Genomic DNA, 115,343 nt, shown 5'->3' with positions numbered 1-115,343 from the left:
GGACTCCGCTTTGGGCAGTCGGGCCGTTGGAGTTGTAAAAGACGAAGTTACCGAGTCCGTAGTGGACGTACTTGCCCTTGAGGTAACCGCCGGCTTGCAGCACATGCGCGTGGCTGCCCACGATGGCGTCCGCGCCCGCGTCGGCCAGCTGGGCGGCGAGCTGCCGCTGTACCGGAGTGGCGCAGGAGTTACGTTCCTGTCCCCAGTGCAGGTTGACGATGACGACGTCGGCTTCCTTGCGTGCCTGCTGTACGACCTGGACGAGACGCGGCGCGTTCTTGGCCGAGGCGAGCCCGGCCTTGGCGTCGGTAGCGGTCCACGCCTCGACCAGATTGTCGTCGAGGACCTGGGTGGCGCCGATGACCGCGACCCGGGCGCCCTTGACCGTGACCTTGTACGGCCGGTACGCCTCGCCCGCGTTCCGCCCGATGCCCACGACGGGGAATCCGGCCTGCTTGCTCGCCGCCAGGGAGTCCTGGAGCCCGGTGTCGCCGTAGTCCATGCCGTGGTTGTTGGCCATCGTCACCACGTCCACGCCCGCGGACTTGAGCGCCCGGAAGGCGGTCGGCGGGGCGCGGAAGGTGTAGTCCTTGGGCGCGGGCGTCCCGCCGGTGGTGACCGCCGTCTCCAGGTTGACCATGGCGAGATCCGCCTGGCGGAACTGCGCCGCGATCGGCCCGAACGCGGTGTCGGGCGAGGAGGTGAGCCTCGTCGAGAGCTCCCCCTCGAAGTGCACGTCCCCGCCGAAGGCGATGGTGAACGGGTGCTTGGCGCCCCCGCCGTTCCCCGTGGCGGACGCCCCCAGCAGCCCGCAACCGCTCACCGCCGCGCTCAGCGTCAGCACCGCCCCGAGAGCGGCGAACCGCCCTGCCCCACGCCCGACCCCACGCCTGACCGGCATCGCGGCCTCCCCGTTCGCAGCCTTGTGTTCCTGCTTGGATGCCGCGACGAGGGGTCGGGTTCGGGCCGGTTCAGGCCGGAATCGGGCTTGTCGACGTCAGGAAACGCGCTTGGCTCCGATGGACTTCATCATCAGCGGCCAGGAGCGGTTCATCTCCTCGATCCAGTAGAGCCACTGGTGCCACCCGTTCTTGTAGATGTGGGTGGTCACCGGAATCTTGAGCTGCTTGAGGCGTGTGGCCAGCGAGACCGTGGTCGCCCCGGCGACGGCCTCGCTGATGCCGCCGACCAGCCGTGCCTTGACGAACTCCCAGCCCACGTAAGGCGGGTCGTGCTTCCCAGGGTTTCCCGTCGTTCCGGCAGACAGATAGATCCCGGTGCCACGGAGGTTCTTGGCCAGCACGTAAGGGTCGTGCTGCTGCCAGTTGCGGGCGTGCTTGTCGGGGTTACCCCAGATCTTGAACGGGTCCTGCCCGGGGCTGAAGACCAGCCCCTCCGCCATCAGGATCGCCGGAATCCCCGGCTTGGTGAGATGCACGACGCCGCTGTAGGAAGCGGCGTACTTGAACAACCCCCGATGCCGTGCGGCGTACGTGACGGCGCCCTGGCCACCGGACGAGAGACCCATGGCGGCCCGCGCCGTGCCCGCGCGGTAGTTCCGCTCCATGAGCTGGATGACCTCCTTGGTGTGGAAGGTCTCCCACCTGGGCGTTCCGCCCTTGCCGTAGTTGTACCAGTCCGCGTACGAACCGTTCGTGCCGCCTTCCGGCATCACGACCATCACGTTGTAGCGGGCCGCGAGCTTTTCGATGTCGGTGCTGCGGGTCCAGGAGACGTAATTGTCATTGCCGCCGTGGTAGGCGTAGAGGACGGGCCAGCGCTTCTTCGACGTGCGGGACCAGCCCTTCGGCGTGATGATGCGGACCTTCACCGACCTGCGCAGTGAGGGCGAACGCACGGTGGCGTCGAAAGTGCGCGCGTCGAGCCGCTTCTGGGCCGTGATGGCGGCGCCGGTGTCCGCCTTGCGGAGCGCCGCGGCGTTCGCGCCGGTCACCGGCAGGAGCCCGCCCGCCACCACCGTTCCGGTGAGGGTCGTCGCCATGGCGGCCATGCGCATGCGGCGGCGTTCACTCGCCATACTTCTTCTCCGATGTCAGTCCCCGGTCCCGGCAGAGCGGCCGGGACGCGCCTCCGGCAAGCGAACGCCTGCCTCATGGCGGATTCCGAGACGCTAGCCGAGAAGATCATTCCGGCGACACTACGCGGCGCGCGCCACTTGGGCGACGGAAATTATGCATCTTGTGACAAAAACGAGCGGTCACGGATGGGCCAGCACGAACATTCGTTATCACTCGATATCAATGAGTGACTATTGGCGCCGACTCCAATTAATCCCGTACCTCGTCATTCCGTCCGGCGGCAGCGGGGAGAACGGCGGCGGGCAGCCCGGCGGGCCATTCTTGCCCGGGCGCCAACTCGAACGGCGGAGTCGCGGGGGCGACTTCGCGTTGCGTGGCAGTCCGTTCGACGTCGGCCCGTGGCCCGCCGGTCAGTTCCACGCCGGGCCGTCCGACGCCGGGCCGCTCCATCGCCGGGCCTCCCGAATGGCGGGGCTTGGGCCGGGCGGCACTCTCGGCTGGCTCGATCGAGCCGCCGAAAGCCTGCGAGACCGCTTGCAACGCCGAGGTCATCTCGCTGGGAATCACCCAGAACGTGCTGCCCTTGGCCTGCGCGAGCTTCGGCAAGGTCTGCAGATACTGATAGGCCAAGAGCTTGGGGTCGGCATCGTAGTCGTGGATCGAGGTGAAGACCCGTTCGATCGCCATGGCCTGGCCTTCGGCCTCCAGGATCGCGGCCTGCTTGGCGCCCTCCGCCTGCAGGATGGCCGACTGCTTCTCCCCCTCCGCCGTGAGGATCTTCGACTGCCGGACGCCCTCCGCGGTGAGGATCGCGGCGCGCTTCTCCCGTTCGGCGCGCATCTGCTTCTCCATCGCGTCCTTGATGGACGCCGGCGGCTCGATCGCCTTGATCTCGACCCGGGTGACCCGGATCCCCCACTTGCCGGAGGCGTCGTCCAGGACCCCGCGCAGCGCCGTGTTGATGCGGTCCCGCGAGGTCAGCGTGGCCTCCAGGTCCAGGGTGCCGATGACGTTGCGCAACTGCGTCGCGGTGAGCTGCTCGATCGCCTGGATGTAGTTGACGATCTCGTAGTCGGCCGCCCGCGGGTCGGTCACCTGGAAGAACAGCACGGTGTCGATGTGGACGACCACGTTGTCCTCGGTGATGACGGGCTGCGCCTTGAACGAGACGACCTGCTCCCGGAGATCGATCAGCGGCTTGACCCGGTCCACGAACGGGACGATGAAGCTGATCCCGGGCTGGAGGGTCCGGCTGTAGCGCCCGAGCCGCTCGACGTTGCGCGCCCGTGCCTGCGGGATGATCCAGACCGAGCGCATCACCGTGACGGCCAGCACGGCCAGCCCGCAGACGAGCGCGATGAGGATCGCCAGGGTGATCTCGGTCATGCGGACCTCCTCGTCCGGCTCGGTCCCGGCTCAGTCCGGTGGCTGCTCGGCCGGGTAGAGCAGCGCGGTGGCACCCTCGATGGCCAGCACGTCGGCGACGCGTCCCGCCGGGATGACCAGGTCCGGGTCGTAGGGCCGGGCCGTCCACTCCTCACCGCCGATCCGCGCGCGTCCGCCCGCGCGGCTGACCTCGGTGAGCGTGACGGCCTCGCGGCCGACCAGCGCGGCGGTCCCCGAGCGCAGCGGCGGCGGCTGCTTGATGTGCCGCTTCGCGATCGGCCGGACGAGCGCCAGACCGGCGACCGAGGACGCCGCGAACACCACGACCTGCAGGCCGACCGGCAACCCGGCGGCACCCGCCAGCCCGGCCAGCATCGCGGCCACGGCGAGCAGGCCGAGCGCGAGCGTCAGGGTCAGCACTTCGGCGATCCCGAGCAGGGCGGCCACGATCAGCCAGGCGACCCACGCCTCCATGACGACTCCTTAGAGGCGGCCTGATGTCCTTAAAGTCAAGGTAACTCCGGAAAAGTCCTCCCGACCATGCCTCCGTCCGACCTTCCTGCGTCAGGTCGCGCCGGCCCGCCGATGCGACCCTGGAGGGATACGGGTCGGGGGGTGGGGTTTCCGGACGGGACGACCCGGGTTCCGGTCCGGGCCACGGGTCCTGACCAGGCATGCCGCAACAGGTTTACCGTGCGGGTAATTGGCGCGGCAGAGGTGTCGCAGGTCATGATTGGTACGTTCCCGGCTACAAGGAGCATCTCGATGAGCAGCACGGCCTACCGCACCTGTCCGCTCTGCGAGGCCCTGTGCGGCCTGGAGCTGACCCTTGACGAGGGGGGCGCGGTCACCGGGGTGAGAGGCGACAAGCGCGACCCGTTCAGCAAGGGGTTCATCTGCCCCAAGGGCGCGACGCTCGGGCGGCTCGACGGCGACCCGGACCGGCTGGCCGAGCCGATGCTCCGCGACCACGACCACCACGTCGCCGGCGGCTGGGACGACGCGTTCGCGACCGTGCGCCGGGAGATCACCAAGGTCGTCGAGCGCCACGGCAAGGACGCGGTCGCCATCTACATCGGCAACCCGACGGCGCACTCGATCGCGGGCCCCCTCTACGGCGCGGCCATCATCAAGGCGCTCGGCACCCGCAACGTCTACACCGCCAGCACCGCCGACCAGATGCCCAAGCACGTCAGCAGCGGCCACGTCTTCGGCGACCCGCTGGCCATCCCGGTGCCCGACCTCGACCGCACCGACCATCTGCTCATGCTGGGCGCCAACCCCCTGGAGTCGAACGGCAGCCTGTGCTCCGCGCCCGACTTCCCCGGACGGCTGAAGGCGATCTCCAAGCGCGGCGGCAAGGTGACGGTCGTCGATCCGCGGCGCACCCGTACCGCCTCGCTCGCCGACGAGCACGTCTTCATCCGGCCGGGCACCGACGCCTACCTGCTCATCGCGCTCGTCCACACCCTGTTCGCCGAGGACCTGACCCGGGTCGACGGCCTCGCGGACCGGATCAACGGGCTGGACGACCTGCGCGCGCTCGCCGTCGGCTTCGCGCCGGAACGGGTCGCCGGGATCACCGGCATCCCCGCGGCCGACATCCGCCGCATGGCCCGCGAGCTCGCCACGGCCGGCCACGCCGCCGTCTACGGGCGCATCGGCACCTGCACCCAGGCGTACGGAACGCTCAACAGCTGGCTCGTCGACGCTCTCAACGTGCTCACCGGCAACCTCGACCGCGAGGGCGGCGCGATGTTCCCGCGTTCCGCGCACTCCCCGGTCTACCGCCGCAAGCGCCCGTTCAACACCGGCCGGTGGCGCAGCCGCGTCCGCAACCTGCCCGAGGTCAACGGCGAGCTGCCGGTCGCGACGCTGGCCGACGAGATCGAGACCCCGGGCGAGGGCCAGATCCGCGCGCTGATCACCATCGGCGGCAATCCGGTCCTGTCCGCGCCCGGCGGCGCCCGGCTCGACCGCGCGTTGGCGGGGCTCGAGTTCATGGTGAGCGTCGACCCGTACCTGAACGAGACGACCCGGCACGCCGACGTCATCCTCCCGCCGCCCCGGCCGGCGCAGACGCCGCACTACGACCTGGCGCTGCTGGGCTTCACGGTCCGCGACTACGTGCGGTACTCGCCGCCCGCGCTGCCGCTGCCAGACGGCCGTCCGAGCGAGGCCGAGATCCTCGGCCGCCTCGCCGTGATCGCGTCGGGCATGGACGCCACCACGGCGGCGCTGGACGAGATGATCATCATGAGCACGCTGAAGAAGGCGTCGGCCCTGGAAGGATCACCGGTCGAGGGCCGCGATCCCGATGAGCTGCGCAAGATGCTCGACACCGCCGCCACGACCACCGAGCAGCGGCTCGACATGATGCTGCGCCTCGGCCCGTACGGCGACGGCTTCGGCGCCGACCCGGCCGGCCTCACGCTCGCCCGGCTGCGCGACGAGCACCCGCACGGCCTCGACCTGGGCGCTCTGAAGCCGCGTCTCGACGAGGTCCTGTGCACCTCGTCCGGCCGGATCGAGCTCTGCCCGCCCTCGTTCGCCGCCGACGCCGACCGGCTCCACGCCGCCCTCGACGCCGCGGCCGACGCGGCGTCCGACGCCGGTGCGTCCAACGGCTCCGGCGAGCTGCTGCTGATCGGCCGCCGCCACCTGCGGTCCAACAACAGCTGGCTGCACAACCTCCCCGAACTGGTGCGCGGCTCCAACACCTGCACGCTCCAGCTCAACCCCGCCGACGCCGAACGCCTGGGCGTCCAGGGCGGCGACCTCGTCCGCGTGACGTCCCGTTCCGGCACGATCGAGGCCGTCGCCGAGCCCACCGCCACGGTCATGGCGGGCGTGGTGAGCCTCCCGCACGGCTGGGGCCACGACAGGCCCGGCACCCGGACGGGCGTCGCGAGCCGGAACGCGGGGGTCAACGTCAACGCCGTCACCGACGACCGGGAGATCGACCCGCTCTCGGGCACGGCGGTCTTCAACGGCGTCCCGGTCATCCTCGAAGCCCTCTGAGCCCCGGGCGGTCGCGCACGACCGCCCGGGTCACACCGCCCTGGACGAGCCGCTGCCGGACGCCGAACCACCCCTCGCCGACTCGATCTCGGCGCGGACGGCGGCGTGGAGCTCCTCGACGGTGTCGGCCTGAACGATCAGGCGGCGACCCGCGCGGAGCTGCTCGATGGTGAGGGGGTCGGCGGCGGTACGGAACGCCCACCAGCGACCCGTGTCGCTGCGCCAAGCGCTCCAGCCTGGGAACTCCAGCTCGATGGTCTCGACGGAAGCCCGGAAGGGATCTTCGATCTTCGCGTACTCCGGCGGGACCGCTTCGGCGGTCTCCGGCGGCGGAGGGACGTCCATGAGGCTCGGCCTCGCCCAGGTCGCGGTGTAGTCGCCTTTCACTGTAAGCGATTGCCCTCTCCCGTTGAAGGCGCTGGGCGGCCGGGGTCCGCACCGTCCGGGGAGTTGACCGGAACCCGTGGTTTAGGGCTTCTTACCCATTGGTAGGTACCAGACATCGTGGGTGTCTCTCCGCGTCCTCACGGCTCGCGACGGGGGCCGTCGGCCGTTCCCCCCGAGTGGCCGGAGGTACGGGCGGAGACTAATGTCGCATGACGCGTCCCATTACGGCCCTCTTCATCGAGACCGGAATGCGCACCCAAGGAGGGGACAGTGAACCGACGGGCGAGCAAACTCTTCCGGCGCGGCGCCCGGCAGCCGGCCAGACCCCACCCCGTGGACCTGGCCGAGAGCCTGGCGCACGCCCAGGGACTGGACCGTGCCATCCGGACGATCTCGGGGACCGTCCAGCGCGTACTGCGCCCGGGGACCGTCAAGGACGCGCTGCACGGGGTCCCCGGCGGCCATCCCGCGCACCCGCCGCTGACCGACCTCCCCATGGGCTGCTGGATCTCGGCGGCGGTCCTCGACCTGCTGCCCGGCACCGAACGCGCGTCCAAGGCCCTGGTGGCCGCCGGTCTCGCGGGCGCGGTGCCGACGGCGCTCACCGGCCTGGCCGACTGGTCGGCCCTCCACAGGGAACAGCAGCGCGTCGGCCTCGTGCACGCGATGGGGACGGCCGGCGCGAGCCTCCTCTACACGGCCTCCCTCTTCGCCCGTCACCAGGGCCGCGACGCGGCCGGGCGCGCGTTCGGATACGCGGGCCTGACGGCCCTGCTCGCGGGCGGCTTCCTCGGCGGGCACCTGGCGTTCAGGCAGGGCGCAGGCGCCAGCCACGCGGACCAGATCGCCCACCTGGTGCCCCTCGGCTGGCACGACCTGTGCTCGGCCTCCGAACTGCCCGACGGCTGGCCGGTCCACCGCCGCCTCGGCTACATCAGCCTCTTCGTGCTGCGCAGCGGCGACGACATCCATGTCCTCGCCGACCGCTGCAGCCACCTGGCGGGCCCGCTCCACCAGGGCCGCATCGTCACCGACGAGAACGACGACCCCTGCGTGGTGTGCCCCTGGCACGGCAGTACCTTCCGCGTCGACGACGGGTCGGTCGTCCACGGCCCCGCGACCGGCCGCCAGCCCTCCTTCGAATCCCGCGTCCTGGACGACGGCACCGTCCAGGTCCGCCCAGTCCCCTAGGGCCGACCGCCCAGGCCCGCGTCGTCTCTAGGGCTCCGGCTCGCCGTCGGAGATCGGCTGCTCGACCAGCGCCAGCACCCGGCTGGCCATGAACCTCGCCGTCCGCACCGCGGTCCCGGTACGGGTCACCTCGCTGACCTCGACCACCCCGCGCCGGTTGGACACCTCGACGCGACGGCCGGCCCGGGTGGCGACGACCTCGTACGTCCGCACGCCCTCGCCGCCGGCATCGATCACGATCTCGACCCTGTCACCCTTCATCCCTGGAGGCCCCTCACCTTATCGAACATATATTCGACATATACCCGGATAAAGGTGACTCGAACCCTCGAAACCGCTGGTCAGCGGAGCAAGTTGATGATCGCCACGAGGCCCACGACCACGATGACGCCGCGCAGCACGAGGGGCGGGATCCGGCGTCCCACCTTGGCTCCCAGCACCCCGCCCACCGTCGAGCCGAGCGCGATGAGCAGCACCGCCCGCCAGTCGATCCTCGTGTTTCCGAAGATCGACATTCCGATGAACAGCAGCGTCGCCGCGCTGTTGACCACGCCCGACAGGACGTTCTTCGCCGCGTTCACCCGCTGGAGATCGTCATCGAGCGCGATCCCGAGCATCGCGATCAGCACGATCCCCTGCGCGGCGCCGAAGTACCCCCCGTACACGCCCGCCGCGAGGACTCCCACCCACAGCCAGGGCCCGCCGTGCGGATGGTGGTTCTCCCGCCGCGCCAGCATCCAGGCCTGCAGCCGGGGCTGGACGACCACCAGCACCAGCGCGATCACGATCAACACCGGAACGATGATCTTGAATGCCGAGGCGGGCAGCCCCAGCAGCAGCGCCCCGCCGATCAGCGCGCCCGTGAACGAGGCGGTGCCCAGCCGCAGCAGCCGCTCGCGCTGGCCCTTGAGCTCCCGCCGGTACCCGTACGCCCCCGTCACCGACCCGGGCACGAGCCCGATGTTGTTGGAGACGTTGGCCACCACCGGCGGATAGCCGAGCGCCACCAGGGTCGGGAACGTGATCAGGGACCCCGAGCCGACGATCGTATTGATACCCCCCGCGGCGACCCCTGCCGCGAAGATGGCGGCCACGTCAAGCACGTCCAAACCGATCCACCCAGCTGTGCGACTCCGTTACGGCTTCCCGATGGTAGGGAACGCCCAGCTCACGACCCGCCACCGGGTGCACGAACGTACCGTACGAACACATTCGCATACCCTCCGCAACGATTATCCGGTGTGCGGCAGAGGCGCGGGCTCGCGGAACGAGGGGCGGCGAGCCTGCGGAACAGGCGGCGGCGGTGAGCGTGCGGCAGCCCCGCGCGGGCCTACGGAACAGGGGGCGGCGAGCCTGCGAAAAGGGGGAGGTGAGCCTTCGGAACAGAGGCGGCGGGCCTGCGGGATCGGGGCGGCGTGCGACGTCGGCGATCAGGGCGAGTAGGGACGGTAGTCGTCCTCGTCGCGGGGACGGGGCGGGCCGTCGAGTTCGCTCGGTTCGGCAGAGATGGGCGCCGGAGGTTCGGACCGGGGAGACGGGACCTGGGCGGCGCCATCGTTGCCGGCGGCATTGCCGGCGGCGCTGTTGACAGCGTTGCCGGCGGCGTTGTCGGCCGTGCTCTTGACCGCTCCAAAGAAGCCGCCGAGCCCCTCCAGCGCTTTGCCCATTTCGCTGGGCACGATCCACAATTTGTTGGAGTTGCCTTCGGCGATGCGCGGAAGGGTCTGCAGGTATTGGTAGGCGAGCAGCCGCTCGTCCGGGTTGCCTTCGTGGATGGCCTTGAAGACGGTGGCGATGGCCTGGGCCTGGCCGCGGGCGCGGGCGGCCTGGGCCTTGGCGTCGGCCTCGGCCCCCAGCACCGCGGCCTCGGCCTGGCCGCGGGCACGGAGAACGGCGGAGGTGCGCTCGCCCTCGGCGGTCAGGATGGCGGACTGCTTCTGGCCCTCGGCGGTGAGAATGGAGGCGCGCTTGTCGCGGTCGGCGCGCATCTGCTTCTCCATCGCCTCTTTGATGGAGTCCGGCGGATCCACGGCCTTGAGCTCGACCCGGTTGACCCGGATCCCCCAGCGCCCGGTGGCCTCGTCCAGGACGCCGCGCAGCTCGGTGTTGATCTCCTCGCGGGAGGTCAGGGTGCGTTCGAGGTCCATGCCGCCGATGATGTTGCGCAGCGTGGTGACGGTCAGCTGCTCGATCGCGGTCAGGAAGTTGGCGACCTCGTAGGTGGCGGCCTTGGTGTCGGTGACCTGGTAGTAGATGACCGTGTCGATGCTGACCACGAGGTTCTCCGCCGTGATCACCGGCTGGGGGGCGAACGGGACGACCTGTTCGCGCAGGTCGACGCGGTTGCGGACCTGGTCGACGAACGGCACCACGAGGCTGAGCCCGGCGTTGAGCGTCCGGTGGTAGCGGCCGAAGCGCTCGATGATGTCGGCCGTCGCCTGCGGGACGATCCGCACGGAGCGGTAGAGCACCAGCGCGCCGACCGCGATGAGCACGACGGTCAGGATCAGCGTGGGGGTCACTCCTGGATCGTAAGTCGGCTTCCCTTTTTGGGACAGATGTCAATTTCAAGCAATTGATGCTGTTTCAGCCGAGAGAACGCGCGTACCAGCGGCCGTTCTGCCGCTCGACGCCGAGGGGAACGCCGAAGCAGTCGGACAGGTGCTCCTCGGTGAACACCTCGTCCACCTTGCCCTGCGCGACCACGCCGCCCCGGCGCAGCAGCAGCGCGTGGGTGAAGCCCTCGGGGACCTCTTCCACATGGTGGGTGACCATGACGGTCGTGGGCGCGGCCGGGTCGTCCGCCAGCCGGGCGATCCGCCGGACGAGGTCCTCGCGGCCGCCCAGGTCGAGCCCGGCCGCCGGCTCGTCCAGGAGGAGCAGCTCGGGGTCGGGCATGAGCGCCCGGGCGATCTGCACGCGCTTGCGCTCGCCCTCGGAAAGGGTGGCGAACCTGCGCCGGATGAGGTCGGCGCAGCCGAGGGCCTCCAGCAGCTCGACGGCGCGGGTGAGGTCGGTCGAGTCGTACTCCTCCTGCCACCGCCCGAGGATCGCGTACGAGGCGGTGAGGACCAGGTCGATGACCTTCTCGTCCGTCGGCACCTTCTCGGCGACCGCGGCGCTCGCGATGCCGATGCGCGGCCGGAGCTCGAAGACGTCGGTGCGGCCGAGCCGCTCGCCGAGGATGTCGACCGTCCCCTCGGTCGGGTGCAACAGGGCGGCGGCGATCTGCAGCAGCGTGGTCTTGCCCGCCCCGTTGGGGCCGACGATCACCCAGCGCTCGTCCTCGTTCACCGTCCACGAGACGTCGCGCAACAGCTGCGCGCCCTCGCGCTTTACCCCGACTCCGCGGAGCTCAAGTACATCGCCGGCCATCGAGTGCATGTCCCCAGTCCCGCCGTGCCGAATGATCCGTCCACAGCCTACTTCCAGTGGGAAGCGCCGGTTCCGCGGCCGGGGAAGGAATGTCCTCTCCTGCCCGCTGTACCTGCGAGCCCACGGGCTCCAAGCCGCCAGTGCGGTTTTCAACGCTTATGGTGGTCTGCATGCACGCCGCTGTTCGGAGGGTGGGATGAGTCACAACGGCGCGGACACCGCGACCGCTCTGGTCGCTTGGGGCAACGCCTGGCTGGCGGGCCACATCGGCCTGGACGAGGCCGTGGACGCCGTCGAGGACGCCTCTGGCCCGCACATCCTCTGCGCCGCCGACGAGGTGCCGCTCCGCCGCGGCCTGGGCGACCTGCGAGTGGCGGGCATGACCGCGTTCCGGCTGGCGCTCCCCGCCCCCGGCGACCCGCTCGGGCTGACCGGCCCGCCCGCCTTCAACCGTGCCGCCCTCGACGCCGAGGCGGCCGTGATCGTCTCGCTGCCGGGACGCGCGATCGGCCTCGTCCCGATCGAGGACCGCCGCGGCTCCTCCTACGTCGGCGTCCGCTGGACCGCCCAGGACGCCGCCCCCGGCCTGCCGGACGTGCCCTCCCTGGCCGAAGCCGACCGCCGGCTCACCCTCGCCATGCGCGACGCCACCGAGGCGCTGCTGACCGTCGACGACGTGTCCGGCATCCCGCCCGAGATCGCCGACGCCCTGGCCGACCTGCGCGACCCCGGCCGCAACGGCCACCCGCTGGCCCCCGGCTACCCGCAGCGTGCCCACCGCGTCGCCGCCCTGGCCGGCCGGCTGGCGGTGGTCGTCGACCTGGCCCGCCGCATGGACGCCCACGGTCTCACCGCCGACCAGATGCACCGCCGCGGCGACGCCCTCCGGCTCCTCGACAACGCCGTCCGCCGGGCCCTCGTGGCCGCCTGCAACAGCGCCTTCGACCCCGTCCCCTAGCGCGGTCGGCCGGGGCCGGGAAAGCCCAACGGGGCGCTCCCGGCGAAGGGAACGCCCCGTTCAGAGGCAGAGGCGCGGAGCCGTCGTTCAGGGCAACGGCTGTGCGCGTCCTGCTAGCTACGAACGACGAGCGTGTTGCAGATCTTGTCAGCGAAGGTCTGCTTGCGGTCGTCCCACAGCGGCCACAGGTAGCCGATGTAGCAGGCGAAGCTGTCGGCGGCGTGGGCGAAGCGCCGGAGGAAGGCCATGCCGAAGCCGATCGGCTGACCGGTCTGCGCGCCCACCAGGCGGATGCCCATCTGGCGCTTGCCGATCGTCTGGCCGGTCGTGCCCTCCTGGTAGGTGAGCCACAGACCGCCGGCGATCATGCCGATGAAGCCCAGGAACGCCAGCAGCCCGCCGACGCCGGAGCCGTTCAGCAGCATGAGGTAGCCGATGAAGTAGATGATCCCCGGCAGCGAGAACACCGCGAGCCAGTCGATGATGAGCGCACCCGCACGCGAGCCCCACTCGGCCAGCTGGCCGGTCGAGCCGTAGTGGTGGTGGTGCACCTCCTGGTAAGCGGGCTGCTGACCGTAACCGGGCTGCGCGGCGGGCTGCTGACCGTAACCCGGCTGCGCCGGGGGCTGACCGTAGCCGGGCTGCGCGGGCGGCTGGCCGTAGCCAGGCTGCGCGGGCGGCTGACCGTAACCGGGCTGGGCAGGCGGCGGCTGGCCGTATCCAGGCTGCGCCGGGGGCTGACCGTAGCCGGGCTGGGCAGGGGGCTGGCCGTAGCCGGGCTGCTGACCGCCGTAGCCCGGCTGCTGCTGCCCGTACGGGTCGTAGGGGTTACCCACACTTGCTCCTTATTGATTGACCCTGTGGTTTTGTGACGCCCGCCGGACCCGGAGGGCTCCGCAAGTCTGGCCGACGAGGGAAGACGGCCTCAAACCCGCAGGAGACCGAGCCGGACAAGCTGCCACAGCTCCGACCCCACGAGGGCGGTGCCGAGCACCCACGCGCGAGTGCCCGGTCGGAGTGCCCACCACCGGCTTCCCAGCCCCAGCGGTGCGAAGGCGAGCACGATCGCACCGGCGAAGGCCACCGGGTTCGCCAGCGCGGCACGGACCGGTTGGCCCGAACCCAGCTCGATGAACACGGTCGTACCGCCGCACAGAGGGCAGGGAACACCGGTGACTGCCCGGAGGGGACAGAGCACACCGGGGTCGTTGACACGGTGGATCCACGCCGCGCCCATGGCCGCGGTGGCCATGGCCGCAACGCGCAGCAGCACACCCACAGGGCCGTGCCGCGCAGCGGTGAGGGTCCGGCTGACCATGGCCCCCGGCGCACCCTGCGGTGCCCCGGCGACGGTCGCCCCGGGCGCTCCCCCCAACGAATCCTCCGCCTCGATGACTTAATCCGAGTGACCCGTATATCGGGTCCACCCCGAGGTAGGTCAAGCCCAAGCGACCATCCGCGATCGGACCGTTACCTGAACGGGCATGACACACCCTCAGGGGCAAGACTAGGACAAACCCCCAAGTGGATGGGTCCCCTTTCGAGCGATGAGCCCCACGTAACAGCGCACTTCAGCGCCCATCCCTCACGTTCAGCACACAATCCACAACCAACCGGACACGCAACCGTCCCATATGGCGGACATCCAAGGAACACCCCCCGACACAAGCACTTTCAGAGGCCAGATCAGCAGAGGGAGCCAGCGGCGCGTGGAGGGGGGCGCGTACGGGCAGCGGCTGGGTGATGGCGGGCACGGTGGGCCACAGCATGGAGGGCGCGCGAGGAGGGCACGGGTGAAGGCGCTGCTGCCGGGCGCTAGGGGCCTGGTGGGTGTTGGGACGCGCTTGTGAAGGGGGCGGTCAGGCTTGGCCGGCGGCGCCTACCGTCTGGGACGAGGTGGGCTCGGTCACCTGGTCCGGTTCGACCACGTCGGCGATCACGGCGGTGATGTTGTCGGGGCCGCCGGCGTCGCGGGCCAGCTGGATCAGGCGCTGGATGGCCCAGGACGGCTCGGCTTCGGCGGTGAGCACCTCGTAGATCGTCTGGGCGTCGACCGGGCCGCTGAGGCCGTCGGAGCACAGGAGGTAGCGGTCGCCCAGGCGCGCCTCGCGGAGGCGGAGGTCGGGCTCGCGGTCCTCCCGGCCGTCGAGGACGCGGTAGAGGACGTGGGAGAGGCGGGACGTCTCGGCGGGGTCGGGGACCTGGCCCGTCTCACCCGCCTCCGCGTTCAGCAACTGGTCCATCGTGTGGTCCTGGGTGATCTGGAAGAGCTCGCCGTCACGCAGGAGGTAGCCGCGGGAGTCGCCGATGTGGGCGAGGGCGACGCGGGTGCCGGACCAGAACATCGCGGTGAGCGTGGTGCCCATGCGGCTCAGGTCGGGCCGTTCCTCGCGCACTATCCGCAACTTCTCGTTGGCCTCGGCCACGGCCCGGCCCAGGCTCTCGACAAGCTCGTCATTGTGGGCATCGGTGTCCAGCGAGCGCAGCGAGCCGATGACGGTGGAACTGGCGACCTCGCCGCCCGCGTAGCCGCCCATGCCGTCGGCGACCGCGATCAACCGTGCACCGGCGTAGCCCGAGTCCTCGTTGTTCTCTCGGCTGCACCCGATGTCACTGCCTGCTGCGTACCTGATTGTTACGTTCATACCGATTTCGATGACGATCCTGTCGTGGGAGTTGTATCAGTCGCCGGCCAGGCCGTGCCGGACGGCGTACAACGCCGCCTGCGTCCGATCCTGGACTCCCAGCTTCATGAGCAGATTACTGACGTGTGTCTTGACGGTCTTCTCAGAGACCATGAGCGCACGCCCGATCTCCCGGTTGGATCTGCCCAGTGCGATCTGCACGAGCACCTCCCGTTCCCGTTCGGTCAGCGCGGCGAGGCCGCGGTCGTCTCCGGCCGCCGGATCCACACGCACCATCGCCTCGGCGGCGTCGGGCGCGAACAGGACATGCCCGTCGTGCACCGCCCTGATCGCCTGGACCAGCGCCTGCGGATCGACATCCTTGTATAGGTACCCAGCCGCCCCTGCCTGTACAGCCGGCAGCACGTGTCCACGTTCCGTCACGCTCGTCAGGACCAGAACGCGTGCCGCCACCCCTCGAGCCCGTAGCTCCGTCAGCGCGGCCAAGCCGTCGGCGCCGGGCATCTTGAGGTCCATGAGAACGATATCGGGATCCAGCGATTCGGCCAGTGCCACGGCGGACACGCCGTCCTCCGCCTCACCGACCACCTCGATGTCCTCCTGGATCCCGAGGAAGGTCCGCAGCCCCTGCCGGACGACCGGATGGTCGTCGGCGATCAGCACCTTGATCACGGAACTCCCCGTGCCCCCGGCGGCGAGAGTCATGCGGGCACCTCCAGCCGGACCACGGTGCCCGTGCCCGGAGCGGCGTCGATCGACAGGGCGCCGCCGATCGACCGTGCCCGGTCGCGCATGGACGCCAGCCCGAGACCGCCCGGCGACGGCTCGCTCATGCGGTCGCCGCCGTTCAGCGCCACGGGGTCGAACCCGGCGCCGTCGTCGGACACCTCCAGGACGACCCGGTCGTCGTCGTTGTGGAGGCTCACCTCGACGACGCCCGCGCCGGAGTGGCGCAGCGAGTTGTAGAGGGCCTCCTGGGCGATCCGGAACAGCGCGGCCTCCTGGTCTTCGGGCAGCGCGACCGCGCCGTCTCCCACGAACCGTACGGCGGTGTCGTACGCGCGGTCGAGTACCTCGACGTGCTTGCGCAGCGAGGCGGCCAGGCCGTCGACGAGGTCGGCCGGCCGGAGCTCGAAGATCACGGCGCGGAGCTCGGCGAGCGCCTCGGCGGCGAGCCGTTCGACCTGGCCGAGCTCGGCGACCGTGCGGGCCGGATCGCGATCGGCGAGCGCGGCGGCGGCCTTGGCGGTGAGCCGGAGCGAGAACAGCTTCTGCGCCACCGCGTCGTGCAGCTCGCGGGCGAGCCGGTTGCGTTCGGCGACGACGGTGAGCTCGCGGTTGTGCTCGTACAGCCGGGCGTTGGTCATGGCGATGGCGGCGTGCGCGGCGAAGAGCGAGAGGAGATCCTCGTCGGCCTTGGTGAAGCCCTCGCCCTTGGCGACGTTCTGCTTGTTGGCGAGGAAGATGATGCCGAGCACGTCCTCGCCGTCGCGGATCGGCATGCCGAGGAAGTCTTTGAGGACGGGGTGCGCCGCGGGCCAGCCCTCGAACTCCGGCTCACGCCGGATGTCGCTCAGCCGCTTGGGCTCGTTGTCGCGCAGCATCGCGGCGAGCATGCCGTGCTGGCGGGGCAGGGGGCCGATGGCCTCCCACTCCTTGTCCGAGACGCCCTCGACCACGAACTCGGCGAACGATCCCTCGTCGTCCGGCACCCCCAGGGCGACATAACGGGCGTCCAGGAGCTGCGCGGCGGCCCTTACGATCACCTGCAGGACCTCATGGACGGACAGGTGGCGGGTCACGGCGAGCACGGCGGAGCTGACGGCGTGCAGGGTCGCCCCCGGATCGCCGCAGCCGCGCTGGTCGACGCTCATCTCACCCCGCTCCGCTCCCGCCGGCCGAGCCGTTCGTGGCCCGCATGTGAAGACCGTACTCTCTGGGCGCCTCATCCCAAATCAGCCCCAGGTCCTAGGTGGCGTCGAAGGTCCTAGGCCTATAAGAGGAGAAGGCGCGGGACCGGTCGGCCGATGACCTTCGAGGCCGGAATTTCTAGCGTCGAGGCATGACGCAGAAGACGGCACTCATCACCGGCGCCTCCCGTGGGCTGGGCCGGGCGATCGCCCGGGAACTCGCCCGGGACGGCTGGAACCTCATCCTGAACGCACGCGGCGCCGAAGCCCTCGAAGCCGCGGCCAAGGAACTCGCCTCCGACGGCGTCCCCGTCGCCGCGATCGCGGGCGACGTGGCCGACCCGGAGCACCGGGAGCGGCTCGTCCGTGCGGCCGGGGAGGCCGGCGGGCTCGACCTGCTGATCAACAACGCGGGCACGCTCGGCACGACTCCGCTGCCCCGCCTCGCCGACCAGCCGCTGGACGACCTGGCCGAGGCGTTCCGGATCAACACGCTGGCGCCCCTCGCGCTCGTCCAGGCGCTGCTGCCGACGTTGCGCGAACGAGGCGGCGCGATCCTCAACATCACGTCGGACGCCTCCCGCGAGCCGTACGAGACGTGGGGCGGCTACGGCTCCACCAAGGCGGCCCTGGAGCAGATCTCCCACGTCCTCGCCGCCGAGGAGCCCGATGTGGCCGTCTGGTGGGTCGACCCCGGCGAGATGCGCACCGAGATGCTCCGCGCCGCGGGCGAGGACGCGGACGCCGCGCCCCCTCCCGAAGAGTCCGCGGCGGTCCTCCGGCACCTCATCACCGAACGCTCCCCCAGCGGCCGCTACCGGGCCGCCGACCTGGCAGGTACACGATGACCACCGCAATAGAACCCGACTCCCCCGCCGCCGCCCTGCCAACGCCAGTCGATACCCCGCCTACGTCCTCCAGCGCGTTGGCAGCGCCGGTCGACGCTCCAGCCACCCCCGCTCATGGGAAGCGGACGCCGAGCGAGGGCCTGCTGAGCGGCGCGTACCGCACGCCCACGCTCGGCATCGTGCTGACCGTGACCCTGCTGGCCTTCGAGGCCATGGCGGTCGCCACGGTGATGCCGGTGACGGCGCGGGACCTGAACGGCATGTCGCTGTACGCGTGGGGCTTCAGCGGCACGCTGATCGCGAGCCTCCTCGCCACCGTGCTCGCGGGCGGCTGGATCGACCGATCCGGGCCCGCGCGGCCGCTCCTGCTCGGGCTCGCCACGTTCGTCGCCGGGCTGGCGATCGCCGGCGCGGCCCCCACGATGGCGATCTTCGTCGCCGGCCGCGCCGTCCAGGGCCTGGGCACGGGCGTCGCCATGGTCGCCAGCTACGTGCTGATCGCCCGCGTGTATCCCGAGTCGCTGCGGCCGAGGGTGTTCGCCGCGCTCGCCGCCGCCTGGGTGCTGCCCTCGCTGATCGGCCCGGCGGTGGGCGGCGTGGTCGCCGAGCACATCGGCTGGCGCTGGGTGTTCCTCGGCCTGATCCCGCTGGTGATCCCGGCCGCGGCCATGCTGATCCCCGCGTTCCGCAACCTGAAGCCCGTCGAGCACGCGCCGGCAGGCCGTACGGGGGCCACCCGCTACATCGCCGCCGTAGCCGTAGCGGCCGGTGCAGGACTTCTGCTGTACGGGCTCGACAACCCCGGCCTGATGCTGGTCCCAGCCGCGATCGTCGGTCTGGCAGGGCTCGCGTATGGCCTGCCAAAGCTCTTCCCTGCCGGAACGCTCAGGATGCGGCGCGGCCTACCCAGCGTCGTGGTGGCCCGTGGTCTGCTGGCCGGTGCGTTCTTCGGTACGGACGTCTTCATCCCGCTCGCCCTCACATCGCTTCACGGCTTCAGCGCCACCCAGGCGGGAATCGTGCTCACCGTCGCCGCCCTCGGCTGGTCGGCCGCCTCCCAGATCCAGGGCCGTTCCAAGCGTCCCCAGAGGCTCTTCGTCCTGCTGGGCGCGGTGTTCACAACGGTCGGCGTGGTCGCGGTGACGGTCACACTGCAACTGTCGGGCTGGTGGGCGGCGCCCGCGTGGACCATCGGCGGCTTCGGCATGGGCTTCGCGATCAGCAGCCTCAGCGTCCTCATGCTCGACCAGTCGGCCGAGGAGGAGCAGGGCGTCAACTCGTCCGCCCTCCAGATCAGCGACACCCTCGGCTCGTCCGTCGTGGTCGGGCTGGCGGGCGCCCTGGTCACCGGGTTCGGCACCGAGCACCTCGAACAGGGCCTGATCGTCGCCGGCGTCCTCTTCACCGCGATCGCCGCGCTCGCGGTCGTCGCCGCCTTCCGGCTGGAAGCCGGGAAGGCCTGATCCCCATGCCCGAGACACCGGACGTCGCGACCCCCAGGAGACGAACCATGACCGAGACACTCGAATTCACCCTCCCGCCCGCCCTCGAAGCCCACGAACCCCCGGAGGCCCGCGGTAGAACCCGCGACGGCGTCCGGCTCCTGGTCGGCCGCCGGGCCGGTGGCGAGGTGAGCCACCACGAGTTCCGCGCTCTGCCGGACCTGCTGCGTCCCGGCGACCTGCTGGTGGTCAACACGTCCGCGACGCTGCCCGCGGCCGTCCGGCTGGACAAGATCGCCGTGCACTTCTCGACACCCCTCCCGACCCCCAGCGCCGCGGCGATGTTCCCCGTCGAGACCGCCGCAGAAGCGCTCGCAGCCACCCCCGCGGCCGTGCCTGTGCCTGCATCCGCAGCCACGCCCGCGGTCGGCGCGGAGGCGGACGGCGGTGACCGGCTCTGGCTGGTCGAGCTGCGCCGCCGGACGGGCAAGGCGAGCGTCCCCTACGGCGGCGGCTGCCCCGGCGAGTGGATCCCGATGCCCGGCGGCGCGACGCTGACCTTGATCGGACGGCGGACGGAGCGCCTCTGGGAGGCCCGTCTCAGCACCGACGTGGTCCCGTACCTGCGGGCGTACGGAAGGCCGATCCGGTACGGGTACGTGCGCCGCGACTGGCCGACCGCCGCGTACCAGACCACGTTCGCCCATGACCGGAGCACCGGCAGCGCGGAGATGCCCAGCGCGGCGAGGCCGTTCACGCCGGAGCTCGTGACCCGGCTGGTGTCGGGCGGCGTGCTGCTCGCCCCGATCACCCTGCACACCGGCGTGGCCTCGCCCGAGGCGCACGAGCCCCCGTACGCCGAACGGTACGAGGTGCCCGAGCAGACCGCCGATCTCGTCAACCACGTCCGGGCCCGTGGCGGCGACGTGATCGCGGTCGGCACGACGGCCGTCCGCGCCCTGGAGACCGCCGCCGGCTCCAACGGGCGCGTCCAGGCCTCCAGCGGCTGGACCGAGCACATCATCACGCCCGAGGACGGCGTACGCGTGGTGGACGGCCTGCTCACCGGCCTCCACGAGCCGAAGTCCTCGCACCTGATGATGCTGACGGCCATCGCCGGTCACGATCTCCTCAAGAGCACCTACCAGGCCGCCCTCGACGAGAGCTACCTCTGGCACGAGTTCGGGGACCTCAACCTGCTGCTTCCCCGTTGACGTCACCCGCGCGCACCCGGGAGTTCACCGTGCGATCGTCCGGATGCTGGACGGCGTGCGCGTCCGTTCACCCGCGGCCGGTACCGTGGTGACCAGCATGGACGGGACAGAACAGCGCACTCTGCTCATCACTCTCACCGGCCGCGACCGCCCCGGCGTGACATCGCGGCTGTTCAGCACGCTCTCCGGGTTCCCGGTGACGGTCGCCGACGTCGAGCAGGTCGTGATCCGCGGACGGCTCGTCCTGGGCGTCCTGATCGCGTACGGGGACGGTGCCGACATCGGCCAGGTGTGGACCGCGGCCGAACGGGTCGCGACCGACCTCGACATGGAGATCGAGCTCTCCACGGGCAAGCTCAAGACCATGCCGCGCCGCCGCGGCCGCCTGCACGTGACCGTGCTCGGCGCCCCGCTGAAGCCCGCCGCCATGGCCGGGATCGCGGGCCGCATCGCCGCCAACGGCGCCAACATCGACCGCATCGAACGCCTCGCGCACTACCCCGTGACCTGCATCGAGATGGACGTCTCCGGCGCCGACCCCGAGGCGTTGCGCGCCGGTCTGGCCATCGAGGCCGCCGAGCAGCAGGTCGACGTGGCCGTCCAGCACGGCGGGCTGCACCGCCGCGCCAAGCGGCTCATCGTGATGGACGTCGACTCGACCCTCATCCAGGGCGAGGTCATCGAACTCCTCGCCGAGCACGCGGGCTGCCTGCCCGAGGTCGCCAAGGTCACCGAGGCCGCGATGCGCGGCGAGCTCGACTTCGAGGGCTCCCTGCGCGAACGGGTCGCGCTCCTCGCCGGGCTCGACGCCTCGGCGATCGACGCCGTGCGCGACAAGGTCGAACTGGCCGCCGGAGCCCGCACGCTGGTCCGGACGCTCAAGCGCCTCGACTACAAGTTCGCGATCGTGAGCGGCGGATTCACCCAGGTCACCGACGCCCTCGTGGCCGATCTCGGCATCGACTACTCGGCCGCCAACACCCTGGAGATCGTGAACGGCAAGCTCACCGGCGGCGTCGTCGGCCCCGTGATCGACCGCGCGGGCAAGGCCACGGCCCTCGAACAGTTCTCCCGCGAGGCCGGGATCCCGATCAACCAGACGGTCGCGATCGGCGACGGCGCCAACGACCTCGACATGCTCCAGGCCGCCGGGCTGGGCATCGCCTACAACGCCAAGCCCGTCGTACGCGAGGCCGCCGACACCGCCGTCAGCTTCCCCTACCTCGACACGATCCTTTTCCTCCTGGGCATCTCCCGCGACGAGGTGGAGGCGGCCGACGCCGCCGACGCCCCGCGCCCCGCCTAGGGCGTATCTCAAAGCCAGTTGCCCGACGCCCGAGGCAGCGCACCCTGCCTCCGCCCTCCTACCCGGCCCTCCGCCGACACCGACCCGGACTCCCGCTCCCGGATCGATGGGGCGACACCCCGCTTTACCGCTGATCGTCCGTTCCGAACCGGTGAGTGGTGATACGGGCGATAAGGACGAGGCGTCCGTGATCAAGGTGACGATCGCGGGTACATCGTGAGCGGGACCGGGACCTCGGATCAGGGGGTGGGCAAGAGTGCTGTGGGGTGCGCGCGAGGCCTACGCCAAGATCGAAGGCCGGGCGGCGCCCTTCTACGGGCTCGCCTCGTCGCTCGCCCTGGCCCTGCCGCTCCTCGCGGGCGCTCTGACGGGCCATGCCACCGAGGGTTCGATGATCGCGCTCGGGGCCTATCTGGTGTCGCTCCGGGCGCCTGAGGGGCCGTACGGGGCGCGGGCCCGCAACCTCGCCGCCGCCACGATCGTCGTCGCGGTCGGGGCGACCATCGGCGGCCATCTGAGCGGCCACATCTGGCTGGCCGTCGCCGTCGTGCCGCCGATCGTGGCCCTCGGGAGCTCGGTCGGCTGGATCGGCCCCACGGCCGGGCTGGCGGTCCTGCTGACGGCCGTCCGGCCACGCGCGGAGGACGTGGCGTTCAACGGGTTCCTGGAACTGCTGGGCGGGGTCCTCGTCAGCGTCCTGCTGCTCCTGCCGTGGACCGCGCTAAGGCTGCGCCCCCTCCGCACAGCCCTCTCAGAGGCCGCCGAGGCGGTGGCCGAGGCGCTCGACGCGGTCGCCCAGGACATCGGCGCCCCGGACGCCAGCGCCCTGAACGCCGTCGACCTGACCAACCCCGATCTCGCCGCCGTCGTCCACAAGCCGGACTGGGAGGAACGCCGCCGGGCCGCCGCCCGTGCCCTGACGGCCGCACGCACGACGTACGGCCTCTACCGGGCGGGCCGCGGCGGCCAGGACGAGCCGACCCGTCCCGAACGGCTGATCGAGGCGCTCGCCAGGATTCTCCAGGAGACCGTCGCGCTCCGGGCACTGGTGGAGGCGGCGCGCCGGAGACCGCCCGACCGCGACTGGGAGATGGAGGTGCACGTCGCGATCGCGGCGCTGGCGGCACGGTTGCGCCTGCTGGCCGGGGCGACCGGGACGACCGGCCAGACCCCGCTCGGCAGCGTGGAGTCCGCGGCCATCCGGCGCCTGGGCAGGCAGAGCGAGGTGATCCGGCGAGCCGGTCTCGCCGGTGACGAGGACCTGGTCGCGGCGGCGCTGATCGGCCAGATCCGGCGTTCGATCGACCGCATCGCGGGCAGCATGGAGTCCGCCCGCCGGATCGTCGCGGGCGGCCTGCGGATCAGCCTCGGCCTGCCCCGGCCCCTCGACACCAAGGGATCGGTCTGGGGCCGCGCCGGAACCGCCGTGCGGACACGCTCTCCCACGTTCAGGCAGGTCACACGGGTCAGCCTCGCGGTCGCCCTCGCGATGGCGCTCGTCGCGGCGCTCAACCTGCCGCACGGCCACTGGCTGACGATCACCGTCATGCTGTGCATGCGCGGCACGTACGGCGACACCATCGAACGGGTCGTGCAGCGAGTGGGCGGCACCGCGATCGGCAGCGCGATCGCCGCCGTCCTCCTGGCCCTGGCGCCGGGACAGGTCACGGCCACAGTGGTGCTCTTCGTGTTCGCTCTGGCCGCGTTCGCCCTGCGCTCGGTGAACTTCACCTACTGGGCGCTCTTCGGGACGCCGCTGGCGATGATGCTGATGGACTTCTCCGTCCCCTCGGACTGGACCGCGGCCGGCGAACGGATCGCCCTGACGATCGCGGGCGGGCTCGTGACCGTACTCGCGACCCGTCTGCTGTGGCCGGCGGGGTACGCCGAGCGGCTGCCCGTCCAGCTCGGCCACCTCCTCGGCGTCCACGCCGATCTGGCGCGGGCGACGGCCGCCGTGGTGGAGGACGAGCACGAACGCCTGCCGCACGACAAGGTCATGGCGGCGGAGCAGGCCACCGAGGCCATCACCGAAGCCCGCAACCGCCTCGCCAAGGAACGCGTGCCCGACACCGAACGCATAGCGTGCCTGAGAGCCGCCGCCCAGACGGCCCACCGGGTACGCGACCACCTCATCGCGGTGGCCCGCATGTCCCGCGAGGAAGAGATCGACAGCGGCCCCGCCCCCCGAATTTTGGACCGCATAGCCGATCAGCTGGAAGAAGCCGCAGCCGCCCTAGAAGACCCACCCGAACCCACAACAGAGACCGCCGCCCCAGCCCCGGACGCCTCCACACCGAGCTCCTCCGTCACCGCACCGGACATCTCGCCGCCCGCGCCGGCCACGTCCGCCCTCGCGTCCGACGCCTCCATACGCGTTCCGGACACATCCGTTCCCGCACCGGACGCCGCAGGATCCACTCCGGACACGTCCGAGGCCGACCGCCGCCTGGACGAGCAGTTCGCCGACCTCGACACCTACCTCTCCAAGATCGCGCGCAGGCGCCGTGCGGAGGTCGAAGCGGGCGTGGAGACCGACGCCTTCACTCCGCTGCGCCACACCCTGCTCCAGGTCTCGGGCGTCCGCTACGCGCTCCGATCCCTCCGCGGCGACGCCGACGACCTGATCGAATCGGCGCTGGCCGCCAGCCGCCCCGGCCCGCCCGTGGAGGACAAACCCGCGAGGTAGGTTCAGCCCTTGGGGGTACGGGTCAGCGTCAGCGTGCCGGCTCCGCGCCAAGCTTCGGCCCAGGGCACGGTGAGCTCGATGACGGCGAGCGCGCAGGTCGGGAACGCGTCCGGGGCGTCGCCGGTGAGGTCGTGCACGAGCTGGTGCACCGAGGGGTTGTGCCCGACGAGGAGCAGCGTCCGTACGCCATCGTCGGTCTCGCGGACGAGGGACAACAACGTCTCGGGCTCGTTGTCGTAGATCTGAGCCTCGAAGCTCACCTCGGCCTGGAGTGCGAGTCCATCAAGGGTCTCGCGGGTACGCACGGCCGTGGAACACAGCACCCGGTCAGGGACCAGATCATTGTCCCGCAGCCACTCACCGGTCGCCGCGGCGTCCCGCCGGCCGCGATCGTTGAGCGGGCGGTCGATGTCGGCGAGCCCAAGGCCCGCGACGGCCTTGGCGTGGCGAAGCACGATGAGCGTCGGCATAGCCGCCACCCTAGCCCCGCGATCGCCCGCCGCGCCGACGGGCAGTCCGTCAGGGGGCGACCATCGCGCCGATTCCCCAGAGCACCAGCATGATCCCGAGCATGCCGCCAAGGATGATGGCGAACCCCTTCGGCCCCGACATCGTCGACTTCCCGTCGCTCACCGCCACGCCTCCCATCCTGAAACATCAACCGGCCCCGCGTACAGCGTACGACCACCCCTCCATGCTCCCGACACCACCCACACCCAGCCAGAGCGAACACACCGCCCGCCCCGCCTGCACAAGCAAACGGCCCCGGCGTCGACAGCATGAGCGGACACCGAGGACGAGCAGGCGAGGGCTGGCAGCGAGGAACCGTTGGCTGCACCCGCGCCACGAGCGGAGGACAGCAAACGCGGCGGGTGGCTCCCGGACGGCGGGAGCCGGACCCACCTGGTGGACGCCGGACGCGGCCGGCCAGACACGAGATGCGGAGGTCGGACATGCGGGCTGGCGGCGCGGCAGGAGGGATGCTAGGCGCGACGGAGGGACTGCGGACGCGGCGGAGGGCTGGCTGCGGCGGGCCAGGGGGCAGAGGCGGGGTGGGCGGGGGGCTGCGGCGGGCCTGCGGTCACGGTGGGGCGGGCACGCGAAGGGGCCGGTGGCTGGGTGCCACCGGCCCCTTCGGGGTGCGTTGCGGGTCAGGCCTTGTTGGCGGACGACTCGCGGTCGGAGTCGGGACGCGGCTTGGGCGGCGTCTCGGCCCCTTCGGCGGTCTCGGCGGGCGGGGCCGCGGCGGCGCCCGACTCGACCTCGCCGGCGGTCTCGGCCCCGGGGACGGTGCCGGTCGTGGTGCCGCCGACGACCGCGGGCTGGCCCTCGCCCGAGCCGATCGGGTCGGCGCGGCGCTTGGAGAGCACGATGGCGCCGACGACGACGATCACCGCCGCCCCGGCGACGCCGATGCGCAGCGGGACGTTGCCCGCGTACGTCACGACGGCGTCGGCGATGAGCAGCGCGACCAGGTTCATGACCTTGATCAGCGGGTTGATCGCCGGACCGGCGGTGTCCTTGAACGGGTCACCGACCGTGTCACCGATCACCGTGGCCTCGTGGGCCTCGCTGCCCTTGCCGCCGAGGTGCCCTTCCTCGACGAGCTTCTTGGCGTTGTCCCAGGCGCCGCCCGCGTTCGCGAGGAACACGGCCATGAGCACACCGCACGCGATCGCGCCGCCGAGGAACGCGCCCAGCGGCGCGTACCCGAGGCCGAAGCCGACCGCGATCGGCGTCAGGATGGCCAGCAGCCCCGGCGTGGCCAGCTCGCGCTGGGCGTCCCGGGTGCAGATGTCCACGACGCGGTCGTAGTCGGGCTTCTCGGTGTAGTCCATGATCCCGGGCTTGGTGCGGAACTGCTCGCGCACCTCCACCACGACCCGGCCCGCCGCCCGGCTGACCGCCATGATCGCGAGCCCGGAGAACAGGAACACCACGGCCGCACCGATGATCAGCCCGATCAGCACGTTCGGGCTGTCGATGGAGATGTTGAACGTGGCGAAGTCACCGAGCGCGTCCTTGGCGTCGTCGGACGCGTCTGACAGCGCGCTGACGACGGTCGTACGGAACGAGCCGAACAGCGCGGTCGCCGCCAGCACGGCCGTCGCGATCGCGATGCCCTTGGTGATCGCCTTGGTGGTGTTGCCGACCGCGTCCAGGCGTTCGAGCACCGCGGCGCCCTCGCCCTCCACGTCACCGGACATCTCGGCGATGCCCTGCGCGTTGTCGGAGACCGGGCCGAAGGTGTCCATCGACACGATGACGCCGACCGTGGTCAGCAGGCCGGTGCCCGCCATCGCGACCGCGAACAGCGCGACCGTGGTGTTGCCGAAGCCCAGCAGGAACGCCCCGTACACCGCGCCGGCGATGACGAGCGCGGTGTAGACCGCCGACTCCAGGCCGAGCGAGATACCGGACAGGATCACCGTCGCCGGGCCGGTCCGGGCGCTGTCGGTGACCTGTTGCACCGGCTTGCGGTTGGTCTCGGTGAAGTAGCCGGTCAGCAGCTGGATGGCGCTGGCCAGCACGATGCCGATGATCACCGCGCCGAGCGCGACGACCTGCGGGTTGGCGTCCAGTCCGAGGATCTTCGGGTCCGAGACACCGGAGAGCTCGTCGAACGAGGACGGCAGGTAGGCGAACGCGGCCACGGCCACGAGCACGGCGGAGATGATCGCCGAGATGAAGAAGCCGCGGTTGATCGCCGACATGCCCGAGCGGTCCTTGTCCCGGGGCGTCACCGCGAAAATTCCGATCACGGCGGTGATCACGCCGATCATCGGCACGATCAGCGGGAACACGAGCCCCTCGGTGCCGAACGCCGCCGTGCCCAGGATGAGCGCGGCGACGAGCATGACCGCGTACGACTCGAACAGGTCGGCCGCCATGCCGGCGCAGTCACCGACGTTGTCGCCCACGTTGTCGGCGATGGTGGCGGCGTTGCGCGGGTCGTCCTCGGGGATGCCCTGCTCGACCTTGCCGACCAGGTCGGCGCCCACGTCGGCGGCCTTGGTGAAGATGCCGCCGCCGACTCGCATGAACATCGCGAGCAGCGCGGCGCCGAAGCCGAAGCCCTCCAGGACCTTCGGCGCGTCGCCCTTGTACGCCAGCACGACCACGGCGGCGCCGAAGAGCCCGAGGCCCACCGTGAACATCCCGGCGACGCCGCCCGTGCGGAAGGCGATGCGCATCGCCCTCTTCTCGCCGCCTTGCCCTTCGCGGGCCGCCGCCGCGACCCGGACGTTGCCGCGGACCGCGAGCCACATGCCGACGAACCCGGTGATGGCCGAGAACGCCGCGCCGATGACGAAGAAGACCGAACGCCCGATCCGTTCACCGGTCGAGTCGGCGGGGAGCAGCAGCAGGACGAGTGGAATCAGCACCACGAAGACCGCGACGGTGCGGAACTGGCGTTTCAGATAGGCGCTCGCGCCTTCTTGCACGGCCCGAGCGATGCTCTGCATCTTCTCGGTGCCCTGGCCCGCGGCCAGTACCTCTCGTACAAGACCTCCGGCGACGGCCAGTGCCAGCAGGGCGACCACTCCGACGACGACGACCAGTGTGAGGTCGCCGCCGCCGAGATCCACTTCTGCGCTGGCCGGGCTTGACAGGGAAAGCCCAGACATCCGTCCTCCTCGACAGGGGCGTGCGATCTTCGATCGCCGAAAAGACGATCTCTACCGCGTACCCCGCGGAGGGCGATTTGACGCCTCACGACGGCAACGCGGGTGCCGGGAGTCTACGCAGGCCAGGTCTGAATTAGAAGCCTGCCGGTTCCTTAATGAGGCCGAAATGAAAAAGCAATCGACTTTACGCCGCGATTTGACCTGAAAGTGCCGAGAAACAGAATCTCCGCAGGTCATCAAGGGGCAGCCAACTCTATCCCCGACGATCTTGACATGAACCGGGTGACCTGCCGGGAAAGCGCCGGTCTCACCACATACCAGCCGAACCGGTTTTCAGTCAGCCAGTAACCCCAATTACTAGCCGACCTAAACCATATTTGAAGATCGACTCGGAAGACGATCCCATAGCCCATTTCCTCGTCCGCCACCGGGGCCCCTTTAGCCGCAACCGTCACACCACCCCCAGTTCTCTCTCCCGTAACCAAAGCCCCCGCAACTTCCGATAAGCCCTGACCCCGTCCCCCAACCCATCCCTGACTGTCACCAAGCGTCCGAGTGGCCGCGCTGCGGCAGTGGATGCGCTGGCTGTGTTGCAGCAGGCGGTACATGGGCTGACCGTGTTCCGTCAGCTCCCTGGGTCAGGACGTGTGACGGGCGGGGCGTTGGGCCCTTAGCAGGGCGGTCAGCAGGATGAGGCCCGCGCCGATCGCGAGGACGTATTCGATCAGCGCTACCGCGGGGTACTCGCGGGGCTCGTAGTCGCCGGGGCTCAGCAGCGTCAGCGGGAGTTTCCAGGAGTTCCAGGCGAACAACGAGCCGGACGCGGCGAAGGCCAGAACCGTGGGCACCCACCGGCGCAGCCGAGGCGATCGGCGGCGGCTGATCAGATGAACACTCCAGGCGGCGACCAGTGCCCCGGTGCCCCACGTGCCCATCAGCAGCTTGGCGTTCCGGTCCAAGGGGTCGCCGCGTCCGGTGTCGAAGCCGAACGTCCCACCGAACGCCCAGGAAAGCCACAACACTCCCAGAGCGACGCTCACCGCCATCGCGACCCGTACGAGAGGCAGGTTTCGCGGGGGAGCCGTGCGGCCGTCGTCGAGCCGTCCTTGGAAGACCCGCGGAAAACGCTCCAGCATGTAGATCGGAAGAGCGATCGCCAGGCCCACGGCCATCCCCACGAACCCGATGGAGATGAAGATCCCCTCCCAGACGGGCATCGCGTCCCCGTCGTCGCCGCCGCCCGAGCCGCTTAGCGCGGTGCTCAGGAGCATGAACGGGATCATCGGCACCAGGAAGCCGGCCCCCACCCACGCCACCAGCACCAGCGGCCCCGCGGGAATCTTGAATCCCCAGGGTCGGGCGAGCGCCATGGCCAGGGCGATCCCGATCACCGCCATGCCGACCGTGACCACGTTCAGCAGCAGCCAATCGGCACCGCTGATCTTGGAGCCGTGGCCCGACAGCGCGGCGACCACCCAGATGATCTTGACGAGGAGATACAGCGACAGGGTCGAGGCCGCTCCGTACCCGGCGAACCTTCTCGTCGCACTCCACCGCGTCCCGATGACCGGCTCACCGTCCATGCCGCACCCCGTTCGTCGTGCCCAGAACACTCGTGACCTCGAGTGTCCTGAAGCACCGGCGCGGCGGGCCTCCCCCGCGAGACCCGCCGCCTTCCCCCGAGAGAGGGATCCCGGCTACTCCGACGCGACGACCCCTAGCGACCCGCCGCGATCTCGTCGAGGACGTCGGTGTAGCGGGCACGGCGATCAGGACGGGCGCGGCCTGCGGCGTGCTTGAGCGCGGGGACGGCCGGCTCCCCGATGACGACGAGCCCCTCGGCGGCGGCGGTGCGGACGGGAGCGCGCTTGTGCGAGAGCAGGGCGATCAGGCCGGGAATCGCCGGTTCCCAGGCGGCGTGGCTCAGCGTCCTGATGGCCGAGCGGACGACGTCGGGCTGCGGATCGTCCAGGAGCCGCTCGGTCTGCTCCAGGTAGGCGGGCCGGTCGAGAACGACGCGGGAGACGCGGTGGGCATGCAGTCTGACCCGTGTCTCGGGATGGGCGATCAGCTCTGCGAGCAGTTCCTTGAGCTCGGGATCGGTGGCGTGGCGTTCGGCCAGCTGGGTGAGCGCCCGCCTGACCTCGGCGGGGCTACCTTCGCGAGTCCTCTGCAACAGTTCTGCTCTGGACGGCTCAGGCGACGGAGGCTTGCGTTCGCGCAGGGACGAGAGCGCGACCTCATCTTCGCTGGCCGCGCCAGGGGCTCGCAGCGGACCATCGACCAGGACGAGCTTGTCGGCCAGATCGTCTCGGCCCTCGCCGCGCAGACGCTGGACGGTGCGGGTCAGCGCGGGAGTACGGGTCAGCGTCCGGCCGGAGACGAGATCGAGGAAGCCCCAGGCGCCCGCGTCCAGACGGGCGGAGAGAGCGGCGGCGACGACGTCCGCGGGCACTCGGCGCAGTGCGGACGCGACCGCGTGGCGGACGGCGGGGCCGCCGTGCTCCCAGGAGGAGACCAGGCGCGGTACGAGTCGATCGATCTCGGACGCGGGCTGGGCCATGGCCGCCAGGCGCGCGGCGCGTTCCGGATACTCCACCAGGTCGGTGTCGGTCATCACGGCGAGCGCGGAGGCGGGGACGGCATCGATCCGGGATTCCAGGAAGGCGCGGAGAAGCGCCCGGCGGACATCCGGTTCGGGCCAGTCGAGAAGGGCCTGGGCGGCGACCTCGCGCCGAGCGCCGTCGGGATCGTCCAGCATGGTCAGGAGGCGTTCACGCTGCGCCGCGGAGCAAGGCTGGTCCAGATCGTCGGGGCGCGGGACGCGCGTCTCCGGCGCTGCTCGGCGGGCCTCCTCAGCGATGGTCCAGGGCGGCGCCCCGAGCGGCTGCACCTCGATCATCTGGTCGAGGAGCGCGGGCCGGGCGTCCGGTGGGGCTTCGGAAAACTCACTGATCAGCGTGTTGAGGCGCGAGGGATCCTCGTCGTCCACACCGAACGCCTCCCGGAGGACGGCCTCCTGCGTCAGCCAGGTATTGGGACCGCTGCGCGCCAGCGCGCGATCAAGGTCGGACCTGGTCAGGACGGCGTCGCAGCGCCGGAGCAGGACGATCGCGGCTCTGCCGAGCGGCAGCCGCCGCAGGTGATCGGCCGTCTCCAGCTTCCGGACGGGATCGAACCGGGCGATAACCTTGTCGAGCAGCTCCAGGAGAACGTCGTCGCCGGGCAGCGCGTCCACCAGCGTCCCGGACGACCGGGCGAACGTCTCGATCTCCGCGTCCGACCAGGGCGGAGGGCAGATCCAGAGCGTGAACCGCAGGGCCTCCGGGTCGCCGTCCGCGAGATCCAGCCAGTTCGCCAGCAGTGGCCGTAGCCGCAGGGAGGCGGTACCGGCGGCCACGACACGACGCGCGATCGCGGCGTTCCAGGGGCCGGACACCAATGCGTCCACGTCCGAGAGCGGCCGGGCGGGCGGAGCGCTCTCCAGGGGACGGAGCAAAAGAGTTCTGGTGCGTTCATCCGTGGTGCGGTCCGCGGCGGCGACAAGGGTGGCGGCGAAGGCGTCTCCGAGGATCGCGCGCAGTGCCTCGGTGAGCGCCTCGCGCAGGCCGGGATTGTCGTGACGGCCGAGCCAGTCCAGCAGCTTGGGCACGGCTTCGGGCGCGCCGGCGCGGACGAGGGCGACGGCCGCGGTCTTCTTGACGTTCATCACCGGATGGTCGAGGCAGGCGGCGATCGCGGGCGCGGCCCACGACGCGCCGGCCTCCCCCAGCGCGACGAGCGCCTGCCGTACGGTCTGCGGGTCGTCGGCGGCGGTGAGCGGGATCAGGCTCGCCGACAAGGCCCGCGCGTCCCCGGCGTCGCGCGCGATCAGCGCGATCGCGTGCTTGCGGACGTGCCGATCCCGATGCCGCAGCAGCGGATGGACGCGTGCCCTGATCCGGCGGTAGGGGATGCGAGACAGAAAGCCGAGCAGTACCGCCTGCTCCTGGGACGTGAGCCCAGGACGTTCTAGGAGGTCCAGGGCGATGCTCGCGGCGAGCGCATTCCCGGCCTCGTCCTCGTCGGCGGCGTCCAGCAGGCAGCGCGGCCGGATGGCGCCGCGCCGGAAAAGCCGCCCGCCGAGGCCTCGGATCGCGGTCACGACCTCGTCCGGCACCTGGGGTTCAGGGCCCGCCGTCCAGGAATCAACGAGGTCCGACACGACCCGCAGCAGCAGATCAGCGATCACTGCTACGGAGGCCACATCGCCGTTGCGAGCGATCCGGCAAAGCGCCTCAACCGGCTCGCCAGGGGCGGAACGGAGCAGGGCGAGCTCACGCGGATCCGGTCCGCCCAGGTCGGCGGCGATACGTTGCGGCAGGTCCCGCGGATTGAGGCGCTCCAAGATCGATCGCCGGTCGGCCGGGTCTTCGCTGAGATGCCAGAGGAGTTCCAGGGCGCGGTGCCGGAACGGGTTCAGGTAAGGGTCCCGCCCGAGCCCCGCGCGCAGCGCAGCGACGGCCCGCGCACCACCAACGGCCTCCAGCGCGTCGAGCGCCGCCCGCGGTGAACGAGGCAGCAACTCGATGACGATCTCCTCAGCGGCCTCATGCCGCAACGTCCGAACAGCCCGCAAGAACGGCGCCGGATCGTGGGCGACGCGAGCCAGATCGGCAACAACGTCCCCCACCAACGGCTCCCGGACACCCTGCGCATCAAGCGCAACAAGCAACTCAAGCCAGCGCGAACCCCCCACCAACTCCGAACCACGCCCCGCCCCCGCCTCGCCGCCGCACGAACCCTCAGCCGACTCAACGCCACGCGCGCCCCCAGCCGCCAACTCGCCCCGCGCACCATCCGTCCTCACCCCAGAGCCGCCCGCATCCTCCGCCGCCAACTCAGGGCCAGGGGCACCACCCACCGCCTCTTCGGAGCCGCACTCACCCCCGGCCCCCTCAGAACGGCGCACACCGCCCGTCCCCAACGCAAGGCGCTGCGCCCCCAGTACCGAGCGGCACGAATCGTCGGCCTCCACCTCGGAGCCGCGCGCGCCATCGGCAGCCAACCCGCGGCGGCAAATATCCTGCGCCGCCAACTCGGAGCGGCGGGCACCGTCCGCCAGTTCGCGGACGGCCTCGTGCCTGACTGGATAGAGGAGGGTGGCGATATCGCTGGCGGGAACCGAGTGATCGGCGAGTGCCAGGCCCACGATCGCCGGGACGTCACGTCCGGACGGGAAGTGACCGCGCCGATGCAACCCCAGCAGGCAAGCGATGGCGGGCCTGGCGAGCAGCAGCGGGTCCTGCGCGGCGACGCTGAGCAGATCCGTCACGTCATTCCGGGTCGCCAGTTCGCCGAGCGCCTCCAGCGCCCGCTGCCGCGGCTTCGGCGGCCATCCCGAGTCGGCGGCGACGTCCCAGAGCAGGGACTTGTGCCCGTGCCGGGCCGCGACCTCGATCGCCGCGTCGGCCGGTCCTGTTTCGAGGAGGCGGCGAACACGCTCGTGCGGGAGCGGGTCTAGCGCCGCCCAGGGCTCGGCGAGTTCGCGCAAGGCGTCCGGAACGTCGACGGCGAGCTCCACGACGAGCACCCGCGCCCGGCGCGCCGACAGAAGGGCCGCATGCAGCGCCTCGCGCGTGAGCCGGAACGCCTCCGCTCGCAGCACGACGTCGGGACGTCCCGCCAGCTCGCGAACGAGCACCTCGGGGTCTTCCACGTGCACCGCGCCAACCCCGCGCACAGCGTGGTAGAGCAGATCCCCAGCCGGCTCGTCGCGCACGGCCGCGGGCCGGTCGGCGATCTCGGCGCTCAGCCACGCGATCTGGACGGGGACCGGCAGATCGGCAGCGCGCCAGTCAGGCCAGGACCGGACGTGCTCACGCAGTCGCAAGTAGATGCGCGCCAGGGCGAGCGCCGCCTCGGGCGACTCGTCTAGGAACGTCGGCAGCGACGAGGCGTATGCGGCCCGCTCCTCGTGATTGCCCGCATCAAGGTGTGCGACAAGGCGCACGAGCCCGGACCGCCGCACCCGCGCGTCCTCATGCCCGATGAGTGCCGTCAGCTCGGCGGCCAACCGGGGATCCCTCGATGTCATGGCAACCGATCCTAGGATCGGGACGATCTGGACACCCCTCGATATTCGCCGTGCACCGCACTGCGAAGTCGAGGCGGCTGGCGCAGCCAGGGCTGCTGCTGCCTGCGACGACGCACCATAAAGCAGTGCGACGTGCGCTCACAAAACGAACGACAGGTCGCCCTCGCCTCAGCTGCCGAATCCCACGCCACCAACCTGGAGCACAGGTTCTCCCGTTGGCGCTCGCCCCACCCGTTCATGGCCGATCAGGTCCTCGGCACGGGCTCTGCGGCGCGGTGGCGACTCCGGTCGCCCAGCCGTCGTCGGTCGCAGCCGGTGTTGGTGCACCAGCGCGCATCCGGCCGGGATCTCGCGTGACGAGCTGGCTGACGCAGATGTGGAACTGCGATTGCGCGCGATCGGATCTCCATCACGCGTGCTACCTGGAGCTGCTGCTCGAAGCGGCCGATGGACGCTCGGTTCGCCGCATTCCTCGCCACTCATCGCAAAGTATCGACTCGCCAGCCTTCAGAGCGAGATCAGTGAGTTCGGCGCGCAGCTTGCGTAGTCCAGGCTCGAGGCGCCCCTGCGCCCTGCCCACAGTGGGTACGTCTCGCGGGCCTGCACATCACCCCTGGACCAGCCATGCGTTTCCTCATCGCCTTTAGTGCCGTGTGGACATGCCAGAGGCCCCGCCATTGGCGGGGCCTCTGTTTTCGGGTCTGTTCCGGCTCAGGCCGGAGCGCCTGCCTCTGCCGGCCAGCTCATACGGATCTGAACGCCCTTGGGGGTTGACTCGATCTCCACGTCGTCGGCCAGACCGGCGATGACGGCCAGACCGAGCTCCGCGGCCCCGTCGTCGAGAAGGAAGTCCGGCTCGTCGGACGCCGCGACCGGGGGAAGGCCGCCCGCGGCGTCGTCACCCGGAACGGTGTCGCTCACCACGACCTCGAACCGGCTCCCCGCACCGTTCAACTCCAACCGCACCGGCTCGTCCGGGCAGTGCCTGCGATGCGCCTCCACGGCACGGGAGCACGCCTCGCCTACCGCGAGCCGCACCTCGTCGAGAAGCGTCTCGGCCACCCCGCTGCGGCGAGCCACAGCGGTGACGATCAGCCGAGCCGTCCGGACGTGTACCGGCAGCGCACTGAAAGAGAGCTCAACGGTCGCCATCTGCGCGACCGCTACTTGGCGCCCTTGCGCTTCTCCTGAGCTTCGGCGATCGAGTCGTGGATGCCGAAGACCTTGGTCAACCCCGTGATCCGGAAGATCTTGAGGATGCGCTCCTGCGTGCACACCAGCTCCAGTGAGCCGTCGTGCGCGCGCACCCTCTTGAGACCGCCCACGAGCACACCGAGGCCGGTGGAGTCGAGGAACTCGACCTTCTCCATGTCCACGAGGAGGTGGAACTTGCCCTTGTTGACCAGGTCGATGAGCTTCTCGCGAAGCTTCGGCGCCGTGTAGACGTCGATCTCGCCCTCCACGTTGATGACCGTCAAGCCATCATCAGTGGTGTAGTCGTTCACCTTCAGGTCCACAGATCCTCCAGCGCCGCCCTGCAAAACTCTGATCCCATACCCCCCGGCGGTTCGGGGGCAACGAGACTCCGCCGTGATTCAATCACGCTCCGGCGCCGTGTACGCGCGTTATCGCCCACTCGGGCGAAAGTTCGCGCGATCCCATCTGACCTGCTGATCCGCCTGTCAAGGCCTGGGGGCAGGGGAGCTCAAGCGCCGGGGCGTTCCCGGGTTTCTGCCCAGCCTGGCAAACTGAAAACCTGATGTCCCCTCAAAGATCTCGTCCCCCTCTGGAACGGCTTCTCGCCGATCCCACGCGTCGCGATCGCATCACCCATGTCGAAAGCGTTCCCGCACGTCAGGGACGTCGCGCGGCGTGGCCGAGCTGGTCTCCGCAGCTGCTGGTGGACCGCTTGACGGCCGCCGGCATCGAGGCCCCATGGGAACACCAGACCACCGCGGCGGAGCACGCCCGAGCCGGCCGTTCTGTGATCATCGCCACAGGTACCGCGTCCGGAAAATCACTGGCCTACCTGCTCCCGGCCATCGCCGCGATCTACGGCGAAGAGGCCACGGTAGGCGACAATCGGTCGGTTCGTTCAGCCACAGGCGAACAGCTTTCCCCGCAAACCGCCCCGCCTACCCCCACCAACGCCGACGCGGGCACCAAGTCCGGCGCGGATGCAGGCTCAGCCTCGGACGCGGGCTCGGACGCGGGTACGGGCTCAGGCGCGGGTACGGGCTCAGGCGTGGGTGCAGGCTCGGGTGCGGGTCCAGGTGCGGGCGCGGCCTCAAACTCGCACGCGAGTACGGGTACGGGTGCAGGCGCGGACGCGGTTGCGGGCTCGGGTCCAGGTGCGGGTGTGGGCTCAGGCTCGGACGAGGGTACAAGCTCGGGCTCGGACGCGGTTGCAGGCTCGGACGCCGGCCCGAGTGCAGGCTCGGGTGCGAGGTCGGGTGCGGGTGCGGGTCGAGCCATCAGGCGTCCACCTGAGGGCACTGTGCTCTATCTCTCACCGACGAAGGCGCTCGCCGCCGACCAGCTGCGCGCGTTGCGGGGGTTGCGGCTGACTCGCGTCCGAGCGGCGACGTATGACGGCGACACTCCGCCGGACGAGCGCACCTGGGTACGGCAGCACGCCAACTACGTGCTCACCAACCCCGACATGCTGCACCGGTCGATGTTGCCGTCCCATTCACGCTGGGCCGCGTTCTTCCGGCGCCTGCAATACGTGATCATCGACGAGGCGCACGGCTACCGAGGGGTCTTCGGGTCGCATGTGGCGCAGGTGCTGCGCCGGCTGCGGCGGATCTGCGCGCGGTACGGGTCGTCGCCCGTCTTCATCCTCGCGTCGGCGACGACGTCCGAGCCCGCGACCACCGCTTCCCGCCTGACGGGGCTGGACGTGGTCGCCGTCGCCGATGACGCCTCGCCGCGAGGCCCCGCCACGTTCGCCCTCTGGGAGCCACCGCTCACCGATCTGCGCGGCGAGCAGGGTGCTCCCGTCCGGCGTACCGCCACCGCCGAGACCGCCGACCTCCTCTCCGATCTGGTCGTCGAGGGCGTTCAGACCCTTGCGTTCGTACGTTCCAGACGCGGCGCGGAGTCGGTCGCCCTCAGCGCCAAGCGCACGCTTGGCGAGGTGGCCCCGCAACTGTCCGAACAAGTCGCGGCCTACCGCGCCGGATACCTCCCCGAGGAGCGGCGCGCACTCGAAGCCGCCCTCCGTTCGCGATTGGTAGTAGGACTCGCCAGCACCAACGCCCTCGAACTCGGAGTTGACGTCTCCGGCTTGGACGCGGTCCTCGTCTGCGGCTGGCCGGGGACGCGGGCGTCGCTGTGGCAACAGGCCGGACGTGCCGGGCGGTCCGGCCAATCCGCGCTCGCCGTTCTGGTGGCGCGGGACGATCCGCTCGACACGTTCCTCGTCCACCATCCCGAGGCGATCTTCGGCACGCCGGTCGAGGCCACCGTGCTCGATCCCGACAATCCGTACGTCCTCGAACCGCATCTCTGCGCGGCCGCCTCCGAGCTGCCCCTCACCGAGGCCGACACCGAGCTCTTCGGCCCGTCCACCGTCGATCTCCTTCCCGACCTCGTGCGCCGCGGGTTCCTGCGGCGCCGGCCGGCCGGCTGGTACTGGACGCGCCGCGACAGGGCCGCCGATCTGGCCGACATCCGCGGCGCGGGCGGCGCCCCCATCCAGGTCGTCGAGGCCGCGACGGGCCGGCTCCTCGGCACCGTCGACGAGGCTTCGGCGCACACGACCGTCCACGAGGGCGCCGTCTACATCCACCAGGGCGAGTCGTTCATCGTCCAGACCCTGGACCTCGACGACTCGGTCGCGCTCGTCGAGAGCGCCGATCCCGACTACTCGACCACCGCACGCGACGTCACCGACATCACCATCGTCGAACGGCTCCGCACCACCGCGTGGGGCGAGGCGACGCTCTGCTTCGGCACGGTCGACGTCACCCGCCAGGTCGTCGCATACCAGATGCGTCGAACTCAAACCGGCGAAGTGCTCGGCGAGAAACCCCTCGACCTCCCACCCCGCACCCTCCGCACACGCGCCGTCTGGTGGACGCTCTCCGAAGAGCAGATCGAGTCGTTCGGCGACCTCGATCTGGCCGGAGCGGCCCACGCGGCCGAGCACGCTTCGATCGGCCTGCTCCCTCTCTTCGCGACGTGCGACCGCTGGGACATCGGCGGCGTCTCCACCGCCGTCCATCCGGACACGGGCCTGCTGACGGTCTTCGTGTACGACGGCCACGAGGGCGGCGCGGGCTTCGCTGAACGCGGCTACTCCGACGCCGCCGAATGGCTCCTCGCCACGCGCAACGCGATCGAGTCGTGCGAGTGCGAATCCGGCTGCCCGTCCTGCATCCAGTCCCCCAAATGCGGAAACGGCAACGAGCCGTTGGACAAGTCCGGCGCCCTGATCCTCTTGGCCGAACTCCTCCGCCAAGCCCCCACCTGAGCCAGCCGGGCACGAGGCGCGATCAGCCCGAGCACACCACGACGGCCACTCCCCGAAGCCCACTCGAGCCGCCCACCACATACGAGGCACGCTCAGCCCGAGGACGTCACGACGACCGCTCCCAAAGAACCGACTCAAGCCGCATACCGCGTACGAGGCACGATCAGCTCAAGGTCGTATGACAGCCACTCTCACCCCACTTGAGCCGAACGCCATGTATGAGGCGCGATCAGCCCGAGAACGTCAAGGTGACCATTCTCAAGAGCCGGCTAGCGGGGCGTATCCGGCATGCAGGTGCAGTGCCTCGTGAAGGAGCGCCGGCGCCAGGCGCCCCGACCACCCTGGCCCGTCCCTCCTACGCGCCCCAGGACGAGCCGCGGCTGACCACCCACCACAGCCACAGCAGGCGGTCGGGCGGCGGCGAGCGGGCGGCGCCCAGCTAGCGAGTCGTAGGGACGGATCGACCGGGGTCGGCCGCGCCCGGCGCGGTGCTCTGGCGGAATCGAGCCAGTTCGCGCTGGAGTTGGCGTTTCTCCAGTTCGAGAGTGTGGATCGACTCCTCGTGCTCCTCGCGGAGGTCCCGGAGCTCGCGCCGCACCCGTGCGGAACGGTTGAATCCGAACGCCGCGATGGTGATGCCCGCCATGAACAGAATGGCGACCACCACACCTGCCAAGAAGACCTGCCACTCGGACGTGATGCCTGGCACGGTGTCACCGAACGCACTGATCCGGGCGTCTCCGGTGTTGTCCAGGACGACGGCCGCGCCGACCACGACGGCGGCGACCGCCAAGGCCAGACCCAGGAACATCATGCGGAGGATCTCCTCTCGGCAATCCGGGCGATCAGGCAGATCTCAGCTGGTTAGGGAGCCTAGACCCTCGGCAAAACGGGCGCCACACCTTCGCCGATCATGCGCTGGCGGAGTGCTGGAGGCGTTTCTAGATGTTCTTCCGCCGACGGCCGGCGCGACGGCTCTTGGACTCGGAGGACGAGCCCGGCTTGGCGATCTGAACGTTCACGCCCCCGGGCCGCTTGCCGAGTGTGGCCGGACGGCGCTTGCCCGACGACTTGCCACCCGCCACATCGGCGGCTGGTGGCTTGAGCACGGTGGTGTCCGACGACTTGCTGCCCGCACCGTCCGCGGTCGACGCCTTGAGCACGGCGGTGTCTCCACCGTCCTTGGCACCCGGCGCGTCCTTGACACCCAGCGCGTCGGTGGCGCCTGGCGCGCCGGTGGCACCCGGCGCGCCGGTCTTGCCGACCGCGGGCAGGGTGGCGGTCTTCGCCACGGCCTCGGCACGGGCGATCTGATCGCGCGCCTTGCTGACCCGCTTGCGACCCGAGCCGCCGCGAGCCATCCGTACAGCCATGCCCTTGCTACTCACGCCCGCCTGCGCGACGCGAAGGCGTCGCGTCCACGTGCCGAGGTGAGCCGCGATGACGAGCAGGATCAGCGCGATGCCGACGCTCTTGCCCCACTGCAGGCTGCTGGTGGCTGAGACGGGCTGAGCCTTGACGTTCCCCTGGTTGAGGACCTGCGGCGTCGGATAGGCGAATCCGGGCGTGGCCCCGTCCGGCTGGACGGAAGGCAGCGTGAGCGGCGACTCGTTGTTGAACGGGGTCAGCGGCGTGGAGGGGTTCGGGCCCGTCGATCCCGGCGGAAGCGTCGGAGCACTCGAACCGGGCGGCGGCGTCGTGCTGCCACCGCCACCGGCGTTGGCGCTGGTCGAAGCGGCACCCGAGGAGACCGAGCCGCCCGAACCGCTGGGCCGCTTGGCCGTGACGCTCACCGGAACACTTCCGGAGGTGCCGCTCGGCAGGGTGAAACTCGTGGAGCAACTGGTCCCGGAGCAGAACCTGCCCGCCGAGCCAGAGGTGGAGCCGACGCTGCCCGCGCTGACCGAATAACCGGAGATGTCGTTCTCAAGCCCCAGGTTCCAGCGGACCTTCAGCTTGCCGCCCGACACCGAGGCCGACACTCCGTTGGGCCTCGCCGGCGGGATGGACACGGTGAACGTGCTGCGGTCGTACACATGGTTGGTCGGCCGCCCCACGAGATAGACGGTGTACCGGCCGTTGCGCTCCAAGTAGATGGGGGCGGAAAGATCGCCCGTGCCACCCTTCTTGGTGAGGAACGTGTCGCCCCCACCGGGCGTCTTGACGCGCAACTCCATCGAGATCGCAAAGTCGAAGTGACCCCTGGCCATCACCGATGAACCACTTCGGATCACCGAGCCGTTGCTCGGCGCCAGGACGCTGGTGGTCGCGGCGTCCGCGGACAGGGGCAGCCCCAGGACGGCAGATCCAGTCGCGAGAACAACCGCACCGATCCTGCGAATCCTGGTCACGGAGCAGATCCCTCCATCGAACGGCGGCAACCGCTTTCGCCGTGCCCGAGGAGCCTGGCCGGCCTCGGGGGGCGAGTGCAGCCGCCGTGTCTCGTGATACCTCTGGGCTTACGGCAGCGTAACGTACCAGCTGGTAGCGAACGTCACAGAAAGGTGACAAAGAGGGGACTCTTCGCACCTCCCGGGCCCTATTGTCAACCTGTTCAATAATGTCCGAGGTTGGTCAGAATACGCCCTCTTGTCCCACAGGACCAGCCCTGGCCCGGGAGGAGACCCTCAAACCGCTCCTCGCAATGGGCACGTTGAGCACGATCGTCACCGATATCTCGACGATCCTGCCGCGCACTTCACAGGCCGACAGCCGACCTCCCGATCTTGCCGCGATGAGCTCCGCCGCCTGGCAGGCGGCCGCCCGCCCTTCTGCCAGCCGAGCCGCTCCCGCCAGCGCCGCAAGATCAGCAGCAGCGTCGGCCCGATGCCGAGCCGCTCGAACGCTCCCCACGGTCATCGCCGCCACAGCGGCCACCCACACGACCGCCATGAACGCCACGACCCACACCACCCCCGATCCGCGATCCTCCCTCCAGCCCACCCGCGTAGCCCAGACCCTCACAATCCACCTCCCGCAATACTCCCGACCCGCTAGCCGAGGCATCACTCCCCTTGGCGCCTGGCCCGGAACAGCCGACAACACAACAGACGCCCTCACCTGTCACTCGCATGAGCAAGCCCCTAGCCGCCAAGCAAGCCCCTCACCGTTCGGCAGCGCCCCACCATTCGGCAGCGCCCCACCTCTCGGCAACGCCCCACCCTTAGGTAGGCCCTCTTAGGTAGGCCCTCACCCTTAGGTGGCCTCAGCCTTAGCTGGCCTCACCCTTCGGTGGCCGCACTCTTCGGTGGCCGCACTCTTCGGTGGCCGCACTCTTCGGTGGCCGCACTCTTCGGTAGCGCCCCCACCGTCCGGCAGCGTTTCTCACCGTCTGGCAATGCCTTCCGTCCGGTAGAGCCCTCACCGTTCGGTAACGCCCTGCGTCCGGCCACGTGCTCCGTTCGTCAGGGCCCTCGGTTCGGTAACGCCCCACCCTTAGTAAGCCCTCGCCCTTAGGTGGGCCCTCATCGTTAAGTACGGCACCACCGTGCGAGTCGCCCCGACCCCCAGAAATGCCTAGTCCTAGGGCGCAACCAGGCGGGCAGGCACTATCCACAGCTCACTCGCGACATGCCACAGCGCAGAGCCAGACCCTGCGCCAGCGGCGCAACACGCACAAGGCTTGCGGACAGCCGACCTCAACCTTGGGGATGGGATCACCCCCATCCACCCGGCCTTTCAGTCACTCCCCGAGACGCCACGGTTGGCGCCCCACCCAGGTGATGCGACCGGGACAAGACCCGTCCGTGGTGGACGGCGTCGTCGGCCGCGACACCTGGGCGGCCGCCTGGACCGCGCCCATCGGTTAGGAGACCGTTCATGATCGAGACCAAGGTCAAGGCGGCCGCCTCCGCGTCCGCGCTGGTCACCATCATCGTCTGGCTGATTCAGACGACCACCGACATCACCGTCCCCGCCGAGGTCGCCGCCGCCGGCGCCACGGTGGTCATCTTTCTCGTCGGCTCTCTGGCATGCAGGCCAGTGACGTACAGGCCATCAACTGCACGTTGGCTCCCAAAAGAGCTGAGAGACCCACGAGACATCGCCCGAGCAACAGAGACATGGCCCAGGCGCAGCCGCTCGGCCAGTTCAGGGTGGCGTATTCACCCTGTGGCAACCCCTGGCTCGGTGACGGCGGTGGCTCTCGCGCGGACCGTCAAAGGGGCCAGGCCAGTGGCGCCAGGCGCCCGAACCTGGACGGTCACATCGACTTGTGCCTGGTCGCCCTCGCGGGAGATCTCGACCGCCGCTCCGGTCGGCACCGCACGAGCAACGAGGGCACGAACCGCCGGAAGCGACTCCCCGCGAGCAGCTGCGCGTGCTCCGCTTCGCGCCGCATCGGTGCAGGCGAGCTGAACGGAAGCGACTGAGACGCCCCACAGAGCGACGACCGTAATGAGCACCAGCGCTGGCAGGGCGACCGCGATCTCCGCTGTGGCCGATCCGCGGTCACGGCGCGCCTGGCTCATTCGAGTTGCAGGGCTCGCTTGATGGTCCCTAACAGGAGATCCCGCACGTCCGAGCTCGTTACGATCTTGAACAGGAGGCTGGCGAACCCCGCCGCAGCCACCGTGCCCATCGCGTACTCCGCCGTCGACATTCCCAGGTCCCGCGCACCGCGGCGCCACCGCCGTACCACTGCCTTGATCGCGCCCATCTGAAGCTCCTTCCGCTGTGCGAGCGCCCGATCACGCTCACCACTAGCCTGCGGCAACGCACTCCGAAGCAACAGGCGAATGCCGTTCTGTGGATAACCCGTGCGAGATCTTGATCCGGCGTCACTAGTTAGAGGCGTATGTCCAGCTAGATAGGCAGTTCTGACTTAAAGACGTTGTCGCTCTCCGGAGTCCCGAAAGGGCGCTCCGCCCTTTCACGTGGGGTCTCCACTCCACGGATCGGCCTGCGGTCGCCGTCATCGACGAACAGGATGAAGACAGGCAAGTGATCTTCTCGGCCGTGTGAATGCACGCCTACTACAAGGGCAAAGCGCCACGGTCAGCCTGGCGGCACCAGGCCAAGCCCCTCCACCAGGCCAAGCGCCACATCCGCAAGGACGACGCCGAGCGGGAACATCACCACAGACCCGGCAGCGCGAAGCTTCGCCGAGGTTCTGCGCCGGACAGCCAGCCTGGCGCGCCGGGCCAAGCTCCTCCACCAGCTCAAGCGCCGCGTCCGCAAAGACGGTGCCGGGCAAGAAGATCACCGCGGCCCTGGCTGCGGGAAGCTTCATCGAAGTTCTGCAGCGGACGGCCAGCCCGGCGCGCTGAGCCAAGCTTCTCCAGCAGGCAATGCGCTGCGTTCGCAAGGGACGGTGCCGGACGGAAGGATCACCGCGGTCCCGGCGGCGCGAAGCTTCGTCGAGTTCTGCGGCGCACAGCCAGCCTTGCGGCGCCAGGCCGAGCCCGTCCACCAGGCCAAGCGCCATGTCCTGAAAGACGGTGCCGGGTGGAAGCTCGCCGCGGCCCTTGGCTGCGTGAAGGTTCGTCGAAATTCTGCGGCGCGCAGCCAGCGTTGTGGCGCCAGGCCGAGCTCCTGCACCAGGCCAAGCGCCGCGTCCGCAAGGATGGTGCCGGGCGAAAGATCGCCGTCGTCCAGGCGGCGCGAAGCTTCGTCGAAGTTCTGCGGCGGGATGAGGCCTACAACACCTCGTCATGCACCTGCGGTCGAGTACAGATGCGCGCTCACACTCGCCCGGGATGCCGCAGAAGGTTCGAGGGCCTGCTACCAAGGCAGGAGGATCGTGGAGGCGATCCCGGCTATTGCGGGAGCCACCCCCAGCAACATGAAGGCAGGCAAGAAACACAGGCCGAGCGGGGCGACGGCTCGTACGCCCGCGGCTCTTGCCCTGGCCTCGGCGGCTGTACGAGCGACGCGTCTCTGGTCACTTGCCAGTCGTGCCAATGAGGGTGCCAGTGGGGTGCCGCTGCCAGAGGCCCGAACGGCGGCCCGGGCCAGCGGGGCCAGCGCGGGTTCCTTGGCAAGGGCAAGCCAAGCGACGGCTGGGTCCACTCCCAGTCTGATCTGCACCACGACACTGTGCAGTTCCTCACCGAGAGGTCCGCCAATGGTCGCCCCTACGGCCTCGACGGCTTGCCCCCAAGGAGTGCCACCCCGCAGGCACGCGGCCAGGAGATCGACCGTGACCGGCAGGTCGGCGATCAGCCTGGCCGTTCTGCGTCGACGCTCCATGCGTTCCGAACGGCCGAACGATCGATCCACGGCGATCGCAACGACGATCCCGGCAACGAGACCGATGGGGCCGCCGAGGGCTATCGCGCAGAAGATTCCGGAGAGACCGGCTGCAGCACGGCGAATGTGGAGCTCATTCGACTTCGCTCCACTCTTGGATCCGGGTGCCGTTTCTCCGGGAGAAGAGCGGGGCAATCGATCGCTGGGCGTGGCCAGCGTGATCAGGCTGTCGAGCCTGCGGGTTGCCGGTTTAGGTGAACGCGGCAGGAAGAAGCCGCAGGCAGCCATACAAAGCACTGCGGCGAACATCAACATGTGGATCCTCGCAAGGCTCGGACCCGCCGCCTCATCGGGGCGCCTCGGCGGCTCTGGCCAGACGTTGGGTCCATCCGAGACCGACCGCGTCTAGGGCAAGACCGACGGTGAGGAAGCAGACACCCGGACCCGTGCCGAACAGGAACGCCAAGGGATTGGCGCCCATTGCAGCTGCCATCCCCAGCCCTAGCAACGGAAGACCTGCAAGGAGCCGTGCCGTCGCCCGTGGACCGGCCAATTGAGCGGCCACGTCCTGGCGCTGCGCTTCCTCGTCACGCAAGGCGGAGGCGAGCCCATCCAAGACCGCCGCCAACGTCCCTCCGCGTTCGGCGCCGATCCGCCAGCAAGCTGCTAACAGCCGTAGACCCTCCGCACCCGGCCTTGCAGCCAAGCGCTCTAGTCGCTCGGTGGTAGTGATCTCGTCAGCGGGATCTATCTGCATCCTGCGAGACTTGCCGATGGCGGGCGCACTGCCACCGACGGCAGCAACTGCCAGATCAGCTGATCTGCCCGCCCCAGCGCCCGCCGCAGTGGCAAGGCCCCTCGTAGCGACGGCGCCTGCCATAGCGGAGATGCCGGCCGTGGTGAAGGCAGAGATGCCGGACGCAACGCCGCTAGGCCTGCCTGCCGCAGTGCCAGTCGCAGCCGAAGTAGCAATGCCCCTCGCGGCGACGGTACCTGCCGGAGCGGCAGTGTCTGCCGGGGCGAAGGTATCTGTAATAGCGGCGGCGTCTGCCCTGTTGAAGGTAACTGTGGCGGACGAAACTTCACAGGGCCCGCGTGCCGTGGTTCCGGTATGTGCCGCAGTCCTAGTACCTGCCGCAGTGCCAGCGCCTCCCGCCGCTGCGGTTCCTGTCGTCGCGGCGGCGCTTGCTGTGGTGGAAGTAGCGAGGGCGGCCGCAACGCCGCTAAGTCCTCCTGTTGCAGTGCTGTTAACTGCCGCAGGAGCGGTATCTGTCATGGCAGCGATGCCTCTCGTGGGACAGGTACCTGCCGCAGCGGAGGTGGCGATTGCGGGGGCAACGCCGCTGGGCCCACCTGCTGCGGTTCCGGTACCAGACGCAGTGCCAGGCTCAGCGCCTCCCGTGGCAACGGGACCTCTCGTGGCGGCGGTGTCTGCCATGGCGGAGGCGGCGAAACTGGTCGCAACGCCGCTGGGCCTGCTGTCCACAGTGTTAGTGACTGTCGGGATGCCTGTTGCGATGGTTTCTGGGGCGGTTGGAAGCAGGTCGGCCGCGAGTCGGCGATCGAGGACGGCTGCAGACGCCACGAAAGCTTCTTCTGGTGTGCGGCCGGCGGTCAGCTCTGCGGCCATTCCGTCGCATAGTTCGATGACCCCCGTCCGCCAGAGTTGTTCTGATCGGCGGCGTGCTCTGACGTCGGCTGCCCAGGTTTTGATGGCTTTGAGGAGACTGCCTTTGGAGGGGTCGTCTTGAGGTCTTCGAGCCAGCGCGAGTCTTTGGACTGCCAGGGGCGGCCAAGTCAGGATCCAGATGGCGGCGGCCGCGCAGAATGCCGCAACCGCTGCGATCATTTCGGCGCCTCCGTTCGAACGGGTGTCCAGCGGTGGCCGAGGCGGCTGGCCAGGGCTGCGGCGCCGGTTGAGAGCACAAGGGTGTTGTCCGGGGTGAACGACACTGCGGGAAGCACGCCGATCAGGCCATCAGCGCCTCGGTGAAGAAGGCAGATTTCGGCTACTCGACGGCGCCCGCCACCGGGCTCGCGGACGAGATGCACGACTACGTCCAGCGCGGCTGCGAGCTGGCTGTGCAGTGCTTCGCGGCTCAGGCCGGCCGCACAGCCGAGGGCTTCCAGCCGGGCTGGCACGTCTGCGGCCGTATTGGCGTGGAGGGTCCCGCAACCGCCTTCGTGTCCGGTATTCAATGCGCCTAGGAGATCAACTACTTCGGCGCCGCGTACCTCTCCGACCACGAGTCTGTCGGGACGCATTCGGAGGGCTTGGCGTACGAGCTCGTGAAGCGTCACGCCACCGGCACCTTCGACGTTCGGGGGGCGTGCTTCGAGCCGCACGACGTGAGGATGGTCGGGTCTGAGCTCGGCCGAGTCTTCTACCAGCAGGAGGCGCTCGCATGGATCCGCTCTGGAGAGCAGGCAGCTGAGGAGCGTCGTCTTGCCGGTGCCTGTGCCTCCTGTGACGAGGAACGCCACGCGGGCTGCGATCAAGGCGGCCAGGAGGTGGGCGCCCTCCGGCGGGAAGGCGCCTGCGGCGACCAGTTCGTCCAAGGTGAAGGCTCGTCGACGCGGGAGGCGTAGAGAGAGGCAAGTGCCGTTGGCTGAGATGGGCGGCAACATGGCGTGTAGGCGTACACCGCCTGGCAAGCGAGCGTCCGCGTATGGGGCTGCGTCGTCGAGTCGTCGTCCGGCGGCAGCAGTGAGGCGCTGAGCCAGACGCCGCAGCGTCGCCTCGTCCGGAAAACGCAGCGATGTGCGAACCAGGCCCTCTCCTGCGTCCACCCACACCTCGTCTGGCCCGTTCACGAGAACGTCGGTGACCTCGGGAGCACGGAGGAGGGGTTCAAGAGGGCCCACTCCGACGAACTCGGCGTGTAACTCGTTCGATAACGCGAGAACCTCGCGATCGCCGAGCAGCCGTTCTTCCGCGCGCAAGGCCGCCGCGACCTGCCCTGCGGTGGGCTCACCACCACCTGCGTCCGCAAGGCGATCTCGTACGGCGTCAGAGAGCCTTCGCATACCGATCCCGCTTTCGTCTGTTATCGAGGGCCCGCGCGTTCCGGACGTCCGGCCGTTGGGTGGACGCGACAGGCCGGGCGGATGGCCGCTGGTGCAATTGGATTCAAGCGCCGCACATTGGTGAGCTGGCACACGGCCAGCGTGTGGTCGCGAGCGTCGGGTCATTGGTGCGGTGCGCTGGTTGCGGACTGTGGGTGGGGCTGGCTGCGGCGGGCCGTGTGGTCATGCCGCCTCTTCCGCTGTTCGCTCGTGTGGCTGGAGGCCGAGGTCGTACAGGAGTCCGGCGCAGAAATCGGGTAGGGGTCCGCGCCGTGTGGCCCGTACGAAATCGCCTTGGTCGAGGGCGGAGGGGAGGCGGCGGTCGCGTTCGACCATGCCCGCCAACGGCAGGTTGAGCGCCTCGGCGATCACGCTGGTCGTGAGCCCGCCTGGGGCGGGGCCGCGGACGATCAGACGTAGATCGGCGGTGTCCTGGCGCAACATGGACGCCAGCAACTCGGCGGCCATCGTTGAACGTACCTCGGCGGGCACGAGGAGGAAGGTGGCGTCAGCGACGCGGAGGGCGGTTCGGCCAAGCTCACCCACGTATCGCGGCACGTCGACGAGGACCAGGTCGTACCCGCGTACCGCCGCGTCGATAAGGGAGAGGATCGCCTCCTCGGAAACCGGCACCGGCTCCTTGCGCTGCCAGGAGAGAACGGACAGGTCGCCGAGACTGGGCAGCGCCTCGCGGAGGGTGGCCGTGCTCAGCCTGCCGCGGCGTTCGGCGAAGTCGGGCCAGCGGGCTCCATCGTGATGTTCCAGTCCGAGCACCAGGTCAAGCCCCGCACCGAGCGGATCGCCGTCGATGAGCAGGGTGCGCAGCCCTTGGCGGGCGGCGCTCAGGCCAAGCCCAGCGGCCAGGACGCTGACTCCGGCGCCGCCTGCCGAACCTGTCAGGCAGATCGTCGTGCCACAGCCTTGCGTTGGCTCTGCCGCGGTGGCCAAGGCGTCGATCAACCATGCCTCGTCCCGTGGAAGCTCGGCGAGCTCCTGTGCACCGATCTGGACGGCCAGTTTGTAGACCTCTTCGGTGTCCGTGGAAGGCGCCACCAGTACGACGCCGGATCGCCGCTGAAAGGGTGTTGCCGCCAGGTCTTTCGCTAAGTCGGCGCCGACGAGGATCAGCGACGGAGAGTGCCAACTCGGGCGGGCATGGTCGACCGCACGGGCGACCTCTACCGGGGCGTTGGCCGCGGCGGCCAGCCGCAACAGGTCATCGACGATCGCCGGATCGGCTGACACGATCATGGCTGGACTGGTCATGGGGGCTCCTCGCCTCACGGAGACCATCACCATGCAGTCCGGCACTCATTGATCGGAAGGCCTTCCCCAACCTGTGGATAACTGCTCGGCAAAGCCCGCACTGACTTTGATGGGTCTCCGGAGCGGATGATCTTCCGAGCTGGGCTGCCAGGTGAGACCGCCGGTTTTGCGCATTGTGTCCTGTTGGGATTGAGAATGGAGTTTGGCAACGGGCAGCCCCGTTGACGGCATGGCTGATGAGCGGCTGCCAGGTTGTGAGGACGCGCCTTGCAGTTGGGGCTTGCCTGAGCGTTGTGAACGCGCTTGCGCAGGTCGGTCGGGCAAGAGCTCGTCCGGGCCTGGCGATCTGCCGGTGAGGCCCGATCTCCTTGTGGATGCGGGCATGGCGCTCTGCCTGACCGGTCTTCACCGGGAGGCGGCGGCCTCGGCTTGCCGTTGCAAGGGAGACCGCCGCCTGCGCACATCGCGAGGGCCGACATGCGAAAAACAGCCGGGCCATCTCGGCGGCCCTACGTATAGGGCGACCCCCGCCGGGGGGGAGAGCGGGGGTCGCCGAACGGTCCGGCTCCGGGGGGGTAGAGCCGGCCCGTTTTCCCAAGAAAGCCTCGGGTGAGATCACACTAAGCTGAACGCCAGTTTGATCTATAGGAGAAGCAAACTCGCTGGCTCCAGTCTAGGCAGATACAACATATGCTGCCCGATCGTCGAGACTTTCGTCGAGCGGCAAAGTTGCCCGGCGGGGTGACGTTTTTTCTCACCCGGTTGAGAGGATCCCTACCGGGAGGAGCCAGGCGGCTCCGCAGCGGCACGTACTCCCGCTCCCGTCGACGTTCCCACCCCGTAGTGCCCAGCCTGGAAGTCGGAGCGTACAGCAGATCCAATGATCGTTCTGTCCCGGTACGAGATCGGCGACCAAAAGAATCGATCACACTGTGTGATCGAATCCGGGGCCCGTACGGACGGCGACCGATACGCCCGACAATGACACGTTCCCTGATCGGACACCCTGGAACCCGCTCAAACACACCTCGCCGTTCGTTGGGCACTTCTCCGCTTCGGGGTGTCGCTTTTACGAATAGGGGCTTGTCAACTGGGCGAATGAGGCGTAGACAGGGTGCTACGGACTAAGTGTCCGAGCACGGCACCCGGGCACCCACGCGCGACCAGCCGCGGGAGGCGCGTCGAGACGGGCTTGTCCCGTCCGACGAATATGAGGTGCACGCTTGGTAACCCGGTGTGACGTGACTGGCGGCGGCGCCCTAGACGGGGCGCCGTTCGCTATGTCCAGGCCTTTGGCGTACGAACGCTAGTCGGCTCGGACGTTCAGGCCCAACGCAGTCGCGAGAACGATGGCCTGCTGCGGGTCAATCGTCGCGTTCTTTAGTTCGACGGTGTACGGGTCGACTGCGGAAAGGTCACTTCCGCGCAGGTCGGCTTCCGAAAGGTCGGCCTTGTGCAACCAGGCGCCGGACAGATCCACGTTCCGCAGAGTCGCCCCCTTGCATCGCGCGCCGGTGAGGTCGACTTCGCGCAGGCGTACGTCCATGAAGGAAGCGCGGCGCAGGTCGGCGCCAGGCAGACCGGTGAACGACCAGTCGCCGCCGTTCACCTTCATCAGGTCGTACGTACATCCGTCGAACATGCTGCCCACGAGCTTGCAACCCTTGAACGTGGCGTCGAAGAACCCGCAGCGCACAAAGGTGCAATTGACGAAGGCTGCGTCCGCGTGCGTGGACGCGTTGAACCGCACGCCCCGGAACGTGCAGTCGGTGAAGACCGCGCCCTGATCTCGTGTCTCGGTCATGTCGACGTCCACGAACAGGACGCGTTCGTGCTGCTCGCCGGACAGGTCCCGGGCGTCCCAGTCCTCGAACCGGATCGTCGTGTCGGTCGGCGGCGCGGGCCGGCCTCCCTTGCGGTCGGCCATGGACGGTCAGCCCCTCATGAACGCTTCGCAGATCGCCTGCGAGTCGCGTGCCGCTGCCGCCGTGGCTTCGGCGCAGTGGCCGATCCACGTGGCGACCCCTTCCGGCGTACCGGTCGCATAGGCACGGAGAGCGTCGGCGTAATGATCGGCGAGTTCGGCATGGCCGACCTCTGGCGCGGTCAGCGATTTCGGGTCGAGGCCACGTTCGACCAAGGTCAGGCGCTGCGCGGCGCGCGCGACGATTCCGTCGCCCCAGCCGAATGGGCGCAGCGTGAGCAACTCACCATGGACGACCGCCGCGACGACGATCGCCGGGGCCTTGGTCGGGCTGGTCAGCAGGCCACTGAGCATGTCGAGACGGCTCGCCACCTCGGCAGGAGACGGCGGCTCACCCAAGTCGAGAACGTCCTTGACGTCCTGTCCTTCGCCTCGTGGCCGACCAAGGTCTGCGTCATCCACAGCATCAGCCGCGGCCAGTACGTGGAGACGCGCCAACACCTGGCGAGGGGCCTGACGCCACGTCTCCGCCAGAGAACCCAGCTCGGCGGAAACCCGGAGCGCTCCCTGAATCACGGGATCGGTGGGGCCTTCCCCACCGCGCAGATCGTCCAACGTGACCGGCACGCCCTCCAGAGCCGCTGAAGCTCGGGCCCCTCGAAGTGCGGACTCGGTAGAGACTTCTGCACTCCGACGCCGCAGGATGCGGTGGCCCAGCAGCCGATCCACCGCCTTGCGGGCATCAGCGACTGCCGCGTCCACGCCAGGGAGAGCGGCTACTTGGGCAAAGGCATCGGTCACGCGCCTGACTTTATGCGGTCCAAGGCATCACCCTTACGGCCACCCCGGATCCACCAACCGACGAACTCGGCGGGCGCTGCGGAGTGGGTCCTGATTGCCTGCCGGTAGGGCCGCGCCTGGTGTGTGGGCGCAAACAGGAATCCGCAGGTCTGGCCGTGTTCCGCATCACATAGCATCCTTGCGGAGCCACGAGCGCTGGACGTGTCGCGTCCATCGGGCCGGGGCAGGACTTGTGACCCGAGTCCCATCCCTGGTGAAGTGGGCTCACCGGGCGCCTTCCTCTTTCGCTAGCAAGGAGTACGCGTTGAGCCAGAGTCAAGAGACACTTTCGAATCTGCTGCAGGAGACGCGGCGCTTCGACCCGCCCGCCGAGCTCGCCGAGGCCGCCAACGTCAAGGCCGGCGCGTACGACGAGGCGGCTGCGGACCGGCTCGGCTTCTGGGAGCAGCAGGCCGACCGGCTGACATGGGCCAAGCGCTGGGACACGGTTCTCGACTGGAGCAAGCCCCCGTTCGCCAAGTGGTTCGTCGGCGGCGAGCTGAACGTCGCGTACAACTGCGTCGACCGCCATGTGGAGGCGGGCAAGGGCGCCAAGGTCGCGTTCCACTGGGAAGGCGAGCCCGAGGACGACACCCGCACGCTGACCTATGCCGACCTTCAGCGCGAGGTCAACAAGGCCGCGAACGCACTGCTGGAGCTCGGCGTGCAGAAGGGCGACCGGGTCGCCATCTACATGCCGATGATTCCCGAGCTGCCGATCTCGATGCTCGCGTGCGCGCGTATCGGCGCCACGCACTCGGTGGTGTTCGGCGGGTTCTCTGCGGACGCGCTCAAGACCCGCATCCTGGACGCCCAAGCCAAGCTCGTGATTACCGCAGACGGTGGTTACCGACGCGGCAAGCCTTCCTCGCTCAAGCCGACCGTGGACGAGGCGGCCGCAGCGGCCGACTGCGTCGAACACGTCCTGGTCGTACGGCGAACGGGCGAAGAGGTCGCGGAGCACGAGCGGGACGTCTGGTGGCACGACATCGTCGACCGCCAGGCCGAGCAGCACACCGCCGAGCCGCATGACGCCGAGCACCCGCTCTACATCCTCTACACCTCCGGAACGACGGGTAAGCCAAAGGGCATCCTGCACACCACAGGCGGCTACCTGACCCAGACCGCCTACACCCACCACGCGGTCTTCGACCTCAAGCCGGAGACCGACGTCTACTGGTGCTCGGCCGACATCGGCTGGGTGACCGGCCACTCCTACATCGTGTACGGGCCGCTCGCCAATGGCGCGACCAGCGTGATGTACGAGGGGACGCCCGACACCCCGCACCGCGGCCGCTGGTGGGAGATCATCCAGAAGTACAAGGTCTCGATCTTCTACACCGCGCCGACCGCGATCCGTACGTTCATGAAGTGGGGCGACGACATCCCAGCGCAGTTCGACCTGTCGTCGCTGCGCGTCCTGGGCAGCGTCGGCGAGCCGATCAACCCCGAGGCGTACGTCTGGTACCGCGAGCACATCGGCGCCAGCAAGACCCCTGTCGTCGACACCTGGTGGCAGACGGAGACCGGCGCCATCATGATCAGCCCGCTGCCGGGCGTGACCGCAGGCAAGCCTGGCGCGGCCATGAAGCCCCTGCCGGGCATCGTGGCGGACGTGGTGGACGACCAGGCGCAGTCCGTGCCGAACGGCGGCGGCGGGTTCCTCGTGGTCAAGGAGCCGTGGCCGTCGATGCTGCGCACGATCTGGGGCGACGACGAGCGGTACGTGAAGACGTACTGGTCGCGCTTCGACGGGCTCTACTTCGCCGGCGACGGCGCCAAGAAGGACGCGGACGGCGACCTGTGGCTGCTCGGCCGGGTGGACGACGTCATGCTCGTGTCCGGGCACAACATCTCCACCACGGAGGTCGAGTCGGCGCTGGTCTCGCACCCGAAGGTCGCCGAGTCGGCGGTCGTCGGGGCCACCGACCCCGTCACGGGGCAGGCCATCGTCGCGTTCGTCATCCCGCGCGGCAGCGCCGGCGAGGAGGTCGAGGGCGAGGACTTCATCAAGGAGCTGCGCGACCACGTCTCCAAGACGCTGGGCCCGATCGCCAAGCCCCGCCAGATCATGATCGTTCCGGAGCTGCCGAAGACCCGCTCGGGCAAGATCATGCGTCGTCTCCTCCGCGACGTCGCCGAGAACCGCAGCATCGGTGACGTCACCACGCTGGCCGACAGCACGGTGATGGACCTCATCTCCGAAAAGCTCCCCAGCGCCAAGTCCGAAGACTGACCGACACACCGAAAACTGACCCGCACACCGCAGACGCCCCGGAGCCCCCTTGACACCTTCAAGGGCCCGGGGCGTTGCGCTGCCCCCTCGTTCCCTGTGCGTAAGGGGAGGCTGCGTTATCCCCTCAGTGTGGACGGGGAAGGCTGCGCTACTTCCCCGTTCTGCGTGACGAGGGAAGGTCGTCCTCGCAGGCAGGGGAAGTTAGTGCGGCGTGGTTGATGAACGGCGCGGGTAGGCTTCCGCCTAGGTGTGCCGGGAAGTCTGGTCGGCGGGGTCGTTCCACCCTTGGTTCAGAGAAGGGGTGGCTGACCTCGTCCTAGAGTCCGCTACTGCTTCCCGGAGGACCTGTGCCGCGTCGCGCCGCCGTCGCCACCCGCTGGCCGTTCCGTCCGACCGCCAGGTACGGCCGCAATCTTGCTGAGGCGCTCCGGACCGAGACCGTCGGCGGCGTCATCATGTTGGCGGCCACGCTCATCGCCTTGGCCTGGGCCAACACCCCCTGGGCACGCTTCTACGACGACCTGCGGGCGTACGAGATCAGCCCGTCCTGGCTCGGCCTCGGCCACATGGACCTGCAGCATTGGGCGTCGAGCGGATTGCTCGCGGTCTTCTTCTTCATCGCCGGCCTGGAGCTGCGCGAGGAGATCACCCACGGCGAGCTGCGCGATCCGCGGGACGCCGCGCTGCCGGTGATCGCGGCGGTCGCCGGGGTGGCGACGCCGGCGTTGATCTTTCTGGCGGTGAGCGCGGGCCAGGCCGGCGCGGCGCGCGGGTGGGCCGTGCCGACCGCCACCGACATCGCGTTCGCGCTGGCCGTGCTGGCGGTGACGTTCACCCGGTGCCCGGCGCCGCTGCGCGCGTTCCTGCTGACGCTCGCGGTCGTGGACGACCTCATCGCGATCACGATCATCGCGATCTTCTACACCGACGGACTCTCGTTCCTGCCGCTGCTGGCCAGCGTGCTGCTGATCGCGGTGTACGGGGCGGTGCAGGCGAAAGGGCTCCGCTCCCCCTGGATCTACGCGCCGCTGGCCGTTCTGGCCTGGTACTTCATGCAGCGCAGCGGCATCCACGCGACCGTCGCCGGGGTGGCCCTCGGCATGCTCACCAGCAGCCGCGAGACGCCGGACGACCTGCCCACCAACGCCGAGCGTGCCGACCATGTGTTGCGGCCGTTCTCGGCAGGGTTCTGCGTGCCGGTGTTCGCGTTCCTGTCCGCCGGGGTCGTGTTGAGCGGCTCCGCGCTGGAAGCCGTCTTCGGCGACCGGGTGGCCCTCGGCGTGATCGCCGGGCTGGTGATCGGTAAATTCGTGGGGGTCTTCGGCGGGGCGTGGGCGGCCGTACGGCTCGGGCTCGCCACGCTCGGGGACGAGCTGCACTGGCGGGAGATCGCCGGCGTGGCGATGCTGGCCGGTGTCGGCTTCACCGTTTCCCTGCTGATCGGCGGTTTGGCCTACCCCGACCCATCACAATTCGAGAGAGTGACAACAGCGGTCCTGATCGCGAGCCTGTTCGCGTCGCTGGCCGCCAGCTTGGTTTTCCGGCACCGGGTCCGGCAGCGTGCGCGTGCGGAGGTCTCCGACGACGGCGGATGACCCCGGGCCAGGGCGGACGACCCCGGCTGGCATGCCGGAGCGCCCGGCTGTCAGGCTGTGGCCGCCCCCGCACGATCGGTGGCCCCGGCAGGACGGTGGTCTCCGCGATACCGGTGGCCCCCAACCGGAGGCCCGCATCCGGGGCCTGGAAGGAGAGAGCGATATGACCGAGGCACTGCCGGGCGAGCGCATCGAGGACAAATCCCTCGGTGAGCTGGTCGCGCTGGCGTCGAGCAACGTCTCCAATCTGGTCAGGGCAGAGATGGACCTGGCCAAGATGGAGCTCAAGGGCGACGCCAAGAAGGCGGCGCTGGGCAGCGTGATGTTCTCCATCGCAGGGCTCTGCGGCGGAATGATCGTGATCCTGCTGTCGATCGCCCTGGCGTACGGCCTGGTCGCGCTCGGCATCTGGCACTGGGCCGCGTTCCTCATCGTGGCGGCCGTGTACGCCGTGCTGGCGGCGGTCCTGATAGGCATCGGCTACCTCCGGATGAAGAAGATCGACGGCGCGAAGCGCACCCGCCGCACCCTCAAGGACGATCTGACGATGCTGCGCAAGCGCGGTGAGGATCGGGAGCTTGCCCAGAAAGACCCGGACACTCCCGCGTTGACGGACTGACCGCGCATGGCCGGGCGCGACGAATCGGTCATCGAGATCGAGGGTCCCTGGACCCACCGGGCGGTCAGCGCCGGCGGCACCCGCTTCCACGTGGCGGAGATGGGCGAAGGGCCGCTGGTCCTGCTCCTCCACGGCTTCCCTGAGTTCTGGTGGTCGTGGCACAACCAGCTGGTGTCCCTGTCTGCCGCGGGCTATCGCGCGGCTGCCGTAGACCTGCGCGGGTATGGCGGCAGCGACAAACCGCCGCGTGGCTACGACCTGGTCACCCTCGCCGGGGACGCGGCGGGTCTCGTGCGCGCACTTGGCGAGGCCAACGCGATCGTCGTCGGCCATGACCTCGGCGGACTCCTGGCGTGGACGATGGCCGTCTACCACCCCAAGGTCGTACAACGCTTGGCCGTTGTCAGCGCCCCACATCCGCTACGCCTGCGACAGGCCGTACGAGCGGACATCCGAGGGCAGACCTGGGCGACCCGGCACACGTTCGCATTCCAAGTCCCCATGTGGCCGGAACGTCGCCTCGTCCAGGACAACGCCGCTCTCGTAGGCCGCCTCCTGCACGACTGGTCGCGGCCAGGGTGGCCTGATGAACGCACCGAACAAGTCGTACGGCGAGCCGTGCAAATCCCTGGCGTGGCCCACTGCGCCCTGGAATACCACCGATGGCTCTTCCGGTCTCAGCCTCGCCCGGACGGGATCCGCTACGCACGCCAGATGCGTACCCCCATCCAGGTGCCGACCTTGCAACTACACGGCGCGCTGGACCCATGCATGCTCCCGAGCAGCGCCCAGGGCTCCGGCAGGTACGTGGCGGCCCCCTACCGCTGGAAGCTCATCGAGGGCGCGGGCCATTTCCCCCACCAGGAACGTCCCCGCACGTTCGACACCCAGCTCCTCGGCTGGCTGAACGACCCCGAACCCGACCGCTGACCTCGGGGCTCGGGGCGTACCGTGGCCTCATGCGGGACCGGGATGAGACGGGACGGGCACGGAACGCACGGCCACGGGACGCCTACGGCCGCCCATTGCCCCATGGAGCGGCCGGCGAGCCGACCATGCCCGATGATCTAGAGCTTCCCCCGCCGGAGGCTCTGAACGAAGCTCAGCGGCTTCTGGACGCCGATCGTCCCTTCCATGCCCACGAAGTCCTGGAAGCCGTCTGGAAGGCCGCCCCGGACCCCGAACGTGAACTCTGGCGTGGCCTGGCCCAGGTCGCGGTCGGCATAACCCACCTCCGCCGCGGCAACCCCCGCGGCGCCAAAGCCCTCCTAGCCCGAGCCGCCGACCGCCTGGAGCCGTACGCGGCCCACCCCCCGTACGAGATCGACGCCCACGGCATCATCCACACCGCCCGCGCACTGGCCGCCCGCCCTGAAGAGTCCACAGACCCAGTCCGCCTAACCCTGACCCGCTCCACCTAGACCGGACCAGGTCCGCAAAAGCCTGCCCGCGCCACATGAGCTCTGCCCGCACCTCGCAAGCGTGCCGCGAGCACTTGTTGTGGGCGTGGGGCGATTAGTCGGAGCAGTTGCCTGTTGAGGCGGGGAGGGTGGCGGTGGCGCCGGCGCGCGCGTCGGGGGCGACCTCTTCGGCGGTGAGGGCGTAGCCGGTGGGGGTGTCGGTGTCCAGGGCCGCCGCGAAGATGACGCCGTAGACGCTGCCGTCCCTGGCGAGGAGGGGGCCGCCGGAGTTGCCGGGCTCGACCTTGCCGCGGATCGCGTAGATCTCACGGCTGACCTGGCCGGAGTGGTAGATGTCCTGGCCGCGGGCGGTCTGCTTGGCGCGGATGCGAGCGGCGTCCGGGGTGAACGGGTGGTTCTTGGGGAAGCCGGCGATGATGGCGTCGTCCTGGTTGCGGGCCGGCCCGGCGAACTTCAGGGCGGGCACCTTGAGGCCGGGCACGTACAGAACGGCGATGTCGCGGCGCGGGTCGTACAGCACGACACGGGCGGACGAGGCGCTCGGGGCGCCCAGCGGCCGTACCTGGGAATCGCCGCGGGCACCGGCCACCACATGCGCGTTGGTCATGACGCGTTCGGGCGCGAAGACGAACCCCGTGCCCTCGATGCGGCGCTGGCACTGCGGCGCGACGCTGACGATCTTGACGATGCTGCGCTTGGCGTTCTGCAGCGCCGGGGTGTTGAGGATCGCGCCGTCCGGCGGCGGCACATCGGTGATCGACTCGCCGCCGAGGCCGTTGAAGACCTGCGGGAAGCCGCTGTCCTCCTTGACGAACTTCTTGAACGAGCTGAACCACGTCTGCGCCTGCTGCGGCATCATCGTGTCGACGCCATTGATGATCGACGAGCCGTCGACCTGCGTCCGGATGGGCTTGAACGCCGACTGTGACACCAGGCTGCCGAAGAACCAGGCCACGAGCACCAGCGACAGGGCGCTCACCACGGCGCCGCCCGCCGCGTCCACCGTGCGGGCGTTGATGCCGGTCACGCGGTTGCGCAGCACGGCCCCGCCGGACGAGGCGATCAGCTGCCCGAGGGTCGCCGCCAGGAAGGCGATGACGATCGCCAGCAGCGCCTGCTGCGCCGTCCCTTTCACCACCGCCTCGGCGATCGGCGGCGCCACGAGGACGCCCACGACGCCACCGCCGACGAAGCCGACGAAGCTCAGCAGGCTCACGATGAAGCCCTGCCGGTAGCCCGAAACCGCGAACAGCACGATGAGCACTAGCAGGATCAGGTCAAGAACGTGGTCGCCCAGCACCGCTTCACCGTATAGCGCGATGGCCGGTGTTCACGTCCCCTCTGCGGACCAGATTCGGTGACCCGGCATACGCGCGGGGAACGACCCGGCCCCGCCACCGTACTCGCGAGGGGTGACACCGAGGTGCGCGGATCAGCTGCGAGCAGCGAGGTTGTGGACTTCGGGCGGCAGGTCCTCGATGTGGCCGGGGTCCCACGGCCGATCCCAGCCGCCGGCCTCCAGCACCTGCGTGAGCAGGCCCGCCGTGAATCCCCAGACGAGCATCCCGCGGACCTTGAACGCAGGCCCGAGGGTCATTCCGGACGGGTGCCGCACGGTCAGGCGGTTAGCCGGATCCACCAGTTCGGCGATCGGGACGCGGGCCACGGTGGCGACCTCACCAGGGTGACCTGGCGAGACTTCGGAAGGCTCCCGCCACCAAGCCGCTACTGGCGTGACTCGGTATCCGCTGTGCGACAGATAGAGCTCCGGCAATACGGCGAGGACATCACAGCCGGAGGCCAGGACGCCTGCCTCTTCCCAGGCCTCGCGCAACGCCGCGTCCACCGGTCCGTCGTCCTCGGGATCGATCCGGCCCCCGGGGAACGCGGGCTGGCCGGCGTGCTTGTTGAGCGTGGCGGCCCGTTCGGTCAGCAGGATGTCAGGGCCGTCAGACCCCTCACCGAAGAGGATCAGCACCGCGGCGGGCCGCGCGGTCCGCGTCGGGCGCAGGAACGGCGGAACCGTCATCCGCGGCGCCGCCGCGACGAAGTCGTTGAGCCACTCGGGGTAGGAGGCCGCCTTTTCCGTCACGCCACTCCCAACCCGATCACGCTCACAATCCTTCCCGTTCCAATATTCTCGCTACCCAGTCTGGCCGGTGCAGAAGGTCAGTTGGGCGGACCGTTCTTGACCAGCTTGCGCGCGGTCTCCTCGTCGACGGGACCCTCGCCGAACGACGGGCAGAGACGCGCCAGCGGGCAGACGCCACAGGCGGGACGGCGCGAGTGGCACATCCGGCGGCCGTGCCAGATCAGCCGGTGGGACAAGATCGTCCATTCCTTGCGCGGGATGAGCTCGCCCACCTCGTGCTCGACCTTCACCGGGTCGGTGTCGGTGGTCCAGCCGAATCGGCGCACCAGGCGGCCGAAGTGGGTGTCGACGGTGATCCCTGGAACGTCGAAGGCGTTGCCCAGCACGACGTTCGCGGTCTTGCGGCCGACGCCCGGAAGGGTGACCAGCTCGTCCATCGTCCTCGGGACCTCGCCGCCGAAGTCGTCGCGCAGCGCGGTCGAGAGGCCCAGCAGGGACTTGGCCTTGTTGCGGTAGAAGCCCGTCGGCTTGATCAACGCCTCGAGATCTTCGGGATTGGCGGCCGCCATCTCCGCGGCGTCGGGGTACTTGGCGAAGAGCGCGGGAGTCGTCAGATTGACCCGTACATCGGTGGTCTGCGCCGACAGCACGGTCGCCACCACCAACTGGAACGCGTTCTGAAAATCCAGCTCGCAGTGAGCGTCCGGATACGTGTCGGCCAGAATCCGGTTCATCCGCCGGGCCCGGCGAACCAGCGCGAGCCGGGACTCGGGGGCCTTGGAACGTGGCCGGGGCCTCGTCGAGCCCGCCTCAGTGGTCGCCATACCCGCAAGAGTAGAGCGCCAGGGCGGAAAGGTGGGGTTCGCCGCCGGGACAGCCCGATGACCAGGTTCGTGACCGTCCGATATCGGATGAACAGGTCCGGTGTGACGGCCTTCACCCGATGGTCCGTACACTGGTCAGGCAGAACTTCGGCGACCAGCAGGCCAGACGACCCCGCTGGTCCGGCTCGTAGCGGACGCCGGGACGGATCGGCAGCGACCCGCCCGGGCCGGTGAACGAGTCGGACGCGGTCTCGTACGGGACTGCCGGCGCGCCGAAATCGAGGCGGGATCACCGTTTCGGGGTAGGAGGACGGGAGCAGGAACACGTCCTCGGCTTCGGCGCGCCGTGGCCCCACCTTCACGTACGCGGTGGGACGTACGTCACACTAAGCATGTAGGTGTTCGAGGAGGAGAAGCGTGACCGACCGCGACGTGGACGTTCTGAGCAGAGCTCCGCTCTTCGAGGCCCTCGACGAGCAGGGGGCCAAGGCGCTGCGCGCCAATGTGACCGAGGTGCGACTGGCCCGCGGGCAGACGCTCTTCAACGAGGGCGAGACGGGCGACCGCCTGTACGTCGTCCTCGAGGGCAAGATCAAGCTGACCAGGACCGCGCCGGACGGCCGCGAGAACCTGCTGAGCGTGCTGGGCCCGAGCGAGATGTTCGGCGAGCTCTCGCTGTTCGACCCGCGTCCCCGGACGGCCAGCGCGATCGCCGTGACCGAGTGCCGGCTGGCCGGACTCGGCCACGATGACCTGCGGCCTTGGCTGACCGGGCACCCGGAGGTCGGCGTTCAGCTGCTCCGCGCCCTCGCGCAGCGGCTGCGCAAGACCAACGACATCATGGCCGACCTCGTCTTCACCGACGTGCCGGGTCGTGTCGCCAAGGCTCTGCTCGACCTCGCCGAGCGTTTCGGCCAGCCGTCCGAGAACGGGCTGCACGTCCACCACGACCTCACGCAGGAGGAGCTAGCCCAGCTGGTCGGCGCCTCGCGCGAGACCGTCAACAAGGCCCTGGCCGACTTCGCCCAGCGCAACTGGCTCCGCATCGAGGCCCGCGCCGTCGTCATCCTCGACATCGACCGCCTCCGCAAGCGCTCCAAGTAGACCCGGTCCGGCCACAGCCCAGGTCAGGCCCTCGGCTCAGCCGAGCGGGCCTTGCGCGCAGCGCGCGGCGCCGCCTCCCAAGACGCCGCGCGCCGCCGCCCTCAACAACGCCGTCGACACAACGACCCTCAAGCCGTCCCACAGCTGCAACTGCCCACCAGTTCACTTGCAACTGCCTGCCGGTTCAGCTGCAATCGCCCGTTGGTTCGCTTGGCCAGACTCTGGTGCGTTCTAGAGGGCGCCGCGGTCGTTCAGGTATTCGAGTTGTGACTGCACCGACCATTCGGCGGCGGGCCAGAGAGACTTGTCCACGTCCGCATACACGACCTCGACCACCTCACGGGCAGTACGGGCGCCCGCCTTTACGGCGGCCTCGACCTGGGCGAGGCGTTCACGCCGGTGGTTGATGTAGTGGTCGAGGGCGGCGATGGGGTCGTCCAGCTTGGGGCCGTGGCCCGGCAGGATGGTGGCCGCTTCGGCTTCCTCGGAGAACTTCCGCAACCGGTCGAGGGAGCTCAGGTAGTCGCCGAGTTTCCCCTCGACCACGGTCGTCCCATATCCCAAGACGGTGTCGCCGGTGAGCACGGCGCCATCGGCGGGGATCCAGAACGTGAGCGAGTCGTTCGAGTGGCCCGGCGTCTCCATGACCCGCAGCTCCAGGCCACCGGTGGTGACGACGTCCCCCTCGACCAGGCCCTCGTCCCCGAGGCGATGCCGCGGGTCCATCGCCCGCACGGGCACGGCAGGGCCTGCGAGCTCGGCGAACTTCTTGGCGCCGGCCGAATGGTCCGGATGCCCGTGGGTCAGGAGAACGAGGCCGACCCGTCTGCCCTGACCGGCGACGATGTCCGCGACCCGGCTCAGGTGCTTGCCGTCCTTCGGTCCGGGGTCGATGACGACGACCTCGTCCGCGCCGGGCTCGCCGATGATCCAGGTGTTGGTGCCGTCCAGGGTCATCGCGGACGGATTGGGCGCAAGTACACAGGTAGCCCGCTCCGTGCCCATCCCGTCGATCTCGCTCATTTCACCCATCTTGCCCGAGCGCCGATCGGGGTGACCGACCGGATTCCACCCGAGGCGATCGAGGTGCCGCAGCGCCGACGTGCCGCTGAGCCGGTACATGGCCGCCTGCCAGAGAGGCGTCTTGTACCTCGCCAGGCGCCGCGGAAGCATCTCGCTAGCCCTCCGGGTAGTGACGGCCCATGTCGGGTGGGAGGACGAGATAGGCCTCGCCGTCGATGATCTCCGCCTTGGGCTCGTACACGACGATCTCGCGCGTGGCGGCGAGCACGTCCGCCACCGTCTCGTACTCGGCGAGTTCGGCCAGCGTGGCCAACGTCGGCGGCAGCATGAACCACTCGCCCTCGCGAGCCCGCTCGGCCGCCTCGCCCGGCCGCACCCAGGCGACCTGATCGGCCTCGGTGCTGACGTCCCGGGCACGCTGGCCGGCCGGCATCGCCGCCACGAAGAACCGCGTGTCGTACCGCTTGGGCTCGATCGCCGGAGTGATCCAGTGCGCCCAGGGACGCAGCAGGTCCGAACGGAGAACGAGCCCGCGCCGGTCCAGGAACTCCCGGAATGAAAGGGATCGATCCAGCAGCGCCTGCCGGTCGGCCTCCCAGCCGTCCCCGCGCGTGTCGTCCACGACGGAGCCCCCGGTCGGCCCCGCGAGCAGGACGAGAGTCTCCTCGAACGTCTCGCGCACCGCCGCGCAGACCAGCTCGCGCGAGAGCGTCTCGTCCGCCTTGAACGCCTTCCCCCACTCGGCGGCGGACGGACCCGACCATGCGATCGTGTCGTCCCCGTCGCGCGGATCCACCCCTCCGCCAGGGAAGACGTAGGCGCCGGGTGCGAACGCCATCGACGACACGCGTCGCAGCATGAACGCCTGCAGCCCGTGCTCAGGATGATCTCGCAGTACGACCACGGTGGCGGCGTGACGAGGTGGGACGGGCTGGATGCTGCCATCCTGAATGCCCTGGATCTGCTCCCGGAACTCCGCCGGCAGTTTCAGCCCGTTCACCGTCGTCCGACCAAACGCTCGTTCCTCATGGCGGCCAATTCGGACATACCGAATGCCATTCCGTCAAGGGCCGGCCGCTCAGGCGATCTCGACGATGAGCTCGACCTCGACCGGGGCGTTGCGCGGCAGAACACCGACGCCGACCGCGCTCCGGGCGTGCCGGCCCGCGTCGCCGAAGACCTCGCCCAGCAGGTCGCTGGCCCCGTTCACCACTTGCGGCTGGCCGTAGAAGTCCGGCGCGCTGGCCACGAAGCCGACGACCTTCACAATCCGCTTGACCTTGGAAAGGTCGCCGACCTCCGCCTTGATCGCGGCGATCGCGTTCAGCGCGCAGATCCGGGCCTGCTCGAACGCCTGCTCAGCGGTCACCTCGGCCCCGACCTTGCCGGTGACCCGCAGCTCACCCTTGACCATCGGAAGTTGCCCCGCCGTGTAGACGAGTGATCCGGTACGCGCCGTCGGCACATACGAGGCGAGCGGCGCGACGACCTCGGGCAGTTCCAGGCCGAGCTCCCGGATGCGCTCCTCTGGCGAAGCCACCCTCACTGCTCCACTTCACGCTTGAAGTAGGCCACCAGGTTCTCCGGGTTGGGGCCCGGGAGAACGGTGACGAGCTCCCACCCGTCCTGGCCCCAGTTGTCAAGGATCTGCTTCGTCGCGTGAACCAGCAGCGGCACGGTCGCATATTCAAAGCGCTTCATGCCCCGAGCCTAGCGACCTGCCCCGTCCGGCCGGGCCCACACACCACCCTGAGTCTCCGCAGGCCGCATCGGCTAATCGGCAAGCACCCAAGAGCTCCGAAGCCAAGCGCCGCCCTGAACGAACTCTCCCAGCCCTGCGTTGACAGGCGTCCACCTGCGCAGCTCCCGCAGCGCTTAGGTGACAGCGCCAAGCCCCCGAATCAATCGGACGGTCCGTACATGCGAGCGGTATGCATTTAGACGCTCGCTCGCACGGGCAGTCGGTTCGCACGGGCGGTCGGCTGCTCCTACGAGCGCGTGCTCGCACGGACGGTCTTGCTCGTAGGGCAGTCAGCTCGCGGGACGATCAGCTCGCATGGACGGGCCGCTCCTACAGGCGCGGTTCCCATGGACGGGTCGGCTCGCGCGGAGCGGGCGGCTCGCGCGGGCGGGCGGCTTGTGGGGTGGTCAGGTAGCGGGGTCTCGGCGGGTTGGGGTGGGCTCTTCGGTTAGCGGGTCGGGTGCGGGGTCGGCTTGGCGGGCGGCTTCGATGCCGGGAGTCTCGGCGTCGGAGGCGGCGGCTACCAGCGGGCTCTGCTTCTTGGGCTCGTCCAGGCCGAGGACGGGCGGAACCTCTCCGGCGCCTTCGAGCGGCGGGGACTGTTCCGCGGCCTTGGCCAGCTCCTGCTCGGCCTTGGCGAGGCGTTCACCCAAGCCTGGCTTCTCCGGGGCCTGAGCGGCGGGCTGGTCGTTTCCACCTGACCCGGCCACGCGGTCGAAGAAGCGCAGGATCTCGACCGGCAGCGGCATCACGAGCGTGCTGTTCTTCTCGGCCGAGACCTCGACGACGGTCTGGAGCAGGCGCAGCTGGAGGGCCGCCGGGTCCTGCGACATGATCTCGGCCGCGGCGGCCAGGCGCTTGGACGCCTGGAACTCACCGTCGGCGGTGATGATGCGGGCGCGGCGTTCCCGTTCGGCCTCGGCCTGGCGGGCCATCGACCGCTTCATGCCCTCCGGCAGCGAGACGTCCTTGATCTCGACGCGTTCGATCCGGATGCCCCAGGGCGCGTCGGTGATCTCGTCCATGATGGCGCGGAGCCGAATGTTGATCTTCTCGCGTTCACCGAGGAGCTCCTGCATGTCGGTCTGGCCGATGACCGAACGCAGCGACGTCTGGCCGATCTGGGAGACCGCGTAGCCATAGTTCTGGACGTTCACGATGGCCTTCACCGGATCGATCACGCGGAAGTAGACGACGGCGTCGACGCGCACGCTCACGTTGTCCTGCGTGATCCCCTCCTGCGCCGGCACGTTCATGGTGATCGTCTGCCGGTTGACCTTCTGCATCCGTTCGACGATCGGAACGATCACCGTCAGGCCGGGAGCCCGCACCGCGCCGGGACGCAGCTGCTCACCCCGTCGCACTTGCCCGAATCGGAACACGATGCCGTGTTCGTACTGCTGGACCACCTTGACCGACGCCACGGCCGTGATCAGACCCAAAATCCCGAGGATCGCGAGCAGTGTGAGAAATACCGCCATGACGAGCACCTCCGCTTGGCGAAAACCCGAAGCTCATGGTTCGGACGTACCCGGCCACGCATCGGTTCACGTTTCCCAGCTAACCCCGTGGGCACGGCCGAATACAACGGCCTGGCAAGCGATTCCACGGCCCGGACGGCACCGTGTCAGGGATCACTTGCATGAGTACGGGCGCCCTCTGAAGTCCTTGCCGAGCGAACGATATGGTCAATTGGGTGAGCGCGAAAGACACTGACTGGGACGGCGTACGTCTCCATGTCGTCACCGGTAAGGGCGGCACGGGCAAGACGACCGTCGCGGCAGCCCTGGCCCTGGCGCTGGCCGCCGGAGGCCGCAAGGTGCTGCTGGTGGAGGTGGAGGGCCGGCAGGGCATCGCCCAGCTGTTCGACTGCCCGCCACTGCCCTACGAGGAGCGCAAGGTCGCCGTCGCCCCCGAGGGCGGCGAGGTGTACGCGCTCGCGATCGACACCGAAGAGGCGCTCGTCGAGTACCTCGAGATGTTCTACAACCTCAAGCGGGCCGGCAAGGCGATGTCCAAGCTGGGCCTGGTCGACTTCGTGACGACGATCGCCCCGGGTCTGCGCGACGTCATTCTCACTGGCAAGACGAGCGAATCCGTCCGCCGCAAGAAGAAGGACGGCTCGTTCATATACGACGCGGTCGTCATGGACGCGCCGCCGACCGGGCGGATCACCAAGTTCCTTAACGTGAACGATGAGGTCTCTGGCCTGGCCAAGGTGGGGCCCATCCGCAACCACGCCGACACGGTTATGAAGGTCGTGCGCAGCCCTGAGACCGCGGTGCACTTCGTCACACTGCTGGAGGAGATGCCGGTCCAGGAGACCATGGACGGCATCCACGATCTCACCGAGGTCGGGCTCCCGGTCGGCGGCGTGATCATCAACATGGAGCACCCGCCGGTGCTGAGCGAGGACGACCTGGCGGCCGCCGCCGCGGGCACCCTGGACCGGGACGAGATCGTCCGGGGGCTCAAGGCGGCCGGGCTCGAACACGACGCCGAGACCGTCGCCGCCGAGCTCATCCGCGAGGCCGCCGAGCACGCCCAGCGCACCGCGCTCCAGGAGCGCGAGAAGGAACGCCTCGAAGGCATCGACCGGCCGCGCTACGTCCTGCCGCTGCTGACCGACGGCATGGACCGGGCCGGGCTGTACGACCTGGCGGAGGCACTTCGCAAGCAGGGAGCCGCCTGAGATGAGCCCGACCGACAAGACCCCGCCGTCGCTCAACGTGGACGCCCTGCTCGACGACCCCCGCACGAAGATCATCGTGTGCTGCGGATCCGGTGGCGTGGGCAAGACCACGACCGCCGCGGCGCTGGGCGTCCGAGCCGCCGAGCGCGGACGTGACGTCGTGGTGCTGACCGTCGACCCGGCGCGCCGTCTCGCCCAGTCGATGGGCCTGTCCGAGCTCGACAACAGCCCGCGCAAGATCGAGATCGAGGGCGACGGCGAGCTGCACGCCATGATGCTCGACATGAAGCGCACCTTCGACGAGATCGTTGAGGCGCATTCCGACCCCGACCGGGCGAAGACGATCCTGGCCAACCCGTTCTACCAGTCGCTGTCCTCGTCCCTGTCGGGCACGCAGGAGTACATGGCGATGGAGAAGCTCGGCCAGCTGCACCGTTCGGGCGCCTGGGACCTGATCATCGTCGACACCCCGCCGTCCCGGAACGCGCTGGACTTCCTGGACGCTCCCGAACGCATGGGCCGCTTCCTCGACGGCCGCTTCATGAAGATCCTCGCCGCCCCGGCCAAGACCGGCGGCCGCTTCGGCGTCAAGGTGATCAGCGCCGGTTTCGGCATGTTCACCGGCGTGATCAACAAGGTGCTCGGCGTCCAACTGCTCCGTGACGTGCAGACCTTCGTCGCCGCGTTCGACACGATGTTCGGCGGCTTCCGCGAGCGCGCCGAGAAGACGTTCAAGCTCCTCCAGACCCCTGGCACGGCCTTCCTGGTCGTCGCGGCCCCCGAGCCCGACGCCCTCCGCGAGGCGTCCTACTTCGTCGAACGTCTCGCCGAGGAGCGCATGCCGCTCGCGGGCCTGGTCGTCAACCGCGTCCACGAGTCGGCTGCCGACAGCCTGTCCGCCGCCCGCAGCCAGGCCGCCACCGAGAACCTGGAGGAACGCGGCGACCACCACCTCACCGCCGCCCTCCTGCGCATGCACACCGATCGCATGCAACTGGCCGCCCGCGAAGAACGCCTGCGCGAGCACTTCGCCTCCACCCACCCCACGGTCCCGGTCACCGCCGTCCCGGCCCAAGCCGAAGACGTCCACGACCTAGACGGCCTCCGCCGCGTAGGCAACGACCTAACCCGCCCAGCCGCCTAACCCGCAGATCCCCCCCGCAGCCCAGCAGGACGTCGCAGCGTTGCAGGGAAACGCAACCTCGCATCACCCATCAGCCCACGCAGTGCAGGCTTGCAGGCCAGTCCCGCAACTACGGCACAGCCCGCCGCCCGATCGGCGGACGCGGCACAGGCGCGCAAAGCGCATGCTCGCAGGGCGGCGCATCCTCACAGCGCGGGGCCATCTTCGCAGCACGGCGCACGCACCTAGTACGCCTCGCGGGCCACAAGTGCTCATGCCACGCGTGGCACAGGCTCGCTAAGGCGGCGCGGCCCGCGCGGGCGCGTGGCGGGCCATGTGGGATGGGCTCGCTGGGGCGGCACGGCGCCGCGGGACGACACGGGCGCGGAGGGCTTTGCAGCACGGGCTCGCTGAGCGGCGCAGCGCGCGGCGCAAGCGCGAAACGAGAGCACACGGCACGCCTCGCAGGGCACAGGTGCGCCCGCAGCCCCGCAGCGCGTGGCGAGCCCTGCGGCGCAGGCCGGCTGGGCGGGATGGGGTCGTGGGACGACGCAGGTGTGCGGAGGGCCTCTCGGCGCGGGCTCGGTGAAGCGGCGTGGGGCGGCCTGGGCCCTCTTCGAGTAGTGCCTGGGGGCTAGAGAGACCGTATTTGGACCGGATTGTTGGTGTTTGCCCGAGGTTGTCCCGGAACGGGGACCTTGGGGTAAACCGTGAGGTGGCGGCCGGATGCGGTCATTGGGGGTTTCGGCGGGCACCGGAGGCGGGCTGGGGCGGGCCGAAAAGAAAGCGTGTAGGCCCGCACCTGACCGAGGTACGGGCCTACAACTACTACAACTAAGACCTGTGACGGTCTCTGGACCGTGCTGGAACGGGCTAATCCGATCTCGGGGAACGGGCAGCCCGGCTCCGCCTGGAGGCGATCAGCTGGCGACGAGCTCACTCTCGTCGACATCGACCGAACGCTCGTACTCCTCCTTGGCGGTCTCCAGCAGCTCGCGCCACGATTCCACGTCCGGACGCCGCCGCAGCAAGGCTCGCCGCTCACGCTCGGTCATCCCACCCCAGACACCGAATTCGATCCGGTTGTCGAGAGCGTCAGCGAGGCACTCCGTGCGCACCGGGCAGCCGCGGCAGATGAGCTTGGCTCGGTTCTGCGCCGCTCCCTGCACGAACAGGGCATCTGGATCCGCGTTACGGCAGGCGGCGCGGGCGGTCCAATCCGTGATCCACATCTTGGCCCCACTCCCCTAGGGTCTGTGTCGATTTGCGCTCCATGGCCAGACGGGCGCGGACGTCAGGCCGCCAAACGAAAGCCGTGGGGAAGAACTTACGGAAGCGAGGGACGATTCAACAGCCCCCGATGGGCCCATTCTCGATATAGCCCACCAGGGCCATACCGCCGGAACGGACTAGTTACCTCTAGTCGACGCGTCGCCCACCGTGCCGGTTGACATCACGACAGACCCGGCACGCGAGGCGGTCAGCCGACGATCTACGGTTCGGCAGGTGGTGCGCGTGGGGTGGGCACTGGTAGTCGCGCGTACCCTAGTCCCCGTGCATGATGCGAATAAGGGACGAGTCGCCGCCTTCTCCACGCTGTTCCGGCTGCTGGTGGCTGGTGTCGTCGCGGGAGTCCTGGTCGCCTTCATCGTGCTGCCGGGAGTCGGCAGCGCGGGTTTGACCGCGCGTGACGCGGCGACCAACTTCCAGGAAATGGACAGCGAGCTCAAGACGTCGAAGCCGTCGGCCCAGACGAAGGTGTTCGACGCGAGCGGCAAGCAGTTCGCCACGTTCTTCGACAAGTACCGCGAACCGATCCGTCTCGACCAGGTCGCCCCCATCATGAAGAAGGCGATCGTCGACATCGAGGACTCGCGGTTCTACGAGCACGGCGCGCTGGACCTGAAGGGCACGATCCGCGCGCTGGCCAAGAACGTCGAGTCCGACCAGACCCAGGGCGGTTCGACCCTTACGCAGCAGTACGTCAAGAACCTCCTCGTCGACAACGCCAAGACCGACGCCGAGTACAAAGAGGTGACGGCGCCCACGGTCGGACGCAAGCTCCGCGAGTTGCGCTTCGCCCTCGACCTTGAGCAGAAGATGTCCAAGGACGAGATCCTGCAGGGCTACCTCAACATCGCCTACTTCGGCGCCGGCGCGTACGGCATCGAGGCCGCGGCCCGGCGGTACTTCAGCAAGTCCGCCGCCCAGCTCAACCTCGACCAGGCCGCCCTGCTGGCCGGTGTCACCCAGAACCCCGCCGCGTTCGACCCGATCCGCAACGGCAAGGACGCCCGCAAGCGGCGCGACATCGTCCTCTACCGCATGGCGGAGCTCGGGCACATCACGAAGGCCCAGGCGGACGCGGCCGCCGCCAAGCCGATCAAGCTCAACCGGACCGACCCCGTCGGCGGTTGCGAGACCAGCGACGCCCCGTACTTCTGCGAGTACGTGAAGTTCGACCTGCTCAACATCCTGTCGGACGGCAAGTACTGGTCCCTCAAGGAGAAGCAGAAGCAGGACGTCGTCAACAAGCTCAACCGTGGCGGCTACACGGTCCGCACCACCCTCGACATGAAGGCCCAGCGCGCGGTCGACCGGGCCCTGCGCAACTACGTCGCTCCCGGCGGCCACCGGGTCGGCGCCGAGTCGATGGTCGAGCCGGGCACCGGCTACGTCCGCGCCATCGGCCTCAGCAAGCGGTACGGCAGCAAGAAGGGCCGGACGACCCTCAACCTGCCCGCCGACGCGGCTCACGGCGGTGGTGGCGGCGTGTCCGCCGGCTCGACGTTCAAGATCTTCACCCTGATCGCGGCGCTCGACCAGGGCATCCCGATCAACACCTCGATCGCGGCGGGCGCGCAGACGACCGTCACCGGGCTGACCGACTGCAAGGGCGGCGGCACCGGCGTCTTCAGCCCGCGCAACTCCGACCCCGCCGAAAAGGGCGCGTACAACCTCAAGACCGGCACCTGGCACTCGGTCAACACCTTCTACGCGCAGCTCGAGAAGCGCGTCGGCCTCTGCGAGTCGGTCAAGATGGCGCAGAAGTTCGGCATGAGGCGCGCCGACGGCCGGCCGTTCCTGGAGGTCCCCTCGCAGGTGCTCGGCACGAACGAGATCGACATGGTGCACCTCTCCGCCGCCTACGCGGGCATCGCGGCGCGCGGCAAGTACTGCGCCCCCGTCTCGGTCACCGAGGTCATCGACGGCGAGGGCAAGAAGGTCAAGACCCCCAAGGCGGACTGCCGCCAGGTCGTCGACCAGCCCGTGGCCGACAAGGTGAACGACATCATGACGGGCGTCCTGACCAGGGGCACCGCCAGGGGCGGCGGCATCGGCCGTCCCGCCGCCGGCAAGACCGGCACCTGTGAGGCCCACACCTGCGCGGTCTTCGCCGGGCACACCCCCAACCTGGCCGCGGCCGTCGCCTACTGGGACCCGCGGGGCCCGGTCCGCTACCCGGTGAACGTCTTCGGCGCCGACCAGCCGCTGTCGATCTGGCGGCAGAGCATGCAGAACGCTCTCGCGGGCAAGCCCGCTCCCGGCTTCGCCCAGTCGACCGAGGACTTCGGCGACACCAGCAGCGTTCCGGACGTTCGCGGCATGTCGGTCGGTGCCGCAATGGCCGCCCTCAGGGGCGCTGACCTCCAGGGCAAGGTGGCACCCCAGCCCGTCCCGTCGGATCTGCCCAAGGGCAAGGTGGTCAACACCTCGCCCGGCGCCAACGCCGAGGTCGCCCCCGGCACCACTGTCATGCTCTTCATGAGCAGCGGCCGCAAGGGCGGCGGCCCTGGCCGCGGCGAAGGCCCGGGCCGGGGTGAAGGCCCAGACCGAGGCAACTTGCCCTGGCCGTTCTAGCCCTTTGGCCTGGCGCTTCTAACCCTTCTCCGAACGAAACGAAGGCTCCCGTACCCCACCGGGTAAGGGAGCCTTCGCCTTTAGGACCGCTCAGCCGAGGAGTTGGCGCTTGACCTCGGCGGCAACTCGGCCACCTTCGGCGCGGCTCGCGACCTTGGGGTTGACGACCTTCATGACCTGGCCCATGGCGCGCGGGCCCTCGGCCCCGGTCTCGGCGATCGCGTCGGTGACGAGGGCCTTCAGCTCCTCATCGGACAGCTGCGCCGGCAGGTAGTCCTCCAGGACCGCGTTCTCGTCCCGTTCCGCCTGGGCCTGCTCGTCGCGGCCGGCGTCGGCGAACGCCGTGGCGGCCTCGCGGCGCTTCTTGGCCTCGCGGTTGAGCACCTTCACGACGTCATCGTCGGACAGCTCACGCGGCTGCTTGCCCGCGACCTCCTCGTTCTTCACCGCGGTCAGGGCCATGCGCAGCGTACGGGTACGCAGCTCGTCACGGGCCTTCATCGCGACCGTGAGGTCGGACTCCAGCTTCTCCTTCAGGGCACTCATGGTCACATCATGCCCGCATGGCGGCTCCAGCCTCACCAGGATTACGTGTGGGCGCGTCCGGAGTTCTGCGGAACGCCCATGTCTGCGACGATGGACGCGTCATTTGGAGGGAGAACCGTGCGAAAGCTCTACGCCGCGCCACTGGCTCTGGTGGGCATCGGCGCCGCCACGTTCGGCTACGCCTCGGTCATCGAACGGAACTGGTTCCGCCTGCGCCGCTTCGAGGTCCCGGTGCTGCCGCCCGGACGGCCCTCCATCAAGATCCTGCACGTCTCCGACGCGCACCTCACACCGGGCCGGCGCCGCCTGATCCACTGGGTGCGCTCCCTGGACGCGCTGGAGCCCGACCTGGTGATCAACACCGGTGACTCGATCTCGCATCCGGACGCCATCGGCCCATTCCTGGGCGCACTGGGCCCCCTCCTCGACCGCCCCGGCGCCTTCGTCTACGGCTCCAACGACCTCTACTCGCCGATCTTCAAGAACCCCACCCGCTACGTGTGGCGCACGTCTCAGTCCGACTACAAGAAGCGCCGCCGCGAACCCGACCTGCCGTACCGCGAATTGGGCTCCTCCCTGCAGGCCGCGGGCTGGCTGGACCTCAACAACCGGATCGGCCGCCTCAAAGTAGGAAGCCTCGACGTCGAATTCGGGGGCATCGACGACTCCCACATCAACCGCGACCGCTACGACAAGATCGCCGGCCCCGTCGACCCGCGCGCGGACGTCCACCTGGGCGTCATGCACTCCCCCGAGCCCCGCAACATGGACCGTTTCGCCGCCGACGGCTACGACCTGCTCCTCGCGGGCCACACCCACGGCGGCCAGGTATGCGTGCCCTTCTACGGCGCCCTGGCGACCAACTGCGGCATCGACCGTCCCCGGGTGAAGGGCCTGCACCAGCACCGCGGCTCCTGGCTCCACGTCTCCGCGGGCCTGGGCACGTCCCCCAAGGCCCCGATGCGCTTCTGCTGCCCCCCGGAGGCATCCCTGCTCACCCTCGTCCCCCGCCCCTGAGATAATGGGGACGCAGCACCCCCAAGCATCCGCTAAAGTAGTCGAGGCGCCGGGAGGCACGTACGACTCCCGGGCAGCCACCAACCGGGGTGTAGCGCAGCTTGGCAGCGCGCTTCGTTCGGGACGAAGAGGTCGTGGGTTCAAATCCCGCCACCCCGACAGAAAACGCCAGTTCAGAGGCCGGTTCCTGAAGATCAGGAACCGGTCTTTGATCGTTTGTCCGTGATTCGTCCCTGGGATTGAACGTCACCTCCCGGCACCGTCCGTGCCCTCAAAGGCGCAGAACCCTTACTCTCCCTCGGGCTCCGCAGCGGTCGTTCAAACGTGACCACCCGCCCGGAACGGCACTGTCTCTAGAAGAGGAGCGGGCTCCGGAGTGGAACCCGCCCCTCTTCGGCACTACCTGATCAGACCTCCAGCAGGCGGTGGAGGTCGGCGGTGATGACGCGGTAGCTCACGCCGATGCGGATCACCTTGCAAGGGAAGCGTCCGAGCTTGGCGAGCTCGTAGGCGCGAGTGCGACCCAAGCCCAGGGCGCGCGGCGGTCTCGATGGTCGTCGTGGCCGGCAGCGCGGCCGGCACCCGCGTGCAGGGGATTGATCTGAATGAGTCGGGAAGTCCGCGGCAGCCAGGACGGCTGCCGCTGCAGCTGCGTTGCGGGTGCGGCTAGCAGCGCGCAAGGCTCTGGACTGTCTGACGGGTTGCGGCTTGGCGTGGTCGCTGTCAAAGGACGGAACGCCCTCTAATCCTGGTCTCAGGTTGATCGGGGACAATGAGCGGAAAAAGCATCGACTGGAAGGGGGCGGGCCTGCGTGCGGATCATGATCGCGGATGATGAGAGGGCCATCCGTGAGTCGCTGGAGCGGGTGCTCCAGGTCGAGGGTTACGACACCAGCACCGTCGCCAACGGTCTTGCCGTGCTCGAAGGGCTCGATGGGGCCGGCGGTGACACGCTGGATCTGCTGATCCTCGACGTGACGATGCCCCGCCTCGGCGGGTTGGAGACCTGCCGGCGGTTGCGGGCCGCGGGCCGGGATCTGCCGGTGCTGATGCTGACCGCCCGTGACCAGGTATCCGACCGGGTCGCGGGGCTGGACGCGGGCGCCGACGACTACCTGCCCAAGCCGTTCGCCACCGAGGAGTTGCTGGCCCGGGTACGGGCCCTGCTGCGCCGGCGCACGCCGCCCGACGAGGAGTCGCAGATCCTGTCGTTCGCCGACGTCCGGATCGATCCCGACAGGTTCGAGGCGTGGCGGGGCGGGCGGCCGCTGCGCCTGACCCGGACCGAGTTCTCTCTCCTGGAGGTCTTGGTAAGCAACGCGACCCGGGTCTTGACCCGGGACGCGCTGTTCGAGGCGATCTGGGGCTTCGACATGAGCGCCACCGCCAACAACCTCCAGGTATACGTCAGCTACCTGCGCCGCAAGATGGAAGCCGAGGGTGAGCCGCGATTGATCTTCACGCTGCGCGGCCTGGGATACACGTTGCGGGAGACTCCTCCGTGAGCAGGCCCGCCGGCCGGCAACCGCGCCGGCTGACCCGATGGTGGCGCCGGCGGTCCCTGCGGACCAGGCTGACGGTGATCGCGGCGACGGCCATCACGGTCAGCGTGTTCGTGACCTTGCAGGTGGGCATCGAGCTACTGAACTGGGAACTGCAGGACACCGCCGAGGATCAGCTACGCGCCGACTCCCGCGTCCTGGCGACGAACGCGGAGCGCGCCGGTCTGGCGCGGGTCCAGCTACCGCCGTATCCCGGATCCAGTCAGCTGGTGCGGGTCATCCTGCCCGACGGCTCGACCCGGACGCCGGCCGGCCAACCCGCGCTGCCCCCGGTCAGCGAGCGCGCCGGGCGCGTGGCGCAGGGCGCGTCGGCCGATCTGATGGAGTGGAACGACAGCGGCGGCTACTTCATCTCCACGCTGCGGGCGGGCGACGGCGCGGTCCAGGTTGCCCGCGTCGCCGACGACGACAACTCGATCACCGAGTTCGGGGTGGGCATGCTGCTGATCGGGCTGCTCTGCGTGGTCGGCGCCGCCCTTGTCGGGCGGGCCGTGGCGCGGACCGGGCTGGCACCGATCGACCGGCTGACCGCCGCCGCGGTACGTGTCGCGCAGACCCGGGATCTCGACGCCGACATCCCTGATGAGGGCGGTGGGGAGATCCGGCGGCTGATCCAGTCGATCAACGAGATGCTCGCCGCGCTCCGGGACTCCCGGCGGGCCCAGCGGCTGCTCGCCGAGGACGCCGCCCACGAGCTCAAGACCCCGCTCACCAGCCTGCGCCTCAACGTCGAGCTGCTGATCCGGCTCGATCGGCGCGGCACCCTGGACAGCGCACTGCCAGCGGAGAGCCGGACCCGGCTGCTCAACGATCTCGGCGCCCAGGTGGCCGAGTTGAGCACCCTTGCCGCCGAGCTGACCGACCTGGCGCGCGGTGACGTCAGCGACGAGAGCACCGAGCTGCTCGACCTCGCCGACGTGGTGGTGGCCGCCGCGACCCGGGGGCGTTCCCGCGTGCCCGACATCGAGGTCGCGCTCGACGTGACCTCCGTGTGGGTGAGCGGGCGTCCCGCCGCGCTCCAGCGGGCGGTGCTCAACCTCATCGACAACGCCGGCAAGTGGTCCCCCGCGGGCCAGCCGGTCCAGGTCCGGCTCCGTGCCGAGGGCGCGTCGGCGGTGCTCGAGGTCGACGACGCCGGGCCGGGCATCGACGCCGCCGACGTACCGCGGGTGTTCGACCGGTTCTACCGTGCCGACAGCGCCCGGGCGTTGCCGGGATCCGGTCTGGGACTGTCGATCGTGCAGCGGGTCGTCGACGCTCACGGTGGCCGGGCCTCCGTCGCCCGCTCCGCACGCGGTGGCGCACTGCTTCGGGTCGATCTTCCGGCCGCGGCCCCGCCCGCCCCGATCGCACGGCTCACCGCCGAGTAGGACACCGCAGTGCGCTGACCCATCTGGGGACGCGGCGCAAGACAAGGGACGGCGGCCCTTGGGCATGGTCCCGCGCGGCCTACCGTCGGGGCAGGACACGGTGCGCCGACCCCAGCCCCGGCCGCACCGCGCAGGACAAGCGGCTCACCGCCGGGTAGGACACCGCGATGCGCCGCCCCGCCCCGGGGGTGGGCGGCGCAGGACAAGGGACGGCAGCCCTCGGGCATGGCCCCGCGCGGCCCACCGTCGGGGCAGGACACGGTGCGCCGACCCCAGCCCCGGCCGCACCGCGGCCCACCACCGGGCAAGACACCGCGATGCGCCGCCCCCGGCCCCGGCGCGTGGCGCAGGACTAAAGGGCGGCGACCGTCGGGCCCATGAAAAAGATCCGGGACGGGCCTGGATGCCCGTCCCGGATCTCGTCCGTGCCGCCGCGCTCACCGTTGCAGCGCGGGCTCCTCGTCGTCGGCGAGCGACTGTCGACCGTCCGGCAGCTCCGCCGCTGGACGGGACAGCCGGCTCGGCCACCAGATCCGCGGGCCGATCAGCAGGGTGAGGGCGGGCACCAGGACCGACCGCACCAGCAGGGCGTCGAGCAGCACCCCGAAGGCGACCAGGAACCCGACCTCGATCAGCATCACCAGCGGAAGTGAGGCGAGGACCGCGAACGTGGCCGCCAGGACCAGGCCTGCCGAGGTGATGACGCCTCCAGTGGCGGAAAGGGCTTTGAGCATGCCCTCTCTGGTGCCCAGACGCACGGTCTCCTCCCGTGCCCGGCTGGCCAGGAAGATGTTGTAGTCGACGCCGAGCGCCACCAGGAACAGGAATGCCAGTAGCGGCACCGAGTAGTCGATGCCCTTGAACCCGAGGATCGTGTCGAAGACGAACACGCTGCCGCCGTAGGCTGCGGCGAATGAGACGATCACGGTGGCCATCAGGACCAGCGGGGCCACGATCGCTCGGAGCAGTAGCCCGAGGATGATCAGGACGACGATGAGCACCAGCGGGATCACCAGCTTCTCGTCGCGGCTGGTGGTGACCTCGGTGTCGAGGTTCTCCGCGCTCGGCCCGCCGACGATCGCCTCCGCCCCGTTCACCGCGTGCACGGCGGTGCGCACCCGCTTGATCGTGTCGTACTCCGCGACGGTGTCCGGCGCGTCCTTCGGGAACACGGAGATGTTGGCCCAGCCACCGATGGTCTGCTCCGGGATGGCCATGGCCACACCGCGAGTGCCCTTGGCGATGTCGAGCACCTGCTTCTGGTGCGCTGGCCGCGTGAAGATCGTCATCGGCTGGCCGCCGAGCTCCGGGAAGTGCTGGCGGAGAACGGTGAAGCCGGTGACCGACTCCGGCGCGGACAGGAACTGGTCCTGCTCACGCAGGGCGCCGGTGTTGCCCGCCAGCCCGATCGCGAGCACGCCGAGGACTCCGAGCGAGCTGAGCGCCGCCACCCACCGGCGGCGGTTGATGGCGGTGCCGAGCCGTCCCCACAGCCCCGGCTTCTCCTGCACGGCCGTGCTGAACCGCGGGATGGCCGGCCAGAAGATCCGCCTGCCGAGCACCACGAGCACCGCCGGGAACAGCGTCAGCATGGCCACCAGCGCGCACAGGATGCCGGCCGCGCCGATCGGGCCCAGCCCGCTGGTGCTGTTCAGGTCCGCGACGAGCAGGCAGAGCAGGCCGGCGACCACGGTGGCCGCGGACGCGACAATGGCCGGCGCCGCGCCGCGTAGCGCGTGGACCATCGCGACCCGGACGTTCTCGTGGTGGTGCAGTGCCTCCCGATATCGAGCGATGAGCAACAGCGCGTAGTCCGTGCCGACGCCGAAGACCAGGATCGTCAGCAGCGCCGAGTTCTGATCGTTGACCACGATGCCGAAGCCCTTGACGAGCAGGTAGACGGTCGCCATCGCGGTCAGTGCGGCCGCGCCAACGGCCACCAGCGGGATGATCCACAACACCGGGCTGCGGTAGGTGACGATGAGCAGGAGCGTGACGACGACGATGGTGGTGAGGAGGACCTGCACGTCGATGCCGTCGAAGACGGCCTCCATGTCGCCGTCGATCGCGCCCGGGCCGGTCACGTCGAGTTCCAGGCCGGCGGGGCGGTCCTTCGCGGCGTCACGCAACGGGCCGACGATGTCCTCCGGTGCGCCGTAGGTCGTGCTCACCTCGAGGGTGAACATCATCGCCTTGCCGTCGGCGGAGGGGCTCGTCGGTGAGCCCTCGTCGTCCTCGCCGGCCTCCGCCGCCTTCGGCGGGTACTGCTTGGCAAGGGTGTTGTAGTGGCGCTTGACCGTCGCGCGGTCGGCGTTGGTCATGCCGTCGGCGCGGTGGTACACGAAGACGAACGTGTTGCTGTCACCGCCGGGGAGACTGTCGTCCAGCACCGCCACCTTGGTGGACTCGGCACTGGCCGGCAGGGTGTCCACGGCGCTGTCTGTGGTGACCGAGCTCAACTTTCCGCTCAGCGGCACCATGCCCGCCGCCAGCACCAGCCACAAGCCGATCACCAACCACGGCACCCACCGACCGGCCAACCGACCGGCCGGCACTTTCCCGGGCGGCGCTGCGTTGACTGCCATCACTGGCCTCCTACATACGTGTTACATCGCTGATCTGGATGCCTATTTGCTACCGAGCGAACCTGAGACGACCGTTAATGCGGTGCTCAGGCCGGTTGGCCGAACCAGGTGCCCAGCGCACGCAACAGCGTGGTGGAGTCGAGGTCCTGCCCGGTAGGCGTCGAGGTCCTGCTCGGTAGGCAAGGCCCAGGCGACACAGCCGTCGGGCCGGGATGAGTGCACCGCATTCGAACCTGGCGTGTGCCGCGCAGATGCTTGGACATCGCAGCACCCGGACTTAACCGAGCTGCGCGAGTGGGAGTCGTCCGGGCTGGGTGCACCAGTCGTGGCGGCCATCGCACAGTTCGAGGGCTCCGCAGCGTCGGAATGCTCCGTAAACGGCAGCACCGACGGCGAGGGGTTGATGCCGCCGGGGCGGCGCAAGGGCTCTTGAATCCTCGCCCATGAGGCCGGGCCACCCATCGCCCGTGGAAGGAAAGACGGGTGGTCCGGCTGGGGGTGTACCCCGGTGCCAGATGGCACTCGGGGTATTCGCCGACCATCAGCAGCTTGACATGAATCCATGTCAGCGCGTCTGCGGCACCGAGGAAAGGCCGCGCCCGAAGGCCGCCGCGTCAGGACCGGCCAGCGGCCGCATGCCCGGCGCCAGCGCCGCCGTAGGCGGCGCTGGCCTGGCCCCCGGCGAAGCCGGGCGGGCCGGTCGAAAACAGGTACAGCAAGGGCCGCACCAACGGGAAGCGCGGTTACGCAATGCCAGACACAGCACCTTCCAGCGCGCCGTCGAGTTCGCTGCCGGACCTGCAAACCGGGCGGGGATCTAGCGGTGGTCCGTTAGATCAAGGTGGGGTGTAGAGGTAGAGGCCGTGGCCTGCGGTGATGTGGTTGAGGAGGTGTTGTAGTTCAGGGGGCGGGGGCTTGGTGGACCGGTTGTTCCACCAGCATGTGAGCGCGGTGGCGGGGTCAGCCAGGAGCGGACCGCGCGGAGGGTGTGGGGCCAGTTGGGGACGGCTGGGCGGCGTCGGCTTTTACAGCCAAAGCATTCTCCACTTCTGCCGACACCGGTCCGTCACTTCACGGGCATCATTCTACCCGTCGGGGCGTGTCAGACTTTCATTCCGAACAGCTTTTCCGCATTTCGGAACGCAATTTTTTCCTTGGCGTCGCGTGGCAAATCGACTCCCCGGAACCAGTCGGTTTGAACTTTCATATTCGCAAACGGGTAGTCGGTTGCGAACATCACTCGATCCACGCTGAAGTACTTCAGCAGGAGATCGAGCAGTTCAGTCTGAGGGAATGCGCTGGTGGTGAACCAGAAATTGTCATGGAAATACTGCTCGAACGGCTTGTCCAGGCTTTTCTTGGTCACTTCGCTCATCTTCTCCAAGATGCGCTTGTAGAAGAACGGAAGACCCTCTCCCATATGGCCGATGATAATCTGGAGCCTGGGATGCCTGTCGAATACCCCTGAGGTGATCATTCGGACGCACTGAGTCACGACTTCCTGGTGCCACCCATATGCAGAGATGCCGAGAACCTGGTCCTGGAACTCCTTCTGATATTCCGGCCGCATATTGCTGTAGTAGATTTGGAAAACCTCGTCGGGCGGCAGGCCCGGATGGATGTATATCGGCTTACCAAGAGCTTCGGCGCGCGCCAGCAGAGGCTCAAAGTCCGGATGGTCGAGGAATTTCTTCCCGATGATTCCATTGGTCAAAGCTCCCAGGAAGCCGTCTTCCCGAACTGTGCGTTCCAGTTCGTCTGCCGAGGCCTCCGGATTCTGCAGCGGCAAGGTTGCAAATGCCTTAAACCGCCCCGGATAGGTGGCCATCGGTCCATCGACGAGCAGCTTGTTGAGACGACGCGCAAAATCGATGCCCTTCTTACCTCGGACATTCTGCACACCTGGCGTATGTGCGGAGAGGATTTGAACGTTGAGCCCCGCCTCGTCCATTGCACCGATGCGGCGCGGGCCGAGCTCGGCAAGACCAGTATCCTCGAGGAACAGCCTGTCGTTCAGCACCATCAACTCACGGGTGGAAAAGGTCTCTTCCGTGCCGATGAAGCGCAGGTCCTTGTCTCGCAGTGAAATGTCCGAAGACTTGGCCGAAGTCTCGTCATCTTTCGCTGCCGAGACAATGGCAGGCACAGACAAGCCGGCACCAATGCCAAGTGCCGTGCCGGTGAGAAAGCTGCGGCGCCCCATGGACTTCATGTCAGTCTCTCCTCAGGTGTTTGTGTGGTGCGGTATCCGTGCGGCATCGGTCTGCAAGATGTTTCAGATCGACCCTTCGTCGCTACCAGGCGCGCCCATGTGTCCACCCACGCCGCGTCCCCTCTTCGACCTCGGCGCCGGTCCCGCCAAAACACTCCCAGCCGAGACCAGGGGTCTTCGCGTCCTGCTCGCGCACCGCGGCAGCGTCGCCCGGCGGCACCGCGTACACGACGGCGTGGTGCGCGATGGCAACGTTCTCCGGTGCGAATTGGGTCCCGATCAGGAACGCCGTCTTGGTCAGGCCCGGATCGATCATCTGGCGCCGGTACTCGTCCGAGCCGCCGCCCTCCGGCGGCGCGGGTGTGTAAGCTCCGGCCATCCTCAGGTCGAGGAACCGCTCGCCGGCGCGCAGCGCCTGTGAGGGAGTTGACGACCCGCCCGCGTGCGCGCTGTGCGGGCCGACCGCGGCGGGCCCCGCACAGTTGTCGGCGTGCGACCCGCACGCGGCGACAGGGAACGCCGTCGCCAGCGCCGTGGTGGCCGCCCCGGACCTCAACCGCCCGGACGGCGCTTTCCCTGACAGCGCTGCGTCGACCGCCATCACCAGCCTCCTACACGGGTTACCTCGCTTATCTGGATGCCTACTTGATACCGAGCGAACCTGAGACGACCGTTAAAGCTCCTCACACGATCTCGGTTGCGTCCACGGGGGTGGTGTACGAGTTTCCGCTGGTGAGAGGCATGGCGTCGTGACGTGAGGCGGCCACCGCGTGATCCTTCGAATCGACCAAGATTTCGAAGGGAGCAACAACGCGATGGCCGTGAATGACGGTGTGGATGCCGGTGGGTGGTTTCCGAGCAGATCGGGCGTGTGAGCCGGATCTGTTGCGTGCGATGGTGACGACGATGGCGCACGCTTTGATGTCGGCCAAGGCCGACGCGGTCTGCGGGACCGAGTACGGCGAACGCAGCATCGAGCGCGTCAACAGCCGCAACGGTTACCGGGAGCGTGAGTGGGACACCCGGGCCGGGACGGTGGAGCTTCAGATTCCCAAGCTGCGGTCGGGGTCGTACTTTCCTGAGTGGCTGCTGGATCGGCGGCGGCGCGCTGAGCAGGCGCTGGTGTCGGTGGTGGCGACGGCGTATCTGCTGGGGGTGCGCGCCGTGTTCGACCAGCCCGACGCGACCGAGGTCCAAGCCGCACACACGCGAGCGGTCACCGCACTGGAGGCCAAACACCCCGACGCCGCCACGCATCTGGACGAGGCCAAGGCCGACCTGCCGGCCTTCACCACGTTCCCACGTGAGATCTGGAAACAGATCTGGAGCAACAACCCGTAAGAACGCCTCAACAAGGAAATCCGACGGCGCACCGACGTGGTCGGGATCTTCCCCGACCGGCCCGCGATCGTCCGCCTGGTCGGCGCCGTCCTGATGGAATAAACCGACGAATGGACCGAAGCCCGCCGCTACATGGGCGCAGAAATCCTCACCAAATTCCGCCTCCACATCATCGACGGCGAGTCACATGACCAAACTCAGCAACTAGCGGCACTGACCGCTTAACCTGCACAAACAGGATCACGCGGAGACCGACTCATACACCACCCGCTGGACGTGACCCTCCTCGCTCCCCTTATCACCGAGCTTTGGAGACCCGGCTATTCGACGCCGCGAAGCTGGCCAGAACGGCGGCGAGGCAACTCTGGCGGGCCCGGCCGCGGCACCCGAGGCCGACATCGAACGGCTCGCCGCATACAATCAGGAGTGGCGTCATCGCGCTGCCACAGCGCCATCTTCAACGGTTCACGCGCGTGTCCACACTGAGTTTTGTCTCATTCCCGTGTTTACTTTCCGGCGGATTGTTGCCCCACGTCATGGTCCGCTGACTAGTACGGCTGAGAGCTTGGACTATCCGTTGTGTGCTTCGAGTTCGGTCGCCAGCGTCTGTTGGGTGGCCGCCCACGATGCCAGGAGCGCTAGATTGTCAGCGGTCGATGTGCCCGCGGGTGCGGTGTAGATGTTGAGGCGCAGGCCGGGTTCGGCGGGCAGTTCCAGGGACTCGACGTCCAAGTCGAGCCGGCCCACGATCGGATGGCGCACACGCTTGCGGCCGGACCGGTGCAGCCGCACGTCCTGAGATGCCCACCGCTGCCGAAATAGCTCACTGCGCGTTGACAGTTCGCCGACTAGGGCGATCAGCTCCTCGTCGTGCGGATCGCGGCCGGCTTCCATGCGTAGCTTCGCGGCCACGTCACCGGCAATTTGGTCGTAGTCGACAAACAAATCTTCGGCCGCCTCGGGGTTCAGATAGACGAACCGCGCTGTGTTCGCGGGCCGTCGCGGGTCGGCCAGCACCGGTGAATACAGTGCGCGAGCGAGTTGATTCATGGCGAGCACGTCATAACGGCCGTTACCGATCCAGGCCGGCGCATCGGAGATCGCGTCGAGCACCTGCTGCAGCGTCGAGCGCACCGTCACGGCAGGCCTACGCCGGCGTGGGCCGCTGGGCACCCTGGATTGGCGCGCGAGCTGGAACAGGTGGTCGCGCTCGGCCTCGTCGAGTTGCAAGGCAGAGGCCAACGCGTCGAGCACGCCATCGGAGGCACCGGCGAGGCCACCGCGCTCCATGCGCACGTAGTAGTCGACCGATACCCCCGCCAGTAGCGCTACCTCCTCGCGGCGCAGACCTTTGACCCGGCGGTTGCCGCCGTACGCGGGCAGGCCCGCCTGCTCGGGTGCGATGCGGGCGCGACGCGAGCTGAGAAACTCCCGGATCTCGGTGCGTAGATCCATCGTGGCCATCCCCTCACCGTAAGCCCGTCCCGCAGTCTAAGGAGTACCTGATGCGGTCGTCGCGATGCCGCCGTCCACCGGGATGATGGTGCCCGTGAGGTAGGAGCCGGCCCGGCTAGCGAGAAACACGGCGATACCCGCCATGTCGTCGTCGCGGCCGAGCCGGCGCAGAGGGGTCGCCGCCGCGATCGTGTCGCCGATGGCATCGAGCGTGGACGCCATCATCTGCGACGGGAACACTCCCGGTGCTACCGCGTTCACCGTGACGTGCTGTGGGCCCAGCTCTCTGGCAAGCACTCTGGTGAGTTGATGGAGTGCCGCTTTGCTGCTGGCGTACGAATAGTTGGGCGACTGGGCGACGTGGATGGCGGCGATACTGCCGATGTTAATGATCCGGGCGGGATCATCGGCGGTGGCCGCCCTGCGAAGTGCGGGGAGCAGCGCCTGCACCAGCCAGAACGGCGATTTGAGGTTGAGGTCGATCACTGCGTCCCAGGCCTCGTCCGGGAACGTCTCCAGCGGCTCGCGCCACATCGCTCCCGCGTTGTTGACAAGGATGTCCAGGCGTTCCGAGTCGGCCTTGACAAGATCAGCGAGGCGCTGACACTCGTCGTGCCTGGACAGATCGGCGGGGATTGCTTGAACGTCGCCGAATTCGGACAGTAGATGCTGTGCCTCTGCGCACGCGTCTGCCTTACGTGAGCTGATGACGACGCGGGCGCCCGCCTGGAGAAGGCCGCGCGCTATCATCATTCCAATGCCCCTGGTGCCGCCAGTGACAAGGGCGTACTTCCCACTCAGATCGAAAAGTTCCGTGTCAGTGGCGAATTCGTTGCCCGCCATTGGTCTCCGTCTCTTCTTTCGTGAAATAATGCGCCGACACGGTCGCGCATTTGGGCAGCTGAATTGAACTGATGGATAAAGCTGCAGTGCGTGTCCATGGAGTGTTGTCGGCGCTTTCGACTCAACCAGGTTGACAGGCGTTTTGGACGTCTGGGAGACCCTGGTGATCCAGGTACTGTGAGAGCCCCCTTCCCTGGTGCGATGACTCACCCCGGATCCACCGGCTTGATTCCCGGTTGATCGCTTCGGGGTCGTGCAGGTCGTGTTGGGCTGAGTTAGAGGGCCGGACTTTCAACCGAGCATGCGCCCTCGCCGGAGCGAGTTCCGCCGGTACTGGGGCATGGATGTCCTCAGTGGAACATCATCAGGTGCTCGTCACGGTGACGCCCCGATTTGGCTGCGGCGTTGAGTGCCAGGACCCGCGGACCGTGGGCAGGAAAATGAAGTAGGCGGTTCCAGACAGCGGCGCCAGCAGGCACAACATCGCCACGGGGGTGCGGCCGCTCAGCAGGTATGCAGCTAGCCCGAGCCATGCGGTACTTGCTGCGAATTGAGCGAGGGCCAGGACGTGGCGTCGCTTGAAGCGATCTCCGAGCACACACCCCCTGCGAGAATCAGCAGGGTCGGCAGCCCCCTTGCACGCGACCACGGTCGCAATCTCGCTGGGCCTGTAGCCGAGCACCTTCATGCCCCAGACAGCGCGACCTTTCCAAAGCCGACGCCGGCCGACGCGATGAGGCGAGTTGCGAACAGCGGGGCGACGGCGGAGTTTCACCACCATTCCTCGAGGAGCCAACTGCGCTCGTTAGATGCTGGCGAGCGGTGCGGCGGATGTCGGCCTTCTCGCGCACAGTAGGGACGCGGGTCGGACCCAAATCTAGGCGAACCGTCACTACTCGGTCATACCATCCATTTATGGATCTCTCGTCCATCACGCGTGAGGCCGTGCTGGAGGCGATTGCCGAGTTCGATCGCTTGGGGCGGGACCGCTTCCTCGATGAGTACGGCTTCGACCCTGCGCGGCGGTACTTCCTGCACTACAACGGCAACTTCTACGACTCCAAGGCCATCGTGGGCGTGGCCTACCGTTCCGTCGCGGGCCGGCCGCTGAGCGCCAGGGAGTTCTCCGGCGGACACCAGACCGTCGGACGACTCCTGACTCGACTGGGGTTCGAAGTGGTCACCGACGAACCTCTCCCGCCCCTTCAACGGTTCATGGCGCAATTGCAGGGGCTGCGCGTCGCCAGTACCGCTGACGGACCGGCCAGACATCAGCCGATCACCCTGCTGTGGGCGCTGGGACGCGCCGCTCGCCATGCTCCACGCCTTATTTCCTGGAACGCGGCCCACGCTGAACTGCGCGGCCTCCTGCGCGAGTACGGCCAGCCGCGTTCAAGGCCTCGGCCAGAGTTCCCGATCCTCGCCCTAGCCAACACCGACCTGTGGGAACTGCATGGTCATACCGGGGCTATCCCAGCAGCGCACGGCGAACCCCTCGGATGGATGGAGGAGCACGACCCGCACAGCGGCCTGTCGCCGTGGGCGTACGAGCTGGCAGCCTCTTCCGAGGAAGCACGCGGCGAAGCCATCGCAGAACTCGGCCGTCGCTTCTTCGACGGCGCGATCCCCCAAGCACTGCTCAACGAGGTAGGCCTTCAATCTGCGGAGGCAAGCCGTCCCACACGACACAACGACAGCGACCTCAAGGCTTATGAGCGCCTTTGCCGTAGTGTCGAAGCCGCCGAGGCACGTGGCGATCATGACCGCACCAGTCGTACGGCCAGCGAACGGCCCGTACGTTCCACGACTGCGGTCAAGGCTGTGCTCCTGCGTAGCCGCGGCCGCTGCGAGAACCCAGTGTGCGCCGGCCAGCCCGACGACCTCACCGACCGCGGCGAGCCCATCCTGGAAGTCGACCACGTCGAGGACCGCGCGGACTGGGGCCGCGACCACCCCATTCAGATGATCGCGCTGTGCCCCAACTGCCACGCCATCAAAACCCGCGGCCAGACCCGCGAACAGCTACGCAAGCTTCTCCTCACCGAGGCTCGCTCCCGCCACGCTGCCTGGAAGGCCCAAGCAAGTGAAGCGCCTCCGGATTGAGTGGAGGCCTTTGATACCTGAAAGGGTGACGGGTCATGGCGTCACCGCCGAAGTACTCTCCTGACCTGCGTGAACGTGCGGTTTATATCGTGTTTGGGCTGCGTGAGCAGACCGGTTACACGACCGGGTCGATCACTCGTGTGGCTGATCACCTCGGCATGCACCGCGAGATGCTGCGGACCTGATCCGTCAAGCCGAGGTCGATGTGGGCAAGCGTCCAGGGACCTCGACAAACGACGCGCAGCGGATCGCTGACTCGGGTAGAAAATCGGGAACCGCGGCGGGCTACGAGATCCTGAAAGCTGCGAGCGCTTACTTCGAAGGAACTCGACCCGAAACTGCCGCCTCAGCGCCTTTCGATTCCCGGTCGTGCTTCTCTCAGAAGGATGCGGCGGCAACCGGCGAGCAGGCGGCTGAGCCGACCGTTACGTCGGCGGCACGTCGCTACGTCAGCGGGCAGAAGTCGGCCGGCCGCAAGGGGTGGCTGCCGGCCGGGGTTTTCCCATGACCCGGTGGGTGTGCGCTGCGGTGGCTTCTCCTGCTGGACGAGGCATCCCGTGGTGTCCCGGAGAGTCGAGTGCTCGGATATCGCGTCGATACGGCGGGCGAGATCGATGGCGTTCTTCGCCTCGACCAGCTGACCGGGCAGCAGGGCCCAGATAGAGCCGGTGTACTCGCCCCACCAACAGCGCAGGCCTGGATACCGTCGCTGGAGCCAGACGACGGCCAGATCAAGGTCGGTCTCCGCAGCCAGGGCGTTAGGTCGCGCGGCGGATAGTCCATAGGGAGCTCCACCGACTTGGATGACGGGCTCTAGAAGAGTCACTAGGTCACCTCCAAGCAAACGTGCAGCGAGCACGCTCCTTAGGTGATGGATGGCCAAGATGGCCTGTTGAAGGGTCGTGCGGCCGGTGAAACCGGGGGGACGATCACCGGCCGCACGACAAGCCAGCCAGCCGTGGCCGGCGAAGGACGCGTGTCACGGGGGGTGCGGCGTGCGTCCTGGTCTCAGTGCCTGATGAGTGCCCAGGAGGCGTGGCCGTCGGCGCAGTCGTACTCGCCGGTCTCACCGGCGTATGCGTACGCCAGGAGCAATCCGCGTCCGTGCTCTTCCGGATCGGCGCTCTGATCGGGGCGGGCAGGGATGGGGCCGTCGTCCAGGACCGTGAGGCGTGTCTGCTTCCTGCTGATGCTGAGCTCAGCCTTGATCCGGCCACCGGGTCGGCTACTGGCCGTATGCCACAACGCATTCGTGCTGTACTCACTGACGATCAGCTCGAACGCCTCGGCCAACTCGTCGACCAGGAGCAGGCGCACCCACCGACGCAGCAGAGGTATCGCCTCGGCCACTCCGGGCACCTCGACTCGCCACACACAACCGTCTCTGTCCGATTCTGTGCTCGCTCCGTCGTCCGTGAACTGATGGGTCGGCGCCATGGGGAAGGCCAGCGTCCCATCCATGTTCGTCCTGACAGACGGCGCGCTCTGGCCGGACTCCCCGGCGACATGTGAGGACCCTTCAGCGCCCTTCAGGGAGGGCGGAACCACCGCCCTCAGAGCTATCCTCATCCGTACCTCCCTTTCGAGGGTGAGGACGCGCGGCCGGACAGGGTCTCCAATCCATCGCCCGGCCGCGCGAATCCTGTCGACGCAGCAGTCGCTCCGCCTCGTCCGGACCGGCTCCGTCGAGCTCGCCGGCTATGGGCGCAGGCCACCTCGCCGCCATCCGATCGCACTGTCATCTATCAATCACAGTGCGTTGCCGTGCCATAGTGACTCTGTACTGTTCATGATCACAATGACTTGGACGCTTTTACTTTGAAGAGTTGCCGCAAGGTCGTGCTCCTGGCCCAGCGAGGAGGGCAGACTGCCGGTCATGGTGCAGCCACATAGTCCGACAGTTCGCGGCCGCCGGCTCGCAAGAGAGCTACGTGAACTGCGCGAACATGCCGACCTGCGTCCGGAGGACGTCGCCCAACGGCTGGGGTGGAGTCGTCAGAAGGTGATGCGAATCGAGCGGGCTCTTACCAAGGCCAGCGGCAACGATCTCAACGCGGTCATGGATCTCTACGGCGTCGCCAGCCCCCAACGCGATGCTCTACTGCAACTCGCAAAGGAGGCTTGGAAGCGCGGCTGGTGGACCGCTTACCGCGACATCTTCGCCGGCACGTATCTCTCGCTCGAGGACGAGGCATCCCAGATCCGCGAATGGCAACCGCAGGTCGTCCCTGGTCTGCTCCAGACGCCCGACTACGCGCGAGAGGTCGTGATGGCATTCACCTCTGACGCTGCGGACATCGAGCGTCGTGTCGCTGCGCGCATGACGAGGCGATCGATCCTGAGTCGGCCCAACGCTCCCAAGCTGCACGTCGTCCTCGACGAGGCAATCCTGTATCGCAGGATGGGCAGCGCCGAAACCATGCGAGCGCAGTTCGACTCACTGCTCACCGACTCCCGACGTCCGCACGTAGACCTACAAGTGCTCCCGTTCGTTCGCGGACGTCATCCTGGCCTCAACGGGGGCTTCGTCGTCCTGACCTTCGAGGTCAGCATCGATCCCGACATCGCCTACCTGGAGACTCCCGGCGGGGACATCTATCTCGAGTCCGAAGACGACGTCGCTCGCCGTAGGGTGGTCTTCGACGAACTATCCGAAATGGCCATGTCTCCGGACGAGTCGGAAGCACGTATCGAACGTGCTGCAAGGGAGATCACGGATGGGTGAGGGTCCACGCCTCGCATGGCGCCGCTCCTCGTACAGCACCAGCGGTGAGAACTGCGTGGAAGTCGCCGCCCTGCCCCCCACACTCGAACTTCAAAACTCCGACACCGTTGGTTACGCAGCTGTGCGCGACTCCAAGGACCCGGAAGGCCCCAAGCTCGTCCTCGAAGGCCGGGTCTGGCAGAAGCTCAGGCATCAGATCAAGGCGGGCGTCTTCGACCAGGGGTGAACCGGCCCGGAAGGCCAGTTCCGCTCCTCCGCAAGCACCTGGTTTTCCGCTCGGGCAGCGGAGAGACCAAGAGAAGACCGTTACTCGTCCAGGTGGAGCAGGGCGGTGACGGTCTTCTTGCAGATGTTGCATTGCATGAGCCCCCTCGGGCGCCACGTCGCGCTCAAGGGCGGTCACCCGGTCGATAACGTCGCATGTCACGTCGGGGACTCAGGCATCGCCCTACCGGCGGGTGTTGACGCTGAGGTCGTCAACGTAGCGCGCAGTTGTCTCGCAGAAGACCCTCAAGGGTGAGGAGACTGCCAAACCGGATGGGCTGGGGGCGGCGTTGTCATCGGGGTGTCCTCTGTGATCGGGTGTTCCGGTGGGCATCGATCAGTTCTTCGGCGACGGGCCTGAGGCTCCGTTCGCCACCAACGAGATGCCGGACGGCTAGCCACCTGTCCACCCACGGCACGTAGAGGAAGCCCCATTGTGGGACGCGAAGAGGCCGCGGGTGCCTTGCGGCGAACGCATCGCCACCTCACGGCAGCGAAACTCCAGGTCAGGGCAAGGTCACCTGACGAGTTACACGCGACTGTCGAGTCGATCTCGTGTCCTCCGCGCGCGCAAGTGCCGGTGTCGGCTAGATCTGCAGCAGGTTGAGACCGCGCAGGTCGGTCACGTACTTGACGATCAGCGCGGCGGACAGGTGGGGGATGTCGTTGTCGGCGCCGATGCCGGCTTCTCGAACGGCCCTGGCGAAGCGGTCGGAGGGGATGGGTGAGCCGTTCATCGGGTCGTCCGGGTGTCGGTAGGCGTGGAGCAGCGGTAGGAGTGAGTGGCTGCGTTGGGCCTCGGGCAGTGCCCGCAGGGCGGTTTCGAAGCGGGTGAACCAGTCGTCGTAGCTGTCGATGCGGTGGATCGGGTGGCCGGCGTCGGTGAGCCAGTCGACGAAGGTGTCGAGCGAGATGCCGTCGTCGTGGGGGTTGACGACGTTGTATGTCCGGTACCTGTCGGTGTTGCGCACGCTCAGGGTGTTGACGGCTTGAGCGACGAAGTCGACGGGCAGGCCGTCGTAGTGGGGCAGGGTTTCCTTCGTGTCGGTGCGATAGAAGGAGGCCGGTGCGATTCCGGTCGTGACAAGGCTGAAGAGCAGGCGGGTGAACATGTCGGGCACGTTGAGCTGACCGGCGTGCCGGGTGTGGGCGAGGATCATGTCCGACCGGAACACGGTCACGGGCAGGCCGCATGTCTCGTGAGCCTCGCGCAGCAGTACCTCCCCGGCCCACTTGCTGCTCGCGTAGCCGCTTGCGTAGGTGTCCGAGAGAGTGCGTGCGGGGCAGACCTTGCGGATGTCGGCGGTCTCGTCGAGCTGTGCAGGGTCGAGCTCGCTGGCCATGCCAACGGTGGAGATGTACGTGACGGGCTTGACCTTCCCGGTGAGCGCCAGGCGGATCACCTCTGCGGTGCCGACGACGTTGGGGCCGAAGAGCTGGTCGTAGGGCAGGACGTGGTTGACGAGCGCTGCCGGGTGGAGGACAAGGTCGACGTCAGCGGCCAGCCGGCTCCAGGTGTCCTGGTCCAGGCCGAGGTGTTGCAGGCCAATGTCACCGGGCACGACGTCGAGGTGGTCGCCGGCCAGGTTCTGGTAGCGGCGCAGCAGGTCCGCGTCGCCGGTGTCGAAGGCGGCGCAGAGGCGATGGCGGGCATCGGCGGCGTCTCGGCCTCGCACCAGGCAGATCAGGCGTCCGCCGGTCTCGGCGATCCGTTCCAGCCAGTCCAGGCACATGAATCGGCCGAGGAAGCCGTTGGCGCCTGTAAGCAATATGGTCTGCGGGGTCGCTTGGACAGCGCGTGGCAGCCGACCTGCGTTCTCCAGGACCTCCTTGTCGAGGAATTTCTCCAGCGTGAGGTCGGCCGCAGAGAGCTGGGTGGCGTCGGCACCGTGCACTGCGGCGAAGGATGGCCGTTTCACACCCAGAGCGCGTTCGGTCTCGATGTGGTCCGCGATCGTCCGCAGGTCGTTCGCGGGGCTGAGCAGCACCCCGACCGGGATCTCGACATCGAGGACGTCCCGAAGCAGCCTGGAGAACGACAGCGCCGACAGCGAGTCGACCCCTAGATCCGTGAAGTGCACGGTCGCGGTCAGATCCGCAGGTGAGCAGCCCAGCAGCACGCCGGCGGCACGGCGGATCGTCTCGAATACGGGCCGTTCGGGACCCGCCTCACGCAAGGCGCGCAGCGCGTCTTCCTGTCCGCTCGCCAACTGGTCGTAGAGGGCTTCGAGGCGGTCGCCGTAGCGTGCCTTGAGCTGAGGGCGCAGGGGCTTCCGGAGCTCGGACAGCAGGCCGTTCGTCACGGTGAACGGCTCGGTGTCGATGAGGAAGTCGCGGGGGATCTCGTACGACTCCAACTCGGCCTGGCGGGCGATGCGCTGCATCGACTCACCGATCGCCAGTTTGAGGTCTTCGTGGCTCGCTGCCTGCTCGATCGCCTGTTCGGTGGGCACGACCACGGCCAGCGGATACGCGCGCTCGCTGTTGCCGTATACGAAGATCTGCCGGATGAGCGGGCTGGAGACCAGGACGCTCTCCAACCGTGAGATCGTGACGAACTCGCCCTGGGCCAGCTTCAGCACGTTGTTGCGGCGGTCGATGTAGATGAGCTGGTCTGGGCCGGTCTCGGCCATGATGTCGCCGGTCCGGTAGAAACCGTCCTCGGTGAAGACCTCTGCCGTCACCTCAGGCCTCTTGTAATAGCCGCGAGCCATCGACGTCATCTTGAGCAGCAGTTCACCTCGCGGGTACGGCAAGTCCGTGGTGAAGTAGCCGAGCTCGGGCACGTCGACGAGCTTGTAGGCGATCACCGGAGGCCGCAGCACGCGCGAGTCGCGCAGGGGGACGCCGGCCTCGGTCGACCCGTAGACGTTGTGCAGGGGCAGCCCCAGGGCGGATTCCAAGAACCGCTTCAGCTCCGGTGAGAGCGGGGCGCTGCCGCAGGAGACCTCCCTGACCCGGCCGCCGAGCAGACGGTCTCTCAGGTCCGCCGCAACCGCCGCCTCCAGCGCCCTCCGGTCGGCGGACTCCGAGGAGCGCCGGGCCATTTCCCTCTGGTACTCCTGGAACAGCATTTCGCAGATGCGCGGGACCAGCAGCAGCTCGGTCGGCCGTGCGAGCTCCATGTCCTCCAACAGGGTCGACATGTCGCTCTTCGCCGTGAAGCAAGCCGTCCCGCCCCGGCTCAGCGTGCCGTAGAGGGCCGCGCGCCCGGCCGTATGGCTAAGGGGCATGTAGTTGATGCTGACGACGTGTTCTGCGCTGGCGTGCCCCACGCCGGCCCACAGAAGATGCTGCATCCGCTCGGTGTAGATGGCGCCTTTCGGGGAACCCGTGCTGCCGGAGGTGTAGAGGAGCAACTGCATCGGGTCCTCGTCCGGCTTTGGCCGGGGCAGCGGTACGTCCGGCAAGGAACGGCCGCGTTCGATCACAACAGCGAGGGTGTCGAGGGCGCTCAGACCGGCCCGGGCAAGCCGCTCCCCCGCGGCCTCGAGCTTCTCGCGCTCATCATCGACGTCCGGATGGTAGTCGAACACCAGCAGCCGCGGCTTCGACGTAGCCGACAGGACGAGCTCGACCGCACTGTCAAGGACTTCGAGGCTCGCCGCCAGAACGCGTGGCGCGGTCTCCTCGACAATGGGCGCCAGCCGTGCGACCGGAGCGTTCGACGGCAAAGGCACGGTGACCGCGCCCAGCCGGAGGCATGCCAGGTCGAGCACCGTGTAGTCCGCGCTCGTGAAGCCGTACAGCGCGACGAAGTCACCGGCGTTCACTGGACGCCGGCCGTCAAGGTGCCACTCGGCGGCCGTCGCTCCGGCCCGCTCCCACAACTCGGCATAGGTGATCGTGGTGAACCGCGGTAGCAGTCGCAGCATCTTCCGACCCGACACCGGGTCGATCACCGCCTCCTTGACCCGCTCACCCAGCGCTGGGCGTCCGGCGTATCCGTCCATGACCAGGGCGACGATTCGCGCCAGCCCATCTGTGGAATCGCGTGCGGCTGTTGTGAACAACTCACGGCCTTTCCGTGCGTGGGTGGATAACGGACCAGTTGAATCCTTAGCTCAGTGGGTGAGGGCGAGGCAGGCTTCGGTGCCGGCGGTGTGCATCAGCTCGGCGCGTTGGCGTGGGTTGGTCTCGGTGAAGAGTCTTTGGTGGATCTGCTGTGCTCGGGGCGGATGACGGTGGACTCGACTTCCAGTAGCACGACGATGTGATCGCCTGCGTGTATTTCTCGGTGCAGCGTGCAGCTCAGCCGCAGCGGTGAGCTGTTCAACCAGATCGCGTGGTCATTGGCCTGCGAATCGTCGGTGTCTTTGGCGGACAGTTGGCGCACGATGTCGCGGTGTTCGGTGGCGAGCACGCTGATACCGATCCGGTTGGCGGTCCGCAGGCGGGGCCAGATGGTGGAGGAGTCGGCGGTGCAGACGGAGACGAGCGGCGGCTGCGTTGATACGGACGTGAACGAACTGGCGACCAGTCCTACGGGTGGTGGTCGAGGAGCGCGCAGACGGTGGTGATGCCGCTCGGGAAGATCCCATAGGCACGCCCTAGCGTCAAGCCTGTGAGCGCCGCACCATGGAGAGGAGCCGAGTCCGGGCCGGTCATAGTGCCATCGGGTTCCCGGGAATACCGGAAGCCCGGTCCGGACAGCATGGGCAGCGCCGAGACCATGCGAGCGCAGTTCGACTCCCTGTTCACCGACTCCCGACGTCCACACGTGGACCTACAGGTGCTCCCGTTCGATCGCGGGCTGCACACCTACCGAGACTTCGTCGTCAACGAGGGCGTCTACTTCCATCCCGACGGGTAGGGCAGCGGCTGGCCCAAGACAGCACCGAACTTTCTAGCCGATCCGGCCGGCTCTGGGTCCTCGATCAACTGCTCACCAGCCCCAGCCTCGCCGACGCACTGGAAGGCACCAAATCCCTCAACCCACCTTGACCCACAACCACCACAACGGCCCCACCGCTGCGAATGCGCGTTCGCCGGACCGTTCGATCACGGGGGCATAGGTTGTGTGGGGTGAGCGGCTGGGCCGACGATATTGCCACCTGGGTCGAGGATCTGCGGCGCCGTAGGCCGGTGTTCCACTCAGAAGCCGACTTCCAGCATGCACTGGCGTGGTCAGCCCACCAGTCGAACCCGTTCCTACGTGTACGCCTGGAGACCAGACCCTCCCCAGGCATGCGCCTGGACCTGCTGCTGTCCAAGCCAAACATCGACGAACATCTAGCCCTGGAACTGAAGTACCTGACAGCCGCATGGACCGGAGTGGCCGAGAACGAGCGTTTCGCCTTGCTCAACCAGGCCGCGCAGGACATCCGAGCGTATGACGTAGTGAAAGACATACAGCGCGTCGAGCAGTTCGTCAGACGGCCACACTGGAGCGGTGCCGTCTTGGTCCTGACCAACGATCCTGGCTACTGGACCCGGCCATCGCACGGTCGAACGACGAACGCCCACGCATTCCGCATCTACGAGGGGCAGCGGATACACGGCAGACGATCCTGGGGACCCAACACCGGTCCAGGCATCATGAAGGGACGGCAGGCGGCCATCGAGGTCCACGGCGACTACACCTGCAGTTGGTCGGACTACTCATCCCTGCCCGGCCCCCGAGGACGATTCCGACTACCGAGCATCCCAGTCGCCGGCCACTCGAAGTAGGAGCACGCTCTGCGGCATGAGCGGACGTTGTTTCCCGGGCGACTGCGGTGGCGGTGCATTGAGAATCTCAAAAGGCTAGGCCAGCGAGTTCGTCGACCACGTACCGCAGCACGCGTCACGAATTCCCACAGTTCATCTCCGTCGATGGCGGCGACCTCTCCCCCGATCACAACCGGTTCAGCGCGTGGTGTGTTTGGTGGTGTGGTGTTTGATCGTGAGTTTGGCGGCCTGGCCATGGGCTCCGACGGCCCAGCAGGTGAGCTGGGGCAGGCAGTTGATGCCGAGCAGCTGGGTGCGGTCGAACAGGGTCCATGTGCGGCCGCCGTCGAAGCTCACATCGCTGCCGTTGAAGCCGACCACGACCGCGGCCTGTGCGGGCCCTGGAATCCAGGCCACGCCGGTCCGGGCCCCGGCTGGCGCGCCCCCACGTTGCCATGACCGGCCTGCGTCGAAGGTGCGGGCGACCGTGCTCTCATCAGCGGTCCCCGGCGGGAACGGGATGTTGCCGCCGACCGCCAGGCCGTGCCGGCGGTCGCGGAACGACAGGGAGAAGATGCCGAGCGGGTTACCGGGAATCGGGGTGGTGGCCGCCGTCCAGGTCCGTCCCTTGTCTGGGGTGTGGAACACCCGGCCGTTGGGGGTCGGGACGGGACTGGGCCCGAAGGAGGTCGCGGTCCCGAACCAGGCGTCATGTGGGCCCGCCGCCACCAGGCACGTGCCGTTCACCCCCAAGGTGAACTCGCCGTCCAGCGCCTGGGGAAGTCGGCGAGGCGGTGCCGGCCGCCAAGTGCGGCCGCCGTCGTGGGTGGCCAGGAGGCGGAACCTGCCATCGACCGGGTCACTGACCGCAAGGCCATGGCGGTGATCGAAGAACGCCATACAGGAGTAGGCCTCCCTCAGATCGCGGTTCTGGAACACCACCTGCCAGGTGACCCCGCCATCCGCGGTGCGATAGATCCGCGACCGATCCCCGCTAGTCGCGTCGCCAACGGCCAGCACAACGGCGTGGTCCCGGTCGAACGCCTCGACATCGCGGAGGAACTCGGCCTCCCCACCTGGTGGGGTGAGATCCTGCCAGGCCCGGCCACTGTCAAGGGTCCGCACGACAGTCCCAGGGGATCCCATGAACTGGCCCCCGGCGGCCCAGACCACCTCTCGGTCCACGACATCGACCGCCGAGAGGGTATTGGTCGTGGCCGTCGGCATGAATCGCCAGGCCACCGAGACCGCTGGCGCTGCTGGTCCCGCCACCGGTGCCGCAGAATCGGCAACAGCAGGAGCCGGGGCCGCACTGACAAGACCGAGCACACACGCACAATGCATGAACTTACGCGGAAAAGCACTCATGACAGTGACGCTACGCGCACAGTCTCCGACTGTCAGTAGGCAGTTGTAGGGCCCGTCCGAACCTGGCCACCGACCGAGACCTCCACAACATCCCCGCCAACCCCGGAAGCTAACTGGCCACCCAGCGAAGTCCCCGGCAACACCCATACCGGACCCAACAGATCACGGCTGCCCCAAAACCCTGACCAACGGCCTATCGGCGGCATGAGCGGATGTCGTCCGGCGGTGTCCCGCCCAAGCCGTGCCCCCTCTCGACACGTCATGTGTCACCTACGGCTTGGCCGACGAGGTGATCGGCGATCCGGCCGGGGCCGCGGAGTCCGACACCCCCGCGTAGTCGGGCAGCTCGACGCCGTTGATCGCGCGCCCGACCAGCTCGCTGAACCATTCGCCGGCGAAATCGGGGCCCGGCTCGGCGTCTGGCCCGGGGACCTCGCGGCTGCGGGCGTTCAACCGACCGATCTCCTGGTTGGCCTCGACGAACGAGCGCATCCGCGCCTCGTAGCGGGCGAACCCGGCGTCGGGGTCCCATCCGGCGGCGGCCAGTTCCCCGGCCAGCAGGTAGGCGCCGACCAGCGCCAGCCCGGTGCCCTGCCCCGACATCGGCGAGGAGCTGAACGCCGCGTCCCCCAGCAGCCCCACCCGTCCACTCGACCAGCGGTCCATCACCACCTGGGCGACCTGGTCGAGGTAGAAGTCCGGGGTGTCGTCCAGGTGCGCGAGGATGTCCGGGGTCAACCAGCCCAGGCCCGCCATCCGCTCACGCAGCAGGGCCTTCTGGGCCGCGACGTCACGGTAGTCGACGTCGAAGTCCGGCGAGGCGAGGTAGAACATGGCCATCGCCCGGGTGGCGTCCTGGATGGGCCGCAGGAGGGCAGAGCGCCCGGACTCCTGGTCCTGGTACTCGAGCAGCCAGCGGTCCAGCCCGAACTCGTTGGGCACACTGTAGAAGGCCAGCACGTGCCCAAGGTGGCGCAGGAACCGCTCATGCGGCCCGAAGACCATCGCTCGCAGCTCCGAGTGCAACCCGTCGGCCCCGACCACCAGGTCGAAGCGCCGTCGGTCGCCGCCCGCGAAGACCACGTCGACCCCGTCCGCGTCCTGGGTGAGCCCCGCGATCCGGTCGCCGAAGACGTACTCGACGCCGTCGCGGGTGTCGTCGTAGAGCACCTGGGCCAGGTCCCCGCGCAGGATCTCGATATCCGCGATGAACCCGTCGCCACCGTCGTCGTCGGCACGGAAGGTCTCCAGTACTTGCCCGTCCGCGTCCACGGTGTGCGCGCCGGCGGTGTCGGTGCACGCCGCGCGCACTGCCGCGTCCAGCCCCATGCGCCCGATCACCTCTTTGGCGACCCCGCGCGCGTCCACCGCCTGCCCGCCGGGACGCAGCGCAGGAGCCCGCTCCACCACGGTCACCTCGGCGCCCCACCGGCGCAGCCAGTGAGCCAGCGCGGGTCCCGCGATGCTCGCCCCCGCCACCAACACCCTGAGACCGCTCACCCGCGTCCCCTGCCCGCCAGTCCGGATGGTGTGCTCCTGCTTGGAGTCCTCGACGCTCATCACTGCCTCCATATGATCCCTCCCGCGCTGGACGTTCCCAGCACAGGCCCACCGCTGTCGGTGTCCAGCCGTATCGACCACGGATCCACACAAAACTCATCGGCACGACCGAAATCGCATCCACGCTCCGCAAACACCCTGAACTCGGCATGTCAGTGCGTTGATACACAGCAGGCGTGATCGACGCAACGCACCAGGGCCAGGCTGGGATGGTCGACAGGAGGCGCGGAGTATCTCTCTTGAGGCCGAGAGATACTCCCTCCAGCGGTTTTGGGACGCACGATTCCCGTTGAGGTGCAGCGCTCGCTGCTATCGGGTGGTTGAGGGGTTGCGGGTTTTGCGAGGGCTTCCAAGGCTGTTTCGTCGGCGTCGGGGAGGGCGTAGGTAGCGCTCGGTTGTTGAGATGGAGGCGTGGTCTAGGCGTTCCTTGACTACCTGGAGATCGGCGCCGCTGTTGAGGAGCCAGGAGGCGTGGGCGTGGCGTAGGTCGCGCATGGTGGGTCCGGAGTTGAGGCCGGCGACGGGCAGGGCGGGGTGCCAGATTCTGCGGCGGAACCAGTCGTTGGGGATGTGGCCGTCGGTCTCTCGGACGCGGCGGGGGCGAGGGTTGTCCTTGCCCTTCGCGCGGCGGGCGGCTCGGTAGAGGGTGAAGGCGCCTCGGCAGTAATCGCAGCGGCACCGGCCGGCGGCGAGACGCGCTGAGCGTGCCGTGGTTGTAGGTGCGGCCCTTCTCGTTCGGTTCCGTGCGGCCGAGGGTGGCTGGGTCTGGGATCTCGGTGATGCGGGCTCGGGGCTTGTCTTGAGGTGGCATCTGGAAGAGGAGGTCGTCTTGGGTGAGGTTCGCCGAGCTGATGTGGGCTTCTAGCTTCTCGGTGATCTGGGTGCTGAGTTTGAAGCGGCGGTACTCCTTGTCCTTCGGGTAGTCCTTGACTAGGAAGTGGCGGCCTTCCGGGTGAAACTTCGGGTTCAGCTCGACGACTGTGCGGTTGACGGTGAGGATGCGGGTTTTGTCACGCGGAGCTCGCTGAGTTCCCCCCAGCGGAGACCGCTCTCGATCTCGGTTTCGGCGAGGAGCCGGAAGGTTCCCTCGGGGAGTGCGTGGTAGACGTCGTCGAACTGCTCGGGCGTGATGATCTCGAGGGGCTTGCGGACGACCGGGGGCGTACATACTCCGCGGCAGGGGTGGATGAAGGTGACCTGGTCGTCCATCGCCGTGGTGAAGATGGCGCTGAGGATGATCTTCTGGTGCGGATGGTCACCGGCTTCATGCCCTGGTTCTTGAGCGCCATGACCCCGCGCGGACGTGCTCGGGGAGGATGTCGATCATTCGCATCGAGCCGAACGTCGGCATGATGTTTCTGTAGATCGCGTACGTGTAGCCCTCACGAGTGGTGGCTTCGATCTGGTGGTTCGGAGCCAGGTCTCCTCCACGTAGTCCTTGAAGCGTTGTCTGCCTCGGGCTGGATCGTCGGTTCGGCCTCTGGCTACCTCGACCTCTTGGCGTTGCCATGCTTTGTCGGCGTCCTTTTTATTGGAGTATGTACCGGCTGACCGCAGTCGACCTTTGATGTCGAGGTAGCAGGCCGTGTAGCGGTATTTTCCGTTGTCGCCCTTGTCTTTTCGAGTATCCCACGGCGAGTTCCTTCTTGATCATCAGTCCGTGATTTATCCGTGGTCGGGCCATCTTTGTCCGTGAATGGCTGGTGCCACCTTAGGCCGTCTATCTGGGATTTTAACTCGGATCGCCTTTACCTGCATGTCCCCGACATGGATGCTATTTGCGGTTCGGGACGAAGGGGTCGTGGGTTCAGATTCCGCCACCCCGACAGGTTGACGCAGGTGAGAAGAGGTTCGGAATTACTTCGGGCCTTTTTCTGAGGCTGGGGGAATTCGCTGGATTCTGTATTTCGACGTGGACGATTGGGTGGCGGATGATCTCCGACAGGCAGGGGTCGGGGTCTGTTGGAGTGAGGCGGTCGGGAACTTGGGTAGTGATCTGAACCGTTCGCTTATAGCCTGTATGAGGACCCTCAGCGTTGGGGAGCGGCCATGGATCGGCAGGGGCTTAGAGATCTGCAGGCACCGTTGAAGGCTCGCTACCGGGAGGATCCGGAGACGGCGGTGGTGACGCTGCAGGCACAGGGGACGCTGGGTGAGGGCATTACTTGTTCGGTGGAGACCGGACGCGCGCTCGCGAGGGCGGGCCTGCATCCGGCCACTGGTGGTGATGGCTTGTCTCTGTGCTCGGGCGACATGTTGCTGCAAGCGCTGGCCGCCTGCGCCGGGGTGACGCTGGGGTCGGTCGCCACGGCACTGGAGGTCGACCTGCGGGGCGGCACGGTCAGGGCGGAGGGCGATCTCGACTTCCGGGGCACACTGGCCGTCGACAGGGACGCTCCTGTGGGGTTCCGCGAGATCCGGCTGACGTTCGAGCTGGACACCGACGCCCCTCAAGCCCAGCTCGCCAAGCTGATCGAGTTGACTGAGCGCTACTGCGTGGTCCTGCAGACCATCACCGGATCGGCGCGTCTGTCGGTCGACTACTCTGCCTGAACTGCGAAGCATCCCGGCACATGGCTGGGGGTGGTCGCGGGGCTGATGTCCTACGCGTGGGTGAGCTCATCACTAGGGCTTGGTCATGTTTGTCGGGGGCGATCAGGCTCAAGCCGTCAACGGTGTGCGCCACAGGGGGGTCATCTCGGTGCTGGCCAGGCGCCAGCCGAGCGGGGTGCGTACGGCGGTGAAGGACGCACGCAGCCCGGTGGCGAGGAACGGACCTTCGTCAGGACGGTAGAAGTACACGACCGTGTTGGCGGTGACGTTCGCCTGGTCGCCGTCCACGTCTATGAGTACGTCGGAGGTGACGTGCTGGGTGCGTTGGGCGTCGGTGCTGTGGCTGCGCACGTGGGCGATCAGCTCGTCGAGGCCGTGCACGGTGCCGCGTGGGCTGCGCGCGACTGTGTCGGTGGTGTAGAGGCGGTCTAGGTCGGCGTAGCGGCGGTCGTCCTGCCAGCTGAGCCGGTGGTCGTCCAGCCAGTGGTTCAGGCGGCTCAGCAAGTCGGCGATCTCGGTGCGGTCCGCCAAGTGCGCCGGTTCGGACATCAGGCCTCGCTTCATTGGCTCCGCCAATATTGGATGGGCCAACAGTAGCAGTGGTGCCCTTGTCCGGGTGGCAATAGGCTTCCCCGCATGCGGATGCTGCATCTTGGGCTGCGGGTCACTGACCTGGGGCGTTCCCTTGCTTTCTATACCGCGCTTGGCTACGTCGAGCTTGGCCGGGTTCCCGAGACGGACTTCGGCAGCCTGACCATGCTCCAGTTGCCCGACGATCCGTTCGTCAGCCTGGAGCTTGTGCACGATCCCGCGAGACCGGTCAAGGACACCGGTGCGGTCAATCATCTCGTGGTGCAGACGGACGATCTGGATGCCACGATCGTCGATCTCGCTGCCAGAGGCGTCACGGCCGAGCCGCCGGCGGAGTTGGGGCCGGGGATGCGGACGTCATGGCTGACCGACCCCGACGGCTACAGGATCGAGCTCGTGCAGTGGCCGCCCGGCCATCCGGCCGGCATGACGGCGGCCGACTTCGCCTGAGGCGCTTCCGCGTCTGTCGTTGCAACGGGCGGGCTGACCATCGCCTCGTTATCGTCGCTGGTCGTGGGCGGGTTACGACCGATCAGTTTCGGAGAAGCCTCGGTCGCGGGAGGTTCCTGGATGAGTGTCGTTCCCAGGAAGAACCCGCAGGGGAGGAAATCCACAATGGCTGACACGAGGAAGTCTTCCAAGCGCACCGACGAGGCTGTCGAGGGATTCACCGACGAAGAGCGGGCCGCGATGAAGGAGCGCGCCAAGGAGGTGAAGGCGGCTCGCAAGGGTTCGCGCTCGTCCAAGGCGGACAAGGAAGGTGAGGTTCCCGCGAAGATCGCCGAGATGCCGGATCACGACCGCGTCATGGCCGAGAAGCTGCACGCCATCATCAAGGCCAACGCTCCGGAACTCTCGTCGCGGCTCTGGTACGGAATGCCCGCGTACGCCAAGGACGGCAAGGTCCTTTGCTTCTTCCAGGGCTCGGAGAAGTTCAAGACCAGATACTCGATGTTCGGTTTCAACGACAACGCGAGCCTCGACGACGGCAACATGTGGCCGACCGCGTACGCTCTGGAAGAGCTGACGGCTGAGGACGAGAAGAGGTTCGGCGAGCTTATTAAGAAAGCGGTCCGCTAGAAGAATGCGAGCAGGGTGGCTGCCAGGACGAGGCCTAGATATCCCGGCCAATAGACCAGCTTGGGCAGCAGGTTGCCGCCCCAGGTGAGGGCGCGTATCCGAATCTTGGCGGTCAGCAGCATCGCATTAAGCCCGACCATCAGGATCATCAGATAGAGGGCGTACGAGAAGTACTCCAGGTACACCACCCCCTTCGCGTCGGTCGCCTCGCGGATCGCGTTCTGGTCGAAGACGATCACCAGCAGCATGCCGACCGCGAAGCTCATCACCTGGAACGTCGTGAAGCCGACGATCTCGCGGCGCTCCTCGTCGACGGTGATCAGGAACATCGCCGAGAACACGATCAGGGCGATGAACAACCAGCGGATGAGCGGCCCGTAGAGCGGTCCTCGCGGGTCGCGCTTGAGCCCGAGATTGAAATAGAGCTCTGGCGTGTTGTTGCTGATCCCCGTTGGTTTCGTGAAACCGAAGTTGGTGGAGTACGGATTGTTGAGGTAGCTGTACGCAGTGAAGTCCGGGTTCCATTCGCCGTAGACCATCTTCGAGTCCAGCGCCGTCATATCGCGGATCTTCCACGGCGGATACCCGGCGAAGTCAGGGGTGAGCACCACCCGCTGCTGAAAGTCCATGCCCCACATGCGCAGCCAGACGTTCTGTTTGTCCAGCGGGTAACTGCCATAGTCGAACAGCTGGCGGAACTCGGTGTTGAAGTACCACCCCATCAGCTTGTGGTCGCCCTCGTCGTGTTCGTAAACGAGCTTTTCGGTGGCGGCGTAGGAGTCGCCGGCCTCCGGGAAGACGACGCCGGGCTTGACCCGGAGGTCACGGGGAATTCGCTGCCAGACATAGCCGGATACCTTGACGTTGCTGGCGCCATTGAACTCCACCGCCTGGATGAAGATCCCGGTCGGCACTTTGGTGTACCCGGCGCCATGCTGCGGCAGGTACTCGGTGAGGTAACGCTCGGTGGCCTTGTCGTTGGTCACCATGCTGCCGACCGTGCTCTGCTCGGCCCCCTTGCCATAGACCATGACCTATGCCATCGCGATGCCAGGCACAGCAGCGAGGTGAACGCGCTCACCAGGCCGAGGCGCACGCGGATGCGGCGGCTGTCCGGCCGGTCCAGGGGTCTCAGAATCTCCAGGGCCAGCAGAGTCAGGAAGACGATGGTCGCGAACGTGAGGGAAGAGAAGAAATGAGGGTCGTCGTAGTTCAGTGTCGAACCGGCGCGAAGGTACTCGAACAGCGACCACACCAGCCAGGCAGTCGCCGGTACCAGCAGGATGCGCACCGCCAACTTGAAACGGCGGGCGTAGCGCTCAGTGGTTACAGCGCTCAGCGGATCGCCGTCCCAGCCAGGCTTGCCCGCTGCGCCTCCATACTTTCGGTAGTTGTGTCGATACCTGAAGTAGTGCTTGGCTAGACCTGATGTTGGACGTCCCGTTGCAAGCTGTTGACACCGCGTCCCAGGGATTGCAGCCGGTGGTCATGGTGGTGCGACCATGTCGCCTGAGCGGTCCTGCGGCTAAGACGGCTTAGGGCGTCCAAGGCGGTCTAAGGCGGTCTAAGGCGCCCAGATAGGGCGTCGTCCCGATGTGCGAGGTGGGGCCTTAGCGCGAATCTTTAGATGTCGGGCCGAACGGGTCGGCCGGACAGAACCAAGGAGATCGCGATGATGCACCACGACGTCACCAAGGCCGTCGCCGCCGACCGCGTACGCCGGCTGCGTGCCGAGGCCAAGGCCGACCGCCGCGCCGCCAAGGCCCGCAAGCGGTGACCGCCCGGCACCGGCGGCCGTCACCCAAGCCGCCGCCCGGCTGTCGTACTACCAGGAGACCCTCGCCACACCGTGGCGGGGGTCTTTCACATTGGTGGAGCCACATGCCACATGGCCTTGCCAGAGGTGTTGCTGGGCGTATGAACGCCAAGGGCGCCAGCGGTCGGGAGCGTCTCCGGACAGGAAGATGTCAGGGTCTCCTAGGACGCGCATACGGATGAGGGGCACGATCCGGGGGTCGGTCCCGGCGAATTGCTTTTCCAGGTGGTCTCGGTCGCTGCCCACGTCGATGTCGTTCTCGGCCAAGGCGCGGGTGAGGCTACGCAGGTTGCGGATTGCTGGGGGCTTGTAGCCGAGGGCCTCGAGGTCGTGGGACGTAAGGGCGATGAGGGTTTGCGGGGCGGGGAACGTGTGGGTGATGGTTCCGAGGGGCCCGGCGAGCGAGTGGCCGTAGGCGCGGATCAGTGGGGTGACGTCGTCGAGGACGGTGCGTACGGCCAGTTCGGTCGCGTCGGGGTTCCCGGGTATGCGCAGGCCCGGTGCGGCGGCGACCAGCGGGGCGAGGTACGGGTCGTTCCCGAGCACTCGGTCGATCGTGCTCTGGTCGGCGTCCAGGTCGAGGATTCGGCGGCAACGCTGGACTGCCGCGGTCAGGTCGCGTAGATCGGCCAGCCGAAGCTCGCTTCGGACGTGGCCGGCGGCGGGCGTCAAGGCGATGATCCCGGGGCCGTGCGGCAGCGACAGGGAGCGGCGGTACGTCCGACCGTCGTACTCCTCGATTCCAGGGGCGGGGCGCTTGCCGAGGAACGCCAGGAGCGCGGCGGCGTCGAACGGCGGGCGGTACTCCAGGCGAAGGACGATCGCACCGGGAGCGGCGATGGCGGTACGGGACGCGCGCAGCCTGGTCGGGGTTGTCCCGAAGACCTCTCTGATCGTCGCGTTGAACTGCCGGATGCTGGCGAATCCGGCGGCGAACGCGACGTCGCTGACGGGCAGATCGGTCGACTCCAGCAACGTCCGGGCCGTCTGGGCACGCTGGGCCCGGGCCAGCGCCTGCGGGCCCGCGCCGACGTCGGTGAGAAGACGGCGGTTGAGGTGCCGTTCGGAGTACCCGAGCCGGGTGGCGAGCCCGGAGACGCCCTCGCGATCGATCACGCCGTCCGCGATCAGCCGCATCGCGCGGGCGACGAGGTCGAAGCGGTGGTTCCACTCCGGGGAGCCGGGGGCCGCGTCGGGGCGGCACCGCTTGCACGCCCGGAAGCCTCCGGCCTGCGCGGCGGCGACGGTCGAGAAGACGCGGATGTTCTCCCGCTTGGGCATCACGGCGGGACAACTCGGACGGCAGTAGATGCCGGTCGTCACGACGGCGACGAAGAACCAGCCGTCAAAGCGCTGGTCGCGGCTCTCCATCGCCGCGTACACATCCTCGTCGTCGATCACGTTCCCCACTCTGACATGGGCGGACGCTGGGCCACCGGCGGCGATCGGACATTGAGGGACGGACGGGGGCCGGACCCCGACGGACGGGGGCGGGCCCCGACGGACGGGGGCGGGCCCCGACGGACGGGGGCGGGCCCCGACGGACGAATGTGCGCCGGGCATGACGGGCGGATGTCCGCCAGCGATGGACGAACGTCCGCCGGTCCTTGACGTGCGAACGTCCACCGGGCGTGGACGAGGGCCGATCACCGCCAGCGGCGGAGAGCCGCGGGCGCGACGGTGATCCGCATGGCTATCGGTTCTTCGGTATCGGGGTATCGCGGGGCGCTCAGGGGACGGGACTTCCGGCTCTTGTGGCTCGGTTCCTCGGTGTCGCTCGTCGGCGACGGAATGACGTTCATCGCTCTCACCTGGCTGGTGCTGTCCCGGCCCGGAGGCGTGCAGCAACTCGGATTGCTGACGGTGTGCTTCACGCTGCCGGTCGTCGCGGGCGGGGTGCTGGTCGGGCCCCTCTTGGATCGCTTCGACAAGCGCTATGTGCTGGCCGCCGACAGTGTGCTCCGTGGTCTCGCGGTGGCCTCCGTACCCGCCGCCAGTGTTTTGGGGTCTGTTCCGGTGGCGCTGCCGTTCGTCGTCGCCGCGTTCCATGGACTGCTGAAGATGGTGCCGCTGGCGGGCTTCCCGGCTGCGATCCCCGACCTGGTGAACGCCGAGGACCGGGACGCCGCCAACGCCCTGGAGATGATCGGCTTCGGAATCACGGGGATGGCCGGCCCCGCGCTCGGCGGGCTCCTGGTCGCGCACGTCGGGGCCGAGGGCGTCCTCGCTCTGGACGCCGCCTCGTACGCGGTGTTCGCCGTGACCGCGCTCGCCGTACGCCGTCCGCCGGCCCCCGAACGGCCGACGATCACCGCCACGGCGGACGCGCCGCGGCCGTTGCTGCGCGACAGGGTTCTGATCGTGACCACGGTCGCGTTCATGGCGTTCAACATCGCCGAGGGGATGTTGCTCGTGATCGGCCCCTGGCTGGCCAAGTTCGAGCTCGTGCCGAGCGGGCCGCAGACCTTGGGCCTGCTTTTCGCCGCGCTCTCGGTCGGAGAACTCGGGGGCGCGCTCGCGGCCGGTGCCGTGCGTCCGCGCAGCAGGCCGTTGAACGCGATCGCCGCCGTGCAACTCACAGCGGCGGCAGGGTTTCTCGGCCTCCTCGCAACGCCCTCCGCGTTCGGGGTGGCCGCCGGATTCTTCGTCATCGGACTGTTCAGCGCGCCGATGACGGTGTGGGCGCAAACGGTGCGAATGGAACGGATCCCGGCGCACCAGCGCGGCCGCGCGTTCGCCGCCCTCCGCACGCTGATGCAGGCCACTCCGCCGATCGGAGCCGTCCTGGCCGCGCCCCTGCTGAAGGCCGAACTCGTGGGCACGTCCGCGTTCGCCATGGCGCTGCTAGCGGGATTTCCCGCGCTGATGCTGCCACAACGCCCACGCCCACGGCCGCGCCACCCGTAGCGCCGCGGTGGTCGCGAGCCCAGTGAGTTCGCGGACCCGCTTGCGGCTGAGGCCGCGGCGACTGTGGCGGCGACCGCAGCTGCGTCGCGGCTGAGGCCGCGGCGACCGTAGCGGCGGGGGGCGAGCTGCGGTCGCCGATCGCTGCGACCGCCGCGACGCTTGCCGTCGCGGTCGTGGAGAGGCTGGCGAAGTGGCTGCAGTCGCAGGTCGCGGGGGCGGTTATTGCGGCGTTCCAGTCGGAGCGGGCGATGTGTGGTGGCGGTCGGCTGGCGGATCACCTAGCGCTTGCTTTGGTGAATGGGTAACCTCCTGTGCAGATCCGGCTTTGGAAATCTCCAGCTGCGAAGGCAGGTGCCATGAGCCGCCTGGTTCTCACCGACGCCAACCTGATCGACGGGTTGAACCCACCGCGCCCCGGCAGCACCGTGGTGGTCGAGAACGGACGCATCACCAAAGTGGCCCCGGGGCCGGTGGCCTCGGACACCGTGGCCCCGGCGGGCGACGACCAGGTCATCGGCCTGGACGGGCGCACGATCATGCCGGGGATGGTGCTCTGCCACTACCACTCCACGTATGACAACCTCGGGCCCTCGCCCGTCCCCATCGGGCTCGACCACGCCCCGCCCTACCAAGCCCTCATCGCCGCACGGAACCTGCGCACCGCCCTGGAATGCGGCTTCACCAGCGTGGTCAGCGCCGGTGCGGCCAACGATGTCGACGCCTCCCTCCACCGGGCCATCCGCGACGGCCTCGTCGAGGGGCCGCGCTTCCTGCCGGGCAGCCGGGAGATCAGCACGACGGGGTTCGGCAACGACATGACGCCGTACCACTGGGACCTGCGGGCGCTGGGCGGCATGCGCACGTGCGACGGGGCCGACGAGTTCCGCAAGGGCATCCGGGAGGAGATCAAGCGGGGCGCGAAGGTCATCAAGCTGTTCGTCACCGGCGGGCACGGGGTCGTGCGGTCCAAGGACTTCGAGGAGATGAGCCGCGAGGAGCTGGCGGCCGCCATCGAGACCGGTCATGGACGGGGCGTGCTGGTCCGGGGGCACATCGTCGGCAAGCAGGCCATCCTCGCGGCGGTCCGGCTGGGCATCGACATCGTCGACCACGGCGACGACATGGACGAGGAGTGCGTCGAACTGCTGGCCGAGTCGGGCACGTCGGTCGCGCCGAGCATCCACTTCACCGAGGTGATGCGTGACGTGGTGCCCGGCTGGGGTTCGATCGCCTCGCGCGTCCATCTGGGCGAGGGACGCCCGTACGAGATGCTCACCCACGCCGACAAGGCCGGCGTCAACCTGGTGATCGGCGACGACTACGGCGCCCAGGGCCTGCCGCACGGCTCGTACGCCAAGGAGCTCGAGACGTACGTGACCAAGGCCGGCATCGCGCCGATCGACGTGCTGCGCTGGGCGACCGTCAACGGCGCCAGGCTGATGCGCCGGGAGCACGACCTCGGCACGGTCGAGCCCGGCAAGATCGCCGATCTCCTCGTGGTGGACGGTGACCCGGCGACCGACATCACGGTGCTCCAGAACACGTCCGCGATCACCGTCATGACCGGCGGACGGCTTCGCTCCGGCACGCTCTGAGCCTGGCTCGGAACCCTCAAGCCCTTGCGGGCAAGGGGTTTCCGTCACTTGCATAGAACACCACGAACTCGCTCGGTTAAATTTGGCAAAACTTTGTTATAGGCCGTCAGTTAGTGCCACGGTGACGCACCACGACCCGTACGATCACCTCCAAATCCACTGGACACGGACATTTTCTGCGGACAGGACGGTGCACCGCCATGACCACCGGCGACATCTCGGCGGCCTCCGAGCGGATCGACATGACCCGGCCGCACTCTTCGCGAGTGTGGGACTACTGGCTCGGCGGCAAGGACAACTTCGAGGTCGACCGCGAGCTCGGCGAGCAGATCGCCGGGATGTTCCCGCACGTGGTGGCGACCGCGCGCGGCGACCGGGAGTTCATGCACCGCTCCACCCGGTTCCTGGCGGCCGAGGCGGGCATCGACCAGTTCCTCGACATCGGCACCGGGCTGCCGACTCCGCCGAACGTGCACCAGGTCGCGCAGGAGGTGACCCCAGAAGCCCGGGTGGTGTACGTCGACAACGACCCGATCGTGCTCGTCCACGCCCGTGCGCTGCTCACCTCGACGTCGGAAGGCTCCTGCGACTACCTGGACGCGGACATGCGCGAGCCGGGCCACATCCTGCGGGAGGCGCGCAAGACGCTCGACTTCGACCGTCCGGTCGCCATCATGCTGATGAGCGTCCTGCACTTCGTGGCCGACATCGAAGACGTGGTGGCGATACTGGGACGCCTGCTGGCCGCCGTTCCCTCGGGCAGTTACCTGGCTCTGACGCACACCACCGACGAAATCGGCGGCCCGGCGGTCAAGACGGCCTTCGAAATGTGGAACGCGACGGCACATCCCAAGTCCCAGCCGCGCACCCGCTCAGAAGTCATCACTCTCTTCGACGGCCTCGAACTGCTCGACCCCGGCGTGGTCTCACCGCCGCTCTGGCGGCCGCGGCTGGACCTCGAAACCGCGCCCGAAGAAGTGCCTCTGTGGGCCGGGGTCGCCCGCAAACCCTGACCTCGCCTCCGCCATCCGCTCCGACTTCGGATTCGGCTCTGAGTTCGGTCAGCGGGCGGTCCGGCGGTAAATGACGACGCCGCCGCCTCGTTCGACGACGCGATAGCCCAGTCGCGGCAGTCTGCCGATCGTTTCGAGGTCCGTTCGTGACGGCTTGGGGAATGGACGCGACGAGGCGACGGCGACCCATTCGGGCAGCGGCCAGGACGGGCTGGGAAGCACCAGCCGGAACACCCTGCAGCGATGGGTGAGCTGAGGCGCGAGACGGTTGGACGTGGCCACGTTCGCTCCGTCCGGAATCGCAGCGAGGACTTTGCGCGCAGGCTCGAAGCGTTCCCTCCCCTGCCAGTCAACAGGATGAACAAGCCGCGTTAGCGGCTGATCTCCGAGCGCGGTGATGGTGAGCGCAAACGCAAGGATCGCCATGGGCGCTACCTGCCGCGTGACCTGAGCCTCGGCCGCCCCGACAGCTCCGTCAGCCCCCACCGCTCTGCCAGCCCTGACAACTCTGCCCACCCCGGCGAGACCACCCGCTCGGTTCACCTTGGCGAGCCCGCCCGCTCTGCCCACTCCGGCAAGCCCGGCCGCTCGGCTCACCTTGGCAAGCTCGCCCGCTCCGCTAGCGCCCGCAGGCCCACCCGCCGGGCCCGCCTTGGCGAGCTCACCCGCTCCGCCGGCCCCCGCAAGCCCGCTGGCTTCGGTGACTCTGGCGGCCCTACCGGCGCGTGCTCTCCGCAACCCGTCGACCGCCGCTACGAAGACGATGGGCATGAGCACCGCGCTGTAGTGAAACCCCGTCCCCCAGTACGCCGGAGTACCCGACCAAAAGCGTGCGGCGATATACGGAACGGCGATCAAAATCAGTGGGGATCTCAGGGCGAACAACAAGGTCGGGGCGACGAGTGCCAGCAGGGTCCATCCCTTCACGTCCACCGGGCTGAAGAGGATGAGCAGCGGATTGGCCGTGTCCGGCGCGGCCTGCTTGGCGTACGGGTAGACGTGCCCGGGGCTGAAGGCCGGAATGATGACGAAGACGGTCACGACGCCCGCGACGATCGCCACCGTGACGATGAGCGCACCAAGCCGGCGACGTTTACCCAGGCAGAAGAGATAACCGCCGATCGCCGCCACGAGAAGCGCCTGGTCCTCCTTCACGAGTAGCAAGGGCAGGGCCCAGCGGGCCGCGGCCGACCAGCGCCGGTACGCCAGGAGTTCCACGCTGCGCGCGACCAACGGCACCGCGAACGCGATTTCGTGGAAGTCGAACGCCGCCGCCTGCTGGATCCCCCACGACAGGCCGTACCCGAAGCCGAAGCAGCTGCCGGCGCGGCCGCCGAGAAGGTTCGTGGCGAGCCGTGTCACCGGCACCGCCGACCACGCCAGCAGAAGCGCCTGCGCGATCAGCAGCGTGATCGGCCCTGGAAAGAGCCGGTAGAACGGCGCCAGCAGGACGAGAACAGGATGGAAATGGTCGCCGAGCACATTGAACCCGGGGCCCTTGAGCTCGGCGACCGGAACCCTCAGATGCGCGTACGCGCGTACCGCCTGCTCGAAGATGCCGAGGTCGTATCCCGCCGTCCGCATCGAATGATGCCGATTCACCGCCATTGCCGAATAGGCGGCGAAGAACGTCGCCGCCACCGTCCAAGCGGCAAGATCGCGCCGTGGAGAATGCATGGCGCACAGATTCGCGACCGCACACTGAACCCACGCTTAAGCCACCTGAACGCCCGCTTAAGCCACCTGAAGACCGTTTCAGGAACGCATCGGATCGCGCCGACATAATGAACCGATGCGCCTGCTGCTGATCGAGGACGAGGAACGCTTCGCGGCCACGCTGAGCCACGGTCTCCGGGCCGACGGCTACGCGGTCGACGTCGCCCACGACGGCAGGCACGGCCTCGATCTCGCCCGGACGCACCCGTACGCGGCGGTGATCCTGGACATCATGCTGCCGGGGCTCAACGGCTACGCCGTCTGCGCCGAGCTGAGACGCGGCGGATCGACCGTCCCGATCCTCATGCTGACGGCCAAGAACGGCGAATACGACGAAGCGGAGGCGCTGGACACCGGCGCCGACGACTACATCGCCAAGCCGTTCTCGTACGTCGTGCTCGTCGCGAGGCTGCGCGCGCTGCTGCGGCGCGGCGGTGCGACCAGGCCGTCCACGCTCACGGTCGGCGATCTGTGGCTGGATCCGGCCGCCCGCAAGTGCCGCCGCGGCGCCGCGGACGTGACGTTGACGGCCAAGCAGTTCGCCGTCCTCGAATGCCTGGCACGGCGGCCGAACGAGGTGGTCTCCAAGACCGAGATCCTCGACGAGGTCTGGGACCAGCAGTTCGACGGCGACGTCAACATCGTCGAGGTGTACGTGCGCGCGTTGCGCCGCAAGCTCGACCTCCCGTTCGGCCGGGCCTCCATCCAGACCGTGCGCGGCGCGGGTTACCGCCTGGTGGCCGACGACTCCTGACCCCGGTCGTCGATGCCCGGCCATCTCACGAGGAGCCACCGATGCCCAAACCCTTTCGCTTGAGACCGGCGATGCCCAGGCCGTTCCGCTGGATCTTCTCTGTTCGGGCGAAGGCCGCCTTCGCCGCCGCGCTGGCGACGCTGCTCGTCTTCGGCGCGGGCGGCTGGTGGCTGCGCGACATGATCCGCCTCCAGTGGACGGATGAGGCGCGGGAGAAGGCCACCGCCGACGCCTCCACGCTCACGATCGCCGCGGAGACCGGGGAAGTCCCGGACGCGATCTTTAATGCCGAACTCGTCGTGGTGCTCGAGAACGGGACGTGGTTCGTTCACTGGAACGGCCCTCCCGGTGCGAAGGTGGTGGAGCCGGTACACCTGCGACCGCCCGTCGAAGGCCTGCTTCCCGACACCAGCTGGCACACCCGGACCGTCTCCTTCCCCGAAGCACTTCACAGCGACGGCAGAGAAAGCGCTGACGCCGCGATGGGGCCGGTCGAGGGAACGCACGATTTCGCGGTCGGGGTCACGCATCCCCTCCCGGCGAACCTCGTACGCACGTTCACCGGGCGGAAGGATCTACCTGGACAGCAACTGACCGTCTATTCGGCGATCCCGACCGAGAACACCGAGACCGCCGTCGCCACCGCCGACCAGTTCTTCCGGTGGGCGCTGCCGGTCGCGGTGGTGTTCGTCGGGGTGGTCGCCTGGCTGGTGACCGGACGGGCGCTGCGTCCGGTCGAGGCGATCCGTTCGAAGATGAACGAGATCGGCGCCCGCGCCACGGGCCAGCGGGTGCCCGTACCGGCCGGCGGCACCGAGATCACGCGGCTCGCCCGGACCACCAACGAGACCCTCGACCGGCTCGAACGCGCGTTGATCCAGCAGCGGCGGTTCGTCGCCGACGCGTCGCACGAGCTTCGGTCCCCGCTGGCCGGGCTCCGCAGCGCGTTGGAGATCCCGCTCGTTCACCCGGACGAGGCGGACTGGCAGGCCGTGGTCTCGTCCGCGCTGACCGACACCATCCGCCTGCAGAACCTCACCGATGACCTCTTGCTGCTGGCCTCCGACGCCCGGCCGTCGGCCGAGGCGGGCGAACATACCGACCTCGCGGACCTGGTCGAAGAGCAGGTCGCCGAGCGGATCGCCGAGGGGGCCGCGGCGCCGGCCGGCGGACCGGCGTTCATCGTCACCACCGCTGGTCCCGCCTTCGTCGCGGGAAGCGAGGTACGGCTCGGCCGGGTCGTCCGCAACCTGCTCGACAACGCCGCCCGGTACGCCCGCACGGAGGTCGTCGCGACGGTCACGGTAGAGCCCGGAACGTTGACGAAGGCAGAGACGACCGCACCCGAGGCGAGGAGTACGGCGCCCGAGGCCAGGACGGCCGCGCCCGAGGCTAGAAGTACCGCGCCCGAGGCCAGGACCCTCGCCGCGTCCAAGGCTAGGAGGGCCTCGTTCAAGGTCAGGAGGGCCTCGTCCAAAGGCAAGAGGGCCACGCCCGAGGCCAGGAGTGCCGCGTCCAAGACAAGGACGCTCACGTCGGAGGCCGGGACAGTCGTCCTGACGGTCACCGACGACGGGCCCGGCATTCCGGCGGCGGATCGCGAACGGGTCTTTGACCGCTTCGTCCGGCTCGACGCCGCGCGGGCGCGGGCGACAGGCGGTGCCGGGCTCGGCCTGACCATCGTCCGCGAAATCGTCGATGGCCTCGGCGGCACTGTGCATGCCACCGAGGCCATCGAAGGTGCGCGGTTCGTCGTGCGCCTGCCCGTCGCGAACGTCAGCCGCAGAAAGCCGTCTCCGCGGCCTTGTCCAGGTCGGCCTTGAACTTCGGGTCGGTCTCGAACGCCGAGCTGTTGTCGTTGTAGGTGATCACAGCCTGGCGCTTGCCGTCGGCGCTGGTGTACGTCCAGGTGCGGTAGCCGGGGAAGCCGCCGTCGTGGCCCCACGCGATGCCGCACGAGAACCGGGTCTTCACGACGCCGAGGCCGTAGTCCTGTGTCACGTCCCCGTCCGCGACCGGCCGGGTGTTCATCATCTCGCGCTGCAGACGCCGCGGAAGCAGCCGTCCCGTGAAGAGCGCCCGGTGGAACGTGGCGACATCGTCCACGGTCGAGATCACTCCGCCGGACGTCCACGCGCTCGACAGGCTGATCTCGGTGCTGACGTCGCCGTACGGGGCGAGGTAGCCGTGCACGTACGGCCCGGGGAAGGAACGGTCGACGGCCATCGAGGTGTGGCGCAACCCCAGGGGCCGGGCGATCCGTCGCTGGAACTCCTTGCCGACCGGACGGCCCGTCACCTTCTCGATGACCATTCCGGCGAGGATGTAGTTGGTGTTGGAGTAGCTGCCCTTGGCGCTCGGCGGGGTCTCCTGCGCCATGTCGACCAGTTCCTGCGGCTTCCATTCGCGGTGCGGGTCGGCCCAGACCCGGGGATCCAGCGAGTAGTCCTTGAGTCCGCTGGTGTGGCCGAGCAACTGGCGTAGGGTGATCTTCGATCCGTCGTTGCCG

General features: G+C 68.6%; 94 protein-coding genes, 1 tRNA gene and 1 pseudogene (2 of these 96 running past the window's edge). 36 read left to right on the top strand and 60 right to left on the bottom strand.

Features of this window, described 5'->3' with window-relative positions; all coding sequences use genetic code 11:
* The 4 genes from ACGFNU_RS04775 to ACGFNU_RS04760 all read right to left on the bottom strand — a co-directional run.
* On the bottom strand, positions 1-901 hold the 5' portion of the coding sequence (locus ACGFNU_RS04775; RefSeq protein ID WP_392590191.1) for a CapA family protein. 176 nt of this gene lie to the left of the window's left edge; the window shows 901 of its 1,077 coding nt (coding positions 1-901); its start codon is at positions 899-901; the stop codon falls past the left edge of the window.
* 96 nt (positions 902-997) lie between these two features.
* Complete coding sequence (locus ACGFNU_RS04770) at positions 998-2,038, bottom strand: alpha/beta hydrolase (protein WP_392590190.1); 1,041 nt, start codon at positions 2,036-2,038, stop codon at positions 998-1,000.
* 250 nt (positions 2,039-2,288) lie between these two features.
* Complete coding sequence (locus tag ACGFNU_RS04765) at positions 2,289-3,356, bottom strand: SPFH domain-containing protein (protein WP_392591007.1); 1,068 nt, start codon at positions 3,354-3,356, stop codon at positions 2,289-2,291.
* Positions 3,357-3,455: 99 nt separating this feature from the next.
* Positions 3,456-3,899 carry an NfeD family protein gene (locus ACGFNU_RS04760; protein ID WP_392590188.1) on the bottom strand — a complete coding sequence of 148 codons (444 nt, stop codon included), beginning with the start codon at positions 3,897-3,899 and terminating at the stop codon, positions 3,456-3,458.
* Between the two features lie 291 nt (positions 3,900-4,190).
* On the opposite strand from ACGFNU_RS04760, the gene ACGFNU_RS04755 reads away from it, so the two are divergent.
* Positions 4,191-6,446 carry a molybdopterin oxidoreductase family protein gene (locus ACGFNU_RS04755; RefSeq protein WP_392590187.1) on the top strand — a complete coding sequence of 752 codons (2,256 nt, stop codon included), beginning with the start codon at positions 4,191-4,193 and terminating at the stop codon, positions 6,444-6,446.
* A 30-nt stretch (positions 6,447-6,476) separates the two neighbouring features.
* Here ACGFNU_RS04755 and ACGFNU_RS04750 read toward each other — a convergent pair whose 3' ends face one another.
* A complete protein-coding gene (locus ACGFNU_RS04750; RefSeq protein ID WP_392590185.1) occupies positions 6,477-6,791 on the bottom strand; it encodes a hypothetical protein in 315 nt (104 codons plus the stop codon).
* Between the two features lie 312 nt (positions 6,792-7,103).
* Here ACGFNU_RS04750 and ACGFNU_RS04745 point away from each other — a divergent pair, with 312 nt between their 5' ends.
* Complete coding sequence (locus tag ACGFNU_RS04745) at positions 7,104-8,024, top strand: Rieske 2Fe-2S domain-containing protein (protein ID WP_392590183.1); 921 nt, start codon at positions 7,104-7,106, stop codon at positions 8,022-8,024.
* Positions 8,025-8,051: 27 nt separating this feature from the next.
* Here the strand turns inward: ACGFNU_RS04745 and ACGFNU_RS04740 are convergent, their stop codons facing one another.
* From ACGFNU_RS04740 to ACGFNU_RS04725, 4 genes are all read right to left on the bottom strand, one after another.
* Positions 8,052-8,285 (bottom strand): hypothetical protein, encoded by a 234-nt coding sequence (locus tag ACGFNU_RS04740; protein WP_392590181.1) that lies wholly within the window; start codon positions 8,283-8,285, stop codon positions 8,052-8,054.
* An 80-nt stretch (positions 8,286-8,365) separates the two neighbouring features.
* A complete protein-coding gene (locus tag ACGFNU_RS04735; RefSeq protein WP_392590179.1) occupies positions 8,366-9,133 on the bottom strand; it encodes a sulfite exporter TauE/SafE family protein in 768 nt (255 codons plus the stop codon).
* 321 nt (positions 9,134-9,454) lie between these two features.
* A complete protein-coding gene (locus ACGFNU_RS04730) occupies positions 9,455-10,546 on the bottom strand; it encodes an SPFH domain-containing protein (RefSeq protein WP_392590177.1) in 1,092 nt (363 codons plus the stop codon).
* 64 nt (positions 10,547-10,610) lie between these two features.
* Positions 10,611-11,399: an ABC transporter ATP-binding protein gene (locus tag ACGFNU_RS04725; RefSeq protein WP_392590176.1), complete on the bottom strand. Its 789-nt coding sequence runs from the start codon at positions 11,397-11,399 to the stop codon at positions 10,611-10,613.
* 196 nt (positions 11,400-11,595) lie between these two features.
* Between ACGFNU_RS04725 and ACGFNU_RS04720 the strand changes: the two genes are divergently transcribed.
* Positions 11,596-12,357 (top strand): hypothetical protein, encoded by a 762-nt coding sequence (locus ACGFNU_RS04720; protein ID WP_392590174.1) that lies wholly within the window; start codon positions 11,596-11,598, stop codon positions 12,355-12,357.
* A gap of 113 nt (positions 12,358-12,470) precedes the next feature.
* On the opposite strand, the gene ACGFNU_RS04715 is transcribed toward ACGFNU_RS04720, so the two are convergent.
* From ACGFNU_RS04715 to ACGFNU_RS04695, 5 genes are all read right to left on the bottom strand, one after another.
* On the bottom strand, positions 12,471-13,193 hold the full coding sequence (locus ACGFNU_RS04715; protein ID WP_392590172.1) for an RDD family protein: 723 nt from the start codon (positions 13,191-13,193) through the stop codon (positions 12,471-12,473).
* An 89-nt stretch (positions 13,194-13,282) separates the two neighbouring features.
* Positions 13,283-13,732 carry a DUF2752 domain-containing protein gene (locus ACGFNU_RS04710; RefSeq protein ID WP_392590170.1) on the bottom strand — a complete coding sequence of 150 codons (450 nt, stop codon included), beginning with the start codon at positions 13,730-13,732 and terminating at the stop codon, positions 13,283-13,285.
* A gap of 484 nt (positions 13,733-14,216) precedes the next feature.
* Positions 14,217-15,002: a PP2C family protein-serine/threonine phosphatase gene (locus ACGFNU_RS04705; RefSeq protein ID WP_392590169.1), complete on the bottom strand. Its 786-nt coding sequence runs from the start codon at positions 15,000-15,002 to the stop codon at positions 14,217-14,219.
* Positions 15,003-15,038: 36 nt separating this feature from the next.
* Positions 15,039-15,707: a response regulator gene (locus ACGFNU_RS04700; protein ID WP_392590167.1), complete on the bottom strand. Its 669-nt coding sequence runs from the start codon at positions 15,705-15,707 to the stop codon at positions 15,039-15,041.
* Positions 15,704-16,876 (bottom strand): GAF domain-containing sensor histidine kinase, encoded by a 1,173-nt coding sequence (locus ACGFNU_RS04695; protein ID WP_392590165.1) that lies wholly within the window; start codon positions 16,874-16,876, stop codon positions 15,704-15,706. Before ACGFNU_RS04695 ends, ACGFNU_RS04700 begins: the two co-directional genes overlap by 4 nt.
* A gap of 188 nt (positions 16,877-17,064) precedes the next feature.
* On the opposite strand from ACGFNU_RS04695, the gene ACGFNU_RS04690 reads away from it, so the two are divergent.
* The 5 genes from ACGFNU_RS04690 to ACGFNU_RS04670 all read left to right on the top strand — a co-directional run bounded on the left by ACGFNU_RS04690 (position 17,065) and on the right by ACGFNU_RS04670 (position 24,411).
* The gene (locus ACGFNU_RS04690; protein WP_392590163.1) at positions 17,065-17,760 is read left to right on the top strand and encodes an SDR family NAD(P)-dependent oxidoreductase; all 696 of its coding nucleotides are present in this window, start codon (positions 17,065-17,067) and stop codon (positions 17,758-17,760) included.
* Between the two features lie 77 nt (positions 17,761-17,837).
* Positions 17,838-19,223 carry an MFS transporter gene (locus tag ACGFNU_RS04685; RefSeq protein ID WP_392590161.1) on the top strand — a complete coding sequence of 462 codons (1,386 nt, stop codon included), beginning with the start codon at positions 17,838-17,840 and terminating at the stop codon, positions 19,221-19,223.
* Positions 19,224-19,270: 47 nt separating this feature from the next.
* Complete coding sequence (locus ACGFNU_RS04680) at positions 19,271-20,416, top strand: S-adenosylmethionine:tRNA ribosyltransferase-isomerase (RefSeq protein ID WP_392590160.1); 1,146 nt, start codon at positions 19,271-19,273, stop codon at positions 20,414-20,416.
* 97 nt (positions 20,417-20,513) lie between these two features.
* Positions 20,514-21,722 carry a phosphoserine phosphatase SerB gene (serB, locus tag ACGFNU_RS04675; protein WP_392591006.1) on the top strand — a complete coding sequence of 403 codons (1,209 nt, stop codon included), beginning with the start codon at positions 20,514-20,516 and terminating at the stop codon, positions 21,720-21,722.
* A gap of 256 nt (positions 21,723-21,978) precedes the next feature.
* Positions 21,979-24,411: an FUSC family protein gene (locus tag ACGFNU_RS04670; protein ID WP_392590158.1), complete on the top strand. Its 2,433-nt coding sequence runs from the start codon at positions 21,979-21,981 to the stop codon at positions 24,409-24,411.
* Between the two features lie 2 nt (positions 24,412-24,413).
* Here the strand turns inward: ACGFNU_RS04670 and ACGFNU_RS04665 are convergent, their stop codons facing one another.
* The 6 genes from ACGFNU_RS04665 to ACGFNU_RS04640 all read right to left on the bottom strand — a co-directional run bounded on the left by ACGFNU_RS04665 (position 24,414) and on the right by ACGFNU_RS04640 (position 35,633).
* A complete protein-coding gene (locus ACGFNU_RS04665) occupies positions 24,414-24,881 on the bottom strand; it encodes a SixA phosphatase family protein (protein ID WP_392590156.1) in 468 nt (155 codons plus the stop codon).
* Positions 24,882-25,562: 681 nt separating this feature from the next.
* A complete protein-coding gene (locus tag ACGFNU_RS04660; RefSeq protein WP_392590154.1) occupies positions 25,563-28,040 on the bottom strand; it encodes a sodium-translocating pyrophosphatase in 2,478 nt (825 codons plus the stop codon).
* A 638-nt stretch (positions 28,041-28,678) separates the two neighbouring features.
* Entirely contained in the window at positions 28,679-29,623 is a 945-nt protein-coding gene (locus tag ACGFNU_RS04655; RefSeq protein ID WP_392590153.1) for a hypothetical protein, read from the bottom strand.
* Positions 29,624-29,757: 134 nt separating this feature from the next.
* Entirely contained in the window at positions 29,758-34,116 is a 4,359-nt protein-coding gene (locus ACGFNU_RS04650; protein ID WP_392590151.1) for a HEAT repeat domain-containing protein, read from the bottom strand.
* A 711-nt stretch (positions 34,117-34,827) separates the two neighbouring features.
* Positions 34,828-35,268, bottom strand: a complete 441-nt coding sequence (locus tag ACGFNU_RS04645) for an ATP-binding protein (protein ID WP_392590149.1) — start codon at positions 35,266-35,268, stop codon at positions 34,828-34,830.
* An 11-nt stretch (positions 35,269-35,279) separates the two neighbouring features.
* Positions 35,280-35,633 (bottom strand): STAS domain-containing protein, encoded by a 354-nt coding sequence (locus ACGFNU_RS04640; RefSeq protein ID WP_151559424.1) that lies wholly within the window; start codon positions 35,631-35,633, stop codon positions 35,280-35,282.
* 242 nt (positions 35,634-35,875) lie between these two features.
* Here ACGFNU_RS04640 and ACGFNU_RS04635 point away from each other — a divergent pair, with 242 nt between their 5' ends.
* A complete protein-coding gene (locus ACGFNU_RS04635; RefSeq protein ID WP_392590146.1) occupies positions 35,876-38,593 on the top strand; it encodes a DEAD/DEAH box helicase in 2,718 nt (905 codons plus the stop codon).
* Positions 38,594-39,032: 439 nt separating this feature from the next.
* On the opposite strand, the gene ACGFNU_RS04630 is transcribed toward ACGFNU_RS04635, so the two are convergent.
* The 11 genes from ACGFNU_RS04630 to ACGFNU_RS04580 all read right to left on the bottom strand — a co-directional run bounded on the left by ACGFNU_RS04630 (position 39,033) and on the right by ACGFNU_RS04580 (position 51,839).
* The gene (locus ACGFNU_RS04630; protein WP_392590144.1) at positions 39,033-39,407 is read right to left on the bottom strand and encodes a hypothetical protein; all 375 of its coding nucleotides are present in this window, start codon (positions 39,405-39,407) and stop codon (positions 39,033-39,035) included.
* A 127-nt stretch (positions 39,408-39,534) separates the two neighbouring features.
* Positions 39,535-40,944, bottom strand: coding sequence for a hypothetical protein (locus ACGFNU_RS04625; RefSeq protein WP_392590143.1), 1,410 nt, complete (start codon positions 40,942-40,944; stop codon positions 39,535-39,537).
* Between the two features lie 223 nt (positions 40,945-41,167).
* Complete coding sequence (locus ACGFNU_RS04620) at positions 41,168-41,485, bottom strand: Rv3654c family TadE-like protein (RefSeq protein ID WP_392591004.1); 318 nt, start codon at positions 41,483-41,485, stop codon at positions 41,168-41,170.
* Positions 41,486-42,696: 1,211 nt separating this feature from the next.
* A complete protein-coding gene (locus ACGFNU_RS04615) occupies positions 42,697-43,062 on the bottom strand; it encodes a TadE family type IV pilus minor pilin (protein WP_392590141.1) in 366 nt (121 codons plus the stop codon).
* Positions 43,059-43,250, bottom strand: a complete 192-nt coding sequence (locus ACGFNU_RS04610; RefSeq protein WP_392590139.1) for a DUF4244 domain-containing protein — start codon at positions 43,248-43,250, stop codon at positions 43,059-43,061. The genes ACGFNU_RS04615 and ACGFNU_RS04610 overlap by 4 nt, the downstream gene beginning before the upstream one ends.
* A 1,064-nt stretch (positions 43,251-44,314) precedes the next feature.
* Positions 44,315-45,097: a type II secretion system F family protein gene (locus tag ACGFNU_RS04605; RefSeq protein ID WP_392590137.1), complete on the bottom strand. Its 783-nt coding sequence runs from the start codon at positions 45,095-45,097 to the stop codon at positions 44,315-44,317.
* 31 nt (positions 45,098-45,128) lie between these two features.
* Positions 45,129-45,539: a type II secretion system F family protein gene (locus ACGFNU_RS04600; protein ID WP_392590136.1), complete on the bottom strand. Its 411-nt coding sequence runs from the start codon at positions 45,537-45,539 to the stop codon at positions 45,129-45,131.
* A gap of 1,088 nt (positions 45,540-46,627) precedes the next feature.
* Entirely contained in the window at positions 46,628-47,809 is a 1,182-nt protein-coding gene (locus tag ACGFNU_RS04595; protein WP_392590134.1) for a TadA family conjugal transfer-associated ATPase, read from the bottom strand.
* 222 nt (positions 47,810-48,031) lie between these two features.
* A complete protein-coding gene (ssd, locus tag ACGFNU_RS04590; protein ID WP_392590133.1) occupies positions 48,032-49,114 on the bottom strand; it encodes a septum site-determining protein Ssd in 1,083 nt (360 codons plus the stop codon).
* Between the two features lie 1,306 nt (positions 49,115-50,420).
* Complete coding sequence (locus ACGFNU_RS04585; RefSeq protein WP_392590131.1) at positions 50,421-51,041, bottom strand: pentapeptide repeat-containing protein; 621 nt, start codon at positions 51,039-51,041, stop codon at positions 50,421-50,423.
* A 6-nt stretch (positions 51,042-51,047) separates the two neighbouring features.
* Positions 51,048-51,839 (bottom strand): oxidoreductase, encoded by a 792-nt coding sequence (locus tag ACGFNU_RS04580; RefSeq protein WP_392590129.1) that lies wholly within the window; start codon positions 51,837-51,839, stop codon positions 51,048-51,050.
* A 304-nt stretch (positions 51,840-52,143) separates the two neighbouring features.
* On the opposite strand from ACGFNU_RS04580, the gene acs reads away from it, so the two are divergent.
* The 5 genes from acs (at position 52,144) to ACGFNU_RS04555 (ending at position 57,749) form a co-directional block, all read left to right on the top strand.
* Positions 52,144-54,114: an acetate--CoA ligase gene (gene acs, locus ACGFNU_RS04575; RefSeq protein WP_392590127.1), complete on the top strand. Its 1,971-nt coding sequence runs from the start codon at positions 52,144-52,146 to the stop codon at positions 54,112-54,114.
* A 347-nt stretch (positions 54,115-54,461) separates the two neighbouring features.
* Complete coding sequence (gene nhaA, locus ACGFNU_RS04570) at positions 54,462-55,709, top strand: Na+/H+ antiporter NhaA (RefSeq protein WP_392590125.1); 1,248 nt, start codon at positions 54,462-54,464, stop codon at positions 55,707-55,709.
* 163 nt (positions 55,710-55,872) lie between these two features.
* Positions 55,873-56,328: a phage holin family protein gene (locus ACGFNU_RS04565; protein WP_392590124.1), complete on the top strand. Its 456-nt coding sequence runs from the start codon at positions 55,873-55,875 to the stop codon at positions 56,326-56,328.
* Between the two features lie 6 nt (positions 56,329-56,334).
* Entirely contained in the window at positions 56,335-57,258 is a 924-nt protein-coding gene (locus ACGFNU_RS04560) for an alpha/beta fold hydrolase (protein WP_392590123.1), read from the top strand.
* A 29-nt stretch (positions 57,259-57,287) separates the two neighbouring features.
* The gene (locus tag ACGFNU_RS04555; RefSeq protein ID WP_392590122.1) at positions 57,288-57,749 is read left to right on the top strand and encodes a DUF309 domain-containing protein; all 462 of its coding nucleotides are present in this window, start codon (positions 57,288-57,290) and stop codon (positions 57,747-57,749) included.
* Positions 57,750-57,843: 94 nt separating this feature from the next.
* Here the strand turns inward: ACGFNU_RS04555 and ACGFNU_RS04550 are convergent, their stop codons facing one another.
* From ACGFNU_RS04550 to nth, 3 genes are all read right to left on the bottom strand, one after another.
* Positions 57,844-59,049, bottom strand: coding sequence for a MarP family serine protease (locus ACGFNU_RS04550; protein ID WP_392590120.1), 1,206 nt, complete (start codon positions 59,047-59,049; stop codon positions 57,844-57,846).
* A 132-nt stretch (positions 59,050-59,181) separates the two neighbouring features.
* Positions 59,182-59,778 (bottom strand): NUDIX hydrolase, encoded by a 597-nt coding sequence (locus tag ACGFNU_RS04545; RefSeq protein ID WP_392591002.1) that lies wholly within the window; start codon positions 59,776-59,778, stop codon positions 59,182-59,184.
* A gap of 140 nt (positions 59,779-59,918) precedes the next feature.
* Complete coding sequence (nth, locus tag ACGFNU_RS04540; protein ID WP_392590118.1) at positions 59,919-60,665, bottom strand: endonuclease III; 747 nt, start codon at positions 60,663-60,665, stop codon at positions 59,919-59,921.
* Between the two features lie 417 nt (positions 60,666-61,082).
* On the opposite strand from nth, the gene ACGFNU_RS04535 reads away from it, so the two are divergent.
* Positions 61,083-61,769 carry a Crp/Fnr family transcriptional regulator gene (locus ACGFNU_RS04535; RefSeq protein WP_151559439.1) on the top strand — a complete coding sequence of 229 codons (687 nt, stop codon included), beginning with the start codon at positions 61,083-61,085 and terminating at the stop codon, positions 61,767-61,769.
* Positions 61,770-62,000: 231 nt separating this feature from the next.
* On the opposite strand, the gene ACGFNU_RS04530 is transcribed toward ACGFNU_RS04535, so the two are convergent.
* The 5 genes from ACGFNU_RS04530 to ACGFNU_RS04510 all read right to left on the bottom strand — a co-directional run bounded on the left by ACGFNU_RS04530 (position 62,001) and on the right by ACGFNU_RS04510 (position 66,014).
* Positions 62,001-62,792: an MBL fold metallo-hydrolase gene (locus tag ACGFNU_RS04530; protein ID WP_392590116.1), complete on the bottom strand. Its 792-nt coding sequence runs from the start codon at positions 62,790-62,792 to the stop codon at positions 62,001-62,003.
* A 154-nt stretch (positions 62,793-62,946) separates the two neighbouring features.
* Complete coding sequence (locus tag ACGFNU_RS04525) at positions 62,947-63,783, bottom strand: NUDIX hydrolase (RefSeq protein ID WP_392591000.1); 837 nt, start codon at positions 63,781-63,783, stop codon at positions 62,947-62,949.
* A gap of 87 nt (positions 63,784-63,870) precedes the next feature.
* On the bottom strand, positions 63,871-64,332 hold the full coding sequence (locus tag ACGFNU_RS04520) for a RidA family protein (protein WP_392590115.1): 462 nt from the start codon (positions 64,330-64,332) through the stop codon (positions 63,871-63,873).
* 2 nt (positions 64,333-64,334) lie between these two features.
* Positions 64,335-64,493: a DUF4177 domain-containing protein gene (locus tag ACGFNU_RS04515; protein ID WP_151559442.1), complete on the bottom strand. Its 159-nt coding sequence runs from the start codon at positions 64,491-64,493 to the stop codon at positions 64,335-64,337.
* Positions 64,494-64,940: 447 nt separating this feature from the next.
* A complete protein-coding gene (locus ACGFNU_RS04510; RefSeq protein WP_392590113.1) occupies positions 64,941-66,014 on the bottom strand; it encodes a slipin family protein in 1,074 nt (357 codons plus the stop codon).
* A 215-nt stretch (positions 66,015-66,229) separates the two neighbouring features.
* On the opposite strand from ACGFNU_RS04510, the gene ACGFNU_RS04505 reads away from it, so the two are divergent.
* Together ACGFNU_RS04505 and ACGFNU_RS04500 are read left to right on the top strand one after the other, a co-directional pair.
* The gene (locus ACGFNU_RS04505; RefSeq protein ID WP_392590112.1) at positions 66,230-67,225 is read left to right on the top strand and encodes an ArsA-related P-loop ATPase; all 996 of its coding nucleotides are present in this window, start codon (positions 66,230-66,232) and stop codon (positions 67,223-67,225) included.
* Between the two features lies 1 nt (position 67,226).
* Positions 67,227-68,369 (top strand): ArsA family ATPase, encoded by a 1,143-nt coding sequence (locus tag ACGFNU_RS04500; RefSeq protein WP_392590110.1) that lies wholly within the window; start codon positions 67,227-67,229, stop codon positions 68,367-68,369.
* A gap of 899 nt (positions 68,370-69,268) precedes the next feature.
* On the opposite strand, the gene ACGFNU_RS04495 is transcribed toward ACGFNU_RS04500, so the two are convergent.
* Positions 69,269-69,580: a WhiB family transcriptional regulator gene (locus ACGFNU_RS04495; protein WP_151559446.1), complete on the bottom strand. Its 312-nt coding sequence runs from the start codon at positions 69,578-69,580 to the stop codon at positions 69,269-69,271.
* A 322-nt stretch (positions 69,581-69,902) separates the two neighbouring features.
* On the opposite strand from ACGFNU_RS04495, the gene ACGFNU_RS04490 reads away from it, so the two are divergent.
* The gene (locus tag ACGFNU_RS04490) at positions 69,903-72,209 is read left to right on the top strand and encodes a penicillin-binding protein (protein WP_392590108.1); all 2,307 of its coding nucleotides are present in this window, start codon (positions 69,903-69,905) and stop codon (positions 72,207-72,209) included.
* Positions 72,210-72,299: 90 nt separating this feature from the next.
* Here ACGFNU_RS04490 and ACGFNU_RS04485 read toward each other — a convergent pair whose 3' ends face one another.
* Positions 72,300-72,755 carry a GatB/YqeY domain-containing protein gene (locus tag ACGFNU_RS04485; protein ID WP_392590106.1) on the bottom strand — a complete coding sequence of 152 codons (456 nt, stop codon included), beginning with the start codon at positions 72,753-72,755 and terminating at the stop codon, positions 72,300-72,302.
* A gap of 117 nt (positions 72,756-72,872) precedes the next feature.
* On the opposite strand from ACGFNU_RS04485, the gene ACGFNU_RS04480 reads away from it, so the two are divergent.
* From ACGFNU_RS04480 to ACGFNU_RS04465, 4 genes are all read left to right on the top strand, one after another.
* Positions 72,873-73,772 (top strand): metallophosphoesterase, encoded by a 900-nt coding sequence (locus ACGFNU_RS04480; protein WP_392590104.1) that lies wholly within the window; start codon positions 72,873-72,875, stop codon positions 73,770-73,772.
* 85 nt (positions 73,773-73,857) lie between these two features.
* Positions 73,858-73,931: transfer RNA gene (locus ACGFNU_RS04475), tRNA-Pro, on the top strand.
* Between the two features lie 653 nt (positions 73,932-74,584).
* Positions 74,585-75,277 (top strand): response regulator transcription factor, encoded by a 693-nt coding sequence (locus tag ACGFNU_RS04470; protein ID WP_392590102.1) that lies wholly within the window; start codon positions 74,585-74,587, stop codon positions 75,275-75,277.
* Positions 75,274-76,704, top strand: a complete 1,431-nt coding sequence (locus ACGFNU_RS04465; RefSeq protein ID WP_392590100.1) for an ATP-binding protein — start codon at positions 75,274-75,276, stop codon at positions 76,702-76,704. The genes ACGFNU_RS04470 and ACGFNU_RS04465 overlap by 4 nt, the downstream gene beginning before the upstream one ends.
* 437 nt (positions 76,705-77,141) lie before the next feature.
* Here the strand turns inward: ACGFNU_RS04465 and ACGFNU_RS04460 are convergent, their stop codons facing one another.
* The 3 genes from ACGFNU_RS04460 to ACGFNU_RS04450 form a co-directional block, all read right to left on the bottom strand.
* Positions 77,142-79,217, bottom strand: coding sequence for an MMPL family transporter (locus ACGFNU_RS04460; RefSeq protein WP_392590998.1), 2,076 nt, complete (start codon positions 79,215-79,217; stop codon positions 77,142-77,144).
* Positions 79,218-80,391: 1,174 nt separating this feature from the next.
* The gene (locus tag ACGFNU_RS04455; protein WP_392590098.1) at positions 80,392-81,501 is read right to left on the bottom strand and encodes an amidohydrolase family protein; all 1,110 of its coding nucleotides are present in this window, start codon (positions 81,499-81,501) and stop codon (positions 80,392-80,394) included.
* An 82-nt stretch (positions 81,502-81,583) separates the two neighbouring features.
* Positions 81,584-82,102 (bottom strand): hypothetical protein, encoded by a 519-nt coding sequence (locus tag ACGFNU_RS04450; RefSeq protein WP_392590096.1) that lies wholly within the window; start codon positions 82,100-82,102, stop codon positions 81,584-81,586.
* A gap of 224 nt (positions 82,103-82,326) precedes the next feature.
* Between ACGFNU_RS04450 and ACGFNU_RS04445 the strand changes: the two are divergent.
* Positions 82,327-83,067, top strand: a pseudogene (locus tag ACGFNU_RS04445) (transposase).
* A 345-nt stretch (positions 83,068-83,412) separates the two neighbouring features.
* Here ACGFNU_RS04445 and ACGFNU_RS04440 read toward each other — a convergent pair.
* Both ACGFNU_RS04440 and ACGFNU_RS04435 read right to left on the bottom strand, forming a co-directional pair.
* Positions 83,413-84,306 (bottom strand): helix-turn-helix transcriptional regulator, encoded by an 894-nt coding sequence (locus ACGFNU_RS04440; protein ID WP_392590094.1) that lies wholly within the window; start codon positions 84,304-84,306, stop codon positions 83,413-83,415.
* 27 nt (positions 84,307-84,333) lie between these two features.
* Complete coding sequence (locus tag ACGFNU_RS04435; RefSeq protein ID WP_392590092.1) at positions 84,334-85,140, bottom strand: SDR family oxidoreductase; 807 nt, start codon at positions 85,138-85,140, stop codon at positions 84,334-84,336.
* A gap of 915 nt (positions 85,141-86,055) precedes the next feature.
* Between ACGFNU_RS04435 and ACGFNU_RS04430 the strand changes: the two genes are divergently transcribed.
* Entirely contained in the window at positions 86,056-87,243 is a 1,188-nt protein-coding gene (locus ACGFNU_RS04430; protein ID WP_392590091.1) for an HNH endonuclease, read from the top strand.
* Positions 87,244-88,251: 1,008 nt separating this feature from the next.
* On the opposite strand, the gene ACGFNU_RS04425 is transcribed toward ACGFNU_RS04430, so the two are convergent.
* The gene (locus ACGFNU_RS04425) at positions 88,252-88,593 is read right to left on the bottom strand and encodes an ATP-binding protein (protein WP_392590089.1); all 342 of its coding nucleotides are present in this window, start codon (positions 88,591-88,593) and stop codon (positions 88,252-88,254) included.
* A gap of 526 nt (positions 88,594-89,119) precedes the next feature.
* Between ACGFNU_RS04425 and ACGFNU_RS04420 the strand changes: the two genes are divergently transcribed.
* A complete protein-coding gene (locus tag ACGFNU_RS04420) occupies positions 89,120-89,968 on the top strand; it encodes a helix-turn-helix domain-containing protein (protein WP_392590088.1) in 849 nt (282 codons plus the stop codon).
* Positions 89,961-90,194, top strand: coding sequence for a DUF397 domain-containing protein (locus tag ACGFNU_RS04415; RefSeq protein ID WP_392590086.1), 234 nt, complete (start codon positions 89,961-89,963; stop codon positions 90,192-90,194). The genes ACGFNU_RS04420 and ACGFNU_RS04415 overlap by 8 nt, the downstream gene beginning before the upstream one ends.
* Before the next feature lie 625 nt (positions 90,195-90,819).
* Here ACGFNU_RS04415 and car read toward each other — a convergent pair.
* Both car and ACGFNU_RS04405 read right to left on the bottom strand, forming a co-directional pair.
* Complete coding sequence (gene car / locus ACGFNU_RS04410) at positions 90,820-94,245, bottom strand: carboxylic acid reductase (protein ID WP_392590084.1); 3,426 nt, start codon at positions 94,243-94,245, stop codon at positions 90,820-90,822.
* 95 nt (positions 94,246-94,340) lie between these two features.
* Positions 94,341-94,952: a flavin reductase family protein gene (locus tag ACGFNU_RS04405; RefSeq protein WP_392590082.1), complete on the bottom strand. Its 612-nt coding sequence runs from the start codon at positions 94,950-94,952 to the stop codon at positions 94,341-94,343.
* Between ACGFNU_RS04405 and ACGFNU_RS04400 the strand changes: the two genes are divergently transcribed.
* Complete coding sequence (locus tag ACGFNU_RS04400; RefSeq protein WP_392590080.1) at positions 94,887-95,045, top strand: Scr1 family TA system antitoxin-like transcriptional regulator; 159 nt, start codon at positions 94,887-94,889, stop codon at positions 95,043-95,045. The genes ACGFNU_RS04405 and ACGFNU_RS04400 overlap by 66 nt on opposite strands.
* Positions 95,046-95,257: 212 nt before the next feature.
* Positions 95,258-95,902 carry a hypothetical protein gene (locus ACGFNU_RS04395; RefSeq protein WP_392590078.1) on the top strand — a complete coding sequence of 215 codons (645 nt, stop codon included), beginning with the start codon at positions 95,258-95,260 and terminating at the stop codon, positions 95,900-95,902.
* A 177-nt stretch (positions 95,903-96,079) separates the two neighbouring features.
* On the opposite strand, the gene ACGFNU_RS04390 is transcribed toward ACGFNU_RS04395, so the two are convergent.
* From ACGFNU_RS04390 to ACGFNU_RS04370, 5 genes are all read right to left on the bottom strand, one after another.
* Positions 96,080-97,006 (bottom strand): WD40/YVTN/BNR-like repeat-containing protein, encoded by a 927-nt coding sequence (locus ACGFNU_RS04390; RefSeq protein ID WP_392590076.1) that lies wholly within the window; start codon positions 97,004-97,006, stop codon positions 96,080-96,082.
* Between the two features lie 513 nt (positions 97,007-97,519).
* Complete coding sequence (locus tag ACGFNU_RS04385) at positions 97,520-98,809, bottom strand: FAD-dependent monooxygenase (RefSeq protein ID WP_392590074.1); 1,290 nt, start codon at positions 98,807-98,809, stop codon at positions 97,520-97,522.
* A 309-nt stretch (positions 98,810-99,118) separates the two neighbouring features.
* On the bottom strand, positions 99,119-99,304 hold the full coding sequence (locus ACGFNU_RS04380) for a tyrosine-type recombinase/integrase (RefSeq protein ID WP_392590072.1): 186 nt from the start codon (positions 99,302-99,304) through the stop codon (positions 99,119-99,121).
* A 471-nt stretch (positions 99,305-99,775) separates the two neighbouring features.
* Positions 99,776-100,018 (bottom strand): hypothetical protein, encoded by a 243-nt coding sequence (locus ACGFNU_RS04375; protein WP_392590070.1) that lies wholly within the window; start codon positions 100,016-100,018, stop codon positions 99,776-99,778.
* A 55-nt stretch (positions 100,019-100,073) separates the two neighbouring features.
* Entirely contained in the window at positions 100,074-100,319 is a 246-nt protein-coding gene (locus ACGFNU_RS04370; RefSeq protein WP_392590068.1) for a hypothetical protein, read from the bottom strand.
* Between the two features lie 539 nt (positions 100,320-100,858).
* Between ACGFNU_RS04370 and ACGFNU_RS04365 the strand changes: the two genes are divergently transcribed.
* A complete protein-coding gene (locus ACGFNU_RS04365; protein ID WP_392590066.1) occupies positions 100,859-101,362 on the top strand; it encodes an OsmC family protein in 504 nt (167 codons plus the stop codon).
* 108 nt (positions 101,363-101,470) lie between these two features.
* On the opposite strand, the gene ACGFNU_RS04360 is transcribed toward ACGFNU_RS04365, so the two are convergent.
* Entirely contained in the window at positions 101,471-101,911 is a 441-nt protein-coding gene (locus ACGFNU_RS04360) for a nuclear transport factor 2 family protein (protein ID WP_392590064.1), read from the bottom strand.
* 87 nt (positions 101,912-101,998) lie between these two features.
* Here ACGFNU_RS04360 and ACGFNU_RS04355 point away from each other — a divergent pair, with 87 nt between their 5' ends.
* Both ACGFNU_RS04355 and ACGFNU_RS04350 read left to right on the top strand, forming a co-directional pair.
* Positions 101,999-102,403: a VOC family protein gene (locus ACGFNU_RS04355; RefSeq protein ID WP_392590062.1), complete on the top strand. Its 405-nt coding sequence runs from the start codon at positions 101,999-102,001 to the stop codon at positions 102,401-102,403.
* A gap of 120 nt (positions 102,404-102,523) precedes the next feature.
* Positions 102,524-103,033: an iron chaperone gene (locus tag ACGFNU_RS04350; protein WP_392590060.1), complete on the top strand. Its 510-nt coding sequence runs from the start codon at positions 102,524-102,526 to the stop codon at positions 103,031-103,033.
* Here the strand turns inward: ACGFNU_RS04350 and ACGFNU_RS04345 are convergent.
* The 3 genes from ACGFNU_RS04345 to ACGFNU_RS04335 form a co-directional block, all read right to left on the bottom strand.
* On the bottom strand, positions 103,030-104,022 hold the full coding sequence (locus ACGFNU_RS04345) for a hypothetical protein (protein ID WP_392590058.1): 993 nt from the start codon (positions 104,020-104,022) through the stop codon (positions 103,030-103,032). The two genes, ACGFNU_RS04350 and ACGFNU_RS04345, sit on opposite strands and share 4 nt — an antisense overlap.
* Entirely contained in the window at positions 104,016-104,324 is a 309-nt protein-coding gene (locus ACGFNU_RS04340; RefSeq protein WP_392590056.1) for a hypothetical protein, read from the bottom strand. The genes ACGFNU_RS04345 and ACGFNU_RS04340 overlap by 7 nt, the downstream gene beginning before the upstream one ends.
* Positions 104,325-104,858: 534 nt before the next feature.
* Complete coding sequence (locus tag ACGFNU_RS04335; RefSeq protein ID WP_392590054.1) at positions 104,859-106,250, bottom strand: DNA-3-methyladenine glycosylase 2 family protein; 1,392 nt, start codon at positions 106,248-106,250, stop codon at positions 104,859-104,861.
* 288 nt (positions 106,251-106,538) lie between these two features.
* On the opposite strand from ACGFNU_RS04335, the gene ACGFNU_RS04330 reads away from it, so the two are divergent.
* The 3 genes from ACGFNU_RS04330 (at position 106,539) to ACGFNU_RS04320 (ending at position 110,364) form a co-directional block, all read left to right on the top strand.
* Complete coding sequence (locus ACGFNU_RS04330; RefSeq protein ID WP_392590052.1) at positions 106,539-107,756, top strand: MFS transporter; 1,218 nt, start codon at positions 106,539-106,541, stop codon at positions 107,754-107,756.
* A 356-nt stretch (positions 107,757-108,112) separates the two neighbouring features.
* Positions 108,113-109,351, top strand: a complete 1,239-nt coding sequence (locus tag ACGFNU_RS04325) for an amidohydrolase family protein (protein WP_392590050.1) — start codon at positions 108,113-108,115, stop codon at positions 109,349-109,351.
* 200 nt (positions 109,352-109,551) lie between these two features.
* Positions 109,552-110,364, top strand: a complete 813-nt coding sequence (locus ACGFNU_RS04320) for an SAM-dependent methyltransferase (RefSeq protein ID WP_392590048.1) — start codon at positions 109,552-109,554, stop codon at positions 110,362-110,364.
* 48 nt (positions 110,365-110,412) lie between these two features.
* Here ACGFNU_RS04320 and ACGFNU_RS04315 read toward each other — a convergent pair whose 3' ends face one another.
* Complete coding sequence (locus ACGFNU_RS04315) at positions 110,413-112,041, bottom strand: DUF2079 domain-containing protein (RefSeq protein ID WP_392590046.1); 1,629 nt, start codon at positions 112,039-112,041, stop codon at positions 110,413-110,415.
* Between the two features lie 115 nt (positions 112,042-112,156).
* Between ACGFNU_RS04315 and ACGFNU_RS04310 the strand changes: the two genes are divergently transcribed.
* Together ACGFNU_RS04310 and ACGFNU_RS04305 are read left to right on the top strand one after the other, a co-directional pair.
* On the top strand, positions 112,157-112,834 hold the full coding sequence (locus ACGFNU_RS04310) for a response regulator transcription factor (RefSeq protein WP_392590044.1): 678 nt from the start codon (positions 112,157-112,159) through the stop codon (positions 112,832-112,834).
* Between the two features lie 41 nt (positions 112,835-112,875).
* The gene (locus tag ACGFNU_RS04305) at positions 112,876-114,657 is read left to right on the top strand and encodes an ATP-binding protein (RefSeq protein WP_392590042.1); all 1,782 of its coding nucleotides are present in this window, start codon (positions 112,876-112,878) and stop codon (positions 114,655-114,657) included.
* On the opposite strand, the gene ACGFNU_RS04300 is transcribed toward ACGFNU_RS04305, so the two are convergent.
* Positions 114,611-115,343, bottom strand: partial view of a serine hydrolase domain-containing protein gene (locus ACGFNU_RS04300; protein WP_392590040.1) — the 3' portion only. It continues 557 nt past the right edge of the window; 733 of the gene's 1,290 nt are visible here — the last part of the coding sequence; its start codon lies beyond the right edge, outside the window; its stop codon occupies positions 114,611-114,613. The genes ACGFNU_RS04305 and ACGFNU_RS04300 overlap by 47 nt on opposite strands.

Origin of the sequence: Spirillospora sp. NPDC048911, from assembly GCF_043198015.1 — a bacterium.
GTDB lineage: Bacteria > Actinomycetota > Actinomycetes > Streptosporangiales > Streptosporangiaceae > Spirillospora.
The sequence above is the reverse complement of the archived record's forward strand: the minus strand, read 5'-3'. Positions and strand labels throughout refer to the sequence as shown.

Coding starts and splice junctions, on each gene's coding strand:
- ACGFNU_RS04370 (WP_392590068.1), bottom strand. CDS start 100,319: ATGGCAACGCCAAGAGGTCGAGGTAGCCAGAGGCCGAACCGACGATCC.
- ACGFNU_RS04760 (WP_392590188.1), bottom strand. CDS start 3,899: ATGGAGGCGTGGGTCGCCTGGCTGATCGTGGCCGCCCTGCTCGGGATC.
- ACGFNU_RS04645 (WP_392590149.1), bottom strand. CDS start 35,268: ATGGCGACCGTTGAGCTCTCTTTCAGTGCGCTGCCGGTACACGTCCGG.
- ACGFNU_RS04435 (WP_392590092.1), bottom strand. CDS start 85,140: ATGGCGGGCAACGAATTCGCCACTGACACGGAACTTTTCGATCTGAGT.
- ACGFNU_RS04740 (WP_392590181.1), bottom strand. CDS start 8,285: ATGAAGGGTGACAGGGTCGAGATCGTGATCGATGCCGGCGGCGAGGGC.
- ACGFNU_RS04495 (WP_151559446.1), bottom strand. CDS start 69,580: ATGTGGATCACGGATTGGACCGCCCGCGCCGCCTGCCGTAACGCGGAT.
- ACGFNU_RS04530 (WP_392590116.1), bottom strand. CDS start 62,792: ATGAGCGAGATCGACGGGATGGGCACGGAGCGGGCTACCTGTGTACTT.
- ACGFNU_RS04595 (WP_392590134.1), bottom strand. CDS start 47,809: ATGCGAAGGCTCTCTGACGCCGTACGAGATCGCCTTGCGGACGCAGGT.
- ACGFNU_RS04515 (WP_151559442.1), bottom strand. CDS start 64,493: ATGAAGCGCTTTGAATATGCGACCGTGCCGCTGCTGGTTCACGCGACG.
- ACGFNU_RS04325 (WP_392590050.1), top strand. CDS start 108,113: ATGAGCCGCCTGGTTCTCACCGACGCCAACCTGATCGACGGGTTGAAC.
- ACGFNU_RS04600 (WP_392590136.1), bottom strand. CDS start 45,539: ATGCAGATAGATCCCGCTGACGAGATCACTACCACCGAGCGACTAGAG.
- ACGFNU_RS04705 (WP_392590169.1), bottom strand. CDS start 15,002: ATGAACGTAACAATCAGGTACGCAGCAGGCAGTGACATCGGGTGCAGC.
- ACGFNU_RS04485 (WP_392590106.1), bottom strand. CDS start 72,755: ATGAGTGCCCTGAAGGAGAAGCTGGAGTCCGACCTCACGGTCGCGATG.
- ACGFNU_RS04765 (WP_392591007.1), bottom strand. CDS start 3,356: ATGCGCTCGGTCTGGATCATCCCGCAGGCACGGGCGCGCAACGTCGAG.
- ACGFNU_RS04605 (WP_392590137.1), bottom strand. CDS start 45,097: ATGTTGATGTTCGCCGCAGTGCTTTGTATGGCTGCCTGCGGCTTCTTC.
- ACGFNU_RS04310 (WP_392590044.1), top strand. CDS start 112,157: ATGCGCCTGCTGCTGATCGAGGACGAGGAACGCTTCGCGGCCACGCTG.
- ACGFNU_RS04615 (WP_392590141.1), bottom strand. CDS start 43,062: ATGAGCCAGGCGCGCCGTGACCGCGGATCGGCCACAGCGGAGATCGCG.
- ACGFNU_RS04565 (WP_392590124.1), top strand. CDS start 55,873: ATGACCGAGGCACTGCCGGGCGAGCGCATCGAGGACAAATCCCTCGGT.
- ACGFNU_RS04630 (WP_392590144.1), bottom strand. CDS start 39,407: ATGATGTTCCTGGGTCTGGCCTTGGCGGTCGCCGCCGTCGTGGTCGGC.
- ACGFNU_RS04510 (WP_392590113.1), bottom strand. CDS start 66,014: ATGGCGGTATTTCTCACACTGCTCGCGATCCTCGGGATTTTGGGTCTG.
- ACGFNU_RS04365 (WP_392590066.1), top strand. CDS start 100,859: ATGGATCGGCAGGGGCTTAGAGATCTGCAGGCACCGTTGAAGGCTCGC.
- ACGFNU_RS04385 (WP_392590074.1), bottom strand. CDS start 98,809: ATGAGCGTCGAGGACTCCAAGCAGGAGCACACCATCCGGACTGGCGGG.
- ACGFNU_RS04350 (WP_392590060.1), top strand. CDS start 102,524: ATGAGTGTCGTTCCCAGGAAGAACCCGCAGGGGAGGAAATCCACAATG.
- ACGFNU_RS04305 (WP_392590042.1), top strand. CDS start 112,876: ATGCCCAAACCCTTTCGCTTGAGACCGGCGATGCCCAGGCCGTTCCGC.
- ACGFNU_RS04400 (WP_392590080.1), top strand. CDS start 94,887: ATGGGCAGCGCCGAGACCATGCGAGCGCAGTTCGACTCCCTGTTCACC.
- ssd (WP_392590133.1), bottom strand. CDS start 49,114: ATGACCAGTCCAGCCATGATCGTGTCAGCCGATCCGGCGATCGTCGAT.
- ACGFNU_RS04665 (WP_392590156.1), bottom strand. CDS start 24,881: ATGCCGACGCTCATCGTGCTTCGCCACGCCAAGGCCGTCGCGGGCCTT.
- ACGFNU_RS04725 (WP_392590176.1), bottom strand. CDS start 11,399: ATGGCCGGCGATGTACTTGAGCTCCGCGGAGTCGGGGTAAAGCGCGAG.
- ACGFNU_RS04690 (WP_392590163.1), top strand. CDS start 17,065: ATGACGCAGAAGACGGCACTCATCACCGGCGCCTCCCGTGGGCTGGGC.
- ACGFNU_RS04415 (WP_392590086.1), top strand. CDS start 89,961: ATGGGTGAGGGTCCACGCCTCGCATGGCGCCGCTCCTCGTACAGCACC.
- ACGFNU_RS04380 (WP_392590072.1), bottom strand. CDS start 99,304: ATGCGCGACCTACGCCACGCCCACGCCTCCTGGCTCCTCAACAGCGGC.
- ACGFNU_RS04680 (WP_392590160.1), top strand. CDS start 19,271: ATGACCGAGACACTCGAATTCACCCTCCCGCCCGCCCTCGAAGCCCAC.
- ACGFNU_RS04450 (WP_392590096.1), bottom strand. CDS start 82,102: ATGGCGGTCGACGCAGCGCTGTCAGGGAAAGCGCCGTCCGGGCGGTTG.
- ACGFNU_RS04750 (WP_392590185.1), bottom strand. CDS start 6,791: ATGGACGTCCCTCCGCCGCCGGAGACCGCCGAAGCGGTCCCGCCGGAG.
- ACGFNU_RS04330 (WP_392590052.1), top strand. CDS start 106,539: ATGGCTATCGGTTCTTCGGTATCGGGGTATCGCGGGGCGCTCAGGGGA.
- ACGFNU_RS04770 (WP_392590190.1), bottom strand. CDS start 2,038: ATGGCGAGTGAACGCCGCCGCATGCGCATGGCCGCCATGGCGACGACC.
- ACGFNU_RS04650 (WP_392590151.1), bottom strand. CDS start 34,116: ATGACATCGAGGGATCCCCGGTTGGCCGCCGAGCTGACGGCACTCATC.
- ACGFNU_RS04695 (WP_392590165.1), bottom strand. CDS start 16,876: ATGAGCGTCGACCAGCGCGGCTGCGGCGATCCGGGGGCGACCCTGCAC.
- ACGFNU_RS04620 (WP_392591004.1), bottom strand. CDS start 41,485: ATGGCGGTCGTGTGGGTGGCCGCTGTGGCGGCGATGACCGTGGGGAGC.
- ACGFNU_RS04345 (WP_392590058.1), bottom strand. CDS start 104,022: ATGGTGACCAACGACAAGGCCACCGAGCGTTACCTCACCGAGTACCTG.
- ACGFNU_RS04315 (WP_392590046.1), bottom strand. CDS start 112,041: ATGCATTCTCCACGGCGCGATCTTGCCGCTTGGACGGTGGCGGCGACG.
- ACGFNU_RS04585 (WP_392590131.1), bottom strand. CDS start 51,041: ATGGCCGACCGCAAGGGAGGCCGGCCCGCGCCGCCGACCGACACGACG.
- ACGFNU_RS04320 (WP_392590048.1), top strand. CDS start 109,552: ATGACCACCGGCGACATCTCGGCGGCCTCCGAGCGGATCGACATGACC.
- ACGFNU_RS04700 (WP_392590167.1), bottom strand. CDS start 15,707: ATGACTCTCGCCGCCGGGGGCACGGGGAGTTCCGTGATCAAGGTGCTG.
- ACGFNU_RS04560 (WP_392590123.1), top strand. CDS start 56,335: ATGGCCGGGCGCGACGAATCGGTCATCGAGATCGAGGGTCCCTGGACC.
- ACGFNU_RS04440 (WP_392590094.1), bottom strand. CDS start 84,306: ATGGCCACGATGGATCTACGCACCGAGATCCGGGAGTTTCTCAGCTCG.
- ACGFNU_RS04430 (WP_392590091.1), top strand. CDS start 86,056: ATGGATCTCTCGTCCATCACGCGTGAGGCCGTGCTGGAGGCGATTGCC.
- ACGFNU_RS04545 (WP_392591002.1), bottom strand. CDS start 59,778: ATGACGGTTCCGCCGTTCCTGCGCCCGACGCGGACCGCGCGGCCCGCC.
- ACGFNU_RS04455 (WP_392590098.1), bottom strand. CDS start 81,501: ATGAAGTCCATGGGGCGCCGCAGCTTTCTCACCGGCACGGCACTTGGC.
- ACGFNU_RS04500 (WP_392590110.1), top strand. CDS start 67,227: ATGAGCCCGACCGACAAGACCCCGCCGTCGCTCAACGTGGACGCCCTG.
- ACGFNU_RS04555 (WP_392590122.1), top strand. CDS start 57,288: ATGCGGGACCGGGATGAGACGGGACGGGCACGGAACGCACGGCCACGG.
- ACGFNU_RS04610 (WP_392590139.1), bottom strand. CDS start 43,250: ATGGGCGCGATCAAGGCAGTGGTACGGCGGTGGCGCCGCGGTGCGCGG.
- ACGFNU_RS04720 (WP_392590174.1), top strand. CDS start 11,596: ATGAGTCACAACGGCGCGGACACCGCGACCGCTCTGGTCGCTTGGGGC.
- ACGFNU_RS04360 (WP_392590064.1), bottom strand. CDS start 101,911: ATGTCCGAACCGGCGCACTTGGCGGACCGCACCGAGATCGCCGACTTG.
- serB (WP_392591006.1), top strand. CDS start 20,514: ATGGACGGGACAGAACAGCGCACTCTGCTCATCACTCTCACCGGCCGC.
- ACGFNU_RS04755 (WP_392590187.1), top strand. CDS start 4,191: ATGAGCAGCACGGCCTACCGCACCTGTCCGCTCTGCGAGGCCCTGTGC.
- ACGFNU_RS04635 (WP_392590146.1), top strand. CDS start 35,876: ATGTCCCCTCAAAGATCTCGTCCCCCTCTGGAACGGCTTCTCGCCGAT.
- nth (WP_392590118.1), bottom strand. CDS start 60,665: ATGGCGACCACTGAGGCGGGCTCGACGAGGCCCCGGCCACGTTCCAAG.
- ACGFNU_RS04375 (WP_392590070.1), bottom strand. CDS start 100,018: ATGGACGACCAGGTCACCTTCATCCACCCCTGCCGCGGAGTATGTACG.
- ACGFNU_RS04660 (WP_392590154.1), bottom strand. CDS start 28,040: ATGTCTGGGCTTTCCCTGTCAAGCCCGGCCAGCGCAGAAGTGGATCTC.
- ACGFNU_RS04655 (WP_392590153.1), bottom strand. CDS start 29,623: ATGGACGGTGAGCCGGTCATCGGGACGCGGTGGAGTGCGACGAGAAGG.
- ACGFNU_RS04355 (WP_392590062.1), top strand. CDS start 101,999: ATGCGGATGCTGCATCTTGGGCTGCGGGTCACTGACCTGGGGCGTTCC.
- ACGFNU_RS04420 (WP_392590088.1), top strand. CDS start 89,120: ATGGTGCAGCCACATAGTCCGACAGTTCGCGGCCGCCGGCTCGCAAGA.